A 115,343-nucleotide genomic window follows, 5' to 3' on the forward strand; every position below is an offset into this window, starting at 1 on the left:
GATTTTAACGGTGTCTTTAATTAAAGTCAGCGTTTTTAAACCCAAGAAATCCATCTTCAATAATCCTGCATCTTCTACAACCGAGTTATCAAACTGCGTGACGTACAAATCAGAATCTTTTGCCACAGAAACAGGCACAAATTTGGTAATATCATCTGGTGTAATAATGACGCCGCAGGCATGTATTCCAGTATTTCTTACCGAACCTTCAAGCGTTCTGGCAAGGTTTACGGTTTCTGCCTGTAAATCGCTACCATCGGCAATATTTAAAAGTTCGTTTACTTTCTCTAAATCTTCTGCCCTAAACTTCTTTCCGAGTTCTTTTTCATCTAAACCAAAAATCTTTCCTAGCTTAGACATGGTTGGGATTAACTTCGCAATCCTATCAGCATCAAACAAGGGTAAATCTAAAACACGCGCGGTATCACGAATAGAGGATTTTGCAGCCATCGTACCATAAGTGATGATTTGCGCTACTTGGTTAGATCCGTATTTTTCAATCACGTAATCCATGACACGACTTCTACCTTCATCATCAAAATCAATATCAATATCGGGCATACTAATACGATCTGGATTTAAGAAACGCTCAAAAAGTAAATCGTACTTCAATGGGTCAATATTTGTAATCCACAAGCAATATGCCGCCACAGAACCTGCTGCAGAACCTCGCCCAGGACCTACCGATACATCCATATTTCTGGCTTCGCGAATAAAATCTTCAACAATTAAAAAATACCCTGGATATCCTGTATTTTCAATAACGCTCAACTCAAAATCAAGGCGTTCTGTAACTTCTTCAGTAAGCGGTTCGCCATAACGCTTTTTAGCACCTTCGTATACCAAATGTTTTAAGTATGCATTTTCACCACGTTTACCACCGTCAACTTCATCTTCTTCATGCTTAAACTCCTCAGGAATGTCAAACGCAGGTAATAATACATCGCGCGCTAACTGAAACGCCTCAACCTTATCAACCACTTCTTGAACATTTACAATGGCTTCGGGCACGTCGCGAAATAAAGCCTTCATATCTTCTGAAGACTTAAAATAATACTCTTGGTTTGGTAATCCGTAGCGATACCCACGACCACGACCAATAGGTGTGGCTTGTTTTTCACCATCTTTTACACACAATAAAATATCGTGCGCATTGGCATCTTCTTGGTTTCTATAATAAGTATTATTTGTGGCAACTAACTTTACATCGTGCTTTTTGGCAAGTTGTATTAACGTAGGGTTTACACGATTTTCATCCTCTTGATTATGGCGCATTAACTCCACATACAAATCGTCTCCAAATTCATTTTTCCACCAAAGCAATGCTTCTTCGGCTTGGTTCTCACCAATATTCAACACTTTACTTGGTACTTCACCATATAAGTTTCCTGTAAGTACAATGATGTCTTCTTTATACTGCTGAATCAATTTTTTATCAATTCTTGGCAAATAGTAAAACCCATCTACAAAAGCATGAGACGATAATTTTGCCAAATTATGATAGCCATTTTTGTTTTTTGCGAGCAATACAATTTGGTAGCCATTATCTTTTCTGGTTTTATCTGCATGATCTTCGCATACAAAAAATTCACAACCCACTATAGGTTTTATAAGTTTAGCATCTGTAGATTCGCCACTTTCTTCGGCTGCTGCTATTTTTTCTTTAATGCTTTTATTTGCTTTATTTACAGCATTTACAAAGTGAAAGGCACCCATCATATTTGCATGATCGGTTAATGCTACAGCTGGCATATTGTGTTCTGCGGCAGCGGCTACAACATCTGAAACACTCATGGTAGATTGTAATACCGAAAATTGCGAATGGTTGTGTAAATGCACGAATTCTACATCTGATAAATCGGATGCATTTTGATTGATATCTTGGGTAGAAATTCCAGCTTTTGCTTTTTCTAAACGGGCTCGAATTTTAGCACTTTCTTTTTTGAGATTAATGTGCTTTAATCCGATAGTTTGAATGGTATCTGGATTCTCTTTTTTGAAGTTTTCAAAATAATCGGACTGAACATCTAACTGTTCTTTCGTGTACTCTCCTAAACGCACCAACTCGAAAAAACAACGCGTTGTTGCCTCTACATCGGCAGTAGCATTATGCGCTTCAGAAAAAGGTACACTAAATAAAAATTCATGCAATTCAGTAAGTGTTGGCAATTTAAATTTACCATAACGCCCACCTGGAATTTGGCACAAACTTGCCGTATGTTCTGTACAGGTATCTAAAACAGGAAGTTCTTGTAAAGGGTTTGCAACAGCGCCACGCACAAACTCCGCACCCATTATGTTTAAATCGAACTTTACATTTTGCCCTACAACAAATTTGGTTTTACCTAAGGCTTCATTAAACTTATCTAAAACCTCAGCCAAAGACACACCTTGTTCTTCAGCTAATTCTGTAGAAATACCGTGAATTTTTTCGGCATCATACGGGATATTAAAGCCTTCTGGTTTTACCAAATAATCCTGACTCTCGATACAGTTACCCATATTGTCGTGGAGTTGCCACGCGATTTGAATACACCTTGGCCAGTTGTCAGTATCTGTAATTGGTGCATCCCAACGTTTTGGTAAACCTGTGGTTTCAGTATCGAAAATTAAGTACATACGAGGTGTTTATTTATTGAATTGTTAAACTTTTAATTCTAGAATAACGAGCATATAAAAATAGGTAGAATTTGTACTTTTTTAAAATGAAGTTATAAACAGTTGTAAACAAAAAACGCAACCCGATGGGCTGCGTTCTTCTTAACCGAATATTAATATCTTATGATACTAACTCTTCTTGTACTTTTTCAGTATTAATAGCCGACTGAATTGCGTTTCTATGTCTGAATAACATGGCATCTATTGATGGCGGCAATGTTCTATCTTTTAAAATCTCGTCGTATTCTTCTAAACTAGCTTCTTCTCCTCGAATAGCTTCTTCTAAAATAGCTTCTTCATCATTTGATGAGAATAACGATTTTAAACTCATCCAGTTTCTATGTAATGTACCTTTGAAACTTCCTGAATCCTCGGGTATTTCTCCATATTGAAGAATCTCTGTTCTTAATTCTTTAGCAAATTCGCTTCGTTCTGTCGCTCTTCGTTTAAAGAAAATTTTTAATGTTGGACTATCTACATTTTCAGATGCATTTAAATACCCTTTTTCGGCATCATAGTTTTTAATTAATAATTCATTTAACTTGTTTGAAATTTTTTCTGTGTACTTCATTTTTCATTTTCATTTTAAATTTCAATAAATTCTTTAAAGATGCGTATTGTTTCACATCGTACACTTACAATATAAGTCCAAACTACAGTTTTGTCAAGGAGTTTAACAGGTTTTATAATACTTTTAAGAAGCATTAACATTTTAACTCCTTAATTAAGATAATTTATCATAAATTAGATTTTTAATATTTAACAGTTATCATGAAATCATTCTTGCACCTCTTAATCCTAACATTCACTTTAAACTGCTTTTCACAGACTACCCAATTGTATGTGGGCACATATACCAAAGGAAGTAGCAAAGGAATTTATAAAGTGGACTTTAATACCGAAACAGGACAATTAAACAACTTACAACTCGCTATACCAATAGATAACCCTTCATTCTTAACCTATTCTCCAGATAGAAAATATCTATATTCTACAAATGGCAGTGAAAGTGGATTCATTTCTTCTTACAAAATAAAAGATGATGGGAGTTTGGTTTTACTTACCCGCGTGAGTAGTAGGGGAAAAGGCCCATGCCATATTTCAATAAATAAAGAGGGCACAACTATTTCTGTATCAAACTACGCTGGAGGTACTATTGCATTGTATCCTATTAATGAAGATGGAAGTTTAGCAGAAGCCTCTCAGGTGTTTAATCATAATATCAAGGAAAGAGAATCTCATGCACATTCTGCTTTATTTTTTAATGATGAATTATTTGTGGCTGATTTAGGAAGAAATGCTGTATATCAATACATATTAAAAGATGACGCTTACACACTAAAATCTGATGCTATAGTAAAAACCAAAGGAAATCCTGGTCCGCGACATTTTAAACTAACTAAAGACGGAAAGTTTATTTACCTTATTAACGAATATGGTGCTACAATAACTACCATTAAAAGAACAAAAAAAGGATTTAAGCAAATTGATGAAGACAGCACTTTAGAGCCCGGATTTACTGAATTTAACAAATGTGCAGATATTCATATATCTAAAGATGAGCGTTTTGTTTATGGTTCTAATCGTGGCGAGAATACCATTGCTGTTTTTGAACGTAATACTAAAAACGGAAAACTTAATAAAATACAAAGTATGTTTGTTCATGGGTCTTGGCCACGTAATTTCACAATAGATCCAACTGGCAAATTCTTATTAGTTGCTAACCTAAAAACAGAAAATATTGCCGTATTTAGTATTGATAAAAACGCTGGCACACTTACTTACTTGCATGACTTTAAAACTCCAGAACCTATTTGTTTATTATTTTAAATTCGTGTTTAATAAAGTATTGGTTTTTAAAAAAATATGGTATATTTGCGCCCTCATTAATAACCGAGGTCGAGAACCTCAAATAATTAATTATTATGCCAGTAAAAATTAGATTACAAAGACACGGTAAAAAAGGAAAACCTTTTTATTGGATTGTAGCAGCTGATGCACGATCAAAAAGAGATGGTAAATACTTAGAGAAATTAGGTATCTACAATCCAAATACAAACCCAGCAACTGTTGAATTAAATGTTGATGGTGCTGTAACATGGTTACAGAATGGTGCACAACCAACTGATACTGCTAAAACATTATTGTCTTACAAAGGTGCTTTATTAAAGAATCATCTAGCAGGTGGTGTTAGAAAAGGTGCTTTAACTGAAGAGCAAGCAGAAGCAAAGTTTACTGCTTGGTTAGAAGAAAAAGAAGCTAAAATTCAAGCGAAAGCTGATGGTTTATCTGATGCTGATGCAAAAGCAAAAGCTGAAGCTCTAGCTGCCGAAAAAGCTGTAAACGAAGCAAGAATAGCTGCTGCTGCTCCTGTTGTTGAAGAAGCTGAGGAAGCAACTGAAGAGGCTACTGAAGAAGCAAAAGCTTCAAACGAAGAAGAATAAAAAACAAATTTTTTATACTTTTAAGCTCCGATAGAAATATCGGAGTTTTTTGTGTAAAATAGTATTTTGTTTTTCGACAAAATACGTGTTTCAACACATCCCACTGAAGAGCGGGATCTCAAACTGTCGAGTTTGGTTAAATAATTCCCATGAAGATGGGAATCTTGTAAATTTCTAGACAAACTTAAAAATAGATTCCCGCCTTCGCGGGAATGACAAAAAATTACTTTTTCAATGAAAAAAGAAGAATGTTTTTACCTAGGAAAAATTGTAAAAAAGTACAGTTTCAAAGGAGAAGTTCTAGCAAAACTGGATACAGACCAACCTGAACTTTACGAAAATCTTGATGCTATTTTTTTAGAATTGAGAAATAACCTAGTTCCTTTTTTTGTTGAAAGCTCTCAACTACACAAATCTGAATTACTTCGAATAAAATTTGAAGATGTTGATGTTGAAGCAGATGCTGATGCCATCATGAAAAGTGGACTATATCTTCCATTAGATTTATTACCAAAACTAGAAGGCAACAAATTCTATTTTCATGAAGTTATTGGGTTTAATATAACAGACAAAAACTTTGGAAATGTTGGTGTTATAAAAGCCATAAATGATTCAACAGCACAATCGCTTTTCGAAATAGATAGAGATGGTACCGAGGTTTTAATACCAATGAATGACGAATTTATTCTAAAAGTTGATAGAGATAACAAAACTATTTTAGTAAAAACGCCGGAGGGCCTTATTGATTTATATCTTTAAAGATATAAATCAATACCAAAATATTTTAAAACTTATTATATAGAAATAGTGTTCGGATTTCTGGACAACAAATCTTTGTGAACTTCTATGGAGTATAATGAGTTCACTATTGTATCTAGCTGTTTACTCAACGATTTTTCTAAATCGTCAGGAAAGTCAGTATTGTTGAGAATTTTTTTATACTTCTCAATATCTTTTATTTGTATTTTTCCTATTTCGTTTAATGCTGATTGGTTATCGTTTGAAGAAATCTTTTTTCTTAATCCAGAACTTAATTTAACATCAGTTTTCAAAGAGTCTTCAGGATAAGTTGGAGTAATTCCTTTTTGTCTTATACTTGAATCCAAAGATTTTATGAACTGGTTTCTTTCATATCCAGCAACTCTTAAAAAGTTTTTTAATAACGGATTTTCAGCCTGATCTAGAACACTTAAAAAAACACGTTCTGTTTCGTAATTAATAACTAGTAACTTGTTGAGATATGAAAGGGCTTGTTTTGATTTTTTCATGGTTAAGTTGGGTTGGTTTAGATTTGAGAAAATTATTTGCACATTTAAAGCAACAAAACATTGGTAAAAACGTAAAATAAATTTTTATCTCTTTTGGTATTAGCTAATGTAATAAAAATTGTGTTAATTACAAAAAAATCCTTGCTATCACTACAAAAACAAAACTTTAATGTCCGATAAACCGTTCTATTTTAAACAATTTAAAATCAAACAAGACCGTTGTGCAATGAAAATTGGCACAGACAGTGTCTTAATTTCAACATGGACAAATATTAAAAATAATCCATTTTCAATTTTAGATATTGGAGCTGGTACGGGTATAATTTCACTAATCTTAGCCCAAAGAAGTAATGCGCAACTAATAGATGGTATTGAAATTGAAGATAAGGCATATGAGCAATGTGTTGATAATTTTGAGCAATCCTTATGGAGTGATCGCCTTTTTTGCTATCATACGTCTTTGGAAGAGTTTGCAAATGAAATTGAAGATAAATATGATTTAATAATTTGCAACCCTCCTTTTTATTCTGAAAATTTTAAAACGGAAAGCATACAACGAGACTTAGCTAGATTTCAAGACGCCATGCCTTTTGAACATTTAGTTGAAAGTGTTTCAAAGTTACTTACAACAGAAGGTATTTTTTCAGTAATAATTCCTTTCAAAGAAGAATTATCATTTATAGATTTAGCGTCAAAATATAATCTAAACGCTTCTAGAATTTTACATGTTAAAGGCAATCCAACATCAGAAATAAAACGGAGTTGTATTGAATTTAGTTTTAGTAAAAACCAACTCATTAATGAAACACTTGTAATTGAAAATAAAAGACATGAATACACCCAAGATTACATTGATTTAACAAAAGATTTCTACTTGAAAATGTAAATTTATCAATAAAGATTATTTAAATTTGCTAGGTAAAATATGATTATTTGATAAAAAATTTATCGTTTTACTAATTATTTTTCTTTAAACCACTATTAAATTCAGTCTTTATGCGACCAGATTTATTTGAAGCTCCAGATTATTACAACATAGATGAGTTACTCACAGACGAACATAAATTAGTTCGAGATGCCGCTCGAGAATGGGTAAAACGCGATGTTTCTCCTATCATTGAAGAGTACGCTCAAAAAGGAGAGTTTCCAAAACAAATTATTGGTGGTTTAGCAGAAATTGGAGCTTTTGGACCTTATATTCCAATGGAGTATGGTGGTGCCGGCTTAGACCAAATAAGCTATGGTTTAATAATGCAAGAAATAGAACGTGGAGATTCTGGCGTTCGTTCAACAGCATCGGTACAATCATCATTAGTTATGTACCCTATTTGGAAGTATGGTAATGAAGAGCAACGTAAAAAGTATTTACCAAAATTAGCAAGTGGCGAATGGATAGGATGTTTTGGTTTAACAGAACCCGACCATGGTAGTAACCCGGGCGGCATGGTTACTAATTTTAAAGACAAAGGAGATCATTACTTATTAAATGGTGCAAAAATGTGGATTAGTAATGCTCCTTTTGCACAAATAGCAGTTGTTTGGGCTAAAGATGAAAGTGGGCGCATTCATGGCCTAATAGTTGAACGCGGTATGGAAGGGTTTACTACTCCAGAAACGCATAACAAATGGTCATTACGCGCATCGGCAACTGGTGAACTTATTTTTGATAATGTTAAGGTACCAAAGAAAAATTTATTACCTAATAAATCTGGTTTAGGCGCACCTCTTGGCTGCCTAGATTCAGCCAGATATGGTATTGCTTGGGGCGCAATCGGCGCTGCAATGGATTGCTATGATACTGCATTACGATACAGCAAAGAACGGATACAGTTTGGGAAACCTATTGGTCAATTTCAACTTCAACAAAAAAAGCTAGCTGAAATGATTACTGAAATCACTAAAGCACAACTTCTGGCTTGGAGATTAGGTGTTATGCGTGAAAATGAAACTGCAACTTCCGCTCAAATATCTATGGCGAAACGTAATAATGTAGATATGGCAATTAATATTGCTAGAGAAGCTAGACAAATGCTTGGAGGCATGGGTATAACAGGAGAATATTCTATCATGCGTCACTCTATGAACCTAGAAAGTGTAATTACCTACGAAGGTACACACGACATTCACTTATTAATTACTGGCTTAGATATTACCGGCCTTAATGCATTTAAATAAAATTTTAAAACTGTTTTTAACTCAATCGTTATAGTAAAAAAAATTCCGTAACATGACTTTTGACATGTTTTTTCGCGGATTCATAACATAGTTTTGCTTAAGTAATTATTCCATAATAACAAGCAGAACGTCATGAAAGAATCTAGAAGAGACATTATTCAGTTTATAAACTTACAATTAGCATCGATTGGTCAACCAACATTTAAAGATAAGGAAGGTAGTGCAGAAAAATTTTGTGATCCTGAATTTGAAAAGACTACTAAACCTCTTATTATGAGTCTTAGAGAGAAGTCAAGACTTTTAGCAAGTCACCTCTCTCCTGCCGACTCAAGAATCCAGAATTTTATAAATACTTATTTAAAAGACATATCGATTAACAAATCATATCAATTACCAAATAACACATTAATCCTTTCTAAAAAAGGACAAGCTAGAGAAGCTAGCTTACCACCTAATGGTAAAGTTTTTAAAAGTGATTTAGTTACATCAAACCGTTTAAAACAAGGGATTTTAAACAATCCTTTACATGACAAAAGAACAACTAAAGGCACCTTTCATATTGTAGAAGGTCCACTTCCTGTTCCATTAGATAAAAAGGAAGTTCCTAAAATCGTGTTGGGTCACTTTTTAAATGCTGCATTCAACCCTTCTGATGACTTAAAAACACTTCCATTTACATCAAACCAAGAAGAGCAAGCAAAAACAATGGTGTCTATGCTTTTAAGACCAACGGTTTGCCCTGAGGTTGCGGGAGTAATTTCAAAAAAATCATTGGAAGTACGCTTTTTTGCACCTGGTAGTTTAGTAAGTAATTTAGATTTTGTGGAATCTATTTTTGGTAATGCTGGCGACCCCAATTTAGCACATAATGATGCAGCTTTAGACCCAGAACATTGGACTGGACATACTGGATGTATTATTCTCGCACCACAACTATTAACACTTAAAAAGAAAGAAGTTGGTCTACCTCACTTTGATGATGCTACTGAACGTCAGAAAAAAGATGGCATGTGCTGGAAAGATGAAAATGAACTTTATAATGACGGTGGTGCATTCAAAATTACTTGTAGAGACGAAAGCGGTGTTGTTGTAACATTAATTGCTGACAACTATTATGGTTATTCTAAAAAAGAAATAAAAACACAAATAAGTTATTCAGCAAATTTATACGGAATCCTAGAAGAAGAACATGCAGGCGGAGCAATAGCCTATGCTAGACGTGTTATGGGAGATACTGTAACTTGTACAGATTATAATAAATATTACGGTTTAGACCATACTATTGAAGATGTTAAAAACTTACTGGCGGATAGAATTGAGGTTAAACCCGAAAATTATGCCGTAGACAAGAATTACCCTAACATCGTTTACATCCCGGAATCGTCTTATTTCAATACCAATACAAATAGTATAACATGGAGTTATAAAGGTAAAGAACAAAAATTAACCTTATCGCCTTTTAAAACCTATATACATCCGTCTGGTAATAAACTAAGATTAGAAAAACATAAGTCTATTAATTTATGGCGTATTATAGAAACCTATCCTGAAGGTGTATTTTGCCATAAACCTTGTACAGTGTCTGGTGGAGGAAAATCTGAAATTTCTAAATCTATGCAGAATGCCATTACTTATAGCAGATTTAACATTCATGATATTGAAGAAGATTTTAAGAAGGCTGATGAAATAATTGAGTTTAATTACTCTACCCGTTGGAAAGTTAAAGACCCAAATAGACCACTATCAAGATCATTTTTAAGTGAAAAAAGAACCTTAGGCTCTGTTGTAAAATTACTAACGCCTAATGAAGAAAACTCGGATGAGTTTAATGAATGGTTAGAAAATATCCCTGTACATGTACGCTCTTTAGTGTTATTTGTAAAGCGTTTATTTAGACAAGCTCATGGTGCTAACCTTAATTGGAAAGACATGATGTCTGTAGAAATTATAAATGGTGTTCAAGGTACTTCATTAACCTATAATAACAATCCTGTGGTTGGTAGTTATGTGCGTATCGGGTTTAACCAAGAAGGCAACTGGTTACTTAATAAACTACGTTCAGATTTTGCAGCATGTGAAAAGATTCAAACTGAAGATGACATAACTGCATCAATCACAATTCCTAAAGAACAGTTTAAAAATTTAAATCCAGAATACAAAAACCAAAGTGTGAAGGTATTAACTAATTGCGAAGCGCATTTATTCCAAAGACCCGATGAAGCTATTGTAAGAGGTTATGATAAAGGTGCTGAATTAGATATTATTTCTGACGGTAGATTTTTAACAAATTACGAAAAATTGACCAAAAAGGATGCTATTGCAATTTATGAAGACACTATAAATTATGATAAGTATACACAACCTGTTAAAGATTTTATTTTAGAAATTATAAACAGTGACGATGAAGATATTCAATTTGTATTACCATCACACCCTCGTATTATTGAAGATGGTTTACCAACTAAAAACCCACGTTATTTAGAGCCAAATAAATTCTATAATGAGACTGAAGCATCTTATATTTCTGATATTGGTGTACGTTTAAAAAGGAAGATAAAACTAAACGACCCAGTAATTCATGTTGTTAATGCTGTTTTACCTGGCCGAAGAAATAACCCTGCTGACAGAGAAGCTGGCATTAGACCATTAGCGGTTTATAACCCAATACACTATCAGGAAACTCCAGAATTATTTATGGATTTTATTTGTAGCTTAACAGGTAAATCGCCATCTACTACAGGAGCTGGATCTGAAGGTGCTTTAACCAAGGCACCATTTAATATGCTAACACCAACAACAGATTTAAATAACGCTTTGTTATCACACATATTAACAGAATCTAACGGGTTTAGTACAGCAGCAGGTTATGTTGGTGCAGAAAATAAAATAGACCACGATGTTAGTTTATTGATTCCAGAAATTTGGGCTAGAATGGCACCAGAAGATAGAGACCCTAAAAATTTAATTACAAATGGTTCTTTAGAAAAGCTAGAGGATTTCGAACATGAAGGCAAAAAAGTTTTAGCTAGCCGTTTAGGTTATAGGATTACCAAAACATTCTCTTTATTATGCTTAAATAGATTATTTGATGAACCCACAGCCGTATTTAATGAGCGTATGTTAAAACCTGAATTACAAAATTTAGAAGATTTTGTAGATGGCATTGACAACATTGTTGAAGCTCAGCAAAAAGTAGCAATAAACTATTTTGAAGATGGTAGTATTGAAGCCGCTATTCCACCGCTAAAAATTCTATTGAACATTATGGCTTATGGACATTATGAAGGCAAGGACATTAGCGACCCAGAATTAAGACAATATTTTGATAGAGATTATGTAATTAACACAGATTGGTATAAAGAAAGATTAGCATTAAAACAACAAAAGGATATTGCATATTATGGTTCTCAAATTGATTATTTAGAATCATTTATAAAAAATCCGCACAATGATATTTTAGTAGAAGATATGCAAATTAAAGCACGTTTAAATACTACGAAAAAATTATATGATGATGTAAAATCTTCACATTATTTAAATCGACTAGTAGGTACAATTGGAGCAGATCCGTTGTATAAAAAGTAGACACTAATTAAAAACTAAAAGCCCCTTGAGTGGGGCTTTTTTATGAGGTATATAAAAGTGAATTTTAATTTTTAAATACAAAGCTGTATCTTTAAAATAAAAAAATGAAATTTAATTTTCCTTTACTATGTATTAGTTTGGGCTTCTTCCTATTTTTAAATTGTTCTGCAAATTCTGAAATTATTATTGAGGAAGAAGTTATGGACAATAAAGATGATGATCCTCAAGATAATCAAGGAAATACACCACCTAAAAACATCACATTTAAACTATTAGCTTTAGGTGACAGTTACACCATTGGTGAAAGTGTTTGCGAAACCTGCAGATTTCCTGAACAATTAAAAGACAGTTTAAGGTTAAAATTTGATACTGATACAACTTTCACTTTAAAAGTTATTGCAAGAACGGGTTGGACTACAACCAATTTAATTAATGCTATAGATGCCGAAAACATTAATAATGATTTCGACTTAGTAACCCTCTTAATAGGAGTTAATAATCAATTTCAAAAAAGACCTTTTTCTTTATACGAAAACGAATTTCCTCAACTTGTTACAACAGCTATAAACAAGGCTAAAGGAGACAAAAAGAGTGTTATAGTTGTGTCTATACCAGATTATGCTTTTACACCTTTTGGAAAAGGAGATTCAAATATTTCAAATGAAATTGACCGATATAATAACTTCGCAAAAAATTATTGTAACATCAATAATATCAGTTTTGTTAATATTACTGATATAACTAGAGCAGGATTAATAAATCCAAACTTTGTTGCGTCTGACGGATTGCACCCTTCCGAATTTGCTTATACAAAATTTGTAGAGCGTATTTTACCTTTAGCTTTAAATGAATTAAAAAATTAAATATTTTTTTAATTTAACACACATGTTTTGGCTCATTTTGGCATCTTAATCTATATTAGCCAAAATTTATTTCTTTGCATCAGCTAAAGGCTACTTTTTTCGTTTTCTTATATGTTTTGGCTATGCTAAGGCCTGTACAACCTTATGTTGAATATATACTTAATCAAGATTATATTGCTGAATTTTTATGTATAAATAAAGAGAAACCAGAATTGCAATGTCATGGAAAATGTCATTTAGTAAAACAATTAGAAAAACAACAAGAAACGGACCCTTTAACCTCATTAAGAATTTCTCTTGAAAATTACCCCATTGGTTTTGTAACTATTTTTTGTATCTCTGATTTTTCATTTTTTACCAATTTAAGAAAAAATCAAATTTCATTCTACCAAAAACTATACGATTTCAGTTACAATTATAGTGCCTTTCAACCACCAGATTTAGTGTAATGCTTTACTAATCTTTTTATAATTTCTTCTGGAAAATCTCTGGAAGAAACACAACTTATTACATAAAATTTAGAATTAAAAAAATGAAATATATTTTAATTGCAGCGCTATGCGTTGTAACCACAATGACGTTTGCTCAAGAAAAAGAAACCGAAAACTTATGGTCTTCAAACAGGCCAGACGGGCATGCACCAATATCTGTAATGGGAGATCATGTACATCATAAAGGTGAGTTAATGTTCTCTTACCGCTTTATGACTATGGATATGCGACAATTAAGACAAGGTACTGATGACGCTACTATATCTGTTGCTCATACCAACTATATGGTGGCACCTTTGAATATGACTATGAATATGCACATGTTGGGTGTTATGTATGCACCATCAAATAAAATAACTCTTATGGTCATGGCAAATTATCTAGAAAATGATATGAACCTGCAGATGAGAAATGGAAATGCATTTGCAACAAATACTTCTGGTTTTGGAGATTTTTCTATTAACGCATTATATAGCCTCTTTAATAAAAACAGAAAAGCTATGCATGTGCAAGTTGGTATGTCTATTCCAACTGGTAGTATTGAAGAAAAAAATATACTTCCAATGTCCATGGATAACGAAGTGCAACTCCCTTACCCAATGCAAACTGGTACAGGCTCTTTTGGTGCTAATTTAGGCTTAACTTACTTAGGGCAATGTAATAAGTTTTCTTGGGGGCATCAATTAACTGGAATGATAAATATTAATGATAACGATCAAGATTACAAGTTTGGGAATCGCTATAAACTAAACAACTGGATTTCTGCAAAAGCTGGCAAAAACCTAAGTATCTCTGTTAGGCTAGAAGGTTTGATTATAGATAAAATTAATGGCGCTAGTACTTTATTAAATCCAATGATGGTTACAACAGCAGACATTGAAAATTCTGGCGGTACTTTTATAAACTCAGGATTTGGATTAAACTATTTAATAAATAATGGTGGATTAAAAGGCTTACGCTTTGCAACCGAAATTAGCACACCAATTTACCAAGATTTAAATGGTATTCAATTAAAACAGAATTACAATTTAACCTTTGGTTTGCAGTATGCATTTCATTAAAATAATCAAATAAAAACACCAGCACTTTTAATTTAGTGCTGGTGTTTTTATTACTAGTTACTAATTATTGTAACCAAATCGTTTTAACTGGTTTTGATTGCTCCTCCAGTTTTTATTCACCTTAACATATAATTCTAGGTGGATTTGTTTTCCAAAAAATTTTTCCAAATCTTTTCTAGCTTCTACTCCAACTCGTTTTAAAGCACTTCCTTTATGACCAATAATAATACCTTTTTGAGTTTCGCGTTCCACCATTATTACAGAACGTATTCTTATAATTTTTTCTTCCTCAAAAAACTCTTCGGTTTCTATTTCAACAGCATAAGGGATTTCTTTTTTGTAATGAAGAAGTATTTTTTCACGAATAGTCTCATTTATAAAAAACCGTTCTGGTTTATCTGTTAATTGATCTTTCGGGTAAAAAGGCGGAGACTCAGGTAACAATTCTATAATTCTATTAAAAACTTCTTTTACCTGAAAACCCTCTAAAGCTGAAACAGCTATAATCTCTGCATTAGGTACTTTTTCTGCCCAAAGCTGTACTTGAGATTCAAGTTGGTTTTGGTCAGACTTATCAATTTTATTTAAAAGCAATAAAATTGGTATTTTAGAATTTTTTATTTTATTGAAAAATGTTTCATCTTTTAAATTTTGCTCTCCAATTTCAACCATATAAATTAAAATATCTGCATCTTCAAAGGCAGATTTCACAAAACTCATCATAGACTCTTGTAACTCGTAAGCAGGTTTTATAATACCCGGTGTATCGCTAAAAACAACTTGAAAATCATCTCCGTTTACGATACCTAAAATTCTATGCCTAGTCGTTTGTGCTTTCGATGTTATAATGGAAAGTTTCTCACCTATAAAAGCATTCATAAGTGTCGACTTACCAACATTTGGATTACCTATTATATTTACAAAACCAGCTTTATGATTCATAATTTAATTCATTAATAAGAACAAAGGTACACTCTATAATTTTGAAATTAGTTTTAAACAAAATTATTAAAACAAAAAACAGGAAGCATTTGCCTCCTGTTTTCATTTTCTTTGAATAATAAGTATTAAATTACTTAATTATTTCTAATAATTCTACTTCAAATATTAATGGAGCAAATGGCTTTATAACACCACCTTGACGTGGAAAAGCACCATAACCAATATCTTGAGGTATAAAAAACTTATACTTAGAACCCTCAGGCATTAGTAATAACCCTTCTGTGAATCCAGGAATAAATTGACTTGCCAAAGCTTGATATGGTTTACCCTTTTCAACAGTACTATCAAAAACAGTTCCATCAATCAAAGTACCGTGGTAGTGTATCTTAATCTTTGATGTTGGATTTGGTTTTTCACCAGTTCCTTCTTTAAGTACAATATATTGTAATCCGCTATCTGTAATTTCAACGCCCTCTTTCGTCATGTTTTCATTTAAAAACTTTTCTCCTGCCGCCTTTACATCACCATATTCCTCTTCAGCTTTTTTCTCTGCCTCTAATCTTTGTTTTTCTTGAGCCTCAACTTGCTTTTTTTGAAAATAAGCATTTAAAATTCCTTGAACTTTATCTTGCTCAATTTTTAAATCTGTAGAATCTATCCCATTTACAAAACCTTGTATAAAAATATCTTTGTCAATTTCAGAAGCGTTTGCTTTAACACTTCCTGCAATGTTTAATCCCAATGAATAACTCACTGAATCTATTTCAGTTTGTAATGGTTTATTCGAAACTCCATTTTTATTACAAGACACTAACGAGATTGTTAGCGCTACTACACTTAAAAATTTAATTGTTTTCATTTTCTTAGTTTAAATTATTTTGATGCCAAAAATAGTAAATTAAAACACAGTCTACAAAGCTGATTTTTGTTTAGTACTGAAACATATCAGTAAAAAAGTAAAAATCTCACCATTATAACTAAAAAACAGGTTGAGAGTTAATAAACTAGGCTAAGAATATTGAAAAAGCATAAGCATAATTTTTACATCTCCTGGTGCTTTGAATAACCTCGCCACTTTTCAATACATTGCTTCATATCTTCTGGGATTGGTGTGTCAAACTGCATAAACTTACCTGTTGTTGGATGTTCAAATCCTAAGGTTTTAGCGTGTAATGCTTGTCTTGGTAATACTTTAAAACAGTTTTCTACAAACTGTTTATACTTGGTAAAGGTGGTTCCTTTTAGTATTTTTTCTCCGCCATAACGAGCATCGTTAAATAGTGTGTGACCAATGTGTTTCATGTGTACACGTATTTGATGTGTTCTACCAGTTTCCAACTTGCAGGACACCAACGTTACATAACCCAAACGCTCTAAAACTTTGTAATGCGTAACTGCTGGTTTTCCTTTGTCTGCCTCATCATCAAGAAATACGGCATTTTGAAGTCGGTTTTTAGAATGTCGACCAATATTGCCTTCAATAGTGCCTTGTTCTTCTTCAACATTGCCCCAAACAAGCGCAACATACTCGCGCTCGCTAGTTTTGTTTGCAAATTGCGCAGATAAGTGTGCCATGGCTTCTTCTGTTTTGGCAACCACTAAAAGTCCGCTAGTATCTTTATCTATTCGATGTACCAATCCAGGACGTTCGCTAGAGTTGTTTGGTAAATTATCAAACTTATAAATTAAAGCGTTTATGAGCGTTCCTGAGTAATTTCCGTGTCCGGGATGTACCACAATTCCTGCTTCTTTGTTTACTACTAAAAGGTCGTCATCTTCATAAACAACATCAATAGGAATATCTTCGCCTACCAATAAATTCTCAAAAGGTGGATGCGAAAACAACACTCTAATTTTATCAAAAGGTTTTACTTTATAATTGGATTTAACAGCCACATCATTAACAAAAATACTACCCTCTTTTGCTGCTGCCTGAATTTTATTTCTGGTAGCATTTTCAACAAAATTCATTAAATACTTATCTATACGAAGTGGCGTTTGCCCTTTATCTACTGTAAATGAGTGGTGTTCGTAAAGATTATTTTCGTCTGGCAACTGTGGTGTATATTCGTCCATAATTATGGTCGGTTACCATTACCAAGTACTAAATCTATAACAGATGTTTTGGCCAACTTATCGCCTTCTGAAATAGTTTTTCCTTTGTGAGTCATTTTTAGTACCAAATCTTTACCAATATTATTTTCGTAAGTAATTTTACCAACTTTAAATCCTAATGCTTCAAGTGTTGGTTTTGTTTGCCTAAAGGTACGTTCTGTTAAGTCTGGAACTTGAATTTTTCTGTAGCCAGAAGGGTTTAATGTAATATATATTTTTCTATCTTCTTTAACTTTTTCTCCAGCTGATGGCTCTTGTTCAATAACTGAAAATTTTGGATAATCTGGATTATAATTTGCTGAATCTTGAATTTGCATAACCAAATTATTCTCTTTTAGTTCAATTTTAGCAACGCTAATAGATTTCCCTGTTAAATCTGGCACAGTTTCAAAATCACCATGATTGGTAGACACATTTAACCATTTTAAAATGATAAAGCATAGTACAACAAGAGCTACTATAGCTAATAAAATTTGCTTTAAAAATATTTTACTGGTTAGAAATTTTATAATGCTCATTTAAAGAATTTTGAATACACAAATATATAAAAACAGAACTGTTTTTTGTTTTGCAATATATATGATATTTTAGCTTAACTAATAATAGATACGTTTTATTGTTGGTTTTAGATTGATATTTAATTAATTCATTTTTTGATGAAAAAAAATATTGCCATTATTATGGGCGGATATTCAAGTGAGTATCAGATTTCTTTAAAAAGTGGAAATGTAGTTTTTGAAACGCTTGATAATTCAAAATACAATGCTTTCCGCATTCATATATTTAAAGATAAATGGGTTTATGTTGATACAGATAACAATGAATATCCAATTGATAAAAATGATTTCTCAGTTACTTTAAACACCAAAAAAACAACCTTTGATTGTGTTTTTAATGCTATTCATGGTTCTCCCGGTGAGGATGGATTTATGCAAGGTTATTTTAAGCTTTTAAACATCCCACAAACGAGCTGCAGTATGTACCAAGCTAGTTTAACCTTTAACAAACGAGATTGTTTAAGCGTTTTAAAACCCTATGATATAAAAACAGCAGAATCTTTTTATTTAAATCTTGGAGATACTATAAATCAAGAAGATATCATTAACAAAGTTGGTTTACCGTGTTTTGTAAAAGCCAACAAAGCTGGGAGTAGTTTTGGAATAACGAAAGTTAACAAAAAAGAAGATTTACAAAATGCCATTGATGTTGCTTTTAAAGAAGATGATGAAATTATTATTGAATCTTTTTTAGACGGTGTTGAAGTGTCTGTTGGTGTTATAACTTACAAAGGAAAGGTTAAAGTTTTACCAATTACTGAAATTGTTTCTGAAAACGACTTCTTTGATTATGAAGCTAAATACTTAGGGAAATCTCAAGAAATCACGCCTGCTAGACTAACAAAAGAACAAGAGGAAAAGGTAACTAAAGAAGCAAAAAAAATATACGAAGTTTTAAAAATGACAGGTTTTAGCAGAAGTGAATTTATTTTTAAAGATGGCGAACCACATTTATTAGAAATGAATACCGTACCAGGATTAACCAAAGAAAGCATATTACCACAGCAAGCTGCAGCTGCTGGAATTAGCATGGTTGATTTGTTTGATAATGCCATTAAAGAGGCTTTGAAATAATTGTTGTAAATTTAAAATTATGAAACGAGCCATATTTCCCGGGTCTTTTGATCCGCTAACATTAGGACATTATGATATCATAAAACGTGGGGTTACACTTTTTGACGAAATTATAGTGGCTATTGGTGTAAATGCTTCAAAAAAATACATGTTCACGCTTGAAGAACGTAAAGCTTTTATTGAAAACGCATTTGCAGACGAACCTAAAGTAAAAGTTGTTACTTACAAAGGCTTAACCGTTGATTTCTGTAAAGAAATTAACGTTGAATTTATTTTACGTGGACTTAGAAATCCAGCCGATTTTGAGTTTGAAAAAGCTATTGCTCACACCAACAGAGACCTTGCTCCTATTGAAACTGTTTTTCTTTTAACCTCTGCAAGCACGTCTTACATTGCTTCTTCTATTGTACGTGATGTCATCAGAAATAATGGTGATTACACTAAGTTGGTTCCAGATAATGTTAGAGTTAAACAATAAATTTTTGAATGAATTATAGATTAAATTACGCCAATTACATTATCGCCTTTTTAATCTTGTTTGTATCTTGTACTAACAAAAAAACTCTAAAAACAGAAACTGATTTTTGCTCAAAAATTATCAGAAATAATAGCATGACACTTGCAAAAGAACTTGAAGATTTTTCTACTTTAATACATAATAAAACAGGCGTTTATGTTCTTGAAGACGGAAGCGGTTCTATGGTTGCCAGAGCTTGGTTAACCGAGTATGCCGAAAAAACTATAGATATTCAATACTTTATATTTTCTACAGATAATGTAGGCCTTATTGCATGCGACTATTTGGTAAGAGCAGCAGATAGAGGTGTTAAAGTACGTGTACTTGTTGACGACATAATGGTTGATGCTGAAGCAACCGATATACTAACATTTAATTCTCATAAAAATATTTCTGTTAGAATTTATAATCCTGGAGTTAACCTAGGAAAAAATATCTTTCAGAAAATTGAAAAATTTGCTACAGACTTTAAATCTGCTAACCAAAGAATGCACAACAAAACCTTTATTGTTGACGACCAAGTTGTAATTACTGGCGGCAGAAATATAGCTAATGAGTATTTTGATTATGACCATGAATACAATTTTAGAGATAGAGACATTCTTTTAATTGGCAAAGAAACTCAAAAAGTAAAATCCTCTTTTGATACTTTTTGGAATAGCGAGTTAAGTAAAGATGTTACAGATGTTATTAAGGATGAACCTGAAAATATAGATGACGAAAATAGATTTGATAAACTGCATGAATATGCCTGTAATCCTGAAAATTTCTGGCCTCAAGTAAGAAAACGTATTGAAAATTTGCCTGAGACTTTTGATGCTATTAAAAATTCTGGTGCTTTAGTTTGGTCAGAGAATGTTCGTTTTATCTCTGATTTACCAGGTAAAAACAACAAAGAATCCAGCTTAGTTGGCGGTGGTATTTCAACTTCAGCATTAGTCGATTTAGTTAAAAATGCAAAATCATCTATTAACATTCAAACACCATATTTAATTACTTCAAAATTAAGTCAAAACTTATTTAAAGATGCTGTAAACAGAGGTGTAAAAGTTAGAATCCTTACAAATAGTTTAGCGTCAACAGATAACCTAGAAGCGTTTAGCAGCTATCAAACAGACCGAGAAACACTATTAAAAACGGGTATAAGAATATTTGAGTTTAAACCTGATGCAGAAGAGCGAAAAAAAATAATGACAGGCGAACTTCAGGAAGAATTGGAGTATACACCCATTTTTGGGCTTCATGCAAAATCTATGGTTATTGATGAAAAAATAACAGTTATTGGCACTTTTAATCTGGACCCTAGGAGTGCAAATTTAAATACCGAATGTATTGTTGTTGTTGAATCTGACAAAATCTCTGAAGGTGTTTTAAAAGGTATGGAAATAGAATTTAAACCGGAAAACTCTTGGGAAACCACATTAGATTTCAATCCAGACTCTGAGGTATCAAACTATAAACGTTTAAAAACGTGGACTAGAAAAGTTATTCCTAAAGCGGTTTTATAACTACCTCGCCATTTATTTCGTAACATTTCTTGAATATTTTATACTAATTAGATAAACGCTTTATTTAAGAATTCATGTTTCACACTATTACATATTCACTTTTTAAACTCAATCTGATTCAGCCATCTGCCAAAACTATATACTTTTGGATGGATAGTCATGATACAGTTAAGTTAGAGTATGCATTAGCAAATGGAAATTATAAAACCAGAAAACTAGCTGCCGAAGCTTTAGAACAAATTGCAAAACCATGTTCTATTCCTGCATTATTAAAATGTATTAATGATAAAGTGCAAAACGTATCTATTGCATGTTTAAATGCTTTGGAAAAGATTTCTCCAAATGATGAACTCATTAAAGCCGTAGTAAACAAACGTTTTAATTGGGCAACCAATGTTCGTGAAAAACAAGCTAAATTTGAAGCTAACAAAGGTAAAAAGTACACCATTTACCGTTGGGAGCGTGCGAGTAAAAAATCGTTTGATCGAGTTAAAGAACAGCTTAAAAGGCCAATGCGCTAGTAATAGTAAAATTGACTTTGTAAAAAAATTAAGCTAACTTCGTTTAACATTAGATATAAACATTAAAACGATTTCATATCAAGACGTTAGCCTTTATTTAGAAAAACATAATTAATCAAAATCAGAAAATATGAAAACAGTTGGAATTATTGGAGGTTCAGGCTTCATTGGAAGTCATACCACAAAGAAATTTTTGCAGGAAGGATTTAAGGTAAGAGTATCAGCTACCGATATTTCCAAAAGTGAAAAATATGACCATTTAAAAAATTTACCGAATGCCGAAAACCTTGAAATTCTTCCTTTAAAAGTTGAAAACAAGAGTCAGTTGAAGGAATTCACAAAAGGCTGTGACATAGTTGTTCACGGTGGAACACCTTTTCAGTTGGATGTGCAAGATCCAAAAACTGAATTATTTGACCCGACTATTAAAGGAACAGAAAATTTCCTTGAAGTAATAAACGAAACGCAAGGAATTGAAAAAGTCGTTTTCATTGCTTCTGTAGCATCGTTTAACACAAATTTTCCTTTGCTTCCTAATGGTAAGAGTCCTGATGATACAATTGATGAATCTGACCAACCATTTATGAGTGAAGAAAGTCATCCTTATGCACAGGCAAAATATATTGCTAACCAAACCGTAGAGAAATTTATAGAAGAACATCCAAATGCTGATTTTGAAATAACAAGTGTTTCACCTGTTGCTGTTATGGGTAAATCATTATCACAAAGAGAAGACTCAACTTCTTCAGGTTTACAATTTCTTTTCAAAAACAAAATTGCACCAAATCCATTTGTTCAAATGTTATTTGACACAGATACGGAATTTGCGATTGTAGATGTAAAAGATGTTGCAGACGGAATTTATAGTTCGGCCATAAAAAAAGGATTAAACGGAAAAAACTATCTATTAACCAGTGAAAGCTGGAAAGTTTCGGACATTACAAAAATGCTGAATAACGAAAAACCTAATGGAAATGGTAAAATCGTTTACAGAAATGATAAAGCAAAACAAGAATTAGGAATTGAATTCAACAAAGCAGAAGTTCCTTTACGAGAATTCGGACAATAAAAAACAAAGGCTAACAATGGCTTTAAGTAATTGCTTGTTCTCGCCTACTTCTGAAAATCCTCGCGGATTTTCAGTTTGGTGTTTACTTGCAAATTTAAGTGCTAACCCACGCAACTAACCATACACAAGACCGTTAAACTAACCTCTTAAAACAACAACAACTTTCAGTTTAAAACTAAACTAGCAAATAAGTGCGTTAGGGATTGCAGCGGCATCCTTTTTTGAAAGAAATAGATATACCTTTATTTTAGAAATAAAATTTAACATATAGCTACTACGCCTGCTTTTTGCTATGATGTGAAAAAAAGATATAGCGTAAAGCCCGACCCTTGTGGTAACGCCCAAATAATAAACCTAAAACTTATATTCAGAAAGTCCTTTAGTGAATGCCTCAGGGTTTTCGGCTAGGTGGTAGCGTGGGTCGTCAATATCCTCAACAATAACTTCTCTGAATTTAGGACTCGATTTATAAAGCAATATTTTACAATCCTCACTTAGGTGTTTAAGCTTAATTTGTTTACCTGCTTCTTCGTATTTATTAACCAAATTAAAAATAGCTTCTATAGCAGAATGGTCGCTTATTCGAGATTCTACAAAATCTATTTCAACTTTTTCTGGGTCGTTTTTAACATCAAATTTCTCATTAAATGCTATAATTGAACCGAAAAATAAAGGTCCCCAAATTTCGTAAACCTTAGTACCATCTTCTCGTAAACGCTTGCGAGCACGAATACGTTTAGCGTTTTCCCAAGAAAATACCAAGGCACTAATAATAACTCCTGCAATAACGGCTATGGCTAAATCGAAAATAACGGTTAACGATGATACAGCAACTAATACTATAACATCGCTAATGGGTATTTTATTTAAAATACGGAAACTACTCCATGCAAATGTGCCAATAACGACCATAAACATAACACCAACTAAAGCTGCAATTGGTACTTGCTCTATAAGTCCTGATGCAAATAAAATAAAACCTAGTAAAGCAAGGGCAGCTACAATACCTGAGAGTCTACCACGACCGCCCCCTTTTATGTTAATTAAAGATTGCCCTATCATAGCACAACCTCCCATACCTCCAAAAAGTCCTGTAATTATATTAGCACCACCTTGTGCTAAACATTCTTTATTGGTATTACCTCTTGTTTCTGTAAGTTCATCAACAAGGTTAAGCGTCATTAAAGACTCTATTAAACCTATTGCCGCTAGTATTAACGCATAAGGACCAATAAAACTTAACGTATGCCAATTGAAAGGTACTTTACTAAAAATATCTGTTTGAAATTGAGGTAATCCGCCTTTTAAGCCTTCGCCTCCGCCATCACGAATAAAACTTCCTACAGTAGCTACATCAAAATCTCCAAAAATAGCTATTGCAGATACTCCTAAAATAGCTATTAAAGCTTCAGGTAATTTTTTTGTAAGCTTTGGTAAACCAAACATGATACCCATGGTTAAAGCAACCAAGCCTAACATAATCCATAATTGCGAACCAGTAAACCAACTCCCACTGGCATCTTTAAACATTCCTAATTGCGATAAGAAAATAACAATGGCTAAACCATTAACAAAACCCATCATTACTGGATGCGGAATCAATCTTACAAACTTACCAAGCTTAAAAACTCCTGCTAGCATTTGTATAATTCCCATTAAAATAACTGTAGCAAATAAATAATATAGTCCTAAATTTTCACCTTCTGCTCCAAATGCATTTCCTTCGGCAACTAAACTTACCATAACCACTGCTAAAGCACCTGTAGCACCACTTATCATACCTGGGCGACCACCAAAAATAGAGGTTATCAAACCAATCATAAATGCTGCATACAATCCAACTAATGGGTCAACTCCTGCTACAAAAGCAAATGCAACAGCTTCAGGAACTAAAGCTAAAGCTACTGTTAGTCCACTTAAAATATCGTTTTTAGCATTTGCTGTTCGCTTTCTTATAAATTCGGTCATCTTTATTTTTTTGAAGCAGCAAATTTACATTTAATATATTGAGAAGCAAGAGTAAGTCTTATATTTTGAAGTATTTAATCAATTAAATGTTTGATAAACATGTTTACTAATGCTCTTTTAACCAAGCTAAAGCGTCATCTTTTAACCTGAACGAAGCAATTTCCCAATTGATGTTTTCATTTAAGTTTAATAAAGTTTCGGTAGACATTAATGCGCTATGGGTTACTAGCAAAACTGCCAATTTTTTAATTTTATCAAAACTCATAATTTCTTTTTGAGCTTCAAAAGTATAGGTATAAGAATATTTTCTATTTACCAGAACATAAAACGGTGCTTTTAGATTACTTAAAAGACAATTATGGTACTCTTTAACTTGAACTAAGTCCATTTCAACACCCTCACCAACAACAATTTCTGCTAAATTACTGTCATGTTTTATAATGGTTCCAAATGTCATTTTATAACTTTTCATGTCAATCTTGTTTTAGAGATTAATATAAAATTATAAACACAAATTGAATAATAGCAACAACTCATACAAGTTAATCATTTTTCATTAAGTTTTTACTTACTGAAAGATGTTTTATTTAGAAATTGTAGCTTTATAAAAAATTATTTATGAAAAAAATTCTTAGTCTTCTGCTGATAGTCATTTCTTGTAATGTTTCTAATGAAAATGATCATTACGATTTTCAAACTCAATTTGAAACTTCTAAAGGAACAGAAACTGCTACATACAAGCAAACCATAAAGTTTTACAACAATTTAGCTAAAGTATACCCACAAATAAAAATTGATAGTATTGGGGAAACTGATTCTGGTAAACCACTACATCTAATCACTCTAAATCCTGACAAAGAATTTGATTTTGAAAAAATAAGAACAAACAAACGCATATTACTCATTAATAATGGTATTCATCCAGGTGAGAGTGATGGTATAGATGCAACCATGATTCTATTTAGAGACATTCTTGAAGGCAATATTAAAACTCCAAAAAATACCGTTTTAGCTACTATTCCAATATACAATGTTGGTGGTAGTTTAAATAGAAATTCTTCAACTCGAACCAACCAAAATGGCCCGAAAAGTTATGGTTTTAGAGGAAATTCCAGAAACTACGATTTAAATAGAGATTTTATTAAATGTGACACTAAAAATGCTAGAACTTTTACTAAGATTTTTCATTTAGTAAAACCAGACGTTTTTATAGATAATCATGTTAGTAATGGTGCCGATTACCAATACACTCTCACACATTTATTTACACAACACAATAAATTAGGAGGTGGTTTAGGCAACTATTTGCATACAGAAATGATGCCTAAACTTGAAGAAAAACTAGCTAAAAAAGATTGGGACATAACACCATATGTAAATGTGTTTAATAACGTTCCAGAGAAAGGGTTTTCTCAATTTTTGGATTCTCCAAGGTACTCCACTGGCTACACCACTTTATTTAACACTTTAGGAATGATGGTTGAAACACATATGCTTAAACCATACAAACAACGTGTTGAAGGTACTTATGAACTTATGAAAAGTATGATTGAAATTACTGAAGAAGATGGTAAAGAAATTTCAAAAATTAGAAAACACAAACTAACTAAACTTTATGAAAGTAATACTTACGGAATTAATTGGATTGTAGATACTACCAAAACCAGTACTTTAAATTTTAAAGGTTTTGAAGGCGAAGTAGTAAAAAGTAAAGTAACGGGGTTTGAGAGATTAAAGTACGATCGCAAAAAGCTTTTTACAAAAGAAATTGATTATCAAAATTATTTCAAGCCTTCAGCTACTGTAAAAATACCGAAAGCTTATATTATACCACAAGGTTGGCATAATGTTATTGATTTATTAAAGCTAAATCAAGTTGAAATGACATCTTTAAAAAAGGATTCAACTCTTAAAGTTGAATCTTATAAAATTTCTAATTACAAAACGCGTCAATCTGTTTACGAAGGCCATTACCTTCATTACGCTGTAAATATTGAAGAGTCTATGGAAGAAATTAGCTTTCGTAAAGGCGATTTAATTATTAAAACCAACCAACCATCAATTAGGTACATTATTGAAACTCTAGAGCCACAAGCTACAGATTCATTTTTTAATTGGAATTTTTTCGATACTATTTTACAACAGAAGGAAGGTTTTTCACCTTATGTTTGGGAAGATAAAGCTTTGGAACTATTAGAAAGCAACCCGTCTTTAAAGGTAGAATTTGAACATAAAAAACAAGACATTACAGAATTTAAAAATAGCTGGTATGCGCAATTAGATTGGTTACATAAACAAAGTAAACATTATGAAAAAGCACATCTTCAATATCCTGTTTTTAGAATTTTATAATAAAAAAAGAAGTCGTTGAAAAACAACGACTTCTTTAAAATCAATTTTCCTTTTTTATTTTATTTTTTGACTATTATTTTTTCTGTAATAGTTCTGTATTCAGATGTAAATTGTACTAAATACATTCCTGCTTTTAATCTACTTGTATCTACAGTTTGTGCACCGTACTCTAAATCTTTAGCAGATCCAGAAATTACTCTACGTCCACTTATATCGATTACACTATAGTTCATTACTTCATCATCAAATATTTCCATATCTACTCTTAAAGTATTTACCACTGGATTAGGGAAGAATTTCACTCTACCGTTTTCAGCAATAAAGTCATCTTTAAAAGCTTGATAACTGTCATAACTATTTACAATTTCATTTAAATTTAAGTTTCCAGAACCTTTTCCTGAATTATTAGTTTTTCCAGTTCTTCCTTTCTTAAAGAATTTATTGAAGAAATAGCAAAACCATCTTGAACCTATAACTAAGTTAACAGCTCCATCAACATCTAATGAAGCACAAATACCGTTATCTGTAATTAAATTTACAACATCGAAACCTGTAGTTTGCCCAGGTACAACAACGCTTAAATCTAAAGTACTTGGATTATAAACCAAACTGTGTATTCTAAAGAAACCTCTGTGGTCAACCTCAAATTCTGGTGTTGGAGAAACATCTAAAATTGTTAATGAAAAAGCTTCAGTTAAAACATATAATTGCTCATACCCATCAGGTATTACTGCAGCATCTTTAGCTTTAGCAGTAATGTAAGCTGAACCATTAGTTAGACAATTTATAGGTCTTTTAGAATATAATGTACCTGAATCAGCGTTACATACTCCTTCTTCTTCTACCTCTACTTTGGCACCGGCTACATCTAAGCTTGCACATATTGTTCCACCGCCTTGAATGAGTAATCCGTTTACATCAAAGCCTGTTGTTTGACCTGGTACTACGATTCCTGTATCTAATGTGTCTGCATTGAATACAATACTGTGAATGGTGTACATCCCTTCTTCTGTTACTTCGAAACTTGGCTCACCGCCTAAGGCTTTTATTACTAAGCCGTCGCCCATGGTTAATACATAAGCTTGTGTGTATCCGTCTGGTACGTAAGCATCACCTTGTGGCGTTGCACTAATGGTTGCCGTACCGTCTATTAACGTTACTGCGTCTGAATCTGAAGCTAATGTGCCTGCCATTGCTTTGCACGATTCTACATCTACCTTCGCACCAGCTACATCTAAGCTTGCACATATTGTTCCACCGCCTTGAATGAGTAATCCGTTTACATCAAAGCCTGTTGTTTCGCCTGGTACTACAATGCCTGTATCTAATGTGTCTGCATTGAATACAATACTGTGAATGGTGTACATCCCTTCTTCTGTTACTTCGAAACTTGGCTCACCGCCTAAGGCTTTTATTACTAAGCCGTCGCCCATGGTTAATACATAAGCTTGTGTGTATCCGTCTGGTACGTAAGCATCACCTTGTGGCGTTGCACTAATGGTTGCCGTACCGTCTATTAACGTTACTGCGTCTGAATCTGAAGCTAATGTGCCTGCCATTGCTTTGCACGATTCTACATCTACCTTCGCACCAGCTACATCTAAGCTTGCACATATTGTTCCACCGCCTTGAATGAGTAATCCGTTTACATCAAAGCCTGTTGTTTCGCCTGGTACTACAATGCCTGTATCTAATGTGTCTGCATTGAATACAATACTGTGAATGGTGTACATCCCTTCTTCTGTTACTTCGAAACTTGGCTCACCGCCTAAGGCTTTTATTACTAAGCCGTCGCCCATGGTTAATACATAAGCTTGTGTGTATCCGTCTGGTACGTAAGCATCACCTTGTGGCGTTGCACTAATGGTTGCCGTACCGTCTATTAACGTTACTGCGTCTGAATCTGCAGCTAATGTGCCTGCCATTGCTTTGCACGATTCTACTTCTACTTTGGCACCAGCTACATCTAAGCTTGCACATATTGTTCCACCGCCTTGAATTAGTAATCCGTTTACATCAAAGCCTGTTGTTTCGCCTGGTACTACAATGCCTGTATCTAATGTGTCTGCATTGAATACAATACTGTGAATGGTGTACATCCCTTCTTCTGTTACTTCGAAACTTGGCTCACCGCCTAAGGCTTTTATTACTAAGCCGTCGCCCATGGTTAATACATAAGCTTGTGTGTATCCGTCTGGTACGTAAGCATCACCTTGTGGTGTTGCACTAATGGTTGCCGTACCGTCTATTAACGTTACTGCATCTGAATCTGCAGCGAGTGTGCCTGCCATTGCTTTGCACGATTCTACCTCTACTTTGGCACCGGCTACATCTAAACTTGCGCATATTGTTCCACCGCCTTGTATTAGTAATCCGTTTACATCAAAGCCTGTTGTTTGCCCTGGTACTACGATTCCTGTATCTAATGTGTCTGCATTGAATACAATACTGTGAATGGTGTACATCCCTGCTTCCGTTACTTCGAAACTTGGCTCACCGCCTAAGGCTTTTATTACTAAGCCGTCGCCCATAGTTAATACATAAGCTTGTGTGTATCCGTCTGGTACGTAAGCATCACCTTGTGGCGTTGCACTAATGGTTGCCGTACCGTCTATTAACGTTACTGCATCTGAATCTGCAGCTAATGTGCCTGCCATTGCTTTGCACGATTCTACCTCTACTTTGGCACCGGCTACATCTAAACTTGCGCATATTGTTCCACCGCCTTGTATTAGTAATCCGTTTACATCAAAGCCTGTTGTTTGCCCTGGTACTACGATTCCTGTATCTAATGTGTCTGCATTGAATACAATACTGTGAATGGTGTACATCCCTGCTTCTGTTACTTCGAAACTTGGCTCACCGCCTAAGGCTTTTATTACTAAGCCGTCGCCCATGGTTAATACATAAGCTTGTGTGTATCCGTCTGGTACGTAAGCATCACCTTGTGGTGTTGCACTAATGGTTGCCGTACCGTCTATTAACGTTACTGCATCTGAATCTGCAGCTAATGTTCCTGCATCGGCTAAACAAGTAACGTCTCCTATGGTGAAAATTACTGTTTTGGTATCACACTTTCCAAAACCAAAATCTAACTTGTATAAAATTGCAGTTACCTTAAACCTACCTTTACCAAGATTCCAGTCTGCGTTTCCAGCTGGATATGTATAAGGTAGAGAATTCTCGATAGTAGAAGGATAAATTTCGCCAGTATCTAGATTTTGAACTTTATACTTTACGCTTTGTGAATTACCATTAATGTGTGCATTCACATAAAAATGTCCTGGCAATTCATCGAAGGCATAAATACCTCCATCTTTAAGATTTACAGATTCATGTCCATTAGTAAATTCAAAACCATCAATATTGCCACAAAGTATTTCGGCATAAGATTGTAAAGAAACTAAAATGAAAAATGAAAGAAATAGGTATCTGAATTTGGGGTGTTTAATTGGTAGTTTTACTTTCATGATACTTTTTTGTTTATTTATTTTTATACAAAGTTAAACAAAAATTTATATTGTTTAACATAAGTTAAAAATAGTTAAACAAATAAAATGACCTTTCATCGATATTATTCAATAAAACACACTGTTATATGTCAGAAAATATTTCTGAAACATTTATTATTAACATATGATAATGCTCTTTTTCTTAGTTCATGCATCTTTAAAAATAATGCGTCTAATAAATTCACAAAAGGATTACTAAGCAAAGTTGAATTATAATAGACTCGCTTACAGATAATTACGATGAATAAAGACAACAATAAAAAACTGGAAGTAAAATTTTGTTTAATAAAAAAACATAGAAATTCTTTTTTTGTTTAAAGGAAATAACAGAAAAAATTCATGTGGTAAAATAGTCAAAGCCCTAAGCTTTTAAAACATAATTATTGGTTAAACAAATACTAAAAAAAAAGCAAATTAAACTAAAAGTTTAATATTAGCATAAGAATTATTAAGAGCTTCCTTAGCTTGATTATCATCTAACCAATCTACTTTTGTTATACCTTCTTTTTCTTGAGCAATTAATTTACCCTTATATTTTGTTTTCATTTCAAACCAATAGGTAATTTTAATTTTATGCTTACCATTACGTTTAAAAATGTGATAAGTAGTATCTATTTGTTTTACAATTTTAAGTCCTGAAACACCTGTTTCTTCGGTAACCTCTCTAATGGAAGTTTCTTCAATAGTCTCTTTACCTTCAGCTTTACCTTTAGGCAAGTCCCATTTATCATTTCTGTAAATAAATAGAATCTCGTTATTCTGATTATATACTTTACCTCCACCAGCAATAACATTGGGAAGTTTTTTTAGAAATTTCTTAAGTAATTTATCTTCGTTTTTATGGATGAGGCGAACTTCCTGTATAGATGCAGTATTAAGTTCTCTTATTACTTTTCCAATATTAACAGTATCAAGCAAATAATTTTTAAAATTAGTTTCTTGTTCTACAACGGTAGTTAAAATTATAGGCTTGTCTCCAACAAAAACTTTGTACATACTTTAAATTCGGTAATGTTTTGGTAAAAATATCATTTTTAACAAGAAACTAGTAAATGTTGAAAAATTATTTTTATTCATTAAAATCGAGACTCTTAAAACCAAATTTATGTTTAATTTTGTTTCATGATTTTTGACAAACAAACCGCTAAAAAAACAGCCGAAGTTTTATTACAAGCTAATGCTATTAAACTTAGCCCTAAAGAACCTTTTACTTGGGCATCTGGCTGGAAATCTCCTATTTACTGTGATAATCGTATTATATTATCATTTCCTCCAATAAGAAATTTTGTTAGAGATACTATGGCTAAACATATTGAATCAAAATATGGAAAACCAGACGTTATTGCAGGTGTAGCAACAGGAGCCATTGGCATAGGCATGTTAGTTGCAGAATATCTAGACTTACCTTTTATATACGTAAGACCAGAAGCCAAAGGGCATGGAAGAAAAAACCAAATTGAGGGTTATATAGAAAGCGGACAAAGTGTTGTTGTAGTTGAAGATTTAATTAGTACTGGTAAAAGCAGTTTAAATGCTGTAAAGGCATTAAAAGAAGCCGAAATTAATGTAAAAGGTATGGTTGCTATTTTCACTTATGGCTTTGAAGTTGCGAGTGAGAATTTTAAAAACGAAAATGTTATTTTAAACACTTTAAGTAATTATGAAAACTTATTAGAGCAAGCATTAGAAACAAATTATATATCTGAAAACGAAATAACAACTTTATCAGAATGGAATTCCAATCCGAGTGAATGGAACGCTAATTGATATACCTATTTAAAAACAAATTATGAATTTAGAATCTCCTAAAATTAGCGTTAGTAAATCACCTCAGCAAGTTTTTGATTTTTTGGCTGATATCAAAAATTTTGAATCTCTAATGCCTGAAAACATTAGCAAATTTGAAGTTTTAGATAGTGATAAATTTTTATTCGCATTAAAAGGAATGCCCGAAATTATTTTAAAAAAGAAAGAAGAAATTCCACCAAACAAAATTGTTCTTGGAGCAGCAGGCGGTAAAATTGATTTCTCTTTAATTGCAACGATATCTCAAGTTAATGAAAACTCAAGTGAGGTACAATTAGATTTCACAGGCGACTTCAACCCCATGATGGTAATGATGATTAAAAAACCAATTACAAAATTTATTGAAACATTAGCAACTAGTATTCCTGAAGCAATTTAATACATTAAAGTAATTTCTTTAAGATCATACTTTTTTACAATTTCATCTTCTAAAATAACTTGAAGTTTTCCATATTTTGTAACCCCTTTTACAAAACCAGAAAACAAATTACCATCTGCATCTCTAAAAGTAGAAGGTTTATTCTTTCTGAATAAATTGTTTTCGTATTCATTTTTTACAAAGTCATATTTTTCATGCTCCAAAAGTGAAGAGTATTCCTTAGTATATTTAAGTATCAAGTGTAAAATTTCATCTAAGTCGTAATGAATACCTGTAATATTCTTTAACGATGAAGCCTTGGGAAGATGCTCAAAATTGGTCTGATTTACATTAACACCAACACCAATAATTGTGTAGTCTAATTTATTTTTTATGACATTCTCAATTAAAATACCACAAATCTTTTTGTCTGCTGACAAAATGTCGTTAGGCCACTTAATATGCAAATCAGGAATATTCAAGGTTTTAAAAGCCTTAAAAACAGCCAAAGAAATAGCCATACTTATATAAAAAGGAAACTCTACAATATGCATACTTAAATCTTTAAACACACTAAACATCAAGTTCTTTCCTTCTTCAGAATTCCAAACAGTTCCCATTTGCCCTCTGCCGTATGTTTGCTTTTTGGCTTGTACAATGGTATAATCTGACACTTCGGTTTCATGAATTAACCTCCGTAAATAACTATTTGTAGAGTCAATGGCATCAAGTTTGATTATAGGCATGTAAGGGTTATTTTAATACTTTAAAATCTTATGATTATTTTGAAGTATAAAGAACTAAAAAAATAATAACTTTGCATAAATTAAATAAAATTAATGGCGAAACAAAAAATAAGCGCAGACCAATTAATATCTGTTATAATTACCGGAATTGAAGATGTTAAAGGTAAAGAAATAAATATTTTAGATTTAAGAGACATTGAAAATACAGTTTGTGATTATTTTATAGTTTGCGAAGGTACTTCAAACACACAAGTAAACGCCATAGTAAATTCAATACAAAAGAAAGTAAGCAAAGAACTTAAAGACAATCCTTGGCATACCGAAGGCTTAGACAATTCGGAATGGGTATTAATAGATTACGTAAATGTTGTTGTGCACGTTTTTCAAAAACATGTTAGAGAATATTATGATATTGAAAGTCTGTGGGGTGATGCAAAAACAACTGTTATAGAAACAAGTTACTAAAAAAAAGAAATGGCAAACGACAAAAAAAGTATAAAAGATAAAAAACCAAAATTCAGTCCATATTGGGTTTATGGTATTTTAATAGCCTTATTTTTAGGGTTTCAACTGTTTAGTAACAGTGGTACAGATGGAAATATGACTACTCCATCAGATTTTTTTAAATACTTAGAAGATGGTGATGTTGAACGTGTTGATATTGTTAAAAACACTCGAGTAGCAAGAGTTTATTTAACTAAGGAAGCTCAAGATAAAGAGATTCACAGAAACTCGAAACCTCAGACCTTTATTCCCTCTGCAACGAAATTACCTAATTACAAATTTGAATTTGGAGATCTTCAAAATTTTGAAAACGAATTAAATGAAGTTACTGCAGACTTAGCTACTAAACCTATTGTAAAATTTGATACTGAAACAAACGATTGGGGGAATCTATTGATGGGTATTCTTCCATTTATTTTGTTAATAGGTGTTTGGATTTTTATTATGAGACGTATGTCTGGAGGTGCTGGCGGAGGTGCTGGCGGACAAATTTTCAATATCGGAAAATCTAAAGCCAAACTTTTTGATCAAAATACAGAAGTAAAAACAAGCTTTAAGGATGTTGCAGGTCTTGAAGGTGCAAAAGAAGAAGTACAGGAAATTGTAGACTTCCTAAAATTTCCTGAAAAGTATACTACTCTTGGTGGTAAAATCCCTAAAGGTGCTTTACTTGTAGGACCTCCTGGAACTGGTAAAACCTTATTGGCAAAAGCGGTAGCAGGAGAGGCCAAAGTCCCTTTCTTCTCATTATCAGGTTCAGATTTTGTTGAAATGTTTGTTGGTGTAGGAGCATCCCGTGTTAGAGATTTATTTAAACAAGCCAAAGAAAAATCACCATCAATTATTTTTATTGATGAAATTGATGCAATTGGTAGAGCAAGAGGTAAAAACGCCATGTCTGGTAGTAATGATGAACGTGAGAATACGTTAAATCAGTTATTAACTGAGATGGATGGTTTTGGAACAAACACAAACGTTATTGTAATTGCAGCAACAAATAGAGCGGATATTTTAGATAAAGCTTTAATGCGTGCTGGACGTTTTGACCGACAAATTTATGTTGATTTACCAGATGTTCGTGAACGTGAGGAAATTTTTGAAGTGCATTTAAGACCTTTAAAAAAGGCAAAGGATTTAGATTTAGATTTCCTTTCTAAACAAACGCCAGGTTTCTCCGGAGCAGATATTGCCAACGTATGTAACGAAGCAGCCTTAATTGCTGCAAGAAATGGTAAAAAAGCGGTTGACAAACAAGATTTCCTTGATGCTGTAGACAGAATTATTGGTGGTTTAGAAAAGAAAAACAAAATAATAACACCTAGCGAAAAACGCGCTGTTGCATTTCATGAGGCTGGACATGCCGTTACAAGTTGGATGCTAGAACATGCCGCACCGCTAGTTAAAGTTACTATAGTACCGCGTGGACGTTCATTGGGTGCCGCATGGTATTTACCTGAAGAACGCTTAATAGTTCGTCCAGAACAAATGTTAGACGAAATGTGTGCTGCATTAGGTGGTAGAGCTGCTGAGAAAGTTATTTTCGACAAAATATCGACCGGTGCACTAAGTGATTTAGAAAAAGTTACCAAACAAGCAAGAGCGATGGTTACTATCTACGGCTTAAGTGATAAAATTGGAAATCTTACTTATTATGATTCTGGGCAAAGCGAATATGGTTTTACCAAACCATACAGTGAACAGACCGCAGAATTAATAGATAAAGAAATATCAGATATTATTGAAGAACAATATCAACGTGCTATTAAATTACTAGAAGCTAATAAAGATAAACTTACACAACTTGCTGAAGTATTGTTAGAAAAAGAAGTTATTTTTAAAGATAACCTGGAAAAAATATTTGGCAAACGTCCTTTCGAAAAAGAAGAACAAAAAGAAACACCAAAAGAAGAAAAAGAAGTATCAGAGGAATAGATTTAATCTTATTCTGTTAAGCTTTTAGTAAAAATCTTAAATTAACTGTATGGTTAATTTAAGATTTTTTATATTTGATAAATTCCTCAAGAAAATAGTTAATAGCTAGTAACTAAATGAGTCTTTTTAGAAAAATTTTCGGTTCTAAATCTGAGCGTTCAGATGATGAATTAAAATCAAATGACAGGGGTAAATATATGCCCGAAATAAAACTACCAATAGACGAAAGGTTTACTATAAACTTTAAGGCTAATGGTGGCAAGTTTCTATATTGCGAAAATTTAAATGAAATATACGAAAACCTAGATCATATTATTGATGAAAATTCTTGGCAAAAGAAAAAAGTTTTATTGTTAGATAAAAATTTAGAAGATAAATTTAAAAATTCAAACATTAAACCTTCATCAAGAATAAGTGACTCAACTTTTTTCTTAACCACATGCGAGAATTTAATTGCTAATGATGGTTCGTTACTCATCTCCTCGAAGCAAATATTTGAAAAAAAATTACCTGAATTACCAGTCAATTTTGTTGTTTTTGCCACTACAAGTCAAATTGTTGAAAATATTGGTGAGGGATTACGTGGTATTAAATCTAAAAACCGAGAAAAAATCCCAACTAATATTACTACAATAAAACACTTTAAATCTGGTGATGATAAAGATTTTTTAAGTTATGGAAGTAGCGCCAAAAATTTATATCTACTGCTTTTAGAAGATTTATAAGATGAAAGAAACGCTCGTAAGATCTCTTTCTGGTTTAATCTATGTAATACTGCTACTTATTTGTATTTGTTTTGAACAAGCTTTAATTGCTCTTTTCTTCATATTTGGACTTATTAGTATGGGAGAATTCAAAAAATTAATACAGTTAAAAAGTAATATTCCATATTTTATTTTCACACTTCTTTATGCTGTTTTTGCATATTGGCAATTAGTTTTAAATACAGATGATGGGTTTGATGAAATTACTCAAATACTTATGGTAATTACCATATTTGTAGAGTTGTTTTTAATCAAAGATTTATTTTCAGGAAAAACAATTCCTCTATTTAGTTCTAAACGTTTTATACTTACTACATTCTATTTATCGAGTGGTTTTGTATTTTTAATTTTAATTGCTAACTATTTTAGCGAGTATAATCCAAACATATTATTAGGTTCTTTTATACTTGTTTGGGTTAACGATTCTTTTGCCTATTTAGTTGGTAAAAACTTTGGTAAACAAAAGTTATTTGAAAAAATTTCACCAAAAAAAACAGTTGAAGGTTTTTTAGGTGGCTTATTCTTTTCTTGTATTGCAAGTTATTTTATTGCTACTTTTACTAATACACTAACATTTAACAGCTGGTTAATTTTAAGTATTATAATTAGTGTTTTTGGTACTTTAGGCGATTTAATAGAATCTAAATTTAAAAGGCAAGCCAATGTTAAAGACAGTGGTGTAATTATGCCTGGTCATGGTGGTTTGTTAGACCGTTTAGATAGTATTATTTTTGCAGCACCATTTATTTATCTATTTTTAAGAATTTTACAATATGTTTCATAAAGAAGGACATAAAATTATATTTATAACATTTGTTTTTACAGTAGCCAGTTTCCTGTTAGTTGATAGCTTTATTTCAACAAAATGGATACAAACTATTGTTATGATTACTTTATTGGCTTTTTTAATTTTAATTCTACAATTTTTTAGAAACCCAAAACGTAATATATCAAGTAATGATAAGCATGTAGTTTCTCCAGTTGATGGAAAAGTTGTTGTTATTGAAGAAGTATTTGAAAAAGAATATTTTAAAGAAAAACGATTACAAATTAGTGTATTTATGTCGCCTTTAAATGTGCATGTTACTCGATATCCTGTAGGTGGTAACGTGGTATTTAGCAAATATCATCCAGGTAAATACTTAGTTGCGTGGCATCCAAAAGCTAGTGAAGAAAATGAACGAACTACAGTAGTTGTAGAAAATGAAACTTACGGTAAAGTATTATACAGACAAATTGCTGGAGCTTTAGCTAAACGCATTGTAAATTATGCAAAACAAAATGATAAGGCTTTACAAGGTAGCGATTCTGGATTTATAAAATTTGGATCTAGAGTCGATTTATTTTTACCTTTAGACACCAACGTAAAAGTAGCACTTAACCAAAAAGTTAGAGGTGGAGAAAGTGTGATTGCTGAAATGAATGAGTAAAGAAAATTTGGACATAGAATTTCAAGATGCGGTAAAACGAGTAAATTCGCATACAGAACCATTTCCTGCTGATACCTTACTCAAACTATACGCTTACTATAAAAAAGCTACCAATAATTATGGAAGACCAAGCAGTAAAAAACCCATAATTAATGCCTTTAAAACTAACGCTTTATTTCAGGTTGAAAACATATCTGAAGATGATGCTAAACGAACTTATGTAGAATTGGTGAATAATTACTTTCTGTACAGAGAATAACTATTAATCAATTCAATTACCACATAAACTACTCTAAACTCGCCAAACTAGTCTTCAAAGTTTCAATTTTTGCCAAAGCATCAGCTTCTTTTTTCTTCTCACTAGCCACTACCTGTTCTGGTGCATTATTTACAAAACGCTCATTAGATAATTTCTTCTGTACAGATTTTAAAAACCCTTCAGTGTAATTTAACTCCTCTGTAAGCTTTTTAATTTCACTTTCAACATCAATAGCGCCAACCATAGGAATAAAATACTCGTTTGATTTTACTCGAAATGTAAGGGCACCTTCAACTGCATCTGAGGTAACTTCTATACTTTCTAAGTTTCCTAATTTGGAAATAACTCCATCAAAAGTAGTGTTCGTATTTTCATTGTTTATCATTGAAAACCTTATAGCATCTTTAAAAGCTATATTCTTTTGTTTTCTAATGTTTCTGATTCCTGAAATAACTTCCGATGCGAAGTCAAACTCAGCTATTATAGTCTCATTTATAGTCTTAAATTCTGGCCATTTAGCAACAATTAATGCCTCTTCTGGAGTTCTTTCTGAAATATATTGCCAAATTTCTTCTGTTAAAAACGGCATAAACGGATGCAATACTTTAAGATTATTTTCGAAAGCTTTAATTACATCTTTATAAGTTTTAGCATCTATTGGTTTTTGATAGGCTGGCTTAATAATTTCCAATAACCATGATGAAAAATCATCCATGATTAATTTATATATCGCCATGAGAGCATCACTTAATCGATATTTGCTAAAATGATCTTCAATTTCAATCAAAGCTTTTTGGAATTTTGTTTCGTACCATTCTAAACCTACTTTGGCTGTTTCCGGTTGTGGAATTGTTTCATCTATTTCCCAACCTTGAATTAATCTAAAAGCATTCCATATTTTATTTCCAAACCCTTTTCCTTGTTGACAAAGAGCTTCATCAAACATTAAATCGTTTCCTGCGGCAGAACTCAATAGCAAACCAACACGAACACCATCAGCTCCGTATTCTTCAATAAGTTTTAATGCATCGGGTGAATTACCTAACGATTTACTCATTTTTCTGCGTTGCTTATCACGTACTAAACCTGTTAAGTAAACATTTTCAAAAGGTTTTTCATCTTTATATTCATACCCTGCAATAATCATACGTGCCACCCAAAAGAATAAAATATCAGGCCCTGTAACTAAATCGTTTGTTGGGTAATAGTATTTAATTTCTTTATTTTCTGGGTTACGTATACCATCAAAAACACTCATTGGCCATAACCAAGATGAGAACCACGTATCAAGAGCATCTTTATCTTGAGTTAAATCTGATAATTGAAGCTTCTCATTTGAAGCAGCAACCCTAGCTTTATCTAGAGCTTTTTCAATAGTTTCTGCTACTACAAAATCTTCTTTTCCATCACCATAATAATATGCCGGTATTTGTTGACCCCACATCAATTGACGTGAAATATTCCAATCTCGAATATTTTCCATCCAATGGCGATATGTATTTTCAAACTTTTTTGGAAATAACTTAATATCATCATCTTCCAAAACGGCTTTAATTGCAGGTTTTACCAAATCTTCCATTTTAAGAAACCACTGATCGCTTAAACGAGGTTCGATAACCGCCTTGGTTCTTTCTGAAGTTCCTACCTTATTGATGTGCGTTTCAGTTTTAACCAAAACACCATCTCCTTCTAGCTCTTGTACTATGTCTTTTCTAACTACAAAACGGTCTTTACCCTCGTAATGTAACCCGAAACTATTTAAAGACGCATCTTCATTGAAGATATCGATAACTTCTAACTTATGTTTATCTCCAAGATTCTTATCGTTTTCATCATGGGCTGGTGTAACCTTTAAACAACCTGTACCAAACTCAACATCAACATAATCATCTTCAATAATAGGAATTACGCGATTACAAATAGGTACAATAGCTTTCTTTCCACGTAAATGAGAAAAACGTTCATCATTTGGATTAATACAAATAGCTGTATCTCCAAAAATGGTCTCAGGGCGAGTTGTTGCAATAGTTAAAGTGTCATTACTTCCTTCAATTTTATATTCTAAATAATATAAGTTTCCTTGACGTTCTTCATGAATAACTTCTTCATCTGAAAGTGTTGTTTTTGCTTCAGGATCCCAGTTTACCATGCGATAACCACGATAAATCAAACCTTTTTCATATAAATCAATAAAAACCTTAATTACAGCTTCACTCATATCATCATCCATCGTGAATTTGGTTCTATCCCAATCACAAGAACAACCCAATTTTTTCAGCTGTTCTAGAATAACGCCGCCATATTCTTCAGTCCAATCCCAAGCATGTTTTAAAAATTCATCACGAGATAAATCATTTTTATTTATACCCTGTTCTTTTAACTTAGCAACTACTTTAGCTTCAGTGGCAATAGAAGCATGATCAGTACCAGGCACCCAACACGCATTTTTACCCAATAAACGTGCACGACGAATTAAAACATCCTGAATGGTATTGTTAAGCATGTGCCCCATATGGAGCACCCCTGTTACATTTGGAGGTGGAATAACAATGGTGTAAGGTTCTCTTTCATCTGGCTTTGAATGAAAATAATTGTGTTTCATCCAGTAATCGTACCACTTACTTTCTACCTGACTTGCATCGTATTTTGATGGAATTTCCATGCTTTGGAATAGTTTTTGAATAATGATGTGCAAAAGTACTTATATTTCTTTTTCTGTGAAAGTTATGTATCTATTGATAAAGTTAGTTTTGCTAAGATTTTATAATCTAAAGCCATAAAAACGACAAAGTTGTATGTACATTTAATCTAGTTGAATATGTTAACAAACGTGCATTACATCTAAATTTTTTGTAGATTATAGGAAAAGTAAGTATGTTTGATTTGAATTTGAAGCTAATAAACAAGCATCTCATATTAAATGAACGATTATAAACGGTGCTAAATTTTAAAATAAAAATAAAGTTATGAAACAATTAATTACTATTTTATTTATTGGATTAATAAGTTTTTCAATAAACGCGCAAGAAAAAGCAGCAAAAATTGAGTTTAAGACAGATACCATAGATTATGGAACTGTTGAAAAGGGAGCCGATGGCGTAAGAACTTTTGAATTTACTAACACTGGTGATGCACCTTTAATAGTATCTAAAGTTTCTTCAAGTTGTGGTTGTACTGTGCCTAAATGGTCTAAAGATCCAATTATGCCAGGCGATACTGGAGAAATTCAAGTAAAATATGACACAAATCGAGTAAACCCTATTAGAAAAACAATAACGGTTATTTCAAATGCTGAAACTCCAACTGTTGCCCTAAAAATAAAAGGTCTAGTTGTTGACTCTAGTAAAGAAAGTGTTCTTGAAAAAAAGAGTAAAAGTATAGTGCAGCAATAAAAAACGATTTTAACTAAAAAAAGCCTTAAAATTAATTTTAAGGCTTTTTTTAGTTAAAAACATCTTCTAACTTAAATTCAAAAGTTAAAATTTTTTTAAAGTCTATAATATTGTAATTCCTTTCAATTCTTAATTTTATTCGATCTCCTTTATTGCCATAAAACATTTGAATCATCTGATTTAGCTTAAATTGATAACTACTCTTATTATTTATACTTAAAATTATATCTCCTTTTCTTAAGCCTGCTTTTTCAGCTGGCGAATTTTTTCTTAACTCCACAATGACGTAAGTTGGTTTAAGAGATATTTTATAACGATTATTAACAGCTAAACTCGTAGCGTCTGTTTTTGTACTAACTCCATAACTATTGGTAACGTTATTATCCTTCTCTTTAACAAATCTAAAACCACTATGAGCTATTTCTATACCACTTTTGTTATACTTAAATTTATCATTAAAATATCTATTTTTATTAAGTGTAATAATCGCTCTTTTATAGTCTATAATAACATTAAAACGTTTTAATATATTACCTGCTACGCTGCCGCTACGATTTTTAAACTTCTTAGCATGTGAAACATAAACTGAGTCTGGGAATGCTACATTAGCATTTTTAAGGCTAAAACTTTTTAAAGAAAACGTTTTAACTTTAGAACGTTTACCATAAACACTACCACTTAAACCATGTCCTAAAAAATCATTGAAATACTTGTTACTAGATTTAATACCCAATGAGTCATCTTCAAATAACCATAAAGCATCACTCCCACCAGAATCGATTAATAACTTTACTGATATATCTTTTTTATCAATATTAACCTCCCCATTTATGTAAGGTTTATTTTTATAAAACTCTAAATTTAAACGTTCACACTTATTACAACTCTTATATGTGTATAAATAAGGTTCAGAAAGCCTGATAAATCTATTTGAATAGTTAATCTCAACTACTAAATCTTTAAACAAATCATAACCGATTATTCCATGAACAGGAAAACCTAATCTTGGTGCAAAATTCAAATTAGTATCATAAATAGCATATAAGTCTTGATTTAGTTTAATGGCATCACCTATTTTAACAACATTATTCTCAGATTTTAGTGTTTCTACCGATTCACCTTCTCCTAAACCTCTCAAAAATATTTTCTCTGTATTTCTTATTCTTAACGTATCAGATACATTCAAAAAATTAAAAATAATAGGTTTGGTAACACCTGTATCTAATAAAAATGAAAGTGTAACTCCATTAATTTCAACGGGTATAACTATTAAATTATTAATTAGCTTAAACTTAATTTTGTCTGATTTCTTTTTATTTTGAATAAAAAAAATATCTTGAGAAAAACTAAAATTAAACAAACTAAAAGATAGTATTATAAGTAAAAATCCTTTTTTCATTATGGAGTAGATAATTATATGTAACTGAATTTACGAATCTTTAAATTAGTTTAATCAATAAGACTTGTTTTTTAAAAAAACTTTAAGATAATTTTCTCAACTTTGTATTCAAATACATTATAGATGCCATCAATATCTAAAAAAGGGCAATTAATGCCTCAATCTCCAATACGTAAATTAGTCCCTTTTGCTGAAGAAGCAGTTAAAAAAGGAAAATCGATATACTATTTAAACATTGGACAACCCGACATTAAAACACCAAAAATTGCTTTACAAGCTGTTAAGGATTCTAAAATAGACGTACTTGCTTACTCAAGATCTGAAGGTTCTGAAACTTACAGACAGAAAATAGCGAACTACTACAAAAAACATGATATAATTGTAGAACATGATGATATTATTGTTAGCACTGGAGGAAGTGAAGCACTACTTTTCGCATTTGGAAGTATAATGGATGTGGAAGATGAAATTATAATTCCTGAACCATTTTACGCTAATTATAATGGGTTTTCTACAGCATCTGGGGTCAATATTGTACCGGTAATTTCTAAAATTGAAGATAATTTTGCTTTACCGCCTATTGAAGCTTTTGAGAAATTAATTACACCAAAAACAAAAGCAATCCTCATTTGTAACCCAGGTAATCCAACAGGATATTTATATTCTAAGCAAGAAATACAGCAACTTGCGGCTATTGTAAAGAAGCATGATCTATTTTTAATTGCCGATGAAGTATACCGAGAATTTGCTTATGACGGAAATACGCATTATTCAATCATGCAAGAATCGAGTTTAGAAAATAATGCTATAGTTATAGATTCTGTATCTAAACGTTACAGTATGTGTGGAGCCCGAGTAGGCTGCTTAGTTTCAAAAAACAAAAATGTTATACAAACGGCTTTAAAATTTGCTCAAGCACGGTTAAGTCCGCCAACATTAGCTCAAATTGCTAGTGAAGCAGCACTTGAAACCCCTCAAAGTTACTTTGATGATGTTATTGAAGAGTATGTAGAACGCAGAAACACTTTAATTAACGAATTACAAAAAATTGAAGGTATTAAAGTAGCAAAACCTAAAGGTGCGTTTTATTGTATCGCAGAATTACCTGTTAAAAATTCAGATGATTTTGCACAATGGCTTTTGGAAGATTTTGATGTAGATGGAGAAACCATTATGGTTGCTCCAGCTGGAGGTTTTTATTCAACTCCGGGTGTTGGTTTAAACCAAATACGAATTGCTTACGTACTTAAAAAAGAAAGCTTAATAAAAGCTGTTAATATTTTAAAAGAAGCCCTAAAAGTTTATAAAGACTAGTGCAAATACTCGAAAATATATCTTTAAAACCATATAATACTTTTGGTATTGATGTTCAAGCAAAACACTTTGTTTCGATTGATAATATTGATGATTTGAAAACTATCTTAAATCATCCAGACTATACCAATAAACTCATATTAGGTGGTGGCAGTAATATGTTACTTACCAAAGATCAAAATACTTTAGTTACTCACATTAACTTAAAAGGTATTTCTATAATTTCTGAGGACGACGATTTTGCAATAGTAAAAGCTTATGCTGGTGAAAACTGGCACGAATTTGTTTTATGGTGTTTAGAAAACAACTTTGGAGGTATTGAAAACATGTCGTTAATTCCAGGAAATGTTGGTACAGCTCCAATTCAAAATATTGGTGCTTATGGCGTTGAACTGAAAGACACCTTTTTATCCTGTGAAGCCTTATCTGTAGATACAATTACATTAAAAACATTTGATAAAGACGAATGTAATTTTGGCTATAGAAATTCTATTTTCAAACAAGAGGCTAAAGGTAAATTTATTATAACTAGTGTTACTTTTAAGCTTACAAAACGCAACCACAAACTAAACATAAATTATGGTACTATTGCATCAGAATTAGAGAAAAAAGAAATTAAAAATCCAACCATTCAAGATATTTCAAAGGCTGTTATTTTTATTCGTGAAAGTAAATTGCCAAACCCTAAAGACATTGGTAATAGTGGAAGTTTTTTCAAAAACCCAGTTATTTCTAAAGAGCAATTTAATGTTTTAGAAAAACAGTTTAAAAATATACCTAACTATCCAGTTTCTGAAAGCGAAGTAAAAGTTCCTGCTGGATGGCTTATTGAAAAAGCAGGTTTTAAGGGCAAACGTATTGGCAATTACGGTGTACATAAAAAACAAGCTTTAGTACTTGTAAACTATGGTAATGCTAAAGGAGACGACATCTTAAATCTTTCTAAATTAATTCAAAAAACAGTAAAAAGACTTTTCGATATTTCCATTGAAGCTGAAGTTAATATTCTATAATAGAAAAGAAATTTCTAACTTTGATATCATAAAACATTATAAATTAACACTTACTAAACTAACCTTATATTGATTTCAGCCATAGAAAAAGAAATAGTTAACCTACTGGAAAAAGGTGATAAAAAAGCTATTACTCTACTTTACGAATACTACGCTGATTCATTATTTGGTGTTATAAAAAAAATAATAACAGACGAAGATACAGCTCAGGATGTTTTACAAGAAAGCTTTGTTAAAATATGGCGTTACGCAAAAAAATACGACTCCAGCAAAGCAAAGCTATTTACATGGTTATATAGAATAGCTTATAATACGGCTATAGACAAAGTTAGATCGCAGAAAAATAAATCGGGTAAAGAAGTCCAAATAGAGAATTCTCCCGTATATAAAATAACATCGAACGAATTAAACCAAGATGTTTTAGATATTAAAAAACATTTAGGTAGTCTAGATGAAAAATATCAAATAGTAATAAATGCACTCTTTTTTGAGGGCATGACACAACAAGAAGCTAGCGATGAATTAGATATTCCGCTAGGTACTATAAAATCGAGATTAAAAATTGGATTGAGAGAACTTAAAAAAATCTACGATCCTCAATAAACAAAGTCATGAATGAGAAAATAACTACTTTTTTAAATTCTGGCCTATTAGAAAATTATCTATTAGGAAAAACTACTTCTGTCGAAACGGAAATGGTTGAATCCTATATTTCAAAATACCCAGAAGTACAAAACGCATACAACACATTACAATACAATTTAGAAATTGTTTCAAAAAGTAATGCTGTTGAGGCTCCAAAGCATATTCTAAATAACATTTTAGAAGAACTTGACGAGAAGCCAGTTGTAACGATGAACACATCATACAAGAGTAAAAAATGGTATAAGTTTAGCGTTGCAGCAAGTATTGCAGCTTTAATTTTCGCTGGAACATCTTATCTATTTTATACTCAAAATCAAAAATTATCCAACGAAAACCAAGTGGTAGTAGATGAAATTTTTGATTTACGTAGTGATATTGAGCAAAATAATAAAATGCTTGATAATGTTATGAGACAACTGTTGAAGCTTAATAACCCTGAAACTGAAAAATACATTATTTCAGGAAACGATAGAGCAAAAGACTTAAAAACAGTTGCATACATAAATCCTAAAGAAAAAACATCTATGATCGATGTCGTGTCTTTACCACAACTACCAGAAGAACAATGCTATCAAATATGGGCAGAATTACAAGGTAAAATGGTAAGTTTAGGTATTTTAAATGAAGCCGATAGAAAGCTAATGAATATTCCTTATGCAGAAAATGCTTTAGCTCTAAATATAACTATAGAGCCTAAAGGAGGAAATACCGTAGCCTCTTTAGAAAATTCGGTTGCAGAAATTGATTTACAATAGTAGATATTAATAGCTTAATCCCTCATTAAAAAGCCTCATTTTAAATTAAAATGAGGCTTTTTGCTTGTTAAATATTTTATGCTTACTCTTTATCAAACAATGCTTTGTGAATAAACCCGGCTACAATAGCACCTGCAATTGGTGCTACCCAAAATAACCAAAGTTGAGCAGTAAATTCTCCACCAGCAAACAAGGCCTGACTTGTAGAGCGTGCTGGATTAACCGATGTGTTTGTAATAGGTATACTTATTAAATGTATAAGTGTTAAACCTAAACCAATAGCAATTGGAGCAAAACCTTTTGGCGCTCTAGAATTTGTACTTCCTAATATTATTAATAGGAAAAACATTGTCAATAAAAATTCTGCTATTAAAGCCGCAGTCATCGAATAACCGTCCGGTGATAAATCTCCATAACCATTAGCAGCAAATCCACCAATAGTGACAAAATCAGATTTATTAGTTAAAATCAAATATAAAGCTCCTGCTGCTGCTACCGCTCCAATTAATTGAGCAATAATATAGCCAACTAAATCTTTAGCTTCAAACTTACCTCCAGCCCATAAACCAAAAGATACTGCTGGGTTAAAATGTCCACCAGAAATATGTCCAACAGCATAAGCCATAGTTAGTACCGTAAGACCAAATGCCAGAGATACTCCAACAAATCCTATACCTAAATCAGGGTATCCTGCTGCAAAAACAGCACTACCACAACCTCCAAAAACGAGCCAAAATGTTCCAAAAAATTCTGCAAATAATTTTTTCATAAAATAAAAGTTTAATTAGTTAGATTGTTAATTTACAAATAATTATCCTTTAGACACCTAAAACAGTAGTTTGTCACATAAGCATCAAATTCTTGTATTTAATTCTTCTTTTAAGTAAAAACTTTATCTTTGTACAAAATTTTCAAAATGAAACTTCTTTTAATCACAATTGTTCTATTAGGATTGGGAATTGCTGGAATTGCCATAAAAATTTGGGCCAAGAAAGACGGCAAGTTCGCTGGTACATGTGCTAGCCAAAACCCTATGCTAAATCAAGATGGTGAAGCATGTGGATTTTGTGGAAAAACTCCAGACCAATTTAGTGATTGCAACGAACCTCAACACTCTTAAACATTAAATGACCGTACTTGATTTCTTTTTCTACGCATTTATTGTTGTAGTTATTATTCAAGTTATATTTTATTTAATCTTTTTTAGAAAGGTTGCTTTTCTAAAACCAAATAATCAAAATGAAAAAAATATTCCAGTTTCAATTATTATTTGCGCTAAAAATGAAGCTGAAAATTTAAAGACCTTTTTACCATCAATAATTTCTCAATATTATAAGAACTTTGAAATTGTTTTAATTAATGACGCCTCAAAAGACAATACTCTTGAGGTTATGGAAAATTTTTCTGATAAGCATCAAAACATCAAAATAGTAGATGTAAAAAATATTGAAGCCTTCTGGGGTAACAAAAAATACGCATTAACTCTAGGCATAAAAGCCTCAAAATACAATCACCTTTTATTCACTGATGCAGATTGCAAGCCAGTTTCTAATAAATGGATTAGTGAAATGACCTCTCATTTTAACGATAAAAAAAGTATTGTTTTAGGATATGGAGCGTATTCAAAAGTCAAGAATTCTTTATTGAACAAACTAATTAGGTTTGAAACTTTATTCACAGCAATACAATACTTTTCCTTTTCTAAAATTGGAATGCCTTATATGGGTGTTGGCAGAAACTTAGCCTATACAAAAAAGGAGTTTTTTGATGCTAATGGCTTTATAAATCATATTCAAGTACGTTCTGGAGATGATGATTTGTTTATTAACCAAATTGCTAATGCTAAAAATACAACCATTAGTATTACCAAAGACAGCTTTACAGAATCTGTACCTAAAAAAAGCTTTAAAAGTTGGGTGAAACAAAAAAGGCGTCATATTTCTACCGCTAAACATTATAAGAAGAAACACAAGTTTTTACTAGCTTTATTGTATTCTTCCAATTTATTGTTTTGGGTTTTAAGTGTTGTACTTCTTATTTCAACACATAATTGGATTTATGTTTTGAGTCTTTTTATTTTCAGGTTATCAATTCAATTTATAATCATAGGGTTTTCATCAAAAAAACTTAACGAAACTGACTTATTAATTTGGATTCCATTCCTAGAAATTTTCTTAATTCTTGCACAATTAACTATATTTATAAATAATCTCATCTCAAAACCCAATTTTTGGAAATAGAAGAAGCTATTAAACGAGCTAAAGAAAACGACCAGAAAGCGTTTAATTTTTTATTAGACACCTTTTGGGACGATGTGTATGGATTTCAGCTAAAACGTATACAAAATGAAAACGATGCTGAAGATGTAACCATTCAAAGTTTTTCCAGAGCTTTTGATAAAATTGCCACTTTTGATGACAACTTTAAATTTAAAACATGGCTGATTACCATTTCTAAAAACATACATATCGATTTACTTCGGAAGGAAAAAAACTCAATTGCACAAGTTATTTCTAAAGACGATAAACACGTTTACAATGTTTTAGATGAGTCGCCTTCTCCAGAAGATAAATTAATAACAGAACAGCACTTAGCAAAACTTTTGCGTGATATTAAAAAGTTAAAACCCCATTATCAAGAAGTAATAAACTTGCGATATTTTCAAGAATTGAGCTATAAGGAAATTTCTAAACAGCTTGATGAACCTATGAGTAATATAAAAGTTAAGTTACTACGGGCTAAAAAATTACTTGCAGAAATTATTCAAAAAAACTAAATGTTTGCTAAACTCAAAAATCTAGGTCCAGGTTTATTATTTGCGGGGGCAGCCATAGGTGTTTCCCATTTGGTTCAATCTACACGAGCTGGTGCAGATTTTGGATTTGGTCTACTCTGGGCTTTACTTTTAGTTAATATTTTTAAATATCCCTTTTTTCAATTTGGCCCTAGGTATGCAACTGCAACTGGAGAAAGCTTGCTAGATGGCTATAAGAAACTTGGGAATGGTATTTTACTAACTTACTATATTTTAAGTTTTGCTACTATGTTTACTATTCAAACCGCAGTAACTATTGTAACTGCTGGTTTAGCATCTTCATTATTTGGCGATTTTATAAGCGTGAAATTATGGACGGTTATTATTATTTTAATTTGCTTAAGCTTGTTAATTTTCGGGAAATATAAACTCTTAGATCGATTGATGAAAATTATTATCATAACGCTTACAATTAGCACCATTATAGCTGTGAGTATGGCACTAAGCAACAATACTAACCCTATTTCGCTAAAACAAATACTTCCTGAAAACACCCTAGAAATAAGCTTTTTAATTGCTTTTATGGGTTGGATGCCAGCACCTTTAGATATATCGGTCTGGCAATCGTTATGGGCTATTGAAAAAAATAAAGAGACTAAGCTATATACTCCAAAATCTGCTTTATTCGATTTTAATGTAGGCTATATTAGTACCATTATTTTTGGAATTGGTTTTTTAACATTAGGAGCTTTAGTCATGTTTAATAGTGGTGAAGTATTTAGTAATTCTGCCAGTGTTTTTTCTAAACAACTTATTAATATGTATACCTCTAATTTGGGTAATTGGGCTTATGTAATAATCGGTATTGCTGCATTTACAACTATGTTTAGTACCACATTAACCACGCTTGATGCCTCACCAAGAGCCATGGCCAAAACCACGGAGTTATTATTTAAAAAATCTTCGAAATTTAATTACATATTCTGGATTATTCTATTAGCAATTGGCACCATTGGAATCTTTCTTTTTTTAGCTTCAGAAATGGGTTTATTAATAGAAATAGCTACTATTCTATCTTTTATAACAGCACCTTTTTATGCAATAATTAGTTACAAACTTATATCAAGTAAACACACACCTGAAGCTTGGCGACCATCAAAAAAACTTCATATTTTAAGCTTGCTAGGAATTGCTTTTTTATTAGGTTTTAGTTTCTGGTATCTTACTACGTTGTAATTACTTTTTAAAAGAATACTTCGTATCTTTGCATGACTGATTTTTATAGTATGAATACAGAAACAACTTCTAATATTTTACCAGAACGTCAAGCTAAACCAAAATGGCTTCGTGTTAAGCTTCCAACCGGAAAAAAGTACACAGAACTACGTGGATTAGTAGATAAATACAAATTGAATACCATTTGTACCTCAGGTAGTTGTCCAAATATGGGTGAATGTTGGGGAGAAGGTACCGCTACTTTTATGATTCTGGGTAATGTATGCACCCGTTCTTGTGGGTTTTGTGGTGTAAAAACTGGAAGACCCGAAACTGTAGATTGGGACGAACCTGAAAAAGTAGCTCGTTCTATTAAAATCATGCAAATTAAACATGCTGTTTTAACGAGTGTTGATAGAGACGATTTAAAAGACATGGGAAGTATTATGTGGGCAGAAACTGTAAAGGCTGTGCGCAGAATGAATCCAGAAACTACACTTGAAACTTTAATTCCTGATTTTCAGGGTATTGAGCAACATATAGACAGAATTATTGATGTAGCTCCAGAAGTTGTTTCCCACAATATTGAAACAGTTAGACGTCTAACTCGTGAAGTTCGTATTCAAGCTAAATACGATAGAAGCATGGGCGTTTTAAAATATTTAAAGCAACAAGGGCAACGAAGAACAAAATCTGGTATTATGCTAGGTTTAGGAGAAACTAGAGAAGAAGTAATAGAAACACTTCACGATTTAAGAAATAATGAGGTTGATGTAGTTACCATAGGGCAATATCTCCAACCAAGTAAAAAACATTTACCTGTTAAGCAGTTTATTAACCCCGATCAGTTTAAAGAATACGAAGAAATTGGACTTGATTTAGGTTTTAGACATGTTGAAAGTAGTGCTTTAGTACGTTCATCTTACAAAGCGCAAAAGCACATTAATTAAGTATGATTCGTGTTGCTATAAATGGCTTTGGAAGAATAGGACGTAGAGTTTTTCGGTTATTAGAAGATTATCCTAATATCGAAATAGTCGCTATAAACGACTTAGCAGACGCTAAAACTTTGAGCCATTTACTAAAGTACGACAGTATTCACGGAGTTTTCAACGGTAACGTTTCTCATAACGATAATCATATAGTTGTAAACTCAAGAAAAGTTTCTCTGTTAAACAAAAAACATCCAAAAGATATAAACTGGAAACCTTTTAATATTGATTTTGTTCTAGAATCCACAGGGAAATTCAAAACAAAACAAGATTTACAATATCATATTGAAAATGGTGCAAAACAAGTAATTTTAAGTGTGCCTCCTATTGAAGATGACATTAAAACCATTGTTTTAGGCGTTAATAATAATGAGCTTAATGGAACAGAAAAAATAATTTCAAATGCTTCATGTACTACAAATAATGCAGCACCTATGATTGATATTATAAATACGCTTTGTGGTATTAATCAAGCTTATATTACAACAGTACATTCATACACCACCGACCAGAGTTTACACGATCAACCACATCCTGATTTACGCCGCTCGAGAGCTGCAAGCCAATCTATAGTTCCTACTACAACAGGGGCTGCTAAAGCATTAACAAAAATTTTTCCAGATTTATCTGATGTTATTGGTGGCTGTGGTATTAGAGTTCCTGTAATAAACGGCTCATTAACAGATATTACTTTTAATGTAAAACAAACCGTATCCATTGAAGAAATAAATAATACATTCAAAAAAGCTTCTAAAAACAAATACAAAGGCATACTTGAATATACAGAAGACCCTATAGTATCCATTGATATTGTTGGGAATACACATTCTTGTATTTTCGATTCGGGCATGACCTCTGTAATTGGGAACATGGTTAAAATAATTGGTTGGTATGACAACGAAACTGGCTATTCCTCTAGAATAATTGACCTGATATGTAATTTATCGGAAAAAAGATGTATTTTGTCGATAAAATAATTATATTTGTCGGTAATATTTGTTGAAATGTCCCAAATAAAGAACTATATATTCACAGCTTTAATGCTGCTTTCTCTCAATGTTTTTTCACAAAAAACAATTGATGAAGACCCTGAAATACTACAAAACAGTATAAACTATCGTATTACACAATCTCAAATTGCACTAGAACAGTACAACTATTTTGGGGCCCAGAATAATTTAGATGAGGCTTTAGAGCTTGCTCAAAAACTAGATAATAGAAAAAGTGAGGGTATTATTTACACGCTTAAGGGGCGTTTACAACTTATAACTGAAGAGGAGGATAAAGCTATAAAATCTTTAAACAAAGCTATTGAAATTCAACGCATTATAAATGACAACAAAAACTTAGCTGATTCTTATAAAACTTTTGGAGATGTATACTTGGTAAAGAAAGATTATTCTAATGCACTAGATTCTTACAGGGCTGCAAAATCTAAATATCAAGAAGAAGGTATGGAAGAAGGCTTAGCAGAAACATTGCTTGCTGAAGGTAAAACCTATATGCACATAGGGAATTATAGAAAAGCCAGATCTATTGTTGAACAATCTATAGCAGAAGCAAAAAAAATGGGCTCTTTAAAATTGCAAAGTGATGCATTAATTACTCAAGGGTTTGTGTACAGTAAGTTAGGAGACCTTGAAAAAGCCTTAACATATACTGATGAAGGTATAGAAATAGCAAAGCAAAATAAATACACAAATATTTTAAATGAAGGGTATTTAACGGCAAGCGATATAAACAAATCTATTGGAAAAACTAATCAAAGTATTGAGAATTTTGAGTTATCAAATCAGTATCTCAAATCTCATATCCAACTGTCAGACTCTTTAAGAAACTTAAAAACAGCATACTCCTCAAAGGATCAAGAAACGCAACATCTATTAAAAGAAATGGATGCTAAAAACAAAGAAGTTGCTGAACAATTAGACAGTTTAGAATCTGATAAAAACCTAAACACATTAACATCTATATTAAGTGTTGCATTAATTACAATTTTGTCGTTATTAACACTGTCTTTATATAAAAACAACAATATTAGATTAAAAACAAATAATATGCTTCACAAAAAAAACGGTGAACTTATTATTGCAAAAGAAAAAGCAGAATTAGCATCAAAAACTAAAGCTAACTTTTTATCAACGGTTACACACGAGCTTCGAACGCCACTTTATGCCGTAACTGGCTTAAGTAATATGCTACTTGAAGAGAACCCAAAACCTGAGCAAATTCAGCACTTAAAATCTCTTAAGTTTTCTGGAGATTACCTTTTAACATTCATTAATGATATTCTTCAGATTAATAAAATTGAAGCCAATAAAGTTGAAATTGAGCCCGAATCATTCAACTTAAGAAAGAAGATAAACAACATTATTTTAGCTTTAAATAATTCGGCAAATGACAATAATGTAACACTTCATTTTGAGTATGATAAAGATTTACCTGAAAACTTTATTGCAGATCAATTAAAAATATCTCAAATTTTAATTAACCTAATAGGTAACTCGATAAAATTTACCAAAGATGGTGATATCTGGATTAGAGCCTATAAAATAGAGCAAAAAGGAAATACTTATACTCTTCGTTTTGAAGTTGAAGATAATGGCATAGGTATTAGCCAAGAAAAGCAAGACAATATGTTTGAAAGCTTCTCTCAAGGTTCTATTCAAATTAATAGAAAATATGGTGGTACAGGTTTAGGTCTATCTATTGTAAAAGGATTAATTGATATTTTAAAGGGTCAAATTTATGTGAAAAGTGAATTAGAAAAAGGAACTACTTTTTACTTTGAAATTCCTTTAGAATACACCTCAGTTAAGGAAGTTAAAGAAAATAAAGTAACTTATTTTGAAGGCAATGCAGAAGATATAGACTTAACCAATGTTAAAATTTTAGTGGTTGAGGATAACAAAATAAACCAAATGATTACCAAAAAGATTCTTACCAAAATGAATCTTCAATGTGATATTATTGATAATGGTGAAGATGCCGTAGAAATGATAAAAAACAATAATTACAATATTATTTTAATGGATATTCACATGCCCGGTATTAGCGGAATGGAAGCTACTAAACGTGTAAGAGCATTTGATAAAGATCTTACCATTTTTGCATTAACGGCTGTTACTATTGAAGATAAAATGCACGAATTTGACGAAGCTGGATTTACAGATATAATACCAAAACCATTTAAACAAGAAGAGTTTGAAAAAAAGCTTTACAATGCACTTGCTGGTAAAGCCAATAAATCTGCTTAATTAGACACAAATTCTTTAATAATATTATCAAATTTTTGATGGTTATCAATGACTACTTCAATGGGTAAATAAAACAGTTTTTCTTTTAAAGACTCATATTGTTTTAATCGCATAAAATCTTTTTCTGTAGTAATAATTAATTCTTTTGATTTTAAACTTTCTATCTCTTGTTTAGAAAACTCATGATGATCTTTAAAATTTAAATGTTGATACTTTAAGTTTTTCTCATTTAAAAAATCAACCAAAGGTTTAGAGTTTGCTATACCAGTAACCAAAGTAAAGCTCGATAATTCTTTTAATTTAACTGTTTTATTTATTGAAATTACTTCCTCCGAATATTTTATTGAACTAAAAAACACATGCTGCTTTTCATTTGGGTTTATCCTTTTAACTATTTGTATTTTATCATCGTCCAACAAATTTTCCGGACATTTTGTAACCACAATAATATTGGCGCGATTAACTCCTTTTTTAGGCTCTCTCAAATTTCCTGTAGGTAAAACAAAATCTCTGTAAAAGGGATTAGCGTAAGTAGTTAATAAAATATTTAATCCAGCTTTTACTTTTCTATGTTGGTAAGCATCGTCCAACAAAACAACATCTGAGTTTTCTTTTTCTAAATTTTTAATCCCGTTTTGCCTATCAGAATCAACAGCTACTAAAATATCTTTCCCAAATTTATTGTAAAACTGAAAAGGCTCATCACCAACAGTTTCTACTGAAGATGTTTGGTTAGCTAATTGAAATCCTTTAGTTTTTCTTTTGTACCCTCTACTTAACGTTGCAAGTTTGTGATCATTTTTTAAAAGACTAATTAAATATTCAATCATAGGTGTTTTACCAGTTCCACCAACACTTAAATTACCAACACAAATTACAGGGAAATTATAAGATTTAGATTTTTTTATGCCCAAATCGTATAATTTGTTTCGTAACCAAGTTACTAAATAGTAAACTGGCACAATAGGGAATAATATGTATCGCAACATTTTCATGATAGCAAAGTAAATATTTTATATTTGTTTAATAATCAAATCATGAAAATATTATGATTATTCAAGATGTAATTAATCATTTAGAAGAACTTGCTCCCATCGCATATGCTGAAGATTTTGATAATGTGGGCTTACTGGTTGGAAATAAAAAAGCAAAAGTAACTGGCGTTTTAGTAACACTAGACACCCTCGAAACAGTTGTTGAAGAGGCTATTGCTAAAAACTGTAACCTTATAGTTAGCTTTCATCCCATTATTTTTAAAGGTTTAAAAAAACTAACAGGGAAAAATTATGTAGAGCGTGTTGTTATGAAAGCTATCAAGCATGATATTGCTATATACGCTATACATACCGCTTTAGATAATGCTTTGCAAGGTGTAAATGATATGATTTGTAATCAATTAGAATTAACAAACAAACGTATTTTAATACCGCAAAGCCAGACTATTAAAAAACTAACCACTTATATTCCAAAAAATGAAGCAGAATTGTTACGAGCCGCTTTGTTTAAAATAGGTGCTGGCAATATTGGAAATTATTCAGAGTGTAGTTTTAATGTCGATGGTTTTGGCACATACAAAGGCAATGAAGACTCTAACCCATCTAAAGGGGAAAGAGGAAAAACACACACCGAAGAGGAAACAAAAATAACTATTACTTACAGTAAACATTTAGAATCCAGAATTATAAAAACACTTTTTAATGTACATTCTTATGAAGAAGTAGCATACGAAATAACCACCTTAGAAAACAAGAACCAAAATATTGGTATAGGAATGGTTGGCGAATTTAAGAAAGGCATGAGCGAACAAGACTTTCTAAAATATTTAAAAACCAAAATGAAAACAGACTTTATCAAGTATTCAGCATTTCTTAATAAGCAAATAAAAAAAGTAGCGGTTTTGGGTGGCTCTGGTAGTTTTGCCATTCAAGCAGCTAAAGCATCTGGTGCTGATGCTTTTATAACTTCCGACTTAAAATATCACGATTTTTTCTCAGCAGAAAACAGTATCCTTTTGGCAGATATTGGACATTATGAAAGTGAGCAGTTCACAAAAAACCTTTTAGTAGCTTATCTTACAAAAAAAATTACTAATTTTGCCATCATTTTATCAAACACAGATACAAATCCTGTTAAGTATTTTTAAGTATGGCTAAAAAGAAAGAAGCAACTGTAGAAGAGCGTTTAAGAGCGCTATATGATTTACAACTCATCGATTCTAGAATAGATGAAATAAGAAATGTTCGTGGAGAATTACCTTTAGAGGTTCGTGATTTAGAAGATGAAGTTGCAGGGTTAAATACAAGATTAGAAAAATTGGTTTCTAATTTAGAGGTAATTGACAACGATATTCAAGGTAAAAAGAACTTGATTGAAGAGTCTAAAGCTCTAATGAAAAAATACGCTGAGCAACAAAAAAATGTTAGAAATAACAGAGAATATAATTCTTTAACTAAAGAAGTTGAATTTCAAGAGTTAGAAATTGAACTAGCAGAAAAGCATATTAAAGAATTTAAAGTTCAAATAGAGCAGAAAAAAGAAGTTATAGCTGAAACTAAAGAGCGTTTAAAAGAGCGTGAAACACATTTAAAGCACAAGAAAAGTGAATTAGATGCTATTTTAGCTGAAACTGAAAAAGAAGAACAAGCGTTACTTCAAAAATCTGAAGACTACAAAACGCAAATAGAAGAGCGTTTAGTAGCTGCTTACACAAGAATTAGAACTAACGTAAAAAATGGTTTAGCAGTTGTTCCTATTGAAAGAGGTGCTTCTGGTGGATCTTTCTTTACTATTCCACCGCAAGTACAAGTAGAAATTGCCTCGCGTAAAAAAGTAATTACTGATGAACACAGCGGCAGAATTTTAGTTGATGCAGCCTTAGCTGACGAACAAAAAGCTAAAATGGAAAAAATGTTAGCAAAACTATAATCCATTTTTACAATATAATTTAAAGCCTTTCGTAAATGAAAGGCTTTTTTATTTTAATAAAACTTTCACAACCTAAAGCATTAGGTTTTGTATTTTTATACGTCTATTAAAGAAAAATATTGCTATGAAAAAGTTTATACTACTATTTACTATTACGTTGTTGTTCAGTTGCCAAAACTCTGCGCAAACAAATAAAGAGCAAGAAGCAGTAATGAATGCTGAACCTGTGGAAGTTTCATTAAAAAACGGTAAAGCACGCGCCTATTTTGCAAGCGGTTGTTTTTGGTGTGTTGAAGCTATTTACGAAAGCGTAAAGGGTGTTGAGGAATCCATTTCTGGATACTCTGGCGGATACACAAAAAATCCAACTTATGAAGCTAGTAATACTGGCAGAACAGGACATGCAGAAGCTGTTGAAATTATTTACAACCCCAATGTCGTAAGCTTTGAAACTTTAGTTGATGTATATTTTGCCTCGCAAGATGTAACACAAGTAAATGGACAAGGAAACGATAGAGGCCCTCAATACCGTTCTATTATTTTTTATCAAAATGAAGAACAAAGAAACATTATTTTAAAGAAAAGAGAAGCTTTAGCAAAAACACTAAACGTAAAAATTGCAGCCGATGTGTATCCTTTTCAGAAATTTTGGGTTGCAGAAGATTATCATCAAGATTATGAAAAGCTACATCCTAATAATCCTTACATCCGTAATGTATCTATTCCTAGATTAAAACGTTTTAAAGCAAAGTTTCCTAAAGAGCTATTAAAAGTAAGTCATTAATTAACCATTGCTAAACTTACCTACTTAAATCATAAAAATTAGAGAACTTTGCTAAATATTAAATTTAAAGTGTAAAATATTTTATATGCAATACATTCTGTAGTATATTTAGAAATGAGTTTTTTTAAAAATATTAATAAAATATTTCTCTATTTACTAGTTATAATTAACCTATGTATATCTTTTGAATATTTAACTAGTCAAAATTCAAAAACAAATGACAATAATGTTGAACTGATACTAACCGCGCAACAGCTTACAAATGATTCTATTCATTTTGATCAGTTTACCCATTTTTTTTCAAGTTGTGAGCCCAAATCATTTTACAAGAAAACCCTTAAATTTAAACACCAAATTAGTAATCAGAATTTATTACTGCAACAAAGATTCTGTACACAAAAACATATTGCTTTAAACTTTAAAGCTGATTTTTTACAAATAACTATTAACGAAATTTCAATTCAAAAATCTCATTGTATTTAATAGTGCTGATTTAAAATAGACACTATTAAATAACCCAATTAGTACTGGTATCAGTCTAATTGAGAATAATTAATTCCAAAAATTAATTTATAATGAGAATAAAGAAATTCTTGCGTTTTGTGATGCTTTTAATTTTTATAGTTATGGCTTCTTTGGTTCCTGTTCCAATTAAATTTCATAAAAAAGACAAACAACCTTCTTTTAAAATTGAACAAATAGATAAAAAAGAAGAAGAGGAGAATAAAGACAACGACTATCAAATACTTTCATAAGTTTAGGTTGACAAAAATTATCTATTAAAAATCGCTGTTATAACATAATTTAAAAATGTGATTTTTCATTTGTTGAAATGATAAACTACATAAGGCATTGTTCTTCTTGACTTTGCAAAAAAATTATATACCTTCGCTTAACGTCTGATATAAGTCATTAAAACGGACTCACAACATTAAAATTGCCAACCATTAACTGAACAAATTATGTCAAAAAAACATATAATTTTTACACTTTTTTTACTAACATATCTAAATTCTTTTTCTCAAAGCATACCCAATGACACTATCGTCAAAAAAGACGGAACTAAAATTATTGACGATTTTAAAACAATAACTGTACATAAAGACTATTTAATTACAAGTACTTATGAAATAAGTATAGAAAGAATAGAGAGTATTAAAGATAAAGACTTAAAAAAGATAGCTACACCTCTTAAGGAAATAGACAAAGTAGTTACTAATGGAATATATCAAAAAAAACGTAAATTTTTAAATAAAAACGATGTGGTTTGGGAATCAAAAACAAATAACCATAAGAAAAAAGTATGGGTTCATTCTCGTTCTCAAAGTAAAACTGTAGTACTTCCAAATGGGAAATTAAAACTTTTACCCCTTTTAGTTGAGGGGGTATGTAATCTAACCTTTGATTTAAAATTCGGAAACTACACCAACCCTGATATACCACGTTATTATTACTATGTTCAACGTAAAGGAGAACAAAAAAGCACACTATTTAAAGGAGAGCCTAGAGAATTCATCAAGACTAAAAAAATAGAGTACTTTGACGATTGTATGAAAGCAAAAGAATTCATGTATCCCCATAAAAAACTGTCTCGATTACAAATTATCAAGCTAGTCAAGTTATATAACGAGCATTGTAACGACCAAAACCTTGATTAAAAAAAATAACGGTTGGCAATAATTTATAAGCGCAAATACGGTGAATTCTAATACGTCAATATCCACTCTGAATTAATTGCTAAGGTCAGTATCTAACCAAAAAACAATAAATTAAAATCAGTTTCTAACTTTTATACGAGACCGTTAAACAAACTTATAAAAAACCCTGTTACAACTTAGTGGCCTTCAAAGTAAAAATTAAAGGATACAATTTGTCTTTAGTAACATACATTCCAGAATTTGTTTTAACCAAATTAGGCAATACATCATAAGGACTTTCATCAAATTCATTTAAGTAATCAATATGTAATCCAGCTTCTGTTAAAGCATTAACAACTTCGCTTAAACCATGATTCCAACCATATTCTTTACTTACCATTTTAGAATTTTCGTTTGCATAGGTACCTTCATATTCTTCATAAATCACTTCATCTTGCATATAGCCATATGTCATCACAGGTTTTTCATTTAAATAATCGAACATCCAAACTATCGGGTGAAATTCTGCTATAAAAAATGTGCCACCTTTTTTTAGTTTTTCAGCAATCATTTTTCCCCAAGGTTTTAAATCGGGCAACCAGCCAATTACACCGTAACTTGTAAAAACAATATCAAATTTATCCTTTACAAATTCTGATGTTTCTAGAACGTTGCAACACACAAATTCCGAATCAAGCTTTAATTCATCATTTAATTTTTTAGCTAGTTTTATACCTTCATCACTTAAATCTACACCTATACATTTCGCACCTAATCTACTCCAACTTAAAGTATCTTGTCCAAAATGACATTGCAAATGCAATAACGACTTACCTAAAACATTACCTAAAGCCTGCAATTCATAAGGCATTAAAGAGGATTTTCCTCTTTTAAAAGCTTCTAAATTATACATATCGCTTTTAACATGTACTTTCACTTTATCATTCCAAGTGGCTTTATTAGTTTCAAAATAATTATCGTTGTTAGTCATTTTCTAAATGATATCTTTGTGAAAAATCTAAATTATGAAAAATTTATTAGTCGTTTTTTGTTTGGTAACGCTTTGCTATTCATGTAAACAAAAAGAAGAGAAAGTATTAAGTTCACCAGAATTGAGTACTGCTGAAAAAATAGCCAACGCACATGGTTTTGAACATTGGAAAAACGTATCCGAAATTCATTTTACTTTCAACAAAAAAAGGAATTGGACATGGAACCCAAAAACAGATGATGTTACATTAACCACAGAAAAAGACACCATAAACTACAACAGAAAATCAATAGATAGTATATCTCTAAAAGCTGATCGAGGGTTTATTAACGACAAGTTTTGGTTGTTAATTCCGTTTCAATTGGTTTGGGATTCTGGAACAACAATTTCTGACCCTATTAAAGAAACAGCTCCAATTAGTAAAATTGAAATGAATAAAATCACACTTCTATATAGTTCTGAAGGTGGCTATACTCCTGGCGATGCTTATGACATCTATTTTGAAGATGATTATATAATTAAAGAATGGGCATTTAGAAGAGGAAATAAACCTCAGGCAGGATTAACAAATACTTTTGAAAACTACCACAATTATAATGGCATTAAAATGGCTTCAGATCATAAGAACGGTAAAGGCGACTGGAATTTAACACTTACAGATATTAAAGTAAAAACAAATTAAATTTTTTGATTTTTGTTGTAATGATAACATCTAATTAACGACCAAAAACGTATATAAATTAAAGTATTATTTTTCCGCATTATGCGCCTATATATATCAAAGCCCCTCAAGTAATAGTTGAAGGGCTTTGCCTTTTTAAATGAGTTTTTAACCTTTAAATTCTGCTTTTACATGTGCACCATCACAATAGGGTTTGTTATCTGATTTTCCGCACCTGCAAAAAGCGGTTGTTTTATTTTTAGTTTCAGACGTCCCATTTTTATCAACAACATGTAAGGTTCCATAAACCAATAAAGGACCATTCTCTAAAACCTCAACTTTAGTCTCTAAAACCTCAGTAGATTTATCGCTTTCATCATTCATATAATAACGTAATGCCCCAGATGGACATTGCTTTACTTGATTAACAATAGCTTCGGTTTCAGCTTCATCCAATTTAATCCAAGGTCTTAATCTGGGTCTAAAAACTCTTGGTAAACCTTTGGCACAAATTGCCGAATGGATGCATTTCTCTGCTTCCCAAACCACAGTAGTTTCTCCGTTTGAATATTCTTTTATTTTTGCCATAACCTTAACTTTTTACTAAAGATACGAAAAAATCAATGCCTTTTAAACTTCTGTTCTCAGCATACATTTCTAACTTTATAATTCTTATTTTTGTTAGAAACCGAAAACCAAAACACTTTGTCCGACTATAAATTAGGCCTTGATTACGCATTAGAACAAGACCAAAAAGATGAATTAAAAGAGCACAGAAATCAATTTCATATTCCTAAAGACAAAATGGGAAATGAATGGATTTATATGACGGGAAACTCTTTAGGTCTTCAACCAAAACAAACAAAATTATATATTAATCAAGAACTTGAAGATTGGGCAAATTTAGGTGTTGAAGGACATTTGGAAGCAAAAAACCCTTGGTTAGCATATCATGAGTTTTTAACTGAAAGTATGGCTAAAGTAGTAGGTGCAAAACCTATTGAAGTTATTGTGATGAATACACTTACTGCCAATTTACATTTTATGATGGTATCGTTTTACAAGCCTACAAAAGCACGTTATAAAATACTTATTGAAAGTGATGCATTTCCTTCTGATAAATATGCTGTGGAATCTCAATTACGCCATCATGGATATGATGATAAAGAAGGATTAATTCTTTGGAAACCTAGAGAGAATGAAGAGTTACTTAATTATGAAGATTTAGAAACTATTTTAGAAGAACAAGGTGACGAAATCGCACTCATTATGATTGGTGGTGTTAATTATTACACTGGGCAATTTTTCGATTTAAAACGTATTACAAAACTAGGTCATAAATACGGATGCACTGTTGGTTTTGATTGTGCACACGGCGCAGGAAATGTAGCGTTAAATCTTCACGATTCTGGTGCAGATTTTGCCGTGTGGTGCACTTATAAATACTTAAACTCCGGACCAGGCAGTTTGGCAGGTTGTTTTGTTCATGAAAAACATGCTTACAGAAAAGATTTAAACCGATTTACAGGCTGGTGGAGCCATAACAAAAAAACACGTTTTAATATGCGTGGAGAATTTGACCAATTACCAGGAGCTGAGGGTTGGCAATTAAGTAATCCCCCTATATTATCAATGGCGGCCATAAAAGCCTCTTTAGACATGTTTAACAGCGTTGGCATGGAAAAGTTATTAGTCAAATCAAAAAAACTAACGGGCTATTTTGAGTTTTTGCTAAAACAATTAGGTGAAAACACCATCAGAATTATAACACCAAGCAAACCTGAAGAACGCGGTTGCCAATTATCAATACAAGTTAAAAGTGCAGATAAAACACTACATAATAAATTAACCGAGATTGGAATTATTAGCGACTGGAGAGAACCTGATGTTATACGATGCGCACCAGTTCCTCTTTATAATTCTTTTGAAGACGTGTATAAATTGGTTGAAAAATTGAAATCAATATTAAATGGATAAAAAACAAAACATCCTAATAATAGGTGCAGGTTTATGTGGCTCATTACTAGCTTTACGAATGGGACAACGAGGATATAACGTATCAGTTTACGAAATGCGCCAAGACTTAAGAAAAGTAGATATATCAGCAGGTCGTTCTATAAACTTAGCCTTCTCAGATCGCGGTAATAAAGCCATGAAACTTGTTGGTTTAGAAGACAAAGTAAAAGCACTTTGCATTCCTATGAACGGGCGAATGATTCATGATGATCATGGTAAAACTTTTCAATCCAATTATAGCGGTAGAGACCATGAATACATAAATTCTATTTCAAGAGGTGAATTGAATGCATTACTTTTAAATGAAGCTGAAAAGCATGATAATGTTAACATCTATTTCAATAAAAAATGTAAATCTGTTGATTTTGAAAAAACCACAGCCTTATTTACAGATTATAACAATGAAGATGACTTTATTGAAGATGCTGATATTATTATAGCCACAGATGGAGCTGGGTCCGCTATGCGAAAAAGTTATTATTTAGGTAAAAAATTCCTATTTAGTTTCTCTCAAGCTTATTTAACGCATGGTTACAAAGAATTAAGTATTCTTCCCAAAGAAAACGGTGATTATAAAATTTATAAAAACGCCCTACACATATGGCCTCGAGGAAGTTTTATGTTAATAGCCCTTCCAAATTTAGATGGTAGTTTTACGGTAACCTTATTTTTAAGCTATGATGAAGGTAAGTACAATTTCAATAACCTGATAAATCAAGATATGGTTCTTGAATTTTTCCGTGAGGAATTTCCAGACACTCTAGCGGTAATGCCAAATTTAGTGGATGATTTTTTCAAAAACCCGACAGCTCCCCTAGGTACTATAAAATGCTCACCTTGGCATTATAAGGGAAATACACTTTTAATGGGAGATGCAGCTCATGCCATTGTTCCTTTCTACGGGCAAGGGATGAATGCTTCTTTTGAAGATGTAGTTGAGTTTGATAAGGTTTTAGATAAAAATTTAGCCGATTGGGAAAGTACCTTCAAAGCTTTTGAAAAGGCTCGTAAAAAAGATACAGACTCCATAGCAGATTTAGCCATTGATAACTTTCATGAAATGAAAGACCATGTTGCCAACCCTATATTCCAAGAAAAGCGTAAATTAGAAATGGCTTTAGAAAAAACATTTCCGGATGACTATTCTTCAAAATATTCATTAGTAACATTTAATGAAGATATTGGTTATAGAGAAGCTATGCTTAGAGGTCGCGCACAAGACAAGGCTATTTTAAATCTATTAACAGATGGTGTAATAACTTTGGATGACGATTTAAAAACGACCTTAAAAAAAGTAACACAAGAAACTGAAGCTATTCTTGAAGACGATAGAATTGCTGGATTAAAATAATAAAACTATGAGTGATAAAGTAACTCCAAGGGGTGCATACCCGCATACCAAACGTGTTGGCGATTTTATATTTGTATCTGGAACCAGTTCTAGAAGAGCAGATAACACTATAGCTGGCGTTGATATTATTGACGAGATGGGAACCAAACATTTAAATATTGAAGTTCAAACTCGTGAAGTTTTAAAAAATATTGAAAAGAATTTAGCCAATGAAGGAGCCACTTTAAAAGACGTGGTTGATGTAACTTCGTTCTTAGTTAATATGAACGATTTTGCTGGCTACAACAAGGCTTATGCAACATTTTTTGACAAAGAAACAGGTCCTACTAGAACTACGGTAGCAGTACATCAATTACCGCATCCAGATTTAGTGGTTGAGATTAAGGTTATGGCTTATAAAAAACTGTAAATGATTAAATTCTTTCGAAAAATTCGTCAAAACTTACTCATGGAAAATAAAAATTCAAAATATTTTAAATATGCTATTGGTGAAATTATCCTTGTAGTTATTGGTATTTTGATTGCACTTCAAATTAATAATTGGAATGAAAGCAGAAAAGACAAAAAAGAAGAGCATTCTATTCTACAAAATCTACATGATGAGTTTTCTGAAAACAAAAAACTACTAAAAGCTACACAGTTAGAATCTAAGGCTGCAAAAAAAGTAGGTATATCAATTATGTCATTTTTTGGTAAACCGCAAGACGTTATAAGGCAACATAATGTTGATAGCCTCCTATTTATTGCTCTTGAAACTGGTGAGTTTCGACCAAGTGAGAATACGATAAATGATCTTATTCAATCTGGGCGTTTAAAACTGCTTGAAAATAAAAAACTCAAAGTATTATTATATCAATGGCAGAGTGATTTAAAGAGTTTAGATGTTAGTTTTGAACGCGTTGAACAAAAGATTGACAATGAATTAGTTCCTTATTTATCAAAAAATTATGCATTAAAGGATATAGATAAATATGGAGCTTTAAATTGGAAAGAAAACTCAAAACTTCAAATAAATAAATACGAAATTTTCAACGATATTGAATTCGAAAATATTACAGACGACTATTTGTATAGAGTTTTTTCGGCCGAAAGAAAACTTAATGAAATAGAAGAAATTATAAACGATATATTAAAAGAAACCAAATACCAATAATTTTTGATAACAATCCAAAACTTCATAAAAGGCAAATTCGAAAATCCAATCTCAAATGAATGGCTAGACAATTATTGTCCTGAAAACGGTGATGTTTATGGACAAATACCTAGCTCATCAAAAGACGACATAGAAAAAGCATTTAAAGCCGCAAAAACAGCTTTTAAGTCCTGGAGTTTAACAACTTTAGAAGAGCGTAGTAGAATTTTGATTAAAATTTCAGAGTTATTGGAAGATAACATTCAAAGATTTGCTGAAGCTGAAAGTAAAGACAATGGTAAACCCATTAGTTTAGCAAAAGCTATAGATATTCCTAGAGCTGCAAGTAACTTCCGCTTTTTTGGACATGCCATAACACAATTCGCTAGCGAAAGTCACGAAAGTGTTGGACATGATGCTATAAACTATACTTTACGACAACCTATTGGTGTTGTGGGTTGTATTTCACCTTGGAACCTTCCACTCTATTTATTCACATGGAAAATAGCACCAGCCATAGCTGCTGGAAATTGTGTGGTTGCAAAACCAAGCGAAGTTACTCCAATGACAGCCTATCTATTAGGAGAAATCTGCAATGAAGCTGGCTTACCAAAGGGAGTTTTAAATATTGTTCATGGTTTAGGAACAACAACGGGGCAAGCCATAGTTGAGCATCCAGAGATTAAAGCCATTTCGTTTACTGGTGGTACACAAACAGGAGCACATATAGCCAAAGTTGCAGCGCCAATGTTTAAAAAGTTATCTTTAGAATTAGGTGGTAAAAATCCAAACATCATTTTTGCAGATTGTGATTACGATGATATGTTGGCTACAACAGTGCGTTCATCCTTTGCTAATCAAGGACAAATTTGTTTATGTGGTAGCAGAATTTTTGTTGAAACTTCTATTTATGACAAATTCAAAGTTGATTTTGTTAAAAAAGTAAAACAACTTAAAGTTGGACATCCATCAAGAGTTACAACCGATATTGGAGCTATAGTTTCAAAACAACATTTAGAAAAAGTTTTAGGTTATATTGATATTGCAAAAAAAGAAGGAGGAAATATACTTTGTGGTGGACGTCAAATTTTAGTTGACAATTATGAAAATGGTTATTATTTAGAACCTACAGTCATTGAAATTTCAAATAATGAATGTCGTGTAAACCAAGAAGAAATATTCGGACCTGTAGTTACTATTATGCCATTTAATAACGAAGACGATGTGCTTGAAATGGCCAATAAAGTAAAGTACGGTTTATCAGCTACACTTTGGACAAATAACTTAAAACGCACGATGCGCTTGAGCAACCAATTACAAGCTGGAATTATTTGGGTAAATACTTGGATGCTGCGTGATTTACGCACACCCTTTGGGGGCATAAAAACTTCAGGTGTTGGACGTGAAGGCGGTTTTGAAGCCTTACGTTTTTTTACAGAACCCAAAAACGTATGTATTAAATACTAGTTCAAATAGAGGTAACAACCTCTAAGAATAAAAATATTAATTAAAAAGACTTCTGTCTTTGCGAGAATAGAAAAGAATATGGATTTAAAATTAAATAATAAAAACGCGTTAGTTTGTGGAAGTACACAAGGTATCGGGAGAGCAACAGCTAAGGCACTAGCTGTAGAAGGCGTAAACATAACCCTTGTTGCCAGAAACAGAGAGAAACTTAAAGAAGTATTAGCTGAACTGCCAAACCAAGGAAATCATAATTATATTGTGGCTGACTTTTCTAATCCACGAGAATTACAAGAGCAAGTTATTAAATTTATTGAAAAGGAACATGGATTCCATATTGTTATAAATAATACCGGAGGCCCAAGAAGTGGAGGAATTTTAACTGCCAGTTTAGAAGCTTTTGAAAATGCTTTTACCATGCATCTTAAATGCAACCATCTTTTGGCTCAGGCAACCATTCCTTTCATGAAAGAAGAAGGATTTGGAAGGATAATTAATGTAATTTCTACATCTGTTAAAGAACCCATCCCTGGTCTGGGCGTAAGTAATACAATTAGAGGAGCTGTTGGTAACTGGAGTAAAACATTATCCATTGAAGTTGCAGAATTTGGTATTACAGTAAATAATGTTCTACCAGGTTTTACAGACACCGAACGATTAACTGAAATTATTAAAATTAAAGCGAATATTGAAGAGCGCTCTATAGAAGACATGACCGAGATTATGAAAAATTATACGCCTGCGAAACGTTTTGCTAAACCAGAAGAAACAGCAAATGCCATTACATTTTTAGCTAGCGAAGCTGCAAGTTATATTAATGGAATTAACGTTCCTGTTGATGGAGGTCGTACAAAAAGTTTGTAACTTTAAAGAGATATAAAATATATAAGCATGAGCAATTTAGTATCACCCATAAATTTTAAAGCTTGGATTGAAGAAAACAGACATCTTTTAAAACCACCTGTTGGCAATAAAGTGGTTTGGAAAGACGGGGATTTCATCGTTATGGTTGTTGGTGGACCCAATAGCAGAAAGGATTATCATTACAATGAAACACCAGAATTTTTCTATCAGGTTGAAGGCGATATTGTTTTAAAAGTAATAGATAAAGGAACTCCAAAAGATATTCACATAAAAGAAGGTGAAATATTTTTATTACCTCCTAAAGTACCACATTCACCTCAGCGCGGAGCAAATACTGTTGGTTTGGTTATTGAGTATCCTAGAGAAAAAGGCGTTAAAGATGCACTACTTTGGTTTTGTGAAAATTGTGTGACAAAACTTTATGAAGAAGATTTTACATTAGACAATATAGAAACAGATATGCCTAAAATTTTTGACAAATATTATGGTGATAAAAATAAGCGCAGTTGCCCAAATTGTGGAGAAATTATGCAACCACCAAAAAAAGTAAAAATAGATTAAACATAACTAAAGATTCCTGACCTCTCAGGACCTGAACATGAAACGCAAACTTAGAATTAATGGTCATTCACACTTACTGCCTTATCCAGAAGAAATTCCAGAATTCATGCGTGAAAAAGGTATTTTTTGGGTAGATAAAGACCGAAAATTCATGCTTCAAAAAGGATGGAAACGCCCTGTTACTGATTCTAGTTTTTTCCTAGATGAAAAACTAGAATGGATGGAACGCAACAAATTAGACCATGCCGTGGTTCTTAATTTATCGCAATTATATGGTAATGGTTTGCGTGTTGAAGAAATGAAAAAAGCACTACGCTTTCAGAATGACTTTAATGCTAAAGTTCAGCATGATAGTCCAAGTAAATTTACCTGCGGCTTTGTGGTACATCCTGCTTTTATTAGAAGTGCTTGTTGGGAAATTGAGCGTTGTGTAGAAAATCATGGTATGCAATTATTATGCCTACCAACACATTATATGGATACCATTGGGACTTGGCGTTGTATTTTTGATGAAGAAAACGAGCCTATTTTTGAATTGGCTGACAAATATAATTTAGCAGTTGAAATTCACCCATATGATGGAGAGAAATTCATAAAATTAGAAAACACCTCTTGGCGTTTTCACTTAATTTGGATGTTAGCACAATGTGCTGATGCCTACCATTTTTTGACTTTAAATGGTTACCAAGAAAAATTCCCAAATATGAGAACTTGTTTTGCTCATGGCGGACAGTTAGCTCAAATTAATTTAGGCAGACGTATTCAAGGGTTTGATGGCAGACCAGATTTATTTGAAGGGAAACACCACCCTAGAAAAGCCGTAGGACATAAGAATATTTTCTTTGACACTTTAGTACACGATACTGGTGGTTTAGAGTTACTAATCAGAAATCATGGCTCTAAACAGGTAATTATGGGTTTAGATGACCCATATCCATTAGGTGAAATGGAAAGCGATAAACAATCATCATACCCTGGGAAAATATTAGACTTAGCTGTAGAAAGAGAAATTATTACCAAAAATGAATATGATGATATTTGGGAAAATAATGTAATTCAATGGTTATGCGGTGAAGATAAAATAGCAAAAGATAATTTAGTAAACAGAATTTTAAGTTAATGCATTTTATACCTGACGACTTAGACGATTATGTAGTAGCTCACTCTGCTGATGAACCAGAATTGCTACAACAACTAAATAGAGAAACGTACCAAAAAATTTTACAACCCAGAATGCTTAGTGGGCATTATCAAGGTAGGGTTCTAAGTATGATTTCTAAACTTGTTAACCCTAAAAACATATTAGAAATTGGTACTTATACTGGCTATTCGGCACTATGTTTAGCTGAAGGCATGCAAAGTAATGGTGAAATACATACTATAGATATAAATGAAGAATTAGTTGATTTTCAGCGTAAATACTTTGATAAATCTGGTTATGGAAATAAAATTTATCAGTATTTGGGGAATGCCCTCGAAATTATACCTAAACTCGATATTTCTTTCGATTTAGTTTTTATAGATGCAGACAAAGAAAACTATTCAAATTACTTTAATGTAATTATCGACAAATTACATTCTGGTGCAATCATCTTATCTGATAATGTTCTTTGGAGCGGTAAGGTTTTAGATACCTCGTTTAAAAAAGAAGACACTTCTACTCCAGCTTTAATTGAATATAATAAGCTTTTAAAAAATGACAAACGTATTGAAACGGTTGTTTTACCTATTCGAGATGGCTTAACTATAAGTAGAAAACTATAATTTAAGATACTTTTTCTAATGTTTTACTAAAGTTTTTACTTAACTCTATCTCAGAATCTATCATTTGGAAAAATTCAATATTATCAAAAGGTTTAGTTAAAATTCCGTTGAACCCTATGTCATCATAATTTTCTTTAACATGATCTATATCTGCTGCAGTAAGTGCTATAATAGGAATATTTGTGTCGAATTCCCTAATTAGTTTAGTGGCATCTACTCCATTCATTAGTGGCATATTAATATCCATTAAAATTAAATCAAAAGAGTTCTCTTTTACCGCTTTTAATGCATCTGAACCATTTTCAACTATCTTGCAACCGTAATTGTTTTTAGATAATAGGTTTTTAGTTACAATTTGATTTATTTTATTATCCTCAGCAACAAGAATTCTAAATCTGTTTTTTAGGTCAACTATTTTTACACCTGCCTTACTCTTATTTATATCAGTTTTTTTAATAGTGTTATCTATATCGAAACTAACATTAAAACTAAATGTTGAGCCAACACCTTCTTCACTTTCAAGCTCTATCTGGCTTCCAAACAATTCAACTATTCTTTTGGTTATTGAAAGGCCTAAACCAGTACCTTGATAATTAATATTTATATTATCGTCTAACTGAGAGAAATTATCAAATATGGTTTTAAATTTCTCTTTTGGTATTCCCACGCCATTATCTTCTACTTCGAATCGTAAATAAGCTTTTTCATTACTTAACTTTAGTGTTTTAACTCTTATTTTAATGCGACCGCTTTCTGTGAATTTAATACTGTTACCCAATAAATTAATTATAACCTGTGACAACCTAACGCTGTCGCATTTAATAAACTCTGGTACATCATCATCAATTAATACTTCTAGTTTATTATTCGTTTCTTGAAGCCTAAAACTAAATGAGTTTGAATTATTTTTTATTAATTCTCTCAAATTCACAGACACATTTTTTAACTCAAGTGTTTGTGATTCCATTTTACCAAATTGCAACACATCATTTACTAAATTAAGAAGGTAATCGCCCGAATATTTTAAAGACGATATTAACTTACTGTCCTTAGTATTTAAATTATTTTTTTCTAATAATAAAGAGGTAATTCCTACCACACCATAGAGTGGTGTTCTTAGCTCATGCGTGACATTAGAAATAAATTTAGATTTAAGTTCTGATGATTTTTCAGCTGCTTTTCTAGCAATTTCTAACTCCTTATTTTGCTTACTTAAAACCTTAGTTAACTTTCTTTTTGAAGCATAACCTTTGTATAAAGTAATTAAACTAAACACTAAAAATATTAATGCACAAACAACAATTAAATTAATAGTTTTTATGCTATTAGCTACTTGCTTTTGATGAAACTGTTCTGCTATAGCTATTTCTGCATCGTTTTTATAACCTTCAATTAAAAGCTTTGTTCTAGTTATTATTTCATTATTAGATTTAGCTTCATTAATTAGTTTTTCTTTGTGCTTGTTGTAGTTAATTAAGGCAAAATAAGCGTCTTCGCGTTTATCAGCTTTTTCAAAAGCTAACGATAATTCTTTATAAACCTTACTTAAAACTAAATCTGACTCATAGTTATTTGTAATACCATTAGAATTTAAATGAATTGTTGCAGATTCAAATTTTTCAATAGCTGTATTATAAAGTTGAATATTCACATAATAAATACCGTATAAATAATTACAAAATCCTTTTAGGTACAAAGAATTGTTATCTGTTTTATTTTTTATTTTTTCCTCAACTCTTAAAAGATTAACTAATGCCTTATCTACTTCTCCTGTTTTAAGATAAAACTCACTAAGTTTCATTCTAATATCCAATAAAATGTTTTGGCATTTAATTTCATTATGAATATCGTCTGTTTTAGAATTACATTTAGAAATGTATTTAAGAGCATTTTCTAAATATGAAATAGCTTGAACTGAGGACTTTTCTATTATTTTAATTTCTCCTAATCTAAAAAAAGCTTGAGCAATTAAATAATCTTCATTAATTTTTTTAGCCTCCTCTAGCATTATTTTATAACAATTTTCTGCATGACCTAACTCTTGCATCATTGTATAAATTTTCCCTAAATTAAAATTAGAAATAGCCTTACCATAACTATCGTTTATTGAATCTGAAAGTTTATTAGCAAGATTAAATACTTTAAAAGATTCAACTATTTCATCATTATTAAAATGTAGTTGAGCCGAAGAATTAATACTATCTATTTTATGAATAATATCCCTTTCGGTTTGGCTAAATGCAAATGCAAAGCACAAGAAGAAACATACTAATAGGTAAGTTTTCATTGGTATATGTAATTAGATTTGGGATTATAAATGTAATTTCATTTCTAAGGTAGGAAACAAAAAATCGACAAAAAACTAAAAACATAGGTTGTTTGAACGAAAATTCAGCTCAAACAGGAATAATTTAAGGAAATTACAACTTTCTCTTAACAGAACCAGTAAAATCTTCTAAGTCGTCTTTTACTTTGTTAAGTTCTTTTTTTACATCTGAGGTAATACTAGTATCGATACCATTTTTTTCTGCAGTTTTGGTTATCTCATGCTTAATATCATTTGTAGCATCTTTAAGCGTTCGCATACCTTTACCCATACCTCTCGCTATTTCTGGTAACTTATCTGCACCAAATACCATAATTACTATAAATAGTATAAATGCTATTTCACCTCCTGATATAAATAAAAATGTAGCTTGTTGTATCACAATACAAATATAATGAGTTGTTTTATTACTATAAAGGATTTAATGATAGGTTTCCTATTTATTTTAACCTATTCGTCTTTTAAACCAAATAAAAAAGCCAACTTAAGAGTTGGCTTTAAAAAATGAAATATTAAAATTTTATCCTTTTATTTTATTTTTGAATTCATCAAACTTATTAGCTTTTGTCTTTTTGGGCCAAGAATTATTTGATGTATCTATATCTGCTGTTTTTAAATCTGGATCTACAGATATATTTACTATCTCTTTTTCAGAGGCTATTGTTCTAGTAACCTCTTTATCATTTAACCTCCATATTTGTGCAGGATATGTTTCTCGTTTGCTACTACCATCTGCATAAGTATACTCTACTATAATTGGCATTACCAAACCTCCTGGTTTATCAAAAGTAACACTATAAAAATATTTAGGTTCTTTTATAGTTTTACGTTGTTCTGGAGTGAAATTATCCATCAAATATTCTTTTAAAGTTGGTGAATTTTCTGATGGAGAACCTTTTTTCATATCTTCCTCAAAACCTTCGCTTCCTTCTTCAATCAGATAAACTAATTTATCTGCATCAACATTAAACCTATTGGCTATTCTTTTACCGTATTCATTTTGTTTAGATGTTACGTAGTATTTTTTTACGTCTTTTACACCTATGTCTACCCAGTCTGTTGTATAAAACCAGCCTCTCCAATACCAATCTAAATCAAAAGCAGAAGCATCTTCCATAGTTCTGAAGAAGTCTTCTGGTGTTGGGTGTTTAAACATCCAACGTTGTGCATATTCTCTGAAAGAATAATCAAATAATTCGGGTCCCATAACGGTTTCTCTTAAAATATTTAATGCAGTAGCAGGCTTACCATATGCATTATTCCCAAATTGATATGTATTAAGTCCTTTACTCATAATGGGTGCAATAAAATCTTGGTTACCTCCCATATATGGAACAATTTTACTCGCTGGACCACGACGATGTGGAAATTCTTTATCACCTTCGGAAAGCGCTTCAGGATACCATTTTCCGAAATCTAATTGCGCTACATATTGCACAAAAGAATTGAGCCCCTCGTCCATCCACGTCCATTGGCGTTCATCACTATTAACAATCATTGGAAAAAAATTGTGACCAACCTCGTGGATTATAACTCCTATCATCCCATATTTTACACGGTCGCTATAAGTTCCGTCTTTATTTGGACGTCCAAAATTATAACAAATCATTGGGTATTCCATTCCCATAGGTGCATGTACTGAAATTGCTTTATGATATGGATAATCGAATGTCATTCTTGAATATGACTTTAAAGTACTAGCTACTGTTTTAGTAGACCATTGTTCCCAAAGTGGGTTCCCTTCTTTAGAATACAACGATACAGCCATAACGTCTTTACTGCCTATTTTAACAGCCATCATATCCCAAATAAACTTACGAGACGTTGCAAAACCGAAGTCACGCACATTTTTTGCAGATAACTTCCATGTTTTTGTCTTATTACTTTTTGTTTTTTCAGTAACCTCAGCTTCTTCTTGTGTAACAATTAAAACAGGTTCTTTGTAAGATTTCTTAGCTTTTTCAAAACGTTTCATCATCGTTTGAGTAAAAACTTCTTTTCTATTCACAAGAACACCTGTACCATCTAATATATGGTCTGCTGGAACAGTAATATTTACATCAAAATTTCCGAATGGTAACGCAAATTCATCACGTCCCCAAAACTGAGAATTTTGCCAACCTTCAACATCATTGTAAACTGCCATTCTTGGATAAAATTGAGCCATAACATATATTCTGTTATTATTTTCCTCAAAATATTCATATCCTGAACGTCCGCCGTCTTTAACATGGTCGTTAATATTGTACCACCATTTAATTGCAAATGAGAATTGTTCGCCACTTTTCAAAACTTTTGGTAACTCAACTCGCATCATAGTTCTATTTATCATATGAGGTAAACTACTTCCTTTTGAATCTGTTACGCTTTCAATATTAAATCCACCATCAAAAGCCTCAGTCATAAATTGCTTAGCGAATCTATCGGCAGTTGTAGCTGGTCTATAATTACTACTTTGAATTAATGGTGTTTTTGAGTCTCTTGCTCGCATGTTTTGATCTAACTGTACCCAAAGATATTTAAGATCATCTGGTGAATTGTTAGTATATGTTATTGTTTCATTACCAAACAATCTTGCATTAACATCATCAATTTTAATATCCATTTTATAATCAGCTTGTTGCTGATAATAAGCAGGACCTGGCGCACCCGAACCCGTTCTGAACATATTTGGGGTAGCAAACTCTTCGTATAACTGTTTAAACTTGTTCGTGTTAGTATGACCTGTTTTTGAACTTTCTTCAGTTTTATTTTGAGCAAAAGCACTTACTGATATGAAAAATACAGCAACGAATAGATATTTTAATTTTATCATTCTTAATTATATTTATTTATAATGTTTGTTTTTTAATTAGCCTTTTACCTTTTCTTTAAATTGGTCAAATTTGTTTTCTTTAACTTTTTTAGGCCATGTATTATTTGAAGTATCAACATCAGCAGTTTCTAAGTCTGGATCAACTACAATACTTGTAATAGCTTTTTGTGTTCTAAAAACTTTTTTAACTTCATTTTCATTATACCTCCATATTTGCGCTGGATATGTTTTTCTTTCTTTTGTACCATCCTCATAAGTTAATTCCAAAATAATTGGCATTACTAGTCCGCCTGGTTTTTCAAAAGTAACCTCATAAAAATATTTCGGAGCTTCTTTAGCTCGAGATTTAAATTCCTCAGGAAGTGTTTCTATGTAATCATTTAAAAATTTAAAATCAGAAGCGCTTTTTTCATTTTCTATAACTTCTCCTTCTTCAGCCTCTGCAAAATACACTAGTTTATCTTTATATTCATCAAGGTTTAAATTGCTACGTTTAGCAACTTCTTTTGCTCTTTCTGTTGGTTGGTCTGTTAAGTAATATCTTTTTACTTCTTTCACACCAATATCTGTATAATCTGTGGTATAAAACCAACCTCTCCAAAACCAATCTAAATCCATAGCTGAGGCATCTTCCATTGTTCTGAAAAAATCTGCTGGTGTTGGGTGTTTAAACATCCATCGTTTTGAATACGTTCTAAAAGCGTGATCAAACAATTCTGGCCCCATAATGGTTTGTCTTAGCATATAAAGTCCTGCAGCTGGTTTTGTATATGCGTTTGGACCAAATTGATATACATAATCACCTTGCGACATTATTGGTGATAAATAACTTTGATCGCCTCCCATGTAAGGCACAATATCTTTTGGTAAATTACCTGTAATAAAGTTTGGATCGTAATCTAACTCAGCTAATATTTCAACAAAAGAATTTAAACCTTCGTCCATCCAAGTCCATTGGCGCTCATCGCTATTTACAATCATTGGGAAGAAGTTATGTCCAACTTCATGTGTAATTACACCAATCATTCCCCGTTTTAGTCTTTCAGAGTAAGTTCCATCAGGGTTTGGACGACCATAATTAAAACAAATCATAGGGTATTCCATCCCCATTTGCGCATGAACAGAAACCGCTTTGTTATACGGATAATCGAAAGTTAGTTTAGAATACTCTTCGAGTGTATTAGCAACAACTCTTGTAGAATGCTCTTCCCACAAAGGATTTCCTTCTTTAGAATATAAAGAAATAGCCATTACTGTTTTTCCATTGATATCAACCGCCATTGCATCCCAGATAAATTTTCTTGATGTTGCGAATGCAAAATCTCTTACTTTATCTGCCTTAAAATGCCATGTACTTTGCTTTTTACTTCTTTCTGTTTCAGCTTTTTCTGCCTCTTCTTGTGTTACAATAAAAACTGGATCTTTAAACGATTTTTTTGCTGTAGCAAAACGTTTTTGTTGCTCTCTTGATAAAACATCTTTTGGGTTTTGTAAAACACCTGTGGCTTCTAATTTATGATCTGAAGGCACTGTTAATTTTACATCATAATCTCCAAATTCTAAGGCAAATTCGCTTCTGCCCCAAAACTGCATATTTTGCCAGCCCTCAACATTATCATAAACACAAAGTCTTGGGAAAAACTGTGCTATTACAAAGGTGCTATTACCATCAGGAAAAGCTTCATAGCCAGACCTTCCTCCATCAAGAATATGATTGTTTATGTTATACCACCATTTAATTTGAAATTTAAAAACTTCACCCGGAGCTAATGGTTTTGGTAGGTTTATACGCATCATTGTTTGGTTTATTGTATGCGATAAATCTGATCCATCCTCGTTTTTAACATGCTCTATATTGAAACCACCATCAAAACGTGATTTTAAATTCGTGTTAGAAAAAGTTCGAGGACCATTAAATGCAGCATTAAAACTCTCAGAATTGATATCTGGTGTTTTAGAATCTTTAGCTCTCATATTTTGATCTAACTGAATCCATAAATACTCCAAATAATCTTTCGAGTTATTATGATATGTTATTTTCTCATCTCCGTAAAGCTGATGTTTGTCTTCATCCAAACGAATATCCATAACATAATCAACCTTTTGTTGTGTATATGCATGTCCTGGTGCTCCTGATGCTGTTCTAGTTTCATTTGGTGTAGCTAGAACATCTTTCATTTGCCTAAATTTGTTTTGATCGGTATGGCCCTGAGGCTTCTTACTTTCTTGCTCCTGTGCAAATAGTGATGAGGAAACAAATAATAAGGACAATAGGAAATAACTGATTCTTTTCATTTCAATTTTCGATTTAATTAATAGTTTTTTGATAATGGCTGTAGAAACCTAATGTTTTTCAACTAAAAACACCCGAAAGTAATAAATTTAGAGGGTTTTAACTTTTTTTTAATTAAAATTTAACACCAAATTATTATCCTGAGAAGTTTGAATAACACTTTTTTGCTTTGAATTAATTTTGGTTTTTACGATGTTTTGTTGATCTTCAAATAAATCGAATAATATTTTATTCGAAATTTCGATAGATTCAATACTTTCAACACCTTCAATTTCTAAATAGCAGCGCATAATATCGGCTTCATATTCTTTTCCAATAAAAACAATATTAGCCTCTTTATTATTCACTTTAATTGCTATTCTATCTTTTAAATATTTTTCAACAAAAGCATTAACAGTTTCCGGCTCGTTCTTTCCTGCTAATGTTATACTTTCATCATAGCGTTCTCTTAAAATATTTTCAAAATCATCAATAAAAATTCTAGAGGTTATTTGTACAGATTGCTTTTCAGACACATAGTTAATTTGCGTAACACTTATGTAATATTTATGCATTGCATTGAATGCAAAAAAAGGCAATACTAAAAGTATAATTATCTGTTTTGGAAATTTCATTAATTTTTTTAATTGCTAAAATAACTATTTTGACATTTCAAAAAGCATTTCATTTTAGTTTAATCGTCTTTTGTGTTTAAATTTTGCTTGTATTGTTTTAACTTTTCTTTTAAAAATTCAAAAACTTCAATATCGCTTGTACCATTGCACCTTGTGTAGAAATCTGGGTCATCTTCACAGAAATAGAAAAAATCTGCGTGTAAACTCTCATCAAGTTCGTGTATACTAAAAAAATCTTCGAACAGATTAACCTTAATTGTACGAAGTAAATCTGCTTTTCGCTCCATTCTAACGTGTTGTTTAAGCTCTTTTGTTCTACCTGAAATACCATTTAATATAGGGTTTAGTGGTATCCCTCCTGTTAAAAGACCTAATAACATTTTAGGTTTAAATTCTCCTGCTTCGCTAAGTCGTCTCTCGCTTTGTGTGGCTATTTTACCTGTGTAACCAGGTATACCTACATCGTAAAAATTAATTGGTGGGTCTCCATCTGTGTTATTGATATCTGAATATAAGTCGCCCGTTAGTATTTTACCTACTGTAACTTCATCTAATTCGTTTATTAGCTCTTCGAGGTTTACTTCACAGGTTTTTGAAGAAATAATATTCTTATCTAGTACTATACTTTTAGGTTTATGCTGAATAGAAGTAAATGTTAGCGTATCGTTGATGCTTCCATAAATTTTAAATTCACCTTTATTATTTGTAACAGTGAAAATTTTGGCGGTTTTATTAATTACATGAATGTTCTCTATGTTTTTTTTACTTTTTATGTAACCGTTTATTTCTATAGATTGAGAAATAACCAATTGAAAACAAAACAAAAATATTAATAATACAAGATGCTTAGTTTTTAACATGCTGACTTTAAAACACTAAGAACGGATTTAGAATCTTAAATAAAACACAAAACCATTTTAATCTTTTGTTAAATTGATATTTGAGAATTATTTATTTAAAAAATCGACACTTTTTTTATTTAGCAATTCTAAAAACTCCATTTCTTTTCCATAGTTAAGTAGAGAGAAATCGAAATCATCACTCTCTACATATCTAATAAATTCCTCTACTCGATGCTCTGGGATTTTAAAATTATCAACTAAAAACTCAGACCCAAAATAGTATTTAATAGATTCTACAGGAACATCTGGTACACCTGTCTTTTTCTTATTCTTTACTTCAGATCGGAATAACGGCAACAATAACTGGTCTACTACATTAACAATATTAAGGCCATTTACAAGTTCATTTTTTTGTGTATTAACGGTCATATTTTTTACTTCCGTTTTGTAATTATCTTGAACATCAAACTCATCACTATTTTTTATACCAAAATAAATAGCATCCATTTTTGGAGTAAATCGTTTAGTTTTACTCATATCATTGTCCAAATTTCCCGTAAGGTTATTTGGTAATAAAATAATCTCATCAAGTTTATTAATTTCTTCTATTAAAAAAACTTTCATACTTCTTGATTCAATAATATCTTCATTAACCGAAAAACTGAGACTTTGGTACTGCAAAGCGCTTACTTCAATTATATCATTTAGTGTAACTTTTAAAGTAAATTCTCCAATTTCATTCGTAATTGTACCAATATTTGAAGATTTATTAAAAACAGTAATGCCAGCTACATCATTACTTTCAACAATAATTTTACCCTTAACCTCAAGTCTATTTAAATTTTGAGAAAAACTATTTAATGCAGAAATTAATATTATAAATGTGAAAATTCTTTTCATTTTGATTTTTATTTAAAAATACCACTTAAAATCTTAATTCTAGTTCAAAAGCAAAATAAACTTTTGTTAAAAACTTAATTTAACTAGCTTTACTAAGTAAATTTTTTTTTGATGAAAAACATAATTATTGCGAGCACTTCCACACTTCATGGTAGCGGGTATTTAGAATACATTTTAGAAGATTTAGAATTTTTTTTTAAAGATGTTAAAGAAATTATTTTTATTCCCTATGCCAGACCAGGTGGCATTTCTCATGATGAATACACAGAAAAAGCAAAGGAAGCATTCTCTAAAATTAATATATCTGTTACAGGTCTACATACCTTTGACAACCCTAATAAAGCCATAAAAAACGCAGAAGGTATTTTTGTGGGTGGTGGTAATACATTTGTTTTAACTAATCAATTATATAAAAATAATTTAATTGATGTTTTAAAAAAAGCTATAAACAACGGCACACGATATATAGGTACTAGTGCAGGAAGTAATATTTGTGGTTTAACTATTAAAAACACAAATGACATGCCTATTATTTATCCACCTAGTTTCAACGCTTTAGCTCTTGTTCCGTTTAATATCAATCCGCATTACTTAGACCCAGATTTAAATAGTAAGCATATGGGAGAAACTAGAGAAACTAGAATTAAGGAGTTTCATCATTTTAATACTCATCCTGTTGTTGGTTTAAGAGAAGGAAGTTGGTTATATGTAAAAGATGATTCAATTACATTAAAAGGAGCATTAACCGCTAGGGTTTTTGAGTATAATAAACAACCATATGAAGTTGAACCCAATACCGAATTGAATACTTTAAAATAGAAAAAGCCTCATCGTTTTGATGAAGCTTTTGAGCGGGAGACCAGGTTCGAACTGGCGACATTCAGCTTGGAAGGCTGACGCTCTACCAACTGAGCTACTCCCGCATTAAGGCTGCAAATATAAAATCTATTTCCGTTTAGACGGTAAAATTTTATAATTTTTTTAAAAAGTGATAACCATATATTTTAAACCCCTCATTGTAATAAAATTTATGGGATGCGTAATTGGTAGCGTAAGTATTTAATTCAATAGATTCGCACCCTTTTTCTTTTACATAATTATAAATCCATTTAAAGAATTGTTTTCCAAGTCCTTGCCCTCTGTACTGGTCTTCAATAAAAACATGATCGGGCTCAACACTTTTACCAGAATAGTGTCTTGTACAAAACCACAAACCGCAAATACCTATTAATTTTTCATTATCGTATATAACTGCACATTCATAATTTTGATTTATCATTTCAGAAAAACGATCTTTTAAAACTGCATAAGACACAGATTTCTCATTAAGTTTTTCAACTAAAGGAATGATATCATCAATTCTTTTTTTATCTATAATTTTAAACTCGAATGGCATGAAATTGTTTTTATTAAAATTAAATAATTTAGCATTAGCACTAAATTAAAAAATTAATTTTGTTTAAGTTTGAGTAGTCGTTTTTTTAAATTAAGCCATGTCAGAGAATTTATTAAATAACACCAATTCTGAATACTCAATAAACATTATTAATTCAAAGGAAACTTATCCTGTAAGACACCCTATATTAAGAGCTGGAAAACCCATAGAATCTTGTGTTTTTGATGGTGATGATTTTGAAACTACCATACACCTTGGGTTATTTTCTAAAAATAAACTCATTGGCATTTCTACTTTTTTAGAAAAAAATAATTCTTCGTTTTCTGAAACTAAACAATATCAATTAAGAGGTATGGCAATTTTAAAAGAGTTTCAAGGAAAAAATCTTGGAAACTTAATATTGAAAGAAGGAGAATCTCTACTCAAGAAAAAGGACGTTGAAATAGTTTGGTGTAATGCAAGAGAAGTAGCTTTAAATTTTTATAAGAGAAACAACTATAAAATTATTGGTAATTCATTTAATATTAAAGACATAGGATTACATTATACTATGTTTAAAATGCTTTAGTTAATGTGACTTTGCAGAAAAAAAGCGTCTTATAAATATGTAAGCCAAAATTAGTAACTTTAATTTTATCAAAAAATTCATTCTTATGCGAGGTAAAAATCTAAAATATAGACTTTTAATTGGAGTAGCAATAGCACTTTTTTTTGTTATTAAAAGATGTAGCCAAAGAGAAGTTAATCCATATACTGGAAGAACCCAAACAATTTCCATGAACCCAAATGAAGAAATTGCTATAGGCTTACAAAGTGCTCCTCAAATGGCACAACAGCATGGTGGCTTACATTCAAACAACCAATATCAGGCCTTGGTTGATAACGTAGGAAACAAATTGGTTAATAGTAGTATAGCTAAACAAACGCCATATAAATACGAATTTCATTTATTAGCAGACCCAAATACAATTAATGCCTTTGCACTTCCTGGAGGGCAAATATTTATAACCTTTGCATTGTTCTCTAAGTTGGAAAATGAAGATCAACTTGCTGGTGTTTTAGGGCATGAAATAGGACATGTATTAGGCAGACATAGCGCCGAGAGAATTGCAGAAAGCGAGTATTGGCAAGGCCTTACAACTGCTGGATCTGTAGGAGCAGATATGGGAGGCGTTATTAGTGGAATTGGACAAAACACATTATTAACAAATGGTCGTGATGATGAGTTGGAAAGTGATGATTTAGGTGTTCGTTTTATGCTAAAAGCTGGTTATAACCCTGAAGAAATGATTGGTGTGATGGAAATATTGAAATCTGCTGCTGGCCCAAATCGAGTTCCGGAATTTCAAAGTACACACCCAGACCCTGATAACAGGATAGAAAAAATTCAAGAATCCATAGAAAAATATAGAACACAATAAAAAAAGCCTTGCACAGCAAGGCTTTTTTGAGTGACTAGCTCAAATAATTATATAAATATTTTAATAATTATTTTCTCTTTTTAGCTTTTTTTGCTTCAGATAATGTTTTTTTTATAATTACTGCAGCGTCTTTAGCACCATGCAATTCAGCATACTTAGCAGCAGTCATACCTTTGTCTGATTTTGCTTTTAAATCAGCTCCCTGAGAAATTAAAAGTTTTAAAATTTCAGTTCTATTAAATTTTGCAGCATACATCACTGGAGTCATGCCATTAGACTTTTCGTTTACATCTTCGCCTCTAATAATTAATTTCTTAACGGTTTCTATATCACCTTTTGCTATAGAGACACAAAAAGAATTAACTTTTAAAGCAGCTACAGTTTCATAAGTTTCAACTGTTGAAGTTAGTGGAGTGGCATTAACTGATACAATTGAAAAGCATAATGCGATTGCGGAAATAATGATTGTTTTTTTCATGATGAAAGATTTTAATTTGATTAATGATTACGTTTTTTGATATATTAAATAGACGATAAAAAATCTAATTTGTTACACTAAAAATTATTTATAACACTTTTTTAACGTTTAATTTACATATTATTAACGATTTAAGTCGCCAGTTATTGTTTTACTAAAACCTAATAGAACAGCACTTTTTCAGGCGTTTTTAATACATTAATCTGAGTAAAATAAGTATCTTTGTATTGTACTAAATTTGTATAAATAATGAACAAAAAAGTTATTTTAATGATACTTGATGGCTGGGGAAACTCACCAGACCCTAAAGTTTCTGCAATAGATCATGCTAATACACCTTTTATAGATTCTTTGTATAAAAAGTATCCATTCGCAACTCTAAGAACAGATGGTTTACATGTTGGTTTACCTGAAGGGCAAATGGGAAATAGTGAAGTTGGACACATGAATTTAGGAGCTGGTCGTATTGTATACCAAGACTTAGTAAAAGTTAATTTGGCTGTAAAAAATAAATCACTAAATACAGAAAAGGTTTTAGTTGATGCTTTTAAATATGCCAAAGAAAACAATAAAGATGTTCATTTTTTAGGTTTACTAAGCGATGGTGGAGTACACTCGCACATAAACCATCTTTTTGGTTTAATTGATGCAGCCGATGATTTTGGTTTGGAAAACACATATGTACACGCTTTTACAGATGGTAGAGATGTAGATCCGAAATCTGGTTACGGCTTTTTGTCTGAATTAGAAACTCATTTAGAAAACTCAAATGGAAAATTAGCCACTGTAACAGGTCGCTATTATGCCATGGATAGAGATAAACGTTGGGAACGTGTAAAGTTAGCTTATGACGCTATTATAAATAGTATTGGAGAAAAATCTACAAACGTAACTGAAACTATGCAAAAAAGTTACGATAACGATTTAACAGATGAATTTATAAAACCTATTATAATGGTTGATGATTCTGGTAATCCTATAGCTAAAGTAAAAGAAGATGATGTTATTATCTTTTTTAATTTCAGAACAGATCGCGGTCGAGAATTAACAGAAGTCTTATCTCAATCAGATTTTCATGAACATAATATGCATAAACTTAATTTGCATTATGTAACGCTAACCAATTATGATGACACCTATAAAAATGTAAATGTTATTTTTAATAAGGATAATCTAACAGAAACGTTGGGAGAAGTTTTAGAAAAAAATAAGAAAAAGCAAATTCGTATTGCTGAGACTGAAAAATATCCGCATGTAACTTTCTTTTTCTCTGGAGGACAAGAAAAACCCTTTGATGGAGAGCAACGTATTTTAAGAAATTCGCCAAAAGTTGCAACTTACGATTTAAAACCAGAAATGAGTGCCTTCGAATTGAGAGATGCATTAATCCCTGAATTGGAAAAAGGCGATGTTGATTTTGTGTGTTTAAATTTTGCAAATGGAGATATGGTAGGACATACTGGCGTAATGGAAGCTGCTATAAAAGCCTGCGAGGCAGTTGACGAATGCGTAAAAGATGTTGTTACCACGGCTTTAAATAATGGATATTCTACCTTGCTTATTGCAGACCATGGTAATTGTGAAACTATGATTAATCCAGACGGAACGCCAAACACAGCTCACACCACAAATCCTGTTCCTGTAATTTTAATTGACAACGAACTAAAAGAGATAAAAGATGGTATTTTAGGAGATATGGCTCCTACCATTTTAAAGTTAATGGGAGTTGAACAGCCCGAAGCCATGACGCAAAATGCTTTAGTATAAAACAGTAAAAAATAAATTATCGTATTTTTGCATAGAACCCAAGTCGCTATTTAATAATGAATTTTAACGAAACACTTATAATTGCTGTAGATTTTGATGGTACTATAGTTGAGGATGCCTATCCCAAAATTGGTAAACCTCAAATTTTTGCATTCGAAACGCTTACAAAGTTGCAAAATGAAGGCCATAGATTAATACTTTGGACCTACAGAAGTGGTTATAGATTAGATGAAGCTGTTAAATTCTGTGAAGAAAATGGTATTCATTTTTATGCTGTAAATAAAAGTTTTCCTGAAGAGAAATTCGATGAATCTATAAGTCGAAAAATACACGCTGACTTATTTATTGATGATAGAAATATTGGTGGTTTTATCGGCTGGGGAGAAATCTATCAAATGCTCACTAACGAAAGTCCGCAAATTCCTGAAAAGAAAAAGGGTTTTTTTGACTTGTTTAAGTAAACCATATCTGCTAAATTTTATCAACATCGTCTATTTAATTCAAGCCGTTTTTTTATAGATACTTAATTAAAAATATCCTATTGCTAAATCTTTAAATATGCGACAATAGATAGTCGTTAGTTTTTAAAGATTCAAACACGATTTTTTAAGTATCTTTGCCATTATTTTTTTAAGTATGATTGTAGTAAAAACAAGAGAGGAGATTGAGTTAATGCGAGAGAGTGCATTAATTGTATCTAAAACCCTTGGCGAAATTGCAAAAGCAGTAAAACCAGGTGTTACTACGTTACAACTCGATAAAATTGCTGAAGAACACATAAGAGACCACGGTGCTATTCCAGGTTTTTTAGGTTTATATGATTTTCCTAATACACTATGCATGAGCCCGAACTCTCAGGTGGTACATGGCATTCCAAACGGAACCCCTTTAGTTGAAGGCGATATTATTTCTATTGATTGTGGTGCTTTAAAAAATGGTTTTTATGGCGATCATGCCTATACATTCGCTGTTGGCGAAATTGACGTTGAAACTAAAAAATTACTTCAAGTAACCAAAGAATCTCTTTACGTAGGTATCCGAGAATTTAAAATTAATAATCGCGTTGGGGATGTTGGTTATGCCATTCAAAAATATTGTGAAGACCACGGTTATGGTGTTGTAAGAGAATTAGTTGGACATGGTTTAGGCAGTAAAATGCATGAAGACCCAGAGATGCCTAATTATGGTAAACGAGGACGTGGCAAAAAATTTATTGAAGGTATGGTTGTTGCCATTGAACCTATGATAAACATGGGAACACATCGTATAAAACAACACAGAGACGGTTGGACTATTACAACTCTTGATAATAAACCCAGTGCACATTTTGAGCATGATGTAGCATTAATTGATGGTAAACCTGAATTGCTTTCTACATTTGGTTATATATATGAAGCTTTGGGTATCGAAAGTAACGAGGAAGAAGAATTTCGTAAAAACACTTTAGTTCTTTAAAAATGAAATACACAATTTCTGAAATACCTCAAAAAGAATTAGCCAAAGGTATAAACGGCAAATACATACATACAAAACATAACACCATTGGCTTTATAAATATTGATAAAGACGCTGTTCTTCCTGCTCACTCCCACATTCATGAGCAAACAACTCAAATAATTTCAGGTAAATTAGAAATGACAATTGATGGTGTTACTCAAATTTTAGAACCCGGAGCAATAACAGTAATTCCATCAAATGTGGTGCACAGTGCCTTTGCTTTAACAGATTGTGTTGTAACAGATACATTTTATCCTATAAGAGAAGATTATAAATAACAGCTTTTGAAAAAAATCTTCAAACTAGTTTTAAACATTATTCCAAGGCCATTACTTATAAGGTTAAGCTACGTTGCACGTCCAATTTTAGCTTTCTTTTTAAAAGGCGAAAAATTTACAGACCCAATAGATGGAAATAGTTTTAAAACCTTTTTACCTTATGGATATGGAACGCAACGCAATAATGTATTATCACCTTCAACTCTAAGTTTAGAGCGCCACAGACTACTTTGGCTTTACTTAAAAAACGAAACAGATTTTTTCACCTCTCAAAAAAACGTACTTCATTTTGCTCCAGAACAGGCTTTTTATAAACGTTTTAAAAAAATGCCTAATTTAAAATATACAACTACAGATTTAAATTCTCCTTTAGCCGATGTTAAAGCTGATATTTGTAATCTTCCTTTTAAAAATGATAGCTACGATGTTATTTTATGCAACCATGTATTAGAACATATCCCTAATGATACTAAGGCTATGCAAGAGTTATATCGTGTGTTAAAACCAAAAGGGATGGCTATTCTTCAAATTCCTCAAGATTTAAATCGTGAAACTACTTTTGAGGATGATTCTATATTAGATAAAAAAGAACGTGCGAAAATTTTCGGTCAGTATGACCATGTACGTGTTTATGGTAGAGATTACTTTAATAAACTTAGAAGTATTGGTTTTAAAGTAGATGAAGTCGATTATACATCTAAACTCAATGAGACTGATATTGAAAAATACTGTTTAGCTAAGGGCGAAATTATTCCTGTTTGTTTTAAATAGATTTAACTCTCCGGAAAATTATTTAACGAAAGTGTTTCCAACTCTTTTCTATCATTTTCAAAAATCAAAAACACTTTAAGCTCAGGGTGTGATTTTAAGAATAACTTTATTTTTTCAATACCCATAATCTTAAAAGCAGTAGCATAAGCATCTGCAATAATACAGTCTTCAGCGATAACAGATATACTCAACAAATTTGTTTTGCTTGGATAGCCTGTTTCTGCATCAATTATATGAGCGTACCTATTACCATCTTCATCTACTTTAAACTTTCTGTAAGTTCCTGATGTTGCCATGGCTGCATCTTTTAAAACTAACATTTTATCCCAACTATAAGTACCGTCAAAATTTGGATTCTCAACACCTACGGTCCATCCAGATTTCTTTTCTAAATTAACACCTTTAGCATTAAGTTCGCCTCCTATATTTACAATATAATTCGCTACATTTTTACTATCTAAAAAATCAGCAATAACATCTACAGCGTAGCCTTTGGCGATAGCATTGAAATCTAAAAATGTATTAGGTTGTTTAACCACTTTTTGTTCAATTATAGCAACTCTATTAAAACCTACAGATAGCATTAAATTTTCTATTTTAAGACTATCTAAATTTTCTATTTTTCCTTCTGGTCCAAAATCCCATGCATTAACCAAAGCTCCTATTGTGGGATCGAAAGCGCCTTCAGTTTCATTATAAATAGCTTTTGAAGTTTTAAAAACATTTTCAAAGTGTTTATCAATTGTTGCACTCTCATTTCTGTTAATTTTAGAAATATCAGAATCTTCTTGATAAGTTGACATCGATTTATTTATAATAAAAAACAGACTATCAAATTGCTTTCTATAATTAATCTCAGAATCGTAAGTTACTTGATAAAATGTACCAAAAACACCGCCTTCAATCTTAGAGTTTTTAAAACTTTGTACTTCAACTTCTTTCTGTTCATGCTTACAACTACTAAAAGCAATACAAAAAATAACAACAAATAAAAAGTGCTTCATTCTAGTTTAAATTAGTTTCTAAAACTTGAATACCATTATATTCTAACAAATATTCTTCGTTTAAGTAAATAGGTGCTTTTTCATCGTTCTTATTCCCTAAACCTACACCAGCATAAAGCACCTTAGCATCTTTTTCGCGTGCATGTTTTTTAAAAGATTCCATCCAAACTACATCAAAATTATTAGGATTATCAGGTAAAATTACTGCTCTAACAATAACAAAATAGTATTGGCTATTCTTGTCGATACATACAAATTGCGGATGTTTTTTCAGTTTACTATTTACAGCAATAAACTCAAAACCACGCTTTTCTAAATCTTTTCCAACATGATTCATTGCTAAATTATGAAGCTCTTGTTGTGTAAGTGGTTTACTCATTTTACAAAATTACTATTAATATCTATTTCATTAAAATTTTGATTAACTTTAAAACGATATTTATACACTTTTTTGAGTCAAAAATACAAATGACAAAACATCCAAGTTCAAAAAAAATAGGTCTTTTTTTAGGTCCTTTATTGTTTATTATTCTTCAAATTTTCTCTATAGAAATTATATCAAAAGAAGCTGATACGGTTATTGCTACTGCACTCTGGATGGTTTTATGGTGGATTACTGAAGCTGTTTCCATTTCGGTTACAGCATTATTACCACTTTTATTATTCCCATTATTTAAAGTAATGCCCATTGCCGATGTTGGTGCTAATTACGGAAGTCCAATTGTTTTTTTATTTTTTGGCGGTTTTGTGTTAGCACTAGCCCTAGAAAAAGTTAACCTCCACAAAAGAATTGCTCTAAATATTATTAAAAAAACAGGCACTACTCCTAATAAAGTTATACTTGGCTTCATGATAGCCACTGCTTTTATGAGTATGTGGATTAGCAACACTGCAAGTACTGTGGTTATGCTTCCTATAGCTATATCTGTAATAAAATTATTAATTGATGATGAAGATGGGTTTAGTAAAAAGGATCAAAATTTTGCACTAAGCGTTATGTTAGGTATTGCTTTTTCAGCAAATGCTGGTGGTATAGCTACAGTAATTGGAACACCGCCAAACTCGGTTTTAATAGGGCTTTTAGAAAACGAATATAGTATTGAGGTTTCCTTTTTTAAATGGATGCTTATGGGTGTTCCTTTTTCAATTATTTTAATTACTATAATTTATTTTGTTTTAGTAAAATGGATGTTTCCAAATAGAGGTTTAGTATTTAATACCTCCAAAAATGTTATTAATGATGAACTGGAAAAACTAGGCAAAATGTCTGGAAAAGAAAAGCAAGTTTTAATAACCTTTAGTGTAATTGTATTTTTATGGGTTTTTAGAAGTCTCATTAATTCAATAATCCCTTCGCTAGGTTTAACAGATACAATGATAAGTATTTTGGGTGCTTTAGCTCTATTTACAATTCCATTTAATATAAAAACAGGAGATTTTATTCTAAAATGGAACGATACTGAAAAACTAGCTTGGGGTATATTAATTCTTTTTGGAGGTGGTTTAGCATTAGCGAAGGGAATGTCCTCAACGGGTATTGTTGATTTAGTTGCTACAGGTATTTCAAATAGTAATATTAGTATTTTAATAATGGCTACACTACTTATTATTTTAATGTTGTTTATGACTGAATTAATGAGCAACGTAGCTTTAACAGCAGTATTAGTTCCCGTGGTTGCCGGAATTGCTATAGGATTGGAAGTCCCTATTTTACACCTATTAATACCAGTTACTATTGCTAGTAGTTGCGCTTTTATGCTTCCTATGGCAACACCACCAAATGCTATTGTATTTGCTAGTGGTTATGTAAAAGTGAGCCAAATGGCTAAAGTAGGTATTGTAATTAACCTTATTGCTGTTGCCCTTTTAGTACTTTTATTTAAATTCTTTTTACCTTTAATTTTTTAAACGTTAAAAGTTTAGATTTAAATTACATCCTTTAAAACTTCCCACGTATTTTTAGCCAAAATCTTGTGTCCTTCTTTAGTTGGATGTATCCCATCAGCTTGATTTAAATCTGGAATTCCTGCAACATTTTCAAGCAAAAAAGGAATAAGTTCTAATTTATTTTTAGCTGCTAGTTCAGGAAATATTTTTTTAAATTCTGTTGTATACTCCACACCTAAATTAGGTGGAATTTGCATACCTGTTAAGATAATTTTAACCTCTGGATTTTTTTGGCGTACAAAATCTATAATAGCCTGTAAATTATTTCTAGTTTCACTTAATGGTACTCCGCGTAAACCATCGTTAGCTCCAAGTTCTAAAACAAAAATATCTACATCTTGCTTAAGCACCCAATCAATTCTATTTTTTCCTCCAGCTGTAGTTTCTCCGCTTAGACCTGCGTTTATTACTTGATAAGACAGCCCTAAAGAATCTATTTTACGTTGAATAATTGCCGGAAAAGCATCTTCTATATCTAAACCCAGGCCAGCCGTTAAACTATCTCCAAAAAACAAAATACTTTTACTCTTTTTTGTAACTGCTTGTAAATTATCTGAAACCTCAATATCATCAGTAGTAATATTAATATCTTCTTTTTTAGTTTCCTTACATGATAAACCAATAAAAAAGAGTAAAAAATAACAAAAGATTAACAGGTTTCTCATAGTCTAAAATTTAATTATTGAAAACATTTTTTTACTTTGGAAAAAAGCAAAATTGCGTTAAAAAAAATTCATGGTAAAGATATTAAACGTTAAGAACTTAGAGAAAACTTATTTTAGTGGTTCTAAGTCTTTAAACATATTAAAGGACATTAGTTTTTCAGTTGAAGCACAAGAAACTTTCGCTATTGTTGGTCCTTCTGGCAGCGGAAAAACAACGTTATTAGGTTTATGTGCAGGTTTAGACAGGCCCAATTCTGGTGTTTTAGAACTTTGTGGAACAGATATAAGCAAACTTAGTGAAGACCAACGTGCTAAACTAAGAAACGAAAAAGTTGGTTTCATTTTTCAAGATTTTCAATTGTTACCAACTCTCACTGCTCTAGAAAACGTTGCCGTACCTCTAGAGCTTCAAGGTGATAAAAAAGCTATAGTTAATGCCACTTCACTTTTAGAAAAAGTTGGTTTAGGAAACCGACTAGACCATTATCCTTCTCAATTATCTGGAGGAGAACAGCAGCGTGTTGCTCTAGCTAGAGCATTTTCAAATAAACCTGATATTCTTTTTGCTGATGAACCAACTGGAAATTTAGATACTGAAACTGGTGATAAAGTAATCAATCTACTTTTTGATCTTAACAAAGAAATAGGAACAACTTTGGTTATCGTAACCCATAATATTGAACTCGCTCAAAAAACCAACCATATTCTTAAACTTAAAGGAGGAAGTGTTGTTGAAAACATCAAACTAACATAATGGTAGATATCACAAAAACTTCAAAAACTAGTTTGGGCTGGTTATTCAAAATGGCATGGAGAGATGGAAAAGCTAGCTGGAAAAAGCTAACACTTTTTATGGCCTCTATTGTTTTAGGTATTGCTGCAGTTGTATCAATTCAGTCTTTTAGCTACAATTTAAAAAACAATATTGCTTTACAATCTAAAGCAATAATGGGCAGTGATTTTAAAATTGACACAGATAAAACTCCAAATGAAAACCTACTTCATATTATAGATTCTTTAGGTGGTGCCAATGCTCAAGAAATTAGCTTTTCTTCCATGGCTATTTTTCCTAACAAAGCCTCTTCAAAATTTGTTCAAGTAAGAGGTATTAAAGGTGATTTTCCATTTTATGGAACTCTAGAGACTGAGCCTAAATCCTCTGCTTATAACTATCAAAAAAAAGAAACAGCTTTGGTTGACGCCACTGTAATGCTTCAACTAGGTTTAAACGTTGGAGACACTATAAAAATTGGAAAAACAAAACTTAATATTGGCGGTGCTTTAAAATCAATCCCTGGCAGTTCTTCTTTATTTAGCGCTATTGCTCCTCCAGTAGTTATACCGTATAGTTACATAGAAAAGTCTGGACTCGTACAAATAGGTAGCAGGTTAGATTATGAATTTTATTTTGTTGCAAAGCCTGAAACAGATTTTGAATATTTAGATAATATTCTTGATGACAAACTTGATACAGTAGATGCCGATTTAGATATACACACAAGTACAAGTAGAAGACTTGGAAGGAGATACAACAACTTTGCTAAATTTATAAATCTTGTTGCTTTTATTGCATTATTATTAGGCTGTATAGGTATAGCAAGTGCTGTACATATTTACATAAAAGAAAAACTACGCTCAGTAGCTATTTTAAAATGTATCGGTGCTAGCAAAAAACAAACGTTTTTAATTTACTTAATTCAAATCGTTTTCATAGGTCTTTTAGGAGGGGTTTTGGGAACATCCTTAGGCATCATTTTACAACAATTATTTCCAATAATTTTAGAAGGTTTATTACCCGTAGATGTTGAAATAACTTTAGCTCCTCAAGCTATAATAATGGGCTTGTTATTGGGACTTTTCATGTCAGTTTTATTTGCACTATACCCACTAATTGGCACTATTTATATTTCTCCGTTACAGGCACTACGTATTCAGGAAAACAACAATTCAAATACTAAAATAGGCGGCTTATTGATACTATCTGCAATTTTTATCTTCATTTTTATATTTGCTTATTGGTTGTTAAAAGATTTAAAGTATGCATTAGGCTTTCTTATTGGCTTAATTGTAACGTTTTCTATTCTTGGAGGTATAGCAAATGGTTTGATGAAATTAATAAAAAAGTTTTTTCCGCATTCTTGGGGTTTTATAGCTCGTACCAGTTTACTGAATTTATTTCGCCCTCAAAACCAAACTTTAATTTTAATAGTAACTATTGGCGTTGGAACATTCTTAATTAGCACCCTCTATTTCAGTAAAAATATACTTTTATCGCAAGCATCTATCGAGTCTAAAACAGACAATGCTAACATGATTTTGCTAGATATTCAAAACAACCAAAATGAAGCGGTTACAAATACTATATTAAAAAATAATCATCCCGTAATAAGTAGTATCCCAATAGTAACAATGAGTATTCATAGCATTTCAGGAAGAACTGTAAATGAGATTAGACAAGATTCTACTTCCACTATAAGAGGTTGGGTTTTAAGTCATGAATTTAGAGTTTCATATCGCGATTCATTAACGTCATCTGAAACTGTAAGTTCTGGAGTATTTACTCCAAATGCTAAACCAAACAGTATAATACCTATTTCTATTAGCGATAATTTTGCTGAAAATGCTAAAGTAACTATTGGAGACAAGATAACTTTTAATGTTCAAGGTGTTTTGATGAATACCGAAATTGGAAGTATAAGAACTGTAGATTGGAGTCAGATGCAAGTGAATTTCAATGTACTATTTCCTAAAGGCGTATTAGAAAAAGCGCCACAATTTAAGGTACTTTCTACCTATGTCCCAAACGAGAAAGCTTCCGCTTATTTACAACAAGAGCTTGTAACAATGTTTCCAAATATATCTATTCTAGATCTTAGACAATTATTAAGTGTTATTGAAAAGTTGTTAAACAAAATTGGATGGATAATAAATTTTATGGCATTTTTTAGCATACTAACTGGTATTGTGGTGCTAATTGGTACATTACGAAACAGTAAACATCAACGTGTAAGGGAAAGTGTTATCCTCAGAACATTAGGTGCCAAAAAAAATCAAATATTAAAAATAGTTGCTTTAGAATATACTTTTCTCGCAATTATAGGAAGTTTAACAGGTATTTTATTGTCACTAATTAGTAGTCAGCTATTGGCTTTATTAGTTTTTAAAGCACCTTTTTTACCCTCAATAGTTCCTTTTGTTATATTATTACCTGGAATTACTTTATTAGTTTTAATAATTGGAGTATCAAATAGCAGAAGTGTTATTACCAAAACGCCTCTTGAAGTATTAAGAAAAGAGAAAGGGTAGTATAGAGTTAGTTTAATAAACCTATTATATTTATTTAAGTTCTTTTTACTACTTGTTTTTTAATACTGTAAAAAGTGTAACTTTAAAACATTAACCAATCATTTAAATCAATCAAAATGAAAAAATTAATCACATTAAGTATCTTATTCCTATTTGTTTCTGGTATTTGTTTGGCTCAAAGAACCAGACTTTTACGTCAACCAGATATTAGCGACACACACATAACTTACACTTATGGCAGTGATATCTGGATTTCTGAGTTAAATTCTACTGAAGCAAAACGAATTACAAGTACTAGTGCCGTAGAATCTAATCCACACTTTTCCCCAGATGGAAAATGGATAGCTTTTAGTTCAAATAGGTCAGGAAGCACAGCGGTTTATATTGTATCATCTAATGGTGGGGAAGCTAAAAGACTAACATGGCACCCAAGCAGTGCTAGTGTTAGAGGATGGAGCAATGATGGTAAACATATTTTATATGCTAGCACAAGAGAAACGGCACCTGTTCCGCACAATAGACTTTGGTCTGTTTCATCAAATGGAGGTACATCAAAACTTTTATCAAAACAATGGGGTTTTGATGGACAATATTCCCCAGATGGAAAAAAAATAATTGTTGATAAAATTAGTAGGTGGGATTCTGAGTGGCGTGCTTATAGAGGCGGGCAAAACACACCTCTTTTTATTCTAGATTTAAAAACAAATGAAGAAGAATTACTACCACATGTAAACACAACAGATATAAAACCCGTGTGGCTAGGAGACACTATATACTTTTTATCTGACAGAGATTTAGTTTCGAACATTTGGTCTTACAACACAAAAACAAAAGCACTAAATCAAATAACCAATTTTAAGGGATCTGATGTTAAGTGGCTATCTGGCAAGAATAACACTTTAAGTTATGAAAGAGATGGTTACTTACACCTCTTAAATTTAGCTAACAACAATAGTTCTCAGCTTGAAATTAACGTAATTGGCGATTTTCCATGGGCACAATCTAAATGGGAAAACGTTACAAATTCATCACGTTCAGCCTCATTATCGCCAAATGGAAAACGCGTTATTGTAGAGTCTAGAGGTGATGTATTTACTATTCCAGTAGAATTTGGAGACCCAAGAAATATAACAAATAGCTCGAATGCTGCCGACAGAGCTCCTATTTGGTCTCCAAAAGGCGATAAACTTGCTTGGTTTTCTGATGCTGATAGAAAAGGATATGCACTCATGATTTCTTCGCAAGATGGGCTAACTGAACCTAAAAGTATTTCTATTGGAGAATCAAAAATGGCTTGGAATCCTACTTGGTCTCCAGACGGAAAGCACATTGCCTTTGTAGATGATGATGTAAGGTTAAGAGTATTAACCATTGATACTAAAAAAATAGCCACTATTGATACTGGAGGAAACAACCTTGAACGTAACTCTATAGAAATGGCTTGGTCTCCAGATTCAAATTGGATTGCTTATGCCAAATCTGGGAATAATAATTTAAGACAATTGTTTATTTGGTCTTTATCAGAAAAAGTTAAAAGACCAATTACTGATAGTTTTGCAGATTCTTTTTCTCCTGCTTGGGATTTAAATATGAAGCAATTTTATTTTCTTGCTAGTACAGATATTGCTTTAGGTTCTGGTTGGGCTAATACTAGTGCTATGACTTCAGACCCAAGATACGCAGCCTATGTTATTAATTTAGATGCCAAAGACAGTTCTCCATTTAAACCAAAGAGCGATGAAGAGGAGGTAAAAAAAGATGATGAAGACAAAGGTAAAGAGGATAAAAAAGAAGAAAATAATGACGATAAGAAAAAAGATGACAAGAAAGATAAAAAAGTAACTATTGATTTTAATGATTTAAACAGGCGTATAATTGCACTTCCAATTCCTGTTAGAAGTTATCAAGGAATTATGGCTGGACAAAAAGGCTCTTTATTTATTGGCGAAAGAATACCAAATAGTAGAGGAAGTAAAATTCATAAGTTTAAATTAAAAGATAGAAAACTAAAAGAGTTTATCTCTGGTGCAAATCGAGTTTTTATAACACAAAACGGAAAACATATGCTTGCCAGTGTTTCTGGAAGTTGGCAAGTAATAAATACTTCGGGTGATAGTGGAAAAGGTGGTAAAAAAGTTAAAATAAACCTTTCCATGAATGTTGATTATGCAGCAGAATGGGAACAAATGTTCGAAGAAGCTTGGCGTTATGAAAGGGATTATTTTTATGACCCCAACATTCATGGAAGAAACTGGAATACCGTTTATAAACGTTATGCGCCTTTAGTACCTTATGTAAAACATAGAGCAGACTTAAGCTATATTCTAGACCAAGTAAATGGAGAACTTTCAGTTGGCCATAGTTTTGTTTTTGGTGGAGATTTCCCTGAGACTGAAACGAATCGGGTTGGCTTACTTGGTGCAGATTTGAGCGCAGAAAACAAATATTGGAAAATAAATCGAATTTACACTACCGAAAGTTGGAATCCTGGGCTATCTGGACCGCTAGACGCTCCTGGATTAAACATTAAAGAAGGTAATTACATTGTTGGAATTGATGGCGTTGAAGTTAATTCAGACCATGATATTTATAAATTTCTTGATGGAACTATTAATAAACAAACCGTATTACATATTAATAATAAGCCCGAATTTAAAGGTTCTTGGAAAGAAATAGTTAAACCAATAAGAAGCGAAAATTCTTTAAGACAACGTACTTGGGTAGAAGACAATAGACGCTTAGTTGAAAAACTATCAAATGGCCGTTTAGGGTATATTTGGGTTCCAAATACTGGTGGTTCTGGTTTTGTATCATTTAATCGTTACTATTTTGCACAGCAAGACAAAGAAGGTGCAGTAATTGACGAAAGATTTAATGGTGGAGGTCTATTAGATGACTACATGGTAGATTTAATGACAAGAAGTTTAAGAGCTGCCATTACCAATGAAGTACCAAATGGGAAACCCATGAGATTACCAGCAGGAATTTTGGGCCCGAAGGTTTTGCTTATTAATGAGATGGCTGGATCTGGTGGAGATTTTTTTCCATGGGTATTCAGACAACAAAAAGCAGGTAAACTTATAGGTATGCAAACTTGGGGTGGGTTAGTAAAATCGTCAGTACATTACGGCTTGGTTGATGGCGGCGCACTTACGTCACCTGACAATGCAGTTTTTGATCCTATAAATAATAAATGGATAGGAGAAAATATTGGTATTGCTCCAGATATTAAAGTGAGGCAAGATGCTAAAGCTTTAGAATCTGGAAACGATCCACAATTAGAAAGGGCAGTTCAAGAATTAATGGGTATGCTAGGTACTAAAACAAATATTACACCTCCAAAGTTTTCGTCACCCGCAACAGGTAATTAATTTTTAAAGTTTTGGATATCATATTTTTTAGGTAAATTACAAGTAAAAAATAATGAAAACATCATACAGATTAGACTCCGCAATTAAAAAGCTATATAATGCTTTTCATAATAATGAGCTGAATCCAGAATGTTGCAAGCAATGTGCCGTTGGAAATATACTTGATAATACAGATAGCTGGAAACACTTATCTGATAGTCATGGTAGTTTAAAACTTAATTATGTTGGAAAAGTGCATCAATCTTTTGGCAGAAAATTTAATGGCTATTCGCCACTGGAATTATTAAAAATTGAGGCCACTTTTTTAAAAGCTTGTGGTTATAAATTACCTCTTTATTATAAAAATGATAAACCTAAAAACATAACAAATAAAGATGTTTTATTTCATGGTTTATCCGGTGTTATAGAACTTTTATGTAAAATGGATAGAATCCCTAATGTTATGGATTATACCAAATTATTCGAAGTAGAAAATGATAAACCAAAATACGAATTGATATTTTAGTCCAATAAAAATATTAACAAAAAAACCAACTCTTCAGAGTTGGTTTTTTTGTTTTTTAAGAATAATAAATAAAGTTCAGTAAGCCAATTTTTAAGTTTTGCATACTGCTATTTTCATTTATCCTCCAAAGTCATCAAATCGGATGTGTTCGTCTGGAATTCCAAAATCTTCACCCATTTTCTGTACAGCCTTATTCATTAACGGCGGTCCACAGAAATATAACTCTATATCTTCTGGAGCATCGTGTTTACTTAAGTAATTATCTATAACACAATTATGAATAAACCCAACAAACCCATCTCCAGGTGCGTCTATATCTTCTTTTACTTTCCAATTATCTTCTTCTAATGGCTCAGAAAGTGCCATATAAAACTTAAAGTTAGGAAAATCTTTCTCTAAAGATTTAAAGTGATCTATATAAAATAACTCACGTTTAGATCGTCCACCATACCAATACGTTACTTTTCTACCAGTTTTGATAGTTTTAAATAAGTGATATAAGTGCGAGCGCATAGGCGCCATACCTGCTCCACCACCAACATATAGCATTTCACTTTCAGACTCATTAATAAAGAATTCACCGTAAGGGCCTGAAATAGTTACTTTGTCGCCTGGTTTTTGAGCAAAAATGTATGATGAAGCAATACCTGGATTTACATCCATCCATCCATTTTTATTTCTATCCCATGGTGGTGTTGCAATACGAACATTAAGCATAATTTCTCGTCCTTCTGCTGGATAAGAAGCCATAGAGTAAGCTCGCTCAACAGTTTCTGTATTTTTCATTACCAAAGGCCAAAGCCCAAACTTATCCCATTCTGCCTGAAACTTATCAGGAGTTTCATGCTCTTCTGGGTGAGCAGTAATATCAATATCAGAATATTTAATTTCACATTGTGGAATTTCAATTTGAATATACCCACCTGCTTTGTAACCCATATCTTCAGGAATTTCAACTACAAATTCCTTAATAAATGATGCTACATTATAATTTCTTACAACTGTTGCCTCCCATTTTTTAATACCAAATACCTCTTCAGGAATAGTAATATCCATGTCTTGTTTTACTTTAACTTGACATGCTAAACGTGCACCATGTTGTAATTCTTTTCTCGAAAAATGAGGTGTTTCTGTTGGTAGAGCTTCTCCTCCACCAGATAGTACGTGGCATTCACATTGAATACAAGTTCCACCTCCACCACAAGCTGATGGTAAAAACACTTTGTTACTTCCAAGCGTAGAAAGCAAACTACCTCCTGAGGCTACCTCTATTTCACGCTCCCCATTGATAGTAATTTTTACTGGTCCAGAGGGTGACAATTTTTGTTTTACAAAAAGTAATAAACTTACAAGTAACAACGTAATTAATAAAAACGCTGCTACTGTTGCTATAACTGTTCCTGTTGTTCCTGCTGCTAAAATCATCATACTAGTCTATAGTTTTAGTATTTTCAGCTAATTCTTTAGCTTTTTCAGTTTCAATTTTAATATCTTCTAATACGGTTTCAGTTGCTGCTGGCTTCTCTTCTTCATCACCGCCAGTAAGCATCCCTCCAAAACTCAAGAAACCAATTCCCATTAATCCTGTAATAATAAATGTAATTCCCAAGCCTCTTAAAGGAGCTGGTACATTACTGTATCTAATCTTCTCGCGAATAGCTGCTATAGCTAAAATGGCTAAGAACCAACCTATTCCTGAAGAAACTCCATAGTTAAATGCTAACCCTAGAGTTTCAATTTCTCGAGATTGCATAAATAAAGATCCTCCCAAAATTGCACAGTTTACTGCAATTAATGGTAAAAATATACCAAGTGAATTATATAATGAAGGTGAAAATTTTTCTACCACTATCTCAACCAACTGCACCATGGTTGCAATAGTTGCAATAAACATGATGAATGATAAGAAACTTAAATCGTAATCTACGTATTCTTCTCCTAACCAAGATAAAGCTCCTGGCTGTAATAAATATTGATCTAATAACCAGTTTAATGGCACTGTAATTGCCAATACAAATATTACCGCTGCTCCTAGTCCTACTGCGGTTGCAACTTTCTTAGAAACGGCTAAGTATGAGCACATTCCTAAGAATACTGCAAATACCATATTATCAACGAAAATTGATTTAAAAAATAATTCTAAATGTTCCATATATGTTAAGTTTTCAGTCTCAGTCTTTACTATTGCTATAAAAGACTATAACTGTATACTGATTAATGATCTTCTATTAATGCTTTATTTCTACTACGTTGTACCCAAATAATTAATCCAACAACTATTAATGCCATTGGAGGCATTAACATAAATCCATTATTTTCATAACCAATAGAGTATACTCCTGTTTTTTCGATTGGGTCTCCCAATACAGGGACACCAAATAAAGTTCCTGAACCTAGTAACTCTCTAAAGAACCCTACAATGATTAGAATAACTGCATAACCTAATGCATTACCAATACCATCTAAAAAGGATTTCCAAGGTCCGTTTCCTAAAGCAAATGCTTCAAAACGTCCCATGATAATACAGTTTGTTATAATTAGTCCCACAAATACAGATAAAGTTTTACTCAATTCATAAGCAAATGCTTTCAATACCTGGTCTACTATAATTACCAAAGCAGCAACTACAATGAGCTGAACAATAATTCTAATTTTTGAAGGAATGATATTTCTCATTAATGAAATAACAACGTTACCTATACCCAAAACAAACAATACCGCTATACCCATAACTAGAGAGGCTTTTAACTCTGCAGTAATTGCTAATGCAGAACAAATACCTAATACCTGAATAGTAATTGGATTGTTATCAGCTAACGGGTCTGTGATTAACTTTGCATCTTTTTTTGAAAGTAGTCCCATATTATTTTAACGTTTTAAAGTAAGGTAAATATAATTTTAAGTCATTCTTAATCATGGCTGAAACACCATCACCAGTAATAGTTGCTCCAGCTAAGGCATCAACTTCATAATCATCTTTTATTTCATTCTTTGGATCTGCGTTTCCTTTAGCAACCGTAATACCTTTAAAAGCGCCTGCTTCAGTTAATAAACGTTCTCCATAAAAGTCGTCCATAAAATAACGTTGCTTAATGTTAGCACCTAAACCAGGTGTTTCACCGGCATGGTCAAAAAATGTACCTTTTACCACCATATCTTTATCTAGTGCAACATACCCCCAAATGGCATCCCAAAGTCCTTTTCCTCGTATTGGAGCAATGTAAAATGTTTCGCCATCCTTTTCACCAACAAATAAAGGCAACCTTCTAGTCCCCCCATTTTTAGCTCTAGTTTGTTCTTTCTTTATGTCAATTAGGTAAGCTTCTTCATCTTCTTTTACATCTCCGTTTTCAATGACTAATTGTTTCTTGATGTATTTAGAAAATTCATCAGCAACTACATCGGTTCCTACAAAGGTGATATCTCCTGCACCTTCGTTACCGTTTACACCCATAGCATACAAGATATTCTGTTGCTTTTCCATACGCTTATTCTCATCAATATTAGGCCTTAGAGACGATGCTGTAAACGCCAATAGCGAACCAACAACTAATACCATAGCGATAGCAAATATTATAGTATATGAATTTTTATCTGTGTTAACTGCCATAATTATGCTGCTTTAACTTTTAAACGTTTCATTCTTTTCTTAACATTACCTTGTACTACGTAATGATCGATAGTTGGTGCAAAAACATTCATTAAAAGAATAGCTAAAAATACACCTTCAGGGTATGCTGGATTAAATACACGAATCATGATTGAAATAAATCCTATCAAAAATCCATAAATCCATTTTCCTTTATTAGTTTGTGAAGCTGTTACAGGGTCTGTTGCCATGTATACTGCTCCAAATAAAATACTACCTATGATTAAATGTTGCCAAAAAGGAACACTCATTAGACCGTAAAACTTGCTCGATTCTCCAATCCAACCTGCATCTACAACGCCATTGAATATAAGCCCCATGGTTAAAGCACCTATTAGAGTTGAAACTATAATTCTCCAGCTTCCAATTTTTGTAAAAATTAAAAACAAAGCACCGATTATAATTAAGAATTTTGAAGTTTCACCAACAGAACCTGGTATAATTCCCCAAAACATATCCCAGTAATCATAAACTACCGAGTTTCCTTGTGCGTAACTACCTAAAATAGTTTCACCAGAGATGGCATCTAAATTTGCTCCATCGGCAATCATTTGGTCACGTTCTACTGCTCCGTGAACCCAAACTTTATCTCCAGACATCCATGTTGGATAAGCAAAGAATAGGAAAGCTCTAATAGTTAATGCAGGATTTAAAATATTCATTCCTGTTCCTCCAAAAACTTCTTTACCTATTACAACACCAAAAATTACTGCTACGGCTAACATCCATAATGGGATATCTACTGGCACAATTAATGGCACTAGCATTCCCGTTACTAAATACCCTTCTTCAACCTCATGTCCTTTAATAACGGCGAATAAAAATTCTACTGCTAAACCTACACCATAAGAAACTACTACCAATGGTAATACTTTCCATAAACCAATAATTAGGTTATCTATGGTCCAAAATGAAGCTCCTAAAAACCCGTTTGCAGAATCAATTTCCCCTAACGCTAAATAATGTTGATATCCAGCATTGAACATTCCAAATATTAAACATGGTACCAAAGCCATAATAACGGTATTCATGGTACGTTTTAAATCATCAGCTACTTTAATGTGAGTTCCATTATGGGTAGTTTCATCTGGCAAGTATAAAAACGTATGAATAGCATTAAAAGCTGGTGCCATTTTCGACCCTCTATACTTCCTTTTTAAAATATGTAATTTGCTCTTTAAACTCATTATCCTATCTCTTTAAGCATTAAGTCCAATCCTTCTCTTATAATTTTTTGATGCGGTTGTTTAGACACACAAACAAATTCTGTTAACGCAAAATCCTCTGGAGCTACTTCATACATTCCTAAGGCTTCCATTTCATCTAAATCTTGATACATACAAGCTTTTAAAATTTGCATTGGAAAAATATCTAGAGGAAAAACTTGTTCGTAAGTTCCAGTAGTTACAAATGCACGATGTTCGCCATTTGTGTTAGTATTTAAATCGTACTTCTTATTTGGGTTTAACCAAGAAAATGTTAAAGCTCTAGAAGTTGATATTTTATTAAATATCGGTTTATTCCATCCAAAAAACTCATAATCATCACCTTCTGGAATTACTGAAATTACATTACTGTAATAATCTAAACTACCATCTGGTTTTATTTGTTTTCCAGTTAATACATTTCCAGAAATCACACGGTCGTTTCCTCCTTTAGAGACACCTTTATCGTAAATCATTGTTGAAACTTCACTTCCTATTTTGGTAGTAAAATATCTTGGCTTCTCAACTGAAGAACCAACTAATGCAACAATGCGTTCTGCATTAAATTTACCTGTAAGCAACAACTCACCAATAATTACTAGATCTTGTGCATTTACCGTCCAAACTACTTCGCCTTTGTTAACTGGGTTAACTTTATTTATTAAAGTACCTACGTTACCAGACGGGTGCGGACCAGAAACTTTATGCAAAGTAACACCACTTAATCCTGCTAAAGGAGAGTCAGCATTTTTTCCAACAGCAATATGCACTTGTCCTTCAGTTAGTTTTCCTAACGCTGTAACTGCGGCCTGTAATTCAGCCTCTTTACCTTTTAGCGTAAAATCTAAATCGGCAGCTAATGGTGCAGTGGCATAACCCGAAATAAAAATATCTTTTGGAGATTTACTTGGGTTTGCAATTACATCATAAGGGCGCTGCTTTATAAAAGACCAACAACCAGATGCCAATAAATGTGATTTTATTGCTTCTGCTTCAGCAGACTCAAAATTAAACTTACCATGGTCTATACTTTCCTGCGTTTTAGCAGCTTGTATTTTTATGGCCATAATACGTCTTCTTGCTCCACGTTCAACCTCAACAACTTCACCTGCTACAGGAGACACAAACTTCATCTCTTCAATGTCTTTGTTGTAAAACACTGTTTCACCTGCTTTTACAGATGTGCCTTCTTTTGCAATAAGTTTAGGTATAATACCGTGGAAATCTTCCGGTCTTAGCGTATAAAAGTTGCTTACTATAGCCTTTTCAATGGTTTTTTCAGCTTCACCTTTAAGTTTAATGTCCAGACCTTTTTTAATACGAATGTCGTTTGACATATTTTTTTATTGAAATTAGTTATCCAAAAATCGCTGCAAAAATACGAATTTATACCAATATATTTTTCAAATCATCACATCTTTTTTATTTATAATCATTATAAACTATATTAATAAATAAGGGTATGAATTTTGATTATATTTGTTTTTATACAATATCATGAGCCCAAAATATTCATTCTATTTTCTGTTATTATTTACATTTTCTGTTTTTTCACAAGTTGAGGAAGTTAATCCACCAGACTACATAAAGTCTATAACCTTTAAAAGTTCAAGTAGCGAATTAGGAGAATTACCCATAATAAAACTTGGCGAAACTTTTTATTTAGAATTTGATGCTCTTGTTACAAATGAACCCGACTTCTATTATAAAATAGAACACTATAATTACGATTGGACAGAATCTCAATTAGTAAGACCAGAATTTTTGTTGGGTGTTGATAATTTTAGAATTCAAGATTATCGAAATTCGTTTAATACGTTTCAACTTTATTCTCACTACAGACTTTCAATTCCAAACCAACAAACAAAGCGATTAAAAGTTTCAGGAAACTACATCCTTTCCATTCACGATAGTAATGACGATTTAGTTTTTTCAAGAAAATTTATGATTTACGAAAATTTGGTAACACCCGGAATAAGCATAAAAAGATCAAGAGATGTTAGCACAATAGAAAGTATGCAAACCGTAGATTTAGAAATACATGGTGGCAATCAATTAAACAATCCGCTACAAACAGTTAAGGCATTAATTATTCAAAATAGAAATTTAAATACAGCCATAAAAAACTTAAAACCTCAGTATACCATTGGCGATAAACTTATTTACAGATACGTTAATGAAACTGCTTTTCCTGGCGGTAACGAATATTTGTTTTTTGAAACCAAAGATGTCCGTACGGCGTCATTAGGCGTTCAGTTTATTGAATTAAAAGATATTTATCATAGTTACCTGTTTGGTAACCGATCGCGAGCCAATTTACCTTATACTTTTAATCCTGACATAAATGGACGTTTTAAAATCACGGCTATTGATCGGGACGATGTTTCTATCGAAGCCGACTACACACAAGTGCATTTCACTTTAGATTATCCTGAATTAAGTAACGGAGAACGTATTTATGTTTATGGTAACTACAACAATTATGCTTTAGAAGAATACAATGAAATGGTTTTTAATTACGATACCGGACGCTACGAAACCAACTTTAAATTTAAACAAGGTTTTTATAATTATAAATACGTTGTTGTAAATCGTGATGGTAGTTTGGATGAAGGTAGAATAAGTGGAGACTTTTGGCAAACCGAAAATAATTACAAAGTATTGGTGTATTATCGTGATTTAGGAGCGCGTTACGATAGAATTGTAGGCTTTAACGAACTCTCTTCTACCAACATCACCAATTAAACGTGCATTTCAACTAATATTTCTTTCTAATACGTTAAAGTTTAACACTAACCACTTAATATTTATTATTTTAGCACCCGTAATAAATAAGGGTTATTAAATTTAAAATGGTTCAACAAGTTACAAAAGGCATAAAAATTTCGGTAGAAACTACATACGAAGGTTCATTTTATAAAAATTATAAAATACACTACGCCTTTGGTTATACTGTAACTATTGAAAACCAGAGCAAAGATTCTGTGCAACTCAATGCGCGCCATTGGGAAATTCTAGATGCCTTAAATAACATTGAAACTGTTTCTGGAGAAGGAGTTATTGGTAAAAAACCCGTTATCGAACCTGGAGAGTCTCACACCTATACATCTGGTTGTTTATTAACCTCGCCGTTTGGTGCTATGCAGGGGCATTACAATATGGTTAATTTCACCACTACCAAAAAATTTCAAGTTACTATCCCTACGTTTAAGTTAAGTGCTCCTTTTGCTATAAACTAGTTTACGCTCAAACCTATAAACCTTTCCATTTTGTTTAATGTGAAAGAATTTACAATTCGAATAATGTATAAATTCGAATTCTAAATCATAATCGAACGTTTCATCATCGACAGTAAACTTATCATGAACATCTATATTCCCGTACGGAGAAATACGTTTAAAATTGAATTCTACATCATGTCCTGTTTTATGCAACTCAAACCAAGCACCTGCTGCAATACCAGATAACCATTGCGCTTTTTCATGCAAACCATCTAGAGGTTTAGGTTTTTGAGTTCCAACTAAATTAACCTCATGATCCTTTAATTTATCTAAAAAACAACGAAGGTTTTCACTTTTTTGAGAACCAGTAAATTTTGAAATCACTCCGCTTTCAGAAACTTCATAAGGATGATTTTCTGTATCAGCTAATAATACATTCCCAACAGTGCTAGGTGTAAACCACTTTGAGTTTTCTAAACTTTTTTTAATTTTCGAATCTGTCACTGAAGCTATTAAAGTATCTGTTACAAACCGAGCACAATTACAAGCATCTTTTATAAACGCCGCATAACGTATAAAATGTTTGTTTTGCATTTGGGTAATATGAGTTCGTGCTTTTTGATAATCAACAGCATTACAAACCGAAGCCACTAATTTTCCATCACCATGAGTTAGTCTAGGGTGAGTAGCCAAAAACTCTAAAATAGCATCTAAATTTTTAATAGAACCTTTTTCTATATTAGCTGTTATAGGAAAATGTAGTTCGTTATCAGTATCACTACCTCTTACACGACCATTAGGTTCTGAAGTAATATAGCGTCCAAAATCATGATATTCTAAAACACCAGTTTCTTTATCAATTAAAACTAGTGCTGCATGACCTGCTCGTAAATAATCTTTTTTTCCAACACCAAGATATCTTAAATATGGTGAAAACCATTCTTCAGAAACCATAACTATAGTATCTGGATATGCTAATGTTAAAATTATTCCCGTACTATTCATTAATTATTTGAGGAATATTAAAAGTTTGAGTAGTAATTGTTTTATTTTGAAGACTTTCATAGCTTATTCCAAGTGAGTTACCATGCTTTTTAATTTGTGTAATACTTGTTGTTTTTACAAAACCTCGATTCATAATAACTCCGTAATCATCATTTTTACCACCAGCAGTTTTATGAAATTTTAATATAGTATTTTCATCTAACTTATTTTCACTTTTAAAGTCTTCAAACCACTTTACACGTTCATTTATCATAGTTGTGTTGTATAATGTTGATGAAGACCAAATTTTAGCTTGAAAAGGCAATTTAGTTACGTGTTTGTTGGTTCCATCCCAAACCAATTCGTAGAATTCTAAACCCGAATTCCAATCTGCTATAACCATCGTAAAGGGTTCTATGTTTTTAAGATTATACAATTCAATAGCTTCATTTATGTTATCTGCAGTCATAAAATCATTAGCCACAATTCCTCGACTCTTCCTGTAGCTTGATTGTCGTTCATGCCTTTCAAAACCACCGTTTAAAACACAAACAACCCTATTTTTTTCACTTATTCCAATCCAAGTACCTCCACTAAGTTCATCCTTAGGATACAATAATTTAGTATTGTTGTGCGTGTAAAATTCGGGAGCCAGCGAGACTCTCTTTGGAGATTCATCACGATTCGATGTTAAAATAAAATCAGAATTAGTTATGGGAATAATTGTAACTGTACACATATAACCTCTAGTCTTAAAAAGGTTTAGCAACTTACAAAAAATATATAAATTTTATGCGTTTCTAATATTAATAACGCGTATTAATTCGAGTAAATTTTAACGAGATTTTAAGGGTAATCTAAAACAAATTATCCTTTAATTATTCGTAAATTTGCAGCACATTTACTGAAAATTCAATAATAAAAAACCAAAAATCATGGGAAAAGGCTTTTTTAATGTACCAATTGCTATTAACGAACCTGTAAAATCTTATGCTCCAGGATCACCAGAACGTGATGCAGTTCTTGAGACTTACAAAACAATGTTTAATAGCAAAATTGATGTTCCTTTATATATAAATGGTGAAGATATTAAAACCGGAAATACTCGTACAATGTCGCCTCCTCACGACCACAAACATGTTGTTGGCACCTACCATTTAGCAGAACAAAAACATATAGATAAAGCGATTGCTACTGCCTTAGAAGCAAGAAAAACATGGTCGCAAATACCATGGGAACAACGTGCAGGTATTTTTTTAAAAGCTGCTGAACTTATTGCAGGCCCATACCGTGCAAAAATAAATGCTGCAACCATGATTGCACAATCTAAAACGATACATCAAGCTGAAATTGATGCGGCTTGCGAGTTTATAGATTTCTTGCGTTTTAATGTTCAGTTTATGACAGATATTTACATGGAACAACCTGAAAGCACTAGTGATGCTTGGAATAGAATTGAATATCGTCCATTGGAAGGATTCACTTATGCAGTAACACCTTTTAACTTTACTGCTATTGCTGGAAATTTACCAGCTTGTATGGCTTTAATGGGTAATGTTGTAGTTTGGAAACCTAGCGATAGTCAAGTGTATTCTGCCAAAGTAATTATGGATGTATTTGAAGAAGCTGGTGTTCCTCCGGGAGTTATTAATGTTGTTTTCGGAGATCCGGTAATGATTACCAATACCGTTATGGCTAGTCCAGATTTTTCAGGATTACACTTTACAGGGTCTACATATATCTTTAAAGAACTATGGAAACAAATAGGAAATAACATTCATAATTATAAAACTTACCCAAGAATTGTAGGAGAAACAGGCGGGAAAGATTTCATCGTTGCTCACAAATCGGCTGACGCTAAACAAGTTGCTACAGCAATTGTTCGTGGTGCTTTTGAATTTCAAGGCCAGAAATGTAGTGCCGCATCAAGAGCTTACATCCCAAAAAGCCTTTGGACGGATGTAAAAAACTATGTTATAGAAGATGTAAAGTCTTTTAAAATGGGATCTCCTGAAGAGATGAGTAACTTTATTACTGCTGTTATTCACGAAGGTTCTTTTGATAAATTGGCAAAATATATTGATAGCGCAAAAGCTGATAATGATGCAGACATCATCGTTGGTGGGAATTATGATAAAAGCAAAGGGTATTTTATAGAACCTACCGTTATTGTTGCCAAAGACCCAAAATACACAACCATGTGTACCGAACTTTTTGGACCTGTAATTACCATTTATATTTATGAAGATGATGCTTACGCAGAAACTTTAAAACTTGCTGATGAAACAAGTGAATATGCCTTAACAGGTGCTATTATATCAAAAGATAGATATGCCATCACACAAGCTACAGAAGCCTTACAGAATGCAGCTGGAAATTTTTATATAAATGATAAACCAACAGGTGCTGTAGTTGGTCAACAACCTTTTGGAGGCGCCAGAGCTTCTGGAACTAATGATAAAGCCGGAAGCGCCCAAAATTTACTACGTTGGGTATCGCCTAGAATGATTAAAGAAACATTTGTAACACCTATAGATTATCGTTATCCATTTTTGGGTTAGTAATACTCCTTTACTTTAAGGATATAACTATTTACAAATCTCATTTAAATAAAGAGTCTATCATTTTATGATGGCCTTTTTATTTATTAAATTTCCTTAACTTGACCTTGTTAAAGTTTCTTTTAACTTCTCAAAACATTAACTAAACAAGAATCCTTAATAAAGGTAAGAATTATAAGGATCAGCTAAGCTTCCTAAGGTACTGCTTAAAAAATTATTCAAAAACCTAAATTGAATTAATTAAATTTGAAAATCTGTCCCATTTATATTTTGAGAAACGTCTTAACAATATAAACCATAAAAAATATACAATTATGAAACAATTTATGATGATTTTTACTGGAGCTGATTATGCTGATTTAGGTCTTTCACCTGAAGAGTTACAATCTCGTATGGGTAAGTGGTTCGCTTGGGGTAACAAAATGGAAGAACAAGGTATTCTTAGAGGGGGAGAAGCTTTAACTCCACAAATTAGAAGAGTTGTTGGAGAAAACCGAACGGTTACAGATTTAACATCAGCTGAAGTAAAAGAAATTGTTGGCGGTTACTATACTGTTGAAGCAAAGGATTTTGATGCTGTTGAGAAAATTGCACAAGACTTTCCAGATTATGATTTGGGCGGTACTGTAGAGATTCGTGAAATCATGGTTTTTGACCGCTAATGGAACCAAAACTTATAGACCATCTATTCCGCCACCACAGCGGAAAGATGGTTTCTGTATTAACTCGAATTTTTGGTCTTAAGCACCTCGATATTATAGAAGATGCTGTACAAGATACTTTTATTAAAGCTAGCCTAAGTTGGCGCTATCAACAACCCGAAAATCCTGAAGCGTGGTTAACAAAATCTGCAAAAAACAGAGTTTTAGATATTTTCAGAAAACTAAAAACTCAGCAAAAACACCTCCCTAACATCAATCAAGGAACGGATGCTATTGCTATAAATGAGTTATTTTTAGATTCAGAAATCGAAGACGCACAACTTCGCATGATTTTTACGGCTTGTCACCCAAAACTAGAGTCTAGAGATCGAATTTCATTTGCTCTAAAAACAGTTTCCGGATTTAGCATTAAAGAAATTTCATCTGCATTACTCACTAAAGAAGACACTATAAAAAAACGTTTATTACGAGCCCGAAAAACTATTCAGAAATCAAAACTAAAATTTGAAATCCCCCAAGGAAAATCACTTCCAGAGCGTTTAGAAAGTGTTATGGAAGTACTGTACCTTATTTTTAACGAGGGTTTTCATTCCAATAAAAAAGAAAAATTAATTCGTAAAGAGTTATGTAGCGAAGCCATTCGCTTGACAAAAATACTATTAAAAAACACTCATACTAGAGCACCTGAAGTCTATGCCCTTTGCGCACTTATGTGTTTTCACTCGGCACGAATAGAGACTAAAACTAATGCAGAAAATGAACTTCTAGATTTAAAAAATCAAGATCGTAGCAAATGGTATTTTCCCTTAATTCAATTAGGTAATACCATGATGCATAAAGCTGTTGAAAATACTGAATTTTCTTGCTATCATTATGAAGCAGCTATTGCTGCAGAACACTTAAAAGCAAAACGATTTGAAGACACTAATTGGGATAAAATACTATACTTCTATCAATGTTTAAACACTTTAAAACCCATGCAAACAAATTTACTTACCATGGCTGTAGTGTGCATACAAAAAGAAGATTATAGGATGGCAAAGCAATATTTAAAACAATTAAAACCAGAATATTTTGAACAGCGTACATACTTATTCTATGGCACTTATGCTGATTATTACACAAATACTGGCAATAAAAACAAAGCAATAATGTATATAGATTTAGCTCTTGAAAGCGTAACAAATAATTTAGAAAAGTATTACATTGAAAAAAAGAAAGAAAATTTGTTAAAAAAAGATTAGAATTTACAATTACTAAAACACAAAATAGTCAAGCAATTTTGCAAAAAATCATGAAGTAGAAAATAATAAAAAGTTAAAAAACTAATTTTTGTAAAAATTATACTAACTTTATTTTTTAAAAACGGCATGTTATTTGTTGCATAAATTGCATATGAAAAAAAGTATACTTTTAATTTTAGGCTTATTACCATTACTTACATTTTCACAAGCCAATAAGTTTTTAAGGCAAGCACTTAAAACAACCGACTTAAATGAAAAAATAGATCTATTAACAAAAACCATTGAACTTGAACCCGAAAAGTTAGATGCTTATTTTTACAGAGGTATAGCGAAAAACGATTTAGGTGATTACTACGGAGCTATTGTTGACTATTCTAAAGTGATTGTTGCAGAGCCCGACGCAGATACCTATTTTAATAGAGGAAATTCTAGATATAGTTTAGAAAATTACGAAGGTGCTAAACAAGATTATGAAAAAGCTATTGAACTTGACCCTTATTTTGTAGATGCAATTTATAGTTTAGGATGCACCAAGTACGATTTAGGTGATTTTGACTCCGCCTTAACAGATTTTAATAAAGTTATAAAAATTCAACCTTATTATTCAAAAGCTTACACCCTAAGAGCAAACATATATTCGTACAAAAAAAACTATAAGAAAGCCCTTCAAGATTATACTGTGGTAGTTTTACTAGACCCAAGTGTTGATGCTTATTATAACCGTGGAGTTTTTTTAATGAATGTTAACTATTACAAGAAAGCAAAATCCGATTTTTCGTCAGCAATAAGACTGAATAGCAATAGTGGGTTTGCTTATTTTTTCAGAGGAGCCTCAAACTTGCTATTAGGAAAATACAAGCAGGCGTATTCTGATTTTGATACTGCCTTAAAATATGATTCTTTGGATTTTGATGCCATGTTAGGTTTAGCAATGACCTATTATAAAATGAAAGATTTACCGGGCACAAAATTATATTTGAATAAAGCTAAAGATATATTAAAAACCAATTCTGGTGATACTAATAATATTGAATTATTTAAAAACACATATTGGTATCAAAATCAATTTTACTTTTTTAAAGAACAATTTAATCAGATAAATAGTCTTTTAGATTAAACTAACCTCTGTACTTAAGCGGTAAATGAACTACTTTTTTGGTTTCAAAAAAATCTTCTGAAAAATAATTGGTTAATTTATAAATAGTAATTGTTCTGTAATCTTTAAGTTCTTCGTTTAAATCTCCTCCCTTTAAATACAAAATTCCATTTTTAAGTTCGTGGTTTTGTTGTTTAGCAATTTTACCTTTCACCCAATGTACAAATGTTGGCATTGCAGCTACTGCTCTACTTACTATAAAATCATAAGTATCATTAATTGCTTCTACTCGGCTGTGTGTAGTTTTTACATTTTTTAAACCTAAACCCAAAACTACTTCATCTACTACTTTTAGTTTTTTTGCGATACTATCAACCAAATGAAATGAACATTCTGGAAATAAAATAGCCAATGGAATACCAGGAAAACCACCTCCTGTGCCAACATCTAAGATCTTACTACCTTCTTTAAATTCAATAATTTTTGCAATACCTAAAGAATGTAAAACATGCCTTAAATACAATTCATCAATATCTTTTCTAGAAACTACGTTAATTTTTAAATTCCAGTCTTTATACAAAAACTCTAGTTGCTTAAACTTATGTATTTGATCTTCAGAAAGATTAGGAAAATACTTTAAAATAAGATTCATAGATGTTAAATTTTCAACAAAAATATGCTTTTTAGATACATATTTTTACAAAAAAACGTTATTACTTAAGTTGCTTTATACCTATCTTTGCTCCATATTTTGTATCCAACTATACCAAATACTACATTAAAAAATTAATAGCATGACAAAACAAACACTTTCATTTTCAAGAAAAGACTCTGCTAAATTCTTTAAAACGCTTAACAAACGTGTAAACGATTATTTTAAAGAGAATAATATTAAACGCACTGGCAACTGGAAATTATACACCAAAGCCATCGTAATGTTTGCTTTATTATTAGTTCCGGTTATACTAATTTTAACAATAGATTTACCTGCTTGGGCTCAAATATTAGGAATGGTAATTGTTGGTATTGGTATGGCAGGCGTAGGTATGAATGTTATGCATGATGCAAATCATGGTTCTTTTTCAAGTAAAAAATGGGTTAATAAATTAATGGGGAGCAGCATATACATTTTAGCTGGTAACGACTATAATTGGAAAGT

109 protein-coding genes and 1 tRNA gene (2 of these 110 cut by a window edge) are annotated in these 115,343 nt (G+C 32.0%); 70 read left to right on the top strand and 40 right to left on the bottom strand.

What is annotated here, in order from left to right; all coding sequences use genetic code 11:
• Both dnaE and ABD939_RS04700 read right to left on the bottom strand, forming a co-directional pair.
• On the bottom strand, positions 1 to 2,619 hold the 5' portion of the coding sequence (gene dnaE / locus ABD939_RS04695; RefSeq protein ID WP_345165068.1) for a DNA polymerase III subunit alpha. The gene continues 1,785 nt to the left of window position 1, outside the view; 2,619 of the gene's 4,404 nt are visible here — the first part of the coding sequence; its start codon is at positions 2,617 to 2,619; the stop codon falls past the left edge of the window.
• Positions 2,620 to 2,779: 160 nt separating this feature from the next.
• Complete coding sequence (locus ABD939_RS04700) at positions 2,780 to 3,229, bottom strand: ferritin-like domain-containing protein (RefSeq protein WP_345165071.1); 450 nt, start codon at positions 3,227 to 3,229, stop codon at positions 2,780 to 2,782.
• Between the two features lie 200 nt (positions 3,230 to 3,429).
• Here ABD939_RS04700 and ABD939_RS04705 point away from each other — a divergent pair, with 200 nt between their 5' ends.
• The 3 genes from ABD939_RS04705 to rimM all read left to right on the top strand — a co-directional run bounded on the left by ABD939_RS04705 (position 3,430) and on the right by rimM (position 5,861).
• Positions 3,430 to 4,488 carry a lactonase family protein gene (locus ABD939_RS04705; RefSeq protein WP_345165073.1) on the top strand — a complete coding sequence of 353 codons (1,059 nt, stop codon included), beginning with the start codon at positions 3,430 to 3,432 and terminating at the stop codon, positions 4,486 to 4,488.
• A gap of 95 nt (positions 4,489 to 4,583) precedes the next feature.
• On the top strand, positions 4,584 to 5,102 hold the full coding sequence (locus ABD939_RS04710) for a 30S ribosomal protein S16 (protein ID WP_345165076.1): 519 nt from the start codon (positions 4,584 to 4,586) through the stop codon (positions 5,100 to 5,102).
• 234 nt (positions 5,103 to 5,336) lie between these two features.
• Positions 5,337 to 5,861, top strand: coding sequence for a ribosome maturation factor RimM (rimM, locus tag ABD939_RS04715; protein ID WP_345165079.1), 525 nt, complete (start codon positions 5,337 to 5,339; stop codon positions 5,859 to 5,861).
• A gap of 35 nt (positions 5,862 to 5,896) precedes the next feature.
• On the opposite strand, the gene ABD939_RS04720 is transcribed toward rimM, so the two are convergent.
• Positions 5,897 to 6,370: a DUF2383 domain-containing protein gene (locus tag ABD939_RS04720; protein WP_345165082.1), complete on the bottom strand. Its 474-nt coding sequence runs from the start codon at positions 6,368 to 6,370 to the stop codon at positions 5,897 to 5,899.
• Between the two features lie 169 nt (positions 6,371 to 6,539).
• Here ABD939_RS04720 and ABD939_RS04725 point away from each other — a divergent pair, with 169 nt between their 5' ends.
• From ABD939_RS04725 to ABD939_RS04750, 6 genes are all read left to right on the top strand, one after another.
• A complete protein-coding gene (locus tag ABD939_RS04725; protein WP_345165085.1) occupies positions 6,540 to 7,256 on the top strand; it encodes a tRNA1(Val) (adenine(37)-N6)-methyltransferase in 717 nt (238 codons plus the stop codon).
• Positions 7,257 to 7,366: 110 nt separating this feature from the next.
• On the top strand, positions 7,367 to 8,545 hold the full coding sequence (locus tag ABD939_RS04730; protein WP_345165088.1) for an acyl-CoA dehydrogenase family protein: 1,179 nt from the start codon (positions 7,367 to 7,369) through the stop codon (positions 8,543 to 8,545).
• Between the two features lie 132 nt (positions 8,546 to 8,677).
• A complete protein-coding gene (locus ABD939_RS04735) occupies positions 8,678 to 12,130 on the top strand; it encodes a PPi-type phosphoenolpyruvate carboxykinase family protein (protein WP_345165091.1) in 3,453 nt (1,150 codons plus the stop codon).
• A 104-nt stretch (positions 12,131 to 12,234) separates the two neighbouring features.
• Entirely contained in the window at positions 12,235 to 12,993 is a 759-nt protein-coding gene (locus ABD939_RS04740; RefSeq protein ID WP_345165093.1) for an SGNH/GDSL hydrolase family protein, read from the top strand.
• A gap of 74 nt (positions 12,994 to 13,067) precedes the next feature.
• Positions 13,068 to 13,442 (top strand): hypothetical protein, encoded by a 375-nt coding sequence (locus ABD939_RS04745; RefSeq protein ID WP_345165096.1) that lies wholly within the window; start codon positions 13,068 to 13,070, stop codon positions 13,440 to 13,442.
• Between the two features lie 83 nt (positions 13,443 to 13,525).
• A complete protein-coding gene (locus tag ABD939_RS04750; protein ID WP_345165098.1) occupies positions 13,526 to 14,545 on the top strand; it encodes a transporter in 1,020 nt (339 codons plus the stop codon).
• A gap of 60 nt (positions 14,546 to 14,605) precedes the next feature.
• Here ABD939_RS04750 and era read toward each other — a convergent pair whose 3' ends face one another.
• From era to ABD939_RS04770, 4 genes are all read right to left on the bottom strand, one after another.
• A complete protein-coding gene (gene era, locus ABD939_RS04755; protein ID WP_345165101.1) occupies positions 14,606 to 15,487 on the bottom strand; it encodes a GTPase Era in 882 nt (293 codons plus the stop codon).
• A 130-nt stretch (positions 15,488 to 15,617) separates the two neighbouring features.
• Positions 15,618 to 16,346 (bottom strand): FKBP-type peptidyl-prolyl cis-trans isomerase, encoded by a 729-nt coding sequence (locus tag ABD939_RS04760; protein ID WP_345165104.1) that lies wholly within the window; start codon positions 16,344 to 16,346, stop codon positions 15,618 to 15,620.
• Between the two features lie 182 nt (positions 16,347 to 16,528).
• Complete coding sequence (locus tag ABD939_RS04765) at positions 16,529 to 17,563, bottom strand: RluA family pseudouridine synthase (RefSeq protein ID WP_345165107.1); 1,035 nt, start codon at positions 17,561 to 17,563, stop codon at positions 16,529 to 16,531.
• 2 nt (positions 17,564 to 17,565) lie between these two features.
• Positions 17,566 to 18,120 carry a PASTA domain-containing protein gene (locus ABD939_RS04770; protein ID WP_345165109.1) on the bottom strand — a complete coding sequence of 185 codons (555 nt, stop codon included), beginning with the start codon at positions 18,118 to 18,120 and terminating at the stop codon, positions 17,566 to 17,568.
• Positions 18,121 to 18,258: 138 nt separating this feature from the next.
• Between ABD939_RS04770 and ABD939_RS04775 the strand changes: the two genes are divergently transcribed.
• The 5 genes from ABD939_RS04775 to ABD939_RS04795 all read left to right on the top strand — a co-directional run bounded on the left by ABD939_RS04775 (position 18,259) and on the right by ABD939_RS04795 (position 22,848).
• On the top strand, positions 18,259 to 19,233 hold the full coding sequence (locus tag ABD939_RS04775) for a D-alanine--D-alanine ligase (RefSeq protein ID WP_345165112.1): 975 nt from the start codon (positions 18,259 to 18,261) through the stop codon (positions 19,231 to 19,233).
• Positions 19,234 to 19,252: 19 nt separating this feature from the next.
• Positions 19,253 to 19,711 carry a pantetheine-phosphate adenylyltransferase gene (gene coaD, locus ABD939_RS04780; RefSeq protein ID WP_345165115.1) on the top strand — a complete coding sequence of 153 codons (459 nt, stop codon included), beginning with the start codon at positions 19,253 to 19,255 and terminating at the stop codon, positions 19,709 to 19,711.
• A gap of 8 nt (positions 19,712 to 19,719) precedes the next feature.
• Complete coding sequence (locus ABD939_RS04785; RefSeq protein ID WP_345165117.1) at positions 19,720 to 21,258, top strand: phospholipase D family protein; 1,539 nt, start codon at positions 19,720 to 19,722, stop codon at positions 21,256 to 21,258.
• 74 nt (positions 21,259 to 21,332) lie between these two features.
• Positions 21,333 to 21,779, top strand: coding sequence for a HEAT repeat domain-containing protein (locus ABD939_RS04790; protein ID WP_345165119.1), 447 nt, complete (start codon positions 21,333 to 21,335; stop codon positions 21,777 to 21,779).
• 130 nt (positions 21,780 to 21,909) lie between these two features.
• Entirely contained in the window at positions 21,910 to 22,848 is a 939-nt protein-coding gene (locus ABD939_RS04795) for an NAD-dependent epimerase/dehydratase family protein (protein ID WP_345165123.1), read from the top strand.
• 354 nt (positions 22,849 to 23,202) lie between these two features.
• Here ABD939_RS04795 and ABD939_RS04800 read toward each other — a convergent pair whose 3' ends face one another.
• Together ABD939_RS04800 and ABD939_RS04805 are read right to left on the bottom strand one after the other, a co-directional pair.
• The gene (locus ABD939_RS04800) at positions 23,203 to 24,816 is read right to left on the bottom strand and encodes a SulP family inorganic anion transporter (RefSeq protein WP_345165125.1); all 1,614 of its coding nucleotides are present in this window, start codon (positions 24,814 to 24,816) and stop codon (positions 23,203 to 23,205) included.
• A 106-nt stretch (positions 24,817 to 24,922) separates the two neighbouring features.
• Positions 24,923 to 25,288: a hypothetical protein gene (locus tag ABD939_RS04805; protein ID WP_345165128.1), complete on the bottom strand. Its 366-nt coding sequence runs from the start codon at positions 25,286 to 25,288 to the stop codon at positions 24,923 to 24,925.
• A gap of 146 nt (positions 25,289 to 25,434) precedes the next feature.
• On the opposite strand from ABD939_RS04805, the gene ABD939_RS04810 reads away from it, so the two are divergent.
• Complete coding sequence (locus tag ABD939_RS04810; RefSeq protein ID WP_345165131.1) at positions 25,435 to 27,168, top strand: M14 family metallopeptidase; 1,734 nt, start codon at positions 25,435 to 25,437, stop codon at positions 27,166 to 27,168.
• A gap of 59 nt (positions 27,169 to 27,227) precedes the next feature.
• On the opposite strand, the gene ABD939_RS04815 is transcribed toward ABD939_RS04810, so the two are convergent.
• Entirely contained in the window at positions 27,228 to 30,638 is a 3,411-nt protein-coding gene (locus ABD939_RS04815) for a T9SS type A sorting domain-containing protein (protein ID WP_345165134.1), read from the bottom strand.
• Between the two features lie 456 nt (positions 30,639 to 31,094).
• On the bottom strand, positions 31,095 to 31,676 hold the full coding sequence (locus tag ABD939_RS04820) for an NUDIX hydrolase (protein WP_345165136.1): 582 nt from the start codon (positions 31,674 to 31,676) through the stop codon (positions 31,095 to 31,097).
• Between the two features lie 126 nt (positions 31,677 to 31,802).
• On the opposite strand from ABD939_RS04820, the gene pyrE reads away from it, so the two are divergent.
• The gene (pyrE, locus tag ABD939_RS04825; protein WP_345165139.1) at positions 31,803 to 32,447 is read left to right on the top strand and encodes an orotate phosphoribosyltransferase; all 645 of its coding nucleotides are present in this window, start codon (positions 31,803 to 31,805) and stop codon (positions 32,445 to 32,447) included.
• A gap of 22 nt (positions 32,448 to 32,469) precedes the next feature.
• Entirely contained in the window at positions 32,470 to 32,865 is a 396-nt protein-coding gene (locus tag ABD939_RS04830; protein WP_345165142.1) for an SRPBCC family protein, read from the top strand.
• Here the strand turns inward: ABD939_RS04830 and ABD939_RS04835 are convergent.
• Entirely contained in the window at positions 32,862 to 33,590 is a 729-nt protein-coding gene (locus ABD939_RS04835) for a biotin--[acetyl-CoA-carboxylase] ligase (protein WP_345165145.1), read from the bottom strand. The two genes, ABD939_RS04830 and ABD939_RS04835, sit on opposite strands and share 4 nt — an antisense overlap.
• 93 nt (positions 33,591 to 33,683) lie before the next feature.
• Here ABD939_RS04835 and rsfS point away from each other — a divergent pair, with 93 nt between their 5' ends.
• From rsfS to ABD939_RS04865, 6 genes are all read left to right on the top strand, one after another.
• Positions 33,684 to 34,055, top strand: coding sequence for a ribosome silencing factor (gene rsfS, locus ABD939_RS04840; RefSeq protein ID WP_345165147.1), 372 nt, complete (start codon positions 33,684 to 33,686; stop codon positions 34,053 to 34,055).
• 9 nt (positions 34,056 to 34,064) lie between these two features.
• Positions 34,065 to 36,026, top strand: a complete 1,962-nt coding sequence (gene ftsH / locus ABD939_RS04845) for an ATP-dependent zinc metalloprotease FtsH (RefSeq protein ID WP_345165150.1) — start codon at positions 34,065 to 34,067, stop codon at positions 36,024 to 36,026.
• A gap of 116 nt (positions 36,027 to 36,142) precedes the next feature.
• Positions 36,143 to 36,751, top strand: coding sequence for an LUD domain-containing protein (locus tag ABD939_RS04850; protein WP_345165153.1), 609 nt, complete (start codon positions 36,143 to 36,145; stop codon positions 36,749 to 36,751).
• Between the two features lies 1 nt (position 36,752).
• Positions 36,753 to 37,574, top strand: coding sequence for a phosphatidate cytidylyltransferase (locus tag ABD939_RS04855; protein WP_345165156.1), 822 nt, complete (start codon positions 36,753 to 36,755; stop codon positions 37,572 to 37,574).
• Positions 37,564 to 38,220, top strand: a complete 657-nt coding sequence (locus ABD939_RS04860) for a phosphatidylserine decarboxylase family protein (protein ID WP_345165159.1) — start codon at positions 37,564 to 37,566, stop codon at positions 38,218 to 38,220. The genes ABD939_RS04855 and ABD939_RS04860 overlap by 11 nt, the downstream gene beginning before the upstream one ends.
• Positions 38,213 to 38,479, top strand: a complete 267-nt coding sequence (locus tag ABD939_RS04865; protein WP_345165162.1) for an acyl-CoA-binding protein — start codon at positions 38,213 to 38,215, stop codon at positions 38,477 to 38,479. Before ABD939_RS04860 ends, ABD939_RS04865 begins: the two co-directional genes overlap by 8 nt.
• Before the next feature lie 28 nt (positions 38,480 to 38,507).
• On the opposite strand, the gene ABD939_RS04870 is transcribed toward ABD939_RS04865, so the two are convergent.
• The gene (locus ABD939_RS04870) at positions 38,508 to 41,141 is read right to left on the bottom strand and encodes a valine--tRNA ligase (protein ID WP_345165165.1); all 2,634 of its coding nucleotides are present in this window, start codon (positions 41,139 to 41,141) and stop codon (positions 38,508 to 38,510) included.
• 304 nt (positions 41,142 to 41,445) lie between these two features.
• Here ABD939_RS04870 and ABD939_RS04875 point away from each other — a divergent pair, with 304 nt between their 5' ends.
• Positions 41,446 to 41,871: a DUF1573 domain-containing protein gene (locus ABD939_RS04875; RefSeq protein ID WP_345165168.1), complete on the top strand. Its 426-nt coding sequence runs from the start codon at positions 41,446 to 41,448 to the stop codon at positions 41,869 to 41,871.
• A 49-nt stretch (positions 41,872 to 41,920) separates the two neighbouring features.
• On the opposite strand, the gene ABD939_RS04880 is transcribed toward ABD939_RS04875, so the two are convergent.
• Positions 41,921 to 43,270: a PDZ domain-containing protein gene (locus ABD939_RS04880; RefSeq protein ID WP_345165171.1), complete on the bottom strand. Its 1,350-nt coding sequence runs from the start codon at positions 43,268 to 43,270 to the stop codon at positions 41,921 to 41,923.
• Positions 43,271 to 43,393: 123 nt separating this feature from the next.
• Here ABD939_RS04880 and ABD939_RS04885 point away from each other — a divergent pair, with 123 nt between their 5' ends.
• The 4 genes from ABD939_RS04885 (at position 43,394) to ABD939_RS04900 (ending at position 46,997) form a co-directional block, all read left to right on the top strand.
• Positions 43,394 to 44,584 (top strand): pyridoxal phosphate-dependent aminotransferase, encoded by a 1,191-nt coding sequence (locus ABD939_RS04885; protein ID WP_345165174.1) that lies wholly within the window; start codon positions 43,394 to 43,396, stop codon positions 44,582 to 44,584.
• On the top strand, positions 44,584 to 45,597 hold the full coding sequence (murB, locus tag ABD939_RS04890) for a UDP-N-acetylmuramate dehydrogenase (protein ID WP_345165178.1): 1,014 nt from the start codon (positions 44,584 to 44,586) through the stop codon (positions 45,595 to 45,597). Before ABD939_RS04885 ends, murB begins: the two co-directional genes overlap by 1 nt.
• Positions 45,598 to 45,666: 69 nt before the next feature.
• Entirely contained in the window at positions 45,667 to 46,200 is a 534-nt protein-coding gene (locus tag ABD939_RS04895; RefSeq protein ID WP_345165180.1) for an RNA polymerase sigma factor, read from the top strand.
• A gap of 8 nt (positions 46,201 to 46,208) precedes the next feature.
• Positions 46,209 to 46,997 (top strand): anti-sigma factor domain-containing protein, encoded by a 789-nt coding sequence (locus ABD939_RS04900; RefSeq protein WP_345165181.1) that lies wholly within the window; start codon positions 46,209 to 46,211, stop codon positions 46,995 to 46,997.
• An 82-nt stretch (positions 46,998 to 47,079) separates the two neighbouring features.
• On the opposite strand, the gene aqpZ is transcribed toward ABD939_RS04900, so the two are convergent.
• Positions 47,080 to 47,766, bottom strand: a complete 687-nt coding sequence (gene aqpZ, locus ABD939_RS04905) for an aquaporin Z (protein ID WP_345165185.1) — start codon at positions 47,764 to 47,766, stop codon at positions 47,080 to 47,082.
• Positions 47,767 to 47,913: 147 nt separating this feature from the next.
• On the opposite strand from aqpZ, the gene ABD939_RS04910 reads away from it, so the two are divergent.
• The 7 genes from ABD939_RS04910 to ABD939_RS04940 are packed head-to-tail and all read left to right on the top strand — an operon-like array spanning position 47,914 to position 55,216.
• Entirely contained in the window at positions 47,914 to 48,117 is a 204-nt protein-coding gene (locus tag ABD939_RS04910) for a membrane or secreted protein (RefSeq protein WP_345165188.1), read from the top strand.
• Between the two features lie 7 nt (positions 48,118 to 48,124).
• Positions 48,125 to 49,237: a glycosyltransferase gene (locus ABD939_RS04915; RefSeq protein WP_345165190.1), complete on the top strand. Its 1,113-nt coding sequence runs from the start codon at positions 48,125 to 48,127 to the stop codon at positions 49,235 to 49,237.
• The gene (locus ABD939_RS04920) at positions 49,228 to 49,773 is read left to right on the top strand and encodes an RNA polymerase sigma factor (protein ID WP_345165192.1); all 546 of its coding nucleotides are present in this window, start codon (positions 49,228 to 49,230) and stop codon (positions 49,771 to 49,773) included. The genes ABD939_RS04915 and ABD939_RS04920 overlap by 10 nt, the downstream gene beginning before the upstream one ends.
• Positions 49,774 to 50,988, top strand: coding sequence for an Nramp family divalent metal transporter (locus ABD939_RS04925; protein ID WP_345165195.1), 1,215 nt, complete (start codon positions 49,774 to 49,776; stop codon positions 50,986 to 50,988).
• Positions 50,989 to 51,038: 50 nt separating this feature from the next.
• A complete protein-coding gene (gene lipA / locus ABD939_RS04930; protein ID WP_345165198.1) occupies positions 51,039 to 51,917 on the top strand; it encodes a lipoyl synthase in 879 nt (292 codons plus the stop codon).
• Positions 51,918 to 51,919: 2 nt separating this feature from the next.
• Positions 51,920 to 52,936 (top strand): type I glyceraldehyde-3-phosphate dehydrogenase, encoded by a 1,017-nt coding sequence (gap, locus tag ABD939_RS04935; RefSeq protein ID WP_345165201.1) that lies wholly within the window; start codon positions 51,920 to 51,922, stop codon positions 52,934 to 52,936.
• A 27-nt stretch (positions 52,937 to 52,963) separates the two neighbouring features.
• The gene (locus ABD939_RS04940) at positions 52,964 to 55,216 is read left to right on the top strand and encodes an ATP-binding response regulator (protein WP_345165204.1); all 2,253 of its coding nucleotides are present in this window, start codon (positions 52,964 to 52,966) and stop codon (positions 55,214 to 55,216) included.
• On the opposite strand, the gene lpxK is transcribed toward ABD939_RS04940, so the two are convergent.
• A complete protein-coding gene (lpxK, locus tag ABD939_RS04945; RefSeq protein ID WP_345165206.1) occupies positions 55,213 to 56,205 on the bottom strand; it encodes a tetraacyldisaccharide 4'-kinase in 993 nt (330 codons plus the stop codon). The genes ABD939_RS04940 and lpxK overlap by 4 nt on opposite strands.
• A gap of 59 nt (positions 56,206 to 56,264) precedes the next feature.
• On the opposite strand from lpxK, the gene ABD939_RS04950 reads away from it, so the two are divergent.
• The 5 genes from ABD939_RS04950 (at position 56,265) to ABD939_RS04970 (ending at position 60,583) form a co-directional block, all read left to right on the top strand.
• Positions 56,265 to 57,359 (top strand): Nif3-like dinuclear metal center hexameric protein, encoded by a 1,095-nt coding sequence (locus ABD939_RS04950; RefSeq protein WP_345165208.1) that lies wholly within the window; start codon positions 56,265 to 56,267, stop codon positions 57,357 to 57,359.
• A 2-nt stretch (positions 57,360 to 57,361) separates the two neighbouring features.
• Entirely contained in the window at positions 57,362 to 58,141 is a 780-nt protein-coding gene (locus ABD939_RS04955) for a zinc ribbon domain-containing protein (protein ID WP_345165210.1), read from the top strand.
• Between the two features lie 124 nt (positions 58,142 to 58,265).
• Positions 58,266 to 58,925 carry a peptide-methionine (S)-S-oxide reductase MsrA gene (gene msrA, locus ABD939_RS04960; protein WP_345165213.1) on the top strand — a complete coding sequence of 220 codons (660 nt, stop codon included), beginning with the start codon at positions 58,266 to 58,268 and terminating at the stop codon, positions 58,923 to 58,925.
• 575 nt (positions 58,926 to 59,500) lie between these two features.
• Entirely contained in the window at positions 59,501 to 59,680 is a 180-nt protein-coding gene (locus ABD939_RS04965; RefSeq protein ID WP_345165216.1) for a hypothetical protein, read from the top strand.
• A 207-nt stretch (positions 59,681 to 59,887) separates the two neighbouring features.
• A complete protein-coding gene (locus ABD939_RS04970; RefSeq protein WP_345165218.1) occupies positions 59,888 to 60,583 on the top strand; it encodes a hypothetical protein in 696 nt (231 codons plus the stop codon).
• Between the two features lie 169 nt (positions 60,584 to 60,752).
• Here ABD939_RS04970 and ABD939_RS04975 read toward each other — a convergent pair whose 3' ends face one another.
• Positions 60,753 to 61,553: a class I SAM-dependent methyltransferase gene (locus ABD939_RS04975; protein WP_345165219.1), complete on the bottom strand. Its 801-nt coding sequence runs from the start codon at positions 61,551 to 61,553 to the stop codon at positions 60,753 to 60,755.
• A gap of 34 nt (positions 61,554 to 61,587) precedes the next feature.
• Here ABD939_RS04975 and ABD939_RS04980 point away from each other — a divergent pair, with 34 nt between their 5' ends.
• Positions 61,588 to 62,235 carry a hypothetical protein gene (locus ABD939_RS04980; RefSeq protein WP_345165221.1) on the top strand — a complete coding sequence of 216 codons (648 nt, stop codon included), beginning with the start codon at positions 61,588 to 61,590 and terminating at the stop codon, positions 62,233 to 62,235.
• A gap of 147 nt (positions 62,236 to 62,382) precedes the next feature.
• Here ABD939_RS04980 and ABD939_RS04985 read toward each other — a convergent pair whose 3' ends face one another.
• Positions 62,383 to 62,802 (bottom strand): (4Fe-4S)-binding protein, encoded by a 420-nt coding sequence (locus tag ABD939_RS04985; RefSeq protein WP_345165223.1) that lies wholly within the window; start codon positions 62,800 to 62,802, stop codon positions 62,383 to 62,385.
• A 117-nt stretch (positions 62,803 to 62,919) separates the two neighbouring features.
• Between ABD939_RS04985 and kynU the strand changes: the two genes are divergently transcribed.
• The 9 genes from kynU to ABD939_RS05030 all read left to right on the top strand — a co-directional run bounded on the left by kynU (position 62,920) and on the right by ABD939_RS05030 (position 71,366).
• Entirely contained in the window at positions 62,920 to 64,191 is a 1,272-nt protein-coding gene (kynU, locus tag ABD939_RS04990; protein ID WP_345165226.1) for a kynureninase, read from the top strand.
• Entirely contained in the window at positions 64,184 to 65,581 is a 1,398-nt protein-coding gene (locus tag ABD939_RS04995) for an FAD-dependent oxidoreductase (RefSeq protein ID WP_345165229.1), read from the top strand. Before kynU ends, ABD939_RS04995 begins: the two co-directional genes overlap by 8 nt.
• 7 nt (positions 65,582 to 65,588) lie before the next feature.
• The gene (locus ABD939_RS05000) at positions 65,589 to 65,990 is read left to right on the top strand and encodes a RidA family protein (protein WP_345165232.1); all 402 of its coding nucleotides are present in this window, start codon (positions 65,589 to 65,591) and stop codon (positions 65,988 to 65,990) included.
• Positions 65,991 to 66,734, top strand: coding sequence for a DUF6090 family protein (locus ABD939_RS05005; protein ID WP_345165234.1), 744 nt, complete (start codon positions 65,991 to 65,993; stop codon positions 66,732 to 66,734).
• A 6-nt stretch (positions 66,735 to 66,740) separates the two neighbouring features.
• Positions 66,741 to 68,180, top strand: a complete 1,440-nt coding sequence (locus tag ABD939_RS05010; RefSeq protein WP_345167329.1) for an aldehyde dehydrogenase — start codon at positions 66,741 to 66,743, stop codon at positions 68,178 to 68,180.
• Positions 68,181 to 68,258: 78 nt separating this feature from the next.
• Entirely contained in the window at positions 68,259 to 69,041 is a 783-nt protein-coding gene (locus ABD939_RS05015) for an SDR family oxidoreductase (protein ID WP_345165237.1), read from the top strand.
• A 27-nt stretch (positions 69,042 to 69,068) separates the two neighbouring features.
• Entirely contained in the window at positions 69,069 to 69,602 is a 534-nt protein-coding gene (locus tag ABD939_RS05020; protein ID WP_345165238.1) for a 3-hydroxyanthranilate 3,4-dioxygenase, read from the top strand.
• A 37-nt stretch (positions 69,603 to 69,639) separates the two neighbouring features.
• Positions 69,640 to 70,722, top strand: coding sequence for an amidohydrolase family protein (locus ABD939_RS05025; RefSeq protein WP_345165240.1), 1,083 nt, complete (start codon positions 69,640 to 69,642; stop codon positions 70,720 to 70,722).
• On the top strand, positions 70,722 to 71,366 hold the full coding sequence (locus ABD939_RS05030; RefSeq protein ID WP_345165242.1) for an O-methyltransferase: 645 nt from the start codon (positions 70,722 to 70,724) through the stop codon (positions 71,364 to 71,366). The genes ABD939_RS05025 and ABD939_RS05030 overlap by 1 nt, the downstream gene beginning before the upstream one ends.
• A gap of 1 nt (position 71,367) precedes the next feature.
• On the opposite strand, the gene ABD939_RS05035 is transcribed toward ABD939_RS05030, so the two are convergent.
• From ABD939_RS05035 to ABD939_RS05065, 7 genes are all read right to left on the bottom strand, one after another.
• On the bottom strand, positions 71,368 to 73,653 hold the full coding sequence (locus ABD939_RS05035; protein WP_345165245.1) for an ATP-binding protein: 2,286 nt from the start codon (positions 73,651 to 73,653) through the stop codon (positions 71,368 to 71,370).
• A 133-nt stretch (positions 73,654 to 73,786) separates the two neighbouring features.
• Complete coding sequence (locus tag ABD939_RS05040) at positions 73,787 to 74,074, bottom strand: Sec-independent protein translocase subunit TatA/TatB (protein ID WP_345165248.1); 288 nt, start codon at positions 74,072 to 74,074, stop codon at positions 73,787 to 73,789.
• 138 nt (positions 74,075 to 74,212) lie between these two features.
• Complete coding sequence (locus ABD939_RS05045; protein WP_345165251.1) at positions 74,213 to 76,507, bottom strand: M1 family metallopeptidase; 2,295 nt, start codon at positions 76,505 to 76,507, stop codon at positions 74,213 to 74,215.
• A gap of 36 nt (positions 76,508 to 76,543) precedes the next feature.
• A complete protein-coding gene (locus ABD939_RS05050) occupies positions 76,544 to 78,802 on the bottom strand; it encodes a M1 family metallopeptidase (RefSeq protein ID WP_345165254.1) in 2,259 nt (752 codons plus the stop codon).
• A gap of 108 nt (positions 78,803 to 78,910) precedes the next feature.
• Positions 78,911 to 79,414 (bottom strand): DUF6702 family protein, encoded by a 504-nt coding sequence (locus tag ABD939_RS05055; RefSeq protein WP_345165256.1) that lies wholly within the window; start codon positions 79,412 to 79,414, stop codon positions 78,911 to 78,913.
• Between the two features lie 59 nt (positions 79,415 to 79,473).
• Entirely contained in the window at positions 79,474 to 80,274 is an 801-nt protein-coding gene (locus tag ABD939_RS05060) for a peptidase associated/transthyretin-like domain-containing protein (protein ID WP_345165258.1), read from the bottom strand.
• An 87-nt stretch (positions 80,275 to 80,361) separates the two neighbouring features.
• The gene (locus ABD939_RS05065; protein WP_345165261.1) at positions 80,362 to 81,156 is read right to left on the bottom strand and encodes a carboxypeptidase-like regulatory domain-containing protein; all 795 of its coding nucleotides are present in this window, start codon (positions 81,154 to 81,156) and stop codon (positions 80,362 to 80,364) included.
• A 111-nt stretch (positions 81,157 to 81,267) separates the two neighbouring features.
• Here ABD939_RS05065 and pepE point away from each other — a divergent pair, with 111 nt between their 5' ends.
• Positions 81,268 to 81,975 (top strand): dipeptidase PepE, encoded by a 708-nt coding sequence (gene pepE / locus ABD939_RS05070; protein WP_345165265.1) that lies wholly within the window; start codon positions 81,268 to 81,270, stop codon positions 81,973 to 81,975.
• Between the two features lie 31 nt (positions 81,976 to 82,006).
• Here the strand turns inward: pepE and ABD939_RS05075 are convergent.
• Positions 82,007 to 82,079, bottom strand: a tRNA-Gly gene (locus ABD939_RS05075).
• A 47-nt stretch (positions 82,080 to 82,126) separates the two neighbouring features.
• Positions 82,127 to 82,552 carry a GNAT family N-acetyltransferase gene (locus ABD939_RS05080; RefSeq protein WP_345165268.1) on the bottom strand — a complete coding sequence of 142 codons (426 nt, stop codon included), beginning with the start codon at positions 82,550 to 82,552 and terminating at the stop codon, positions 82,127 to 82,129.
• A gap of 97 nt (positions 82,553 to 82,649) precedes the next feature.
• On the opposite strand from ABD939_RS05080, the gene ABD939_RS05085 reads away from it, so the two are divergent.
• On the top strand, positions 82,650 to 83,120 hold the full coding sequence (locus ABD939_RS05085; RefSeq protein ID WP_345165271.1) for a GNAT family N-acetyltransferase: 471 nt from the start codon (positions 82,650 to 82,652) through the stop codon (positions 83,118 to 83,120).
• A gap of 85 nt (positions 83,121 to 83,205) precedes the next feature.
• The gene (locus ABD939_RS05090) at positions 83,206 to 83,973 is read left to right on the top strand and encodes a M48 family metalloprotease (protein WP_345165273.1); all 768 of its coding nucleotides are present in this window, start codon (positions 83,206 to 83,208) and stop codon (positions 83,971 to 83,973) included.
• Positions 83,974 to 84,040: 67 nt separating this feature from the next.
• Here the strand turns inward: ABD939_RS05090 and ABD939_RS05095 are convergent, their stop codons facing one another.
• A complete protein-coding gene (locus tag ABD939_RS05095; RefSeq protein ID WP_345165276.1) occupies positions 84,041 to 84,451 on the bottom strand; it encodes an ankyrin repeat domain-containing protein in 411 nt (136 codons plus the stop codon).
• Positions 84,452 to 84,700: 249 nt separating this feature from the next.
• On the opposite strand from ABD939_RS05095, the gene gpmI reads away from it, so the two are divergent.
• From gpmI to ABD939_RS05120, 5 genes are all read left to right on the top strand, one after another.
• A complete protein-coding gene (gpmI, locus tag ABD939_RS05100) occupies positions 84,701 to 86,218 on the top strand; it encodes a 2,3-bisphosphoglycerate-independent phosphoglycerate mutase (protein ID WP_345165278.1) in 1,518 nt (505 codons plus the stop codon).
• A 56-nt stretch (positions 86,219 to 86,274) separates the two neighbouring features.
• Entirely contained in the window at positions 86,275 to 86,679 is a 405-nt protein-coding gene (locus ABD939_RS05105; RefSeq protein ID WP_345165281.1) for a BT0820 family HAD-type phosphatase, read from the top strand.
• 175 nt (positions 86,680 to 86,854) lie between these two features.
• A complete protein-coding gene (gene map, locus ABD939_RS05110; protein WP_345165284.1) occupies positions 86,855 to 87,673 on the top strand; it encodes a type I methionyl aminopeptidase in 819 nt (272 codons plus the stop codon).
• A gap of 2 nt (positions 87,674 to 87,675) precedes the next feature.
• A complete protein-coding gene (locus ABD939_RS05115; protein WP_345165287.1) occupies positions 87,676 to 87,993 on the top strand; it encodes a cupin domain-containing protein in 318 nt (105 codons plus the stop codon).
• A 6-nt stretch (positions 87,994 to 87,999) separates the two neighbouring features.
• Entirely contained in the window at positions 88,000 to 88,764 is a 765-nt protein-coding gene (locus ABD939_RS05120) for a class I SAM-dependent methyltransferase (RefSeq protein WP_345165290.1), read from the top strand.
• 2 nt (positions 88,765 to 88,766) lie between these two features.
• On the opposite strand, the gene ABD939_RS05125 is transcribed toward ABD939_RS05120, so the two are convergent.
• Both ABD939_RS05125 and ABD939_RS05130 read right to left on the bottom strand, forming a co-directional pair.
• The gene (locus ABD939_RS05125; RefSeq protein WP_345165293.1) at positions 88,767 to 89,768 is read right to left on the bottom strand and encodes an FAD:protein FMN transferase; all 1,002 of its coding nucleotides are present in this window, start codon (positions 89,766 to 89,768) and stop codon (positions 88,767 to 88,769) included.
• 1 nt (position 89,769) lies between these two features.
• Positions 89,770 to 90,147: a Na(+)-translocating NADH-quinone reductase subunit F gene (locus ABD939_RS05130; RefSeq protein ID WP_345165295.1), complete on the bottom strand. Its 378-nt coding sequence runs from the start codon at positions 90,145 to 90,147 to the stop codon at positions 89,770 to 89,772.
• An 89-nt stretch (positions 90,148 to 90,236) separates the two neighbouring features.
• Between ABD939_RS05130 and ABD939_RS05135 the strand changes: the two genes are divergently transcribed.
• Positions 90,237 to 91,676 carry an SLC13 family permease gene (locus ABD939_RS05135; RefSeq protein ID WP_345165298.1) on the top strand — a complete coding sequence of 480 codons (1,440 nt, stop codon included), beginning with the start codon at positions 90,237 to 90,239 and terminating at the stop codon, positions 91,674 to 91,676.
• Between the two features lie 17 nt (positions 91,677 to 91,693).
• Here ABD939_RS05135 and ABD939_RS05140 read toward each other — a convergent pair whose 3' ends face one another.
• Positions 91,694 to 92,380, bottom strand: a complete 687-nt coding sequence (locus ABD939_RS05140; RefSeq protein WP_345165301.1) for an arylesterase — start codon at positions 92,378 to 92,380, stop codon at positions 91,694 to 91,696.
• A gap of 70 nt (positions 92,381 to 92,450) precedes the next feature.
• Between ABD939_RS05140 and ABD939_RS05145 the strand changes: the two genes are divergently transcribed.
• The 4 genes from ABD939_RS05145 (at position 92,451) to ABD939_RS05160 (ending at position 99,562) form a co-directional block, all read left to right on the top strand.
• A complete protein-coding gene (locus tag ABD939_RS05145; RefSeq protein WP_345165303.1) occupies positions 92,451 to 93,134 on the top strand; it encodes an ABC transporter ATP-binding protein in 684 nt (227 codons plus the stop codon).
• On the top strand, positions 93,134 to 95,686 hold the full coding sequence (locus ABD939_RS05150) for an ABC transporter permease (protein ID WP_345165306.1): 2,553 nt from the start codon (positions 93,134 to 93,136) through the stop codon (positions 95,684 to 95,686). Before ABD939_RS05145 ends, ABD939_RS05150 begins: the two co-directional genes overlap by 1 nt.
• Positions 95,687 to 95,802: 116 nt before the next feature.
• The gene (locus ABD939_RS05155) at positions 95,803 to 99,057 is read left to right on the top strand and encodes a S41 family peptidase (protein ID WP_345165308.1); all 3,255 of its coding nucleotides are present in this window, start codon (positions 95,803 to 95,805) and stop codon (positions 99,055 to 99,057) included.
• Positions 99,058 to 99,109: 52 nt separating this feature from the next.
• Positions 99,110 to 99,562, top strand: a complete 453-nt coding sequence (locus ABD939_RS05160) for a Na(+)-translocating NADH-quinone reductase subunit F (RefSeq protein ID WP_345165310.1) — start codon at positions 99,110 to 99,112, stop codon at positions 99,560 to 99,562.
• Positions 99,563 to 99,679: 117 nt separating this feature from the next.
• Here ABD939_RS05160 and nqrF read toward each other — a convergent pair whose 3' ends face one another.
• The 6 genes from nqrF to ABD939_RS05190 form a co-directional block, all read right to left on the bottom strand.
• On the bottom strand, positions 99,680 to 100,987 hold the full coding sequence (nqrF, locus tag ABD939_RS05165; protein WP_345167332.1) for an NADH:ubiquinone reductase (Na(+)-transporting) subunit F: 1,308 nt from the start codon (positions 100,985 to 100,987) through the stop codon (positions 99,680 to 99,682).
• A gap of 4 nt (positions 100,988 to 100,991) precedes the next feature.
• On the bottom strand, positions 100,992 to 101,714 hold the full coding sequence (nqrE, locus tag ABD939_RS05170) for an NADH:ubiquinone reductase (Na(+)-transporting) subunit E (protein ID WP_345165312.1): 723 nt from the start codon (positions 101,712 to 101,714) through the stop codon (positions 100,992 to 100,994).
• Positions 101,715 to 101,776: 62 nt separating this feature from the next.
• Complete coding sequence (locus ABD939_RS05175) at positions 101,777 to 102,424, bottom strand: NADH:ubiquinone reductase (Na(+)-transporting) subunit D (protein ID WP_345165314.1); 648 nt, start codon at positions 102,422 to 102,424, stop codon at positions 101,777 to 101,779.
• Between the two features lies 1 nt (position 102,425).
• A complete protein-coding gene (locus ABD939_RS05180; RefSeq protein WP_345165317.1) occupies positions 102,426 to 103,172 on the bottom strand; it encodes a Na(+)-translocating NADH-quinone reductase subunit C in 747 nt (248 codons plus the stop codon).
• A gap of 2 nt (positions 103,173 to 103,174) precedes the next feature.
• Positions 103,175 to 104,398 carry an NADH:ubiquinone reductase (Na(+)-transporting) subunit B gene (locus tag ABD939_RS05185; protein ID WP_345165320.1) on the bottom strand — a complete coding sequence of 408 codons (1,224 nt, stop codon included), beginning with the start codon at positions 104,396 to 104,398 and terminating at the stop codon, positions 103,175 to 103,177.
• On the bottom strand, positions 104,398 to 105,753 hold the full coding sequence (locus ABD939_RS05190; RefSeq protein WP_345165322.1) for a Na(+)-translocating NADH-quinone reductase subunit A: 1,356 nt from the start codon (positions 105,751 to 105,753) through the stop codon (positions 104,398 to 104,400). The genes ABD939_RS05185 and ABD939_RS05190 overlap by 1 nt, the downstream gene beginning before the upstream one ends.
• A 160-nt stretch (positions 105,754 to 105,913) precedes the next feature.
• On the opposite strand from ABD939_RS05190, the gene ABD939_RS05195 reads away from it, so the two are divergent.
• Positions 105,914 to 107,161, top strand: a complete 1,248-nt coding sequence (locus ABD939_RS05195; RefSeq protein ID WP_345165324.1) for a type IX secretion system plug protein — start codon at positions 105,914 to 105,916, stop codon at positions 107,159 to 107,161.
• A gap of 107 nt (positions 107,162 to 107,268) precedes the next feature.
• Entirely contained in the window at positions 107,269 to 107,655 is a 387-nt protein-coding gene (gene apaG, locus ABD939_RS05200) for a Co2+/Mg2+ efflux protein ApaG (RefSeq protein WP_345165326.1), read from the top strand.
• Here apaG and ABD939_RS05205 read toward each other — a convergent pair.
• Complete coding sequence (locus ABD939_RS05205; RefSeq protein WP_345165329.1) at positions 107,629 to 108,642, bottom strand: DUF6695 family protein; 1,014 nt, start codon at positions 108,640 to 108,642, stop codon at positions 107,629 to 107,631. The genes apaG and ABD939_RS05205 overlap by 27 nt on opposite strands.
• Positions 108,635 to 109,360, bottom strand: a complete 726-nt coding sequence (locus ABD939_RS05210; protein WP_345165331.1) for an NRDE family protein — start codon at positions 109,358 to 109,360, stop codon at positions 108,635 to 108,637. Before ABD939_RS05210 ends, ABD939_RS05205 begins: the two co-directional genes overlap by 8 nt.
• A 196-nt stretch (positions 109,361 to 109,556) precedes the next feature.
• Here ABD939_RS05210 and pruA point away from each other — a divergent pair, with 196 nt between their 5' ends.
• From pruA to ABD939_RS05230, 4 genes are all read left to right on the top strand, one after another.
• Entirely contained in the window at positions 109,557 to 111,182 is a 1,626-nt protein-coding gene (pruA, locus tag ABD939_RS05215) for an L-glutamate gamma-semialdehyde dehydrogenase (RefSeq protein WP_345165333.1), read from the top strand.
• A 314-nt stretch (positions 111,183 to 111,496) separates the two neighbouring features.
• Positions 111,497 to 111,844 (top strand): YciI family protein, encoded by a 348-nt coding sequence (locus ABD939_RS05220; protein ID WP_345165336.1) that lies wholly within the window; start codon positions 111,497 to 111,499, stop codon positions 111,842 to 111,844.
• The gene (locus ABD939_RS05225; protein ID WP_345165338.1) at positions 111,844 to 113,088 is read left to right on the top strand and encodes an RNA polymerase sigma factor; all 1,245 of its coding nucleotides are present in this window, start codon (positions 111,844 to 111,846) and stop codon (positions 113,086 to 113,088) included. The genes ABD939_RS05220 and ABD939_RS05225 overlap by 1 nt, the downstream gene beginning before the upstream one ends.
• Positions 113,089 to 113,239: 151 nt before the next feature.
• A complete protein-coding gene (locus ABD939_RS05230; RefSeq protein ID WP_345165340.1) occupies positions 113,240 to 114,205 on the top strand; it encodes a tetratricopeptide repeat protein in 966 nt (321 codons plus the stop codon).
• Between the two features lies 1 nt (position 114,206).
• Here the strand turns inward: ABD939_RS05230 and rsmG are convergent, their stop codons facing one another.
• Complete coding sequence (rsmG, locus tag ABD939_RS05235; protein ID WP_345165342.1) at positions 114,207 to 114,836, bottom strand: 16S rRNA (guanine(527)-N(7))-methyltransferase RsmG; 630 nt, start codon at positions 114,834 to 114,836, stop codon at positions 114,207 to 114,209.
• Positions 114,837 to 114,978: 142 nt separating this feature from the next.
• Between rsmG and ABD939_RS05240 the strand changes: the two genes are divergently transcribed.
• Positions 114,979 to 115,343, top strand: partial view of a fatty acid desaturase family protein gene (locus ABD939_RS05240; protein WP_345165344.1) — the start only. The gene runs 730 nt beyond the window's last position; only the first 365 of its 1,095 coding nucleotides appear in the window; the start codon lies at positions 114,979 to 114,981; its stop codon lies beyond the right edge, outside the window.

This window comes from Algibacter aquimarinus (assembly GCF_039543265.1).
Taxonomy (GTDB): Bacteria; Bacteroidota; Bacteroidia; order Flavobacteriales; family Flavobacteriaceae; genus Algibacter_B; species Algibacter_B aquimarinus.

Coding starts and splice junctions, on each gene's coding strand:
- ABD939_RS04835 (WP_345165145.1), bottom strand. CDS start 33,590: ATGCCTATAATCAAACTTGATGCCATTGACTCTACAAATAGTTATTTA.
- ABD939_RS05095 (WP_345165276.1), bottom strand. CDS start 84,451: ATGAAAAAAACAATCATTATTTCCGCAATCGCATTATGCTTTTCAATT.
- pyrE (WP_345165139.1), top strand. CDS start 31,803: ATGATTTTTGACAAACAAACCGCTAAAAAAACAGCCGAAGTTTTATTA.
- aqpZ (WP_345165185.1), bottom strand. CDS start 47,766: ATGAAAAAATTATTTGCAGAATTTTTTGGAACATTTTGGCTCGTTTTT.
- ABD939_RS05130 (WP_345165295.1), bottom strand. CDS start 90,147: ATGAGTAAACCACTTACACAACAAGAGCTTCATAATTTAGCAATGAAT.
- era (WP_345165101.1), bottom strand. CDS start 15,487: ATGAATCATAAAGCTGGTTTTGTAAATATAATAGGTAATCCAAATGTT.
- ABD939_RS05065 (WP_345165261.1), bottom strand. CDS start 81,156: ATGAAAAGAATTTTCACATTTATAATATTAATTTCTGCATTAAATAGT.
- ABD939_RS04975 (WP_345165219.1), bottom strand. CDS start 61,553: ATGACTAACAACGATAATTATTTTGAAACTAATAAAGCCACTTGGAAT.
- ABD939_RS04880 (WP_345165171.1), bottom strand. CDS start 43,270: ATGAAAAAAGGATTTTTACTTATAATACTATCTTTTAGTTTGTTTAAT.
- pepE (WP_345165265.1), top strand. CDS start 81,268: ATGAAAAACATAATTATTGCGAGCACTTCCACACTTCATGGTAGCGGG.
- rsfS (WP_345165147.1), top strand. CDS start 33,684: ATGGCGAAACAAAAAATAAGCGCAGACCAATTAATATCTGTTATAATT.
- rsmG (WP_345165342.1), bottom strand. CDS start 114,836: ATGAATCTTATTTTAAAGTATTTTCCTAATCTTTCTGAAGATCAAATA.
- ABD939_RS05145 (WP_345165303.1), top strand. CDS start 92,451: ATGGTAAAGATATTAAACGTTAAGAACTTAGAGAAAACTTATTTTAGT.
- ABD939_RS04725 (WP_345165085.1), top strand. CDS start 6,540: ATGTCCGATAAACCGTTCTATTTTAAACAATTTAAAATCAAACAAGAC.
- ABD939_RS04815 (WP_345165134.1), bottom strand. CDS start 30,638: ATGAAAGTAAAACTACCAATTAAACACCCCAAATTCAGATACCTATTT.
- pruA (WP_345165333.1), top strand. CDS start 109,557: ATGGGAAAAGGCTTTTTTAATGTACCAATTGCTATTAACGAACCTGTA.
- ABD939_RS05025 (WP_345165240.1), top strand. CDS start 69,640: ATGAAACGCAAACTTAGAATTAATGGTCATTCACACTTACTGCCTTAT.
- ABD939_RS04955 (WP_345165210.1), top strand. CDS start 57,362: ATGGCTAAAAAGAAAGAAGCAACTGTAGAAGAGCGTTTAAGAGCGCTA.
- msrA (WP_345165213.1), top strand. CDS start 58,266: ATGAAAAAGTTTATACTACTATTTACTATTACGTTGTTGTTCAGTTGC.
- map (WP_345165284.1), top strand. CDS start 86,855: ATGATTGTAGTAAAAACAAGAGAGGAGATTGAGTTAATGCGAGAGAGT.
- ABD939_RS04970 (WP_345165218.1), top strand. CDS start 59,888: ATGTCAAAAAAACATATAATTTTTACACTTTTTTTACTAACATATCTA.
- ABD939_RS04855 (WP_345165156.1), top strand. CDS start 36,753: ATGAAAGAAACGCTCGTAAGATCTCTTTCTGGTTTAATCTATGTAATA.
- ABD939_RS04925 (WP_345165195.1), top strand. CDS start 49,774: ATGTTTGCTAAACTCAAAAATCTAGGTCCAGGTTTATTATTTGCGGGG.
- rimM (WP_345165079.1), top strand. CDS start 5,337: ATGAAAAAAGAAGAATGTTTTTACCTAGGAAAAATTGTAAAAAAGTAC.
- ABD939_RS05190 (WP_345165322.1), bottom strand. CDS start 105,753: ATGTCAAACGACATTCGTATTAAAAAAGGTCTGGACATTAAACTTAAA.
- ABD939_RS05060 (WP_345165258.1), bottom strand. CDS start 80,274: ATGTTAAAAACTAAGCATCTTGTATTATTAATATTTTTGTTTTGTTTT.
- ABD939_RS04800 (WP_345165125.1), bottom strand. CDS start 24,816: ATGACCGAATTTATAAGAAAGCGAACAGCAAATGCTAAAAACGATATT.
- ABD939_RS04700 (WP_345165071.1), bottom strand. CDS start 3,229: ATGAAGTACACAGAAAAAATTTCAAACAAGTTAAATGAATTATTAATT.
- ABD939_RS05045 (WP_345165251.1), bottom strand. CDS start 76,507: ATGATAAAATTAAAATATCTATTCGTTGCTGTATTTTTCATATCAGTA.
- ABD939_RS04795 (WP_345165123.1), top strand. CDS start 21,910: ATGAAAACAGTTGGAATTATTGGAGGTTCAGGCTTCATTGGAAGTCAT.
- ABD939_RS05030 (WP_345165242.1), top strand. CDS start 70,722: ATGCATTTTATACCTGACGACTTAGACGATTATGTAGTAGCTCACTCT.
- ABD939_RS04790 (WP_345165119.1), top strand. CDS start 21,333: ATGTTTCACACTATTACATATTCACTTTTTAAACTCAATCTGATTCAG.
- ABD939_RS05115 (WP_345165287.1), top strand. CDS start 87,676: ATGAAATACACAATTTCTGAAATACCTCAAAAAGAATTAGCCAAAGGT.
- ftsH (WP_345165150.1), top strand. CDS start 34,065: ATGGCAAACGACAAAAAAAGTATAAAAGATAAAAAACCAAAATTCAGT.
- ABD939_RS05220 (WP_345165336.1), top strand. CDS start 111,497: ATGAAACAATTTATGATGATTTTTACTGGAGCTGATTATGCTGATTTA.
- ABD939_RS05185 (WP_345165320.1), bottom strand. CDS start 104,398: ATGAGTTTAAAGAGCAAATTACATATTTTAAAAAGGAAGTATAGAGGG.
- ABD939_RS05175 (WP_345165314.1), bottom strand. CDS start 102,424: ATGGGACTACTTTCAAAAAAAGATGCAAAGTTAATCACAGACCCGTTA.
- ABD939_RS05135 (WP_345165298.1), top strand. CDS start 90,237: ATGACAAAACATCCAAGTTCAAAAAAAATAGGTCTTTTTTTAGGTCCT.
- ABD939_RS04875 (WP_345165168.1), top strand. CDS start 41,446: ATGAAACAATTAATTACTATTTTATTTATTGGATTAATAAGTTTTTCA.
- ABD939_RS04770 (WP_345165109.1), bottom strand. CDS start 18,120: ATGAGCATTATAAAATTTCTAACCAGTAAAATATTTTTAAAGCAAATT.
- ABD939_RS05180 (WP_345165317.1), bottom strand. CDS start 103,172: ATGGCAGTTAACACAGATAAAAATTCATATACTATAATATTTGCTATC.
- ABD939_RS05230 (WP_345165340.1), top strand. CDS start 113,240: ATGAAAAAAAGTATACTTTTAATTTTAGGCTTATTACCATTACTTACA.
- ABD939_RS04710 (WP_345165076.1), top strand. CDS start 4,584: ATGCCAGTAAAAATTAGATTACAAAGACACGGTAAAAAAGGAAAACCT.
- ABD939_RS04785 (WP_345165117.1), top strand. CDS start 19,720: ATGAATTATAGATTAAATTACGCCAATTACATTATCGCCTTTTTAATC.
- ABD939_RS04765 (WP_345165107.1), bottom strand. CDS start 17,563: ATGGACGAATATACACCACAGTTGCCAGACGAAAATAATCTTTACGAA.
- ABD939_RS05210 (WP_345165331.1), bottom strand. CDS start 109,360: ATGTGTACAGTTACAATTATTCCCATAACTAATTCTGATTTTATTTTA.
- nqrE (WP_345165312.1), bottom strand. CDS start 101,714: ATGGAACATTTAGAATTATTTTTTAAATCAATTTTCGTTGATAATATG.
- ABD939_RS05015 (WP_345165237.1), top strand. CDS start 68,259: ATGGATTTAAAATTAAATAATAAAAACGCGTTAGTTTGTGGAAGTACA.
- ABD939_RS04870 (WP_345165165.1), bottom strand. CDS start 41,141: ATGGAAATTCCATCAAAATACGATGCAAGTCAGGTAGAAAGTAAGTGG.
- ABD939_RS05000 (WP_345165232.1), top strand. CDS start 65,589: ATGAGTGATAAAGTAACTCCAAGGGGTGCATACCCGCATACCAAACGT.
- nqrF (WP_345167332.1), bottom strand. CDS start 100,987: ATGATTTTAGCAGCAGGAACAACAGGAACAGTTATAGCAACAGTAGCA.
- ABD939_RS04850 (WP_345165153.1), top strand. CDS start 36,143: ATGAGTCTTTTTAGAAAAATTTTCGGTTCTAAATCTGAGCGTTCAGAT.
- gap (WP_345165201.1), top strand. CDS start 51,920: ATGATTCGTGTTGCTATAAATGGCTTTGGAAGAATAGGACGTAGAGTT.
- ABD939_RS05225 (WP_345165338.1), top strand. CDS start 111,844: ATGGAACCAAAACTTATAGACCATCTATTCCGCCACCACAGCGGAAAG.
- ABD939_RS05055 (WP_345165256.1), bottom strand. CDS start 79,414: ATGAAATTTCCAAAACAGATAATTATACTTTTAGTATTGCCTTTTTTT.
- ABD939_RS05005 (WP_345165234.1), top strand. CDS start 65,991: ATGATTAAATTCTTTCGAAAAATTCGTCAAAACTTACTCATGGAAAAT.
- ABD939_RS05150 (WP_345165306.1), top strand. CDS start 93,134: ATGGTAGATATCACAAAAACTTCAAAAACTAGTTTGGGCTGGTTATTC.
- ABD939_RS04810 (WP_345165131.1), top strand. CDS start 25,435: ATGAAAAAAATTCTTAGTCTTCTGCTGATAGTCATTTCTTGTAATGTT.
- ABD939_RS04740 (WP_345165093.1), top strand. CDS start 12,235: ATGAAATTTAATTTTCCTTTACTATGTATTAGTTTGGGCTTCTTCCTA.
- ABD939_RS04805 (WP_345165128.1), bottom strand. CDS start 25,288: ATGAAAAGTTATAAAATGACATTTGGAACCATTATAAAACATGACAGT.
- coaD (WP_345165115.1), top strand. CDS start 19,253: ATGAAACGAGCCATATTTCCCGGGTCTTTTGATCCGCTAACATTAGGA.
- ABD939_RS05205 (WP_345165329.1), bottom strand. CDS start 108,642: ATGAATAGTACGGGAATAATTTTAACATTAGCATATCCAGATACTATA.
- ABD939_RS04910 (WP_345165188.1), top strand. CDS start 47,914: ATGAAACTTCTTTTAATCACAATTGTTCTATTAGGATTGGGAATTGCT.
- ABD939_RS04885 (WP_345165174.1), top strand. CDS start 43,394: ATGCCATCAATATCTAAAAAAGGGCAATTAATGCCTCAATCTCCAATA.
- ABD939_RS04915 (WP_345165190.1), top strand. CDS start 48,125: ATGACCGTACTTGATTTCTTTTTCTACGCATTTATTGTTGTAGTTATT.
- ABD939_RS05050 (WP_345165254.1), bottom strand. CDS start 78,802: ATGAAAAGAATCAGTTATTTCCTATTGTCCTTATTATTTGTTTCCTCA.
- ABD939_RS04965 (WP_345165216.1), top strand. CDS start 59,501: ATGAGAATAAAGAAATTCTTGCGTTTTGTGATGCTTTTAATTTTTATA.
- ABD939_RS04900 (WP_345165181.1), top strand. CDS start 46,209: ATGAATGAGAAAATAACTACTTTTTTAAATTCTGGCCTATTAGAAAAT.
- ABD939_RS04705 (WP_345165073.1), top strand. CDS start 3,430: ATGAAATCATTCTTGCACCTCTTAATCCTAACATTCACTTTAAACTGC.
- ABD939_RS04720 (WP_345165082.1), bottom strand. CDS start 6,370: ATGAAAAAATCAAAACAAGCCCTTTCATATCTCAACAAGTTACTAGTT.
- ABD939_RS04940 (WP_345165204.1), top strand. CDS start 52,964: ATGTCCCAAATAAAGAACTATATATTCACAGCTTTAATGCTGCTTTCT.
- ABD939_RS04865 (WP_345165162.1), top strand. CDS start 38,213: ATGAGTAAAGAAAATTTGGACATAGAATTTCAAGATGCGGTAAAACGA.
- ABD939_RS04950 (WP_345165208.1), top strand. CDS start 56,265: ATGATTATTCAAGATGTAATTAATCATTTAGAAGAACTTGCTCCCATC.
- ABD939_RS04730 (WP_345165088.1), top strand. CDS start 7,367: ATGCGACCAGATTTATTTGAAGCTCCAGATTATTACAACATAGATGAG.
- ABD939_RS04820 (WP_345165136.1), bottom strand. CDS start 31,676: ATGTACAAAGTTTTTGTTGGAGACAAGCCTATAATTTTAACTACCGTT.
- ABD939_RS04985 (WP_345165223.1), bottom strand. CDS start 62,802: ATGGCAAAAATAAAAGAATATTCAAACGGAGAAACTACTGTGGTTTGG.
- ABD939_RS04980 (WP_345165221.1), top strand. CDS start 61,588: ATGAAAAATTTATTAGTCGTTTTTTGTTTGGTAACGCTTTGCTATTCA.
- ABD939_RS04830 (WP_345165142.1), top strand. CDS start 32,470: ATGAATTTAGAATCTCCTAAAATTAGCGTTAGTAAATCACCTCAGCAA.
- ABD939_RS04735 (WP_345165091.1), top strand. CDS start 8,678: ATGAAAGAATCTAGAAGAGACATTATTCAGTTTATAAACTTACAATTA.
- ABD939_RS04775 (WP_345165112.1), top strand. CDS start 18,259: ATGAAAAAAAATATTGCCATTATTATGGGCGGATATTCAAGTGAGTAT.
- ABD939_RS04760 (WP_345165104.1), bottom strand. CDS start 16,346: ATGAAAACAATTAAATTTTTAAGTGTAGTAGCGCTAACAATCTCGTTA.
- ABD939_RS05155 (WP_345165308.1), top strand. CDS start 95,803: ATGAAAAAATTAATCACATTAAGTATCTTATTCCTATTTGTTTCTGGT.
- ABD939_RS05160 (WP_345165310.1), top strand. CDS start 99,110: ATGAAAACATCATACAGATTAGACTCCGCAATTAAAAAGCTATATAAT.
- apaG (WP_345165326.1), top strand. CDS start 107,269: ATGGTTCAACAAGTTACAAAAGGCATAAAAATTTCGGTAGAAACTACA.
- ABD939_RS04750 (WP_345165098.1), top strand. CDS start 13,526: ATGAAATATATTTTAATTGCAGCGCTATGCGTTGTAACCACAATGACG.
- ABD939_RS04860 (WP_345165159.1), top strand. CDS start 37,564: ATGTTTCATAAAGAAGGACATAAAATTATATTTATAACATTTGTTTTT.
- ABD939_RS05140 (WP_345165301.1), bottom strand. CDS start 92,380: ATGAGAAACCTGTTAATCTTTTGTTATTTTTTACTCTTTTTTATTGGT.
- ABD939_RS05125 (WP_345165293.1), bottom strand. CDS start 89,768: ATGAAGCACTTTTTATTTGTTGTTATTTTTTGTATTGCTTTTAGTAGT.
- ABD939_RS05020 (WP_345165238.1), top strand. CDS start 69,069: ATGAGCAATTTAGTATCACCCATAAATTTTAAAGCTTGGATTGAAGAA.
- ABD939_RS05195 (WP_345165324.1), top strand. CDS start 105,914: ATGAGCCCAAAATATTCATTCTATTTTCTGTTATTATTTACATTTTCT.
- lipA (WP_345165198.1), top strand. CDS start 51,039: ATGAATACAGAAACAACTTCTAATATTTTACCAGAACGTCAAGCTAAA.
- ABD939_RS05080 (WP_345165268.1), bottom strand. CDS start 82,552: ATGCCATTCGAGTTTAAAATTATAGATAAAAAAAGAATTGATGATATC.
- ABD939_RS05085 (WP_345165271.1), top strand. CDS start 82,650: ATGTCAGAGAATTTATTAAATAACACCAATTCTGAATACTCAATAAAC.
- lpxK (WP_345165206.1), bottom strand. CDS start 56,205: ATGTTGCGATACATATTATTCCCTATTGTGCCAGTTTACTATTTAGTA.
- ABD939_RS05035 (WP_345165245.1), bottom strand. CDS start 73,653: ATGAAAACTTACCTATTAGTATGTTTCTTCTTGTGCTTTGCATTTGCA.
- gpmI (WP_345165278.1), top strand. CDS start 84,701: ATGAACAAAAAAGTTATTTTAATGATACTTGATGGCTGGGGAAACTCA.
- ABD939_RS05090 (WP_345165273.1), top strand. CDS start 83,206: ATGCGAGGTAAAAATCTAAAATATAGACTTTTAATTGGAGTAGCAATA.
- ABD939_RS04995 (WP_345165229.1), top strand. CDS start 64,184: ATGGATAAAAAACAAAACATCCTAATAATAGGTGCAGGTTTATGTGGC.
- ABD939_RS05105 (WP_345165281.1), top strand. CDS start 86,275: ATGAATTTTAACGAAACACTTATAATTGCTGTAGATTTTGATGGTACT.